Origin of the sequence: Nocardia sp. NPDC006044 (assembly GCF_042871115.1) — a bacterium.
GTDB lineage: Bacteria > Actinomycetota > Actinomycetes > Mycobacteriales > Mycobacteriaceae > Nocardia.
The window spans coordinates 628665-744007 of the sequence record NZ_JBIAID010000001.1 but is presented as its reverse complement, the minus strand read 5'-3'; the positions used below and the strand labels follow the sequence as shown (position 1 = coordinate 744007).

General features: G+C 64.6%; 113 protein-coding genes, 3 pseudogenes and 2 CRISPR repeat arrays (2 of these 118 cut by a window edge). Of the genes and pseudogenes, 59 read left to right on the top strand and 57 right to left on the bottom strand.

What is annotated here, in order from left to right; genetic code table 11:
* The 5 genes from ACFYO1_RS03455 to ACFYO1_RS03435 all read left to right on the top strand — a co-directional run.
* A protein-coding gene (locus ACFYO1_RS03455; RefSeq protein ID WP_387226741.1) for a hypothetical protein crosses the window boundary here: on the top strand, positions 1–300 show its 3' portion. Its footprint begins 768 nt before the window's first position; 300 of the gene's 1068 nt are visible here — the last part of the coding sequence; the start codon falls outside the window, past its left edge; the stop codon is at positions 298–300.
* Between the two features lie 153 nt (positions 301–453).
* Positions 454–1266: an SAM-dependent methyltransferase gene (locus tag ACFYO1_RS03450; RefSeq protein WP_387226739.1), complete on the top strand. Its 813-nt coding sequence runs from the start codon at positions 454–456 to the stop codon at positions 1264–1266.
* Between the two features lie 105 nt (positions 1267–1371).
* Positions 1372–1845, top strand: a complete 474-nt coding sequence (locus ACFYO1_RS03445) for a hypothetical protein (RefSeq protein ID WP_387226737.1) — start codon at positions 1372–1374, stop codon at positions 1843–1845.
* Positions 1846–1884: 39 nt separating this feature from the next.
* A complete protein-coding gene (locus ACFYO1_RS03440) occupies positions 1885–2598 on the top strand; it encodes an ABC transporter ATP-binding protein (RefSeq protein WP_387226736.1) in 714 nt (237 codons plus the stop codon).
* Entirely contained in the window at positions 2595–3434 is an 840-nt protein-coding gene (locus ACFYO1_RS03435; RefSeq protein WP_387226733.1) for an ABC transporter permease, read from the top strand. The genes ACFYO1_RS03440 and ACFYO1_RS03435 overlap by 4 nt, the downstream gene beginning before the upstream one ends.
* Positions 3435–3471: 37 nt before the next feature.
* Here the strand turns inward: ACFYO1_RS03435 and ACFYO1_RS03430 are convergent, their stop codons facing one another.
* Positions 3472–4701, bottom strand: a complete 1230-nt coding sequence (locus tag ACFYO1_RS03430) for a cytochrome P450 (protein ID WP_387226730.1) — start codon at positions 4699–4701, stop codon at positions 3472–3474.
* Between the two features lie 988 nt (positions 4702–5689).
* Between ACFYO1_RS03430 and ACFYO1_RS03425 the strand changes: the two genes are divergently transcribed.
* The gene (locus ACFYO1_RS03425) at positions 5690–5917 is read left to right on the top strand and encodes a hypothetical protein (RefSeq protein WP_387226728.1); all 228 of its coding nucleotides are present in this window, start codon (positions 5690–5692) and stop codon (positions 5915–5917) included.
* A 78-nt stretch (positions 5918–5995) separates the two neighbouring features.
* Here ACFYO1_RS03425 and ACFYO1_RS03420 read toward each other — a convergent pair whose 3' ends face one another.
* Positions 5996–6244, bottom strand: coding sequence for a hypothetical protein (locus ACFYO1_RS03420; protein ID WP_387226726.1), 249 nt, complete (start codon positions 6242–6244; stop codon positions 5996–5998).
* A 267-nt stretch (positions 6245–6511) separates the two neighbouring features.
* Here ACFYO1_RS03420 and ACFYO1_RS03415 point away from each other — a divergent pair, with 267 nt between their 5' ends.
* The 3 genes from ACFYO1_RS03415 to ACFYO1_RS03405 all read left to right on the top strand — a co-directional run bounded on the left by ACFYO1_RS03415 (position 6512) and on the right by ACFYO1_RS03405 (position 9362).
* On the top strand, positions 6512–6931 hold the full coding sequence (locus tag ACFYO1_RS03415; protein WP_387226723.1) for a YybH family protein: 420 nt from the start codon (positions 6512–6514) through the stop codon (positions 6929–6931).
* A 500-nt stretch (positions 6932–7431) separates the two neighbouring features.
* The gene (locus ACFYO1_RS03410; RefSeq protein WP_387226721.1) at positions 7432–8175 is read left to right on the top strand and encodes a tRNA-dependent cyclodipeptide synthase; all 744 of its coding nucleotides are present in this window, start codon (positions 7432–7434) and stop codon (positions 8173–8175) included.
* Entirely contained in the window at positions 8172–9362 is a 1191-nt protein-coding gene (locus ACFYO1_RS03405; RefSeq protein ID WP_387226719.1) for a cytochrome P450, read from the top strand. The genes ACFYO1_RS03410 and ACFYO1_RS03405 overlap by 4 nt, the downstream gene beginning before the upstream one ends.
* 117 nt (positions 9363–9479) lie before the next feature.
* On the opposite strand, the gene ACFYO1_RS03400 is transcribed toward ACFYO1_RS03405, so the two are convergent.
* The 5 genes from ACFYO1_RS03400 to sigJ all read right to left on the bottom strand — a co-directional run bounded on the left by ACFYO1_RS03400 (position 9480) and on the right by sigJ (position 13004).
* The gene (locus ACFYO1_RS03400) at positions 9480–9872 is read right to left on the bottom strand and encodes a hypothetical protein (RefSeq protein ID WP_387226717.1); all 393 of its coding nucleotides are present in this window, start codon (positions 9870–9872) and stop codon (positions 9480–9482) included.
* Positions 9873–9880: 8 nt separating this feature from the next.
* Positions 9881–11071, bottom strand: coding sequence for a JmjC domain-containing protein (locus ACFYO1_RS03395; protein ID WP_387226715.1), 1191 nt, complete (start codon positions 11069–11071; stop codon positions 9881–9883).
* The gene (locus ACFYO1_RS03390; protein ID WP_387226713.1) at positions 11068–11325 is read right to left on the bottom strand and encodes a hypothetical protein; all 258 of its coding nucleotides are present in this window, start codon (positions 11323–11325) and stop codon (positions 11068–11070) included. The genes ACFYO1_RS03395 and ACFYO1_RS03390 overlap by 4 nt, the downstream gene beginning before the upstream one ends.
* A gap of 245 nt (positions 11326–11570) precedes the next feature.
* Complete coding sequence (locus ACFYO1_RS03385) at positions 11571–12002, bottom strand: hypothetical protein (RefSeq protein WP_387226711.1); 432 nt, start codon at positions 12000–12002, stop codon at positions 11571–11573.
* 93 nt (positions 12003–12095) lie between these two features.
* A complete protein-coding gene (sigJ, locus tag ACFYO1_RS03380; protein WP_387226710.1) occupies positions 12096–13004 on the bottom strand; it encodes an RNA polymerase sigma factor SigJ in 909 nt (302 codons plus the stop codon).
* Between the two features lie 141 nt (positions 13005–13145).
* On the opposite strand from sigJ, the gene ACFYO1_RS03375 reads away from it, so the two are divergent.
* Both ACFYO1_RS03375 and ACFYO1_RS03370 read left to right on the top strand, forming a co-directional pair.
* Positions 13146–13895 (top strand): SDR family oxidoreductase, encoded by a 750-nt coding sequence (locus ACFYO1_RS03375; protein ID WP_387226707.1) that lies wholly within the window; start codon positions 13146–13148, stop codon positions 13893–13895.
* A 46-nt stretch (positions 13896–13941) separates the two neighbouring features.
* Positions 13942–14208, top strand: a complete 267-nt coding sequence (locus ACFYO1_RS03370) for a hypothetical protein (protein ID WP_387226705.1) — start codon at positions 13942–13944, stop codon at positions 14206–14208.
* A gap of 162 nt (positions 14209–14370) precedes the next feature.
* Here the strand turns inward: ACFYO1_RS03370 and ACFYO1_RS03365 are convergent, their stop codons facing one another.
* Complete coding sequence (locus ACFYO1_RS03365; protein WP_387226704.1) at positions 14371–14817, bottom strand: MarR family winged helix-turn-helix transcriptional regulator; 447 nt, start codon at positions 14815–14817, stop codon at positions 14371–14373.
* Positions 14818–14899: 82 nt separating this feature from the next.
* On the opposite strand from ACFYO1_RS03365, the gene ACFYO1_RS03360 reads away from it, so the two are divergent.
* From ACFYO1_RS03360 to ACFYO1_RS03350, 3 genes are all read left to right on the top strand, one after another.
* On the top strand, positions 14900–15274 hold the full coding sequence (locus ACFYO1_RS03360) for a cupin domain-containing protein (RefSeq protein WP_387226702.1): 375 nt from the start codon (positions 14900–14902) through the stop codon (positions 15272–15274).
* Positions 15275–15315: 41 nt separating this feature from the next.
* Entirely contained in the window at positions 15316–15690 is a 375-nt protein-coding gene (locus ACFYO1_RS03355; protein WP_387226701.1) for a cupin domain-containing protein, read from the top strand.
* Between the two features lie 580 nt (positions 15691–16270).
* A complete protein-coding gene (locus ACFYO1_RS03350; RefSeq protein ID WP_387226699.1) occupies positions 16271–17284 on the top strand; it encodes a tetratricopeptide repeat protein in 1014 nt (337 codons plus the stop codon).
* An 876-nt stretch (positions 17285–18160) separates the two neighbouring features.
* Here the strand turns inward: ACFYO1_RS03350 and ACFYO1_RS03345 are convergent.
* Both ACFYO1_RS03345 and ACFYO1_RS03340 read right to left on the bottom strand, forming a co-directional pair.
* The gene (locus tag ACFYO1_RS03345; RefSeq protein WP_387226697.1) at positions 18161–18319 is read right to left on the bottom strand and encodes a hypothetical protein; all 159 of its coding nucleotides are present in this window, start codon (positions 18317–18319) and stop codon (positions 18161–18163) included.
* Positions 18320–18477: 158 nt separating this feature from the next.
* The gene (locus tag ACFYO1_RS03340) at positions 18478–18630 is read right to left on the bottom strand and encodes a hypothetical protein (RefSeq protein WP_387226695.1); all 153 of its coding nucleotides are present in this window, start codon (positions 18628–18630) and stop codon (positions 18478–18480) included.
* A 58-nt stretch (positions 18631–18688) separates the two neighbouring features.
* On the opposite strand from ACFYO1_RS03340, the pseudogene ACFYO1_RS03335 reads away from it, so the two are divergent.
* The 3 genes and pseudogenes from ACFYO1_RS03335 to ACFYO1_RS03325 all read left to right on the top strand — a co-directional run.
* A pseudogene (locus ACFYO1_RS03335) lies at positions 18689–18859 on the top strand (tyrosine-type recombinase/integrase); the annotation flags it as partial.
* A 529-nt stretch (positions 18860–19388) separates the two neighbouring features.
* Complete coding sequence (locus ACFYO1_RS03330; RefSeq protein ID WP_387226693.1) at positions 19389–19571, top strand: hypothetical protein; 183 nt, start codon at positions 19389–19391, stop codon at positions 19569–19571.
* Positions 19572–19667: 96 nt separating this feature from the next.
* A complete protein-coding gene (locus ACFYO1_RS03325) occupies positions 19668–20141 on the top strand; it encodes a DUF6283 family protein (RefSeq protein ID WP_387226691.1) in 474 nt (157 codons plus the stop codon).
* A 252-nt stretch (positions 20142–20393) separates the two neighbouring features.
* Here the strand turns inward: ACFYO1_RS03325 and ACFYO1_RS03320 are convergent, their stop codons facing one another.
* Positions 20394–21473 carry a hypothetical protein gene (locus ACFYO1_RS03320; protein WP_387226689.1) on the bottom strand — a complete coding sequence of 360 codons (1080 nt, stop codon included), beginning with the start codon at positions 21471–21473 and terminating at the stop codon, positions 20394–20396.
* Positions 21474–22292: 819 nt separating this feature from the next.
* On the opposite strand from ACFYO1_RS03320, the gene ACFYO1_RS03315 reads away from it, so the two are divergent.
* The 4 genes and pseudogenes from ACFYO1_RS03315 (at position 22293) to ACFYO1_RS03300 (ending at position 26666) form a co-directional block, all read left to right on the top strand.
* Positions 22293–23159, top strand: coding sequence for a hypothetical protein (locus tag ACFYO1_RS03315; protein ID WP_387226687.1), 867 nt, complete (start codon positions 22293–22295; stop codon positions 23157–23159).
* A gap of 1127 nt (positions 23160–24286) precedes the next feature.
* Positions 24287–24868 (top strand): annotated as a pseudogene (locus tag ACFYO1_RS03310) (transposase).
* A gap of 355 nt (positions 24869–25223) precedes the next feature.
* Positions 25224–25736 (top strand): hypothetical protein, encoded by a 513-nt coding sequence (locus ACFYO1_RS03305; RefSeq protein ID WP_387226685.1) that lies wholly within the window; start codon positions 25224–25226, stop codon positions 25734–25736.
* 795 nt (positions 25737–26531) lie between these two features.
* Positions 26532–26666: a hypothetical protein gene (locus tag ACFYO1_RS03300; protein WP_387226683.1), complete on the top strand. Its 135-nt coding sequence runs from the start codon at positions 26532–26534 to the stop codon at positions 26664–26666.
* Here the strand turns inward: ACFYO1_RS03300 and ACFYO1_RS03295 are convergent.
* From ACFYO1_RS03295 to ACFYO1_RS03285, 3 genes are all read right to left on the bottom strand, one after another.
* The gene (locus ACFYO1_RS03295) at positions 26663–26854 is read right to left on the bottom strand and encodes a TetR-like C-terminal domain-containing protein (protein ID WP_387231662.1); all 192 of its coding nucleotides are present in this window, start codon (positions 26852–26854) and stop codon (positions 26663–26665) included. The genes ACFYO1_RS03300 and ACFYO1_RS03295 overlap by 4 nt on opposite strands.
* 117 nt (positions 26855–26971) lie before the next feature.
* A complete protein-coding gene (locus tag ACFYO1_RS03290; protein WP_387226681.1) occupies positions 26972–27532 on the bottom strand; it encodes a TetR/AcrR family transcriptional regulator in 561 nt (186 codons plus the stop codon).
* A 136-nt stretch (positions 27533–27668) separates the two neighbouring features.
* The gene (locus ACFYO1_RS03285) at positions 27669–27902 is read right to left on the bottom strand and encodes a hypothetical protein (protein ID WP_387226680.1); all 234 of its coding nucleotides are present in this window, start codon (positions 27900–27902) and stop codon (positions 27669–27671) included.
* Between the two features lie 41 nt (positions 27903–27943).
* Here ACFYO1_RS03285 and ACFYO1_RS03280 point away from each other — a divergent pair, with 41 nt between their 5' ends.
* The 3 genes from ACFYO1_RS03280 (at position 27944) to ACFYO1_RS03270 (ending at position 29532) form a co-directional block, all read left to right on the top strand.
* Positions 27944–28318 (top strand): hypothetical protein, encoded by a 375-nt coding sequence (locus tag ACFYO1_RS03280; RefSeq protein ID WP_387226678.1) that lies wholly within the window; start codon positions 27944–27946, stop codon positions 28316–28318.
* On the top strand, positions 28305–28640 hold the full coding sequence (locus ACFYO1_RS03275; protein WP_387226676.1) for a hypothetical protein: 336 nt from the start codon (positions 28305–28307) through the stop codon (positions 28638–28640). Before ACFYO1_RS03280 ends, ACFYO1_RS03275 begins: the two co-directional genes overlap by 14 nt.
* Before the next feature lie 286 nt (positions 28641–28926).
* Positions 28927–29532 carry a hypothetical protein gene (locus tag ACFYO1_RS03270; protein ID WP_387226675.1) on the top strand — a complete coding sequence of 202 codons (606 nt, stop codon included), beginning with the start codon at positions 28927–28929 and terminating at the stop codon, positions 29530–29532.
* 74 nt (positions 29533–29606) lie between these two features.
* On the opposite strand, the gene ACFYO1_RS03265 is transcribed toward ACFYO1_RS03270, so the two are convergent.
* Both ACFYO1_RS03265 and ACFYO1_RS03260 read right to left on the bottom strand, forming a co-directional pair.
* Positions 29607–30065, bottom strand: coding sequence for a hypothetical protein (locus tag ACFYO1_RS03265; protein ID WP_387226673.1), 459 nt, complete (start codon positions 30063–30065; stop codon positions 29607–29609).
* A gap of 165 nt (positions 30066–30230) precedes the next feature.
* Positions 30231–31220, bottom strand: a complete 990-nt coding sequence (locus tag ACFYO1_RS03260; RefSeq protein ID WP_387226671.1) for an alpha/beta hydrolase — start codon at positions 31218–31220, stop codon at positions 30231–30233.
* A 436-nt stretch (positions 31221–31656) separates the two neighbouring features.
* Between ACFYO1_RS03260 and ACFYO1_RS03255 the strand changes: the two genes are divergently transcribed.
* The 14 genes from ACFYO1_RS03255 (at position 31657) to ACFYO1_RS03190 (ending at position 42860) form a co-directional block, all read left to right on the top strand.
* On the top strand, positions 31657–33198 hold the full coding sequence (locus ACFYO1_RS03255) for a DUF4192 domain-containing protein (protein WP_387226669.1): 1542 nt from the start codon (positions 31657–31659) through the stop codon (positions 33196–33198).
* Positions 33199–33312: 114 nt separating this feature from the next.
* Positions 33313–33810, top strand: coding sequence for a 3'-5' exoribonuclease domain-containing protein (locus tag ACFYO1_RS03250; protein ID WP_387226667.1), 498 nt, complete (start codon positions 33313–33315; stop codon positions 33808–33810).
* A 75-nt stretch (positions 33811–33885) separates the two neighbouring features.
* Positions 33886–34236, top strand: coding sequence for a hypothetical protein (locus ACFYO1_RS03245; RefSeq protein ID WP_387226665.1), 351 nt, complete (start codon positions 33886–33888; stop codon positions 34234–34236).
* A gap of 509 nt (positions 34237–34745) precedes the next feature.
* On the top strand, positions 34746–35714 hold the full coding sequence (locus ACFYO1_RS03240; protein WP_387226664.1) for a hypothetical protein: 969 nt from the start codon (positions 34746–34748) through the stop codon (positions 35712–35714).
* Positions 35702–36520: a class II glutamine amidotransferase gene (locus ACFYO1_RS03235; RefSeq protein WP_387226662.1), complete on the top strand. Its 819-nt coding sequence runs from the start codon at positions 35702–35704 to the stop codon at positions 36518–36520. The genes ACFYO1_RS03240 and ACFYO1_RS03235 overlap by 13 nt, the downstream gene beginning before the upstream one ends.
* 85 nt (positions 36521–36605) lie before the next feature.
* Entirely contained in the window at positions 36606–37829 is a 1224-nt protein-coding gene (locus ACFYO1_RS03230) for a hypothetical protein (protein ID WP_387226661.1), read from the top strand.
* A complete protein-coding gene (locus ACFYO1_RS03225; protein ID WP_387226659.1) occupies positions 37817–38569 on the top strand; it encodes a hypothetical protein in 753 nt (250 codons plus the stop codon). The genes ACFYO1_RS03230 and ACFYO1_RS03225 overlap by 13 nt, the downstream gene beginning before the upstream one ends.
* 72 nt (positions 38570–38641) lie before the next feature.
* Positions 38642–38899, top strand: a complete 258-nt coding sequence (locus tag ACFYO1_RS03220) for a hypothetical protein (protein ID WP_387226657.1) — start codon at positions 38642–38644, stop codon at positions 38897–38899.
* Positions 38896–39324: a hypothetical protein gene (locus ACFYO1_RS03215; RefSeq protein ID WP_387226656.1), complete on the top strand. Its 429-nt coding sequence runs from the start codon at positions 38896–38898 to the stop codon at positions 39322–39324. The genes ACFYO1_RS03220 and ACFYO1_RS03215 overlap by 4 nt, the downstream gene beginning before the upstream one ends.
* A gap of 46 nt (positions 39325–39370) precedes the next feature.
* Positions 39371–39877, top strand: a complete 507-nt coding sequence (locus ACFYO1_RS03210) for a hypothetical protein (protein WP_387226654.1) — start codon at positions 39371–39373, stop codon at positions 39875–39877.
* 255 nt (positions 39878–40132) lie between these two features.
* The gene (locus ACFYO1_RS03205; protein ID WP_387226652.1) at positions 40133–40810 is read left to right on the top strand and encodes a hypothetical protein; all 678 of its coding nucleotides are present in this window, start codon (positions 40133–40135) and stop codon (positions 40808–40810) included.
* 34 nt (positions 40811–40844) lie between these two features.
* Positions 40845–41342, top strand: coding sequence for a TIGR04338 family metallohydrolase (locus tag ACFYO1_RS03200; protein WP_387226650.1), 498 nt, complete (start codon positions 40845–40847; stop codon positions 41340–41342).
* A gap of 34 nt (positions 41343–41376) precedes the next feature.
* Positions 41377–41967, top strand: coding sequence for a hypothetical protein (locus ACFYO1_RS03195; protein ID WP_387226649.1), 591 nt, complete (start codon positions 41377–41379; stop codon positions 41965–41967).
* Positions 41964–42860 carry a bifunctional DNA primase/polymerase gene (locus ACFYO1_RS03190; protein WP_387226647.1) on the top strand — a complete coding sequence of 299 codons (897 nt, stop codon included), beginning with the start codon at positions 41964–41966 and terminating at the stop codon, positions 42858–42860. Before ACFYO1_RS03195 ends, ACFYO1_RS03190 begins: the two co-directional genes overlap by 4 nt.
* Before the next feature lie 328 nt (positions 42861–43188).
* Here the strand turns inward: ACFYO1_RS03190 and ACFYO1_RS03185 are convergent, their stop codons facing one another.
* The gene (locus ACFYO1_RS03185) at positions 43189–43629 is read right to left on the bottom strand and encodes an ADP-ribosyltransferase (protein WP_387231660.1); all 441 of its coding nucleotides are present in this window, start codon (positions 43627–43629) and stop codon (positions 43189–43191) included.
* Between the two features lie 1488 nt (positions 43630–45117).
* On the opposite strand from ACFYO1_RS03185, the gene ACFYO1_RS03180 reads away from it, so the two are divergent.
* The 11 genes from ACFYO1_RS03180 (at position 45118) to ACFYO1_RS03130 (ending at position 61604) form a co-directional block, all read left to right on the top strand.
* Complete coding sequence (locus ACFYO1_RS03180; protein WP_387226646.1) at positions 45118–46182, top strand: DUF4192 domain-containing protein; 1065 nt, start codon at positions 45118–45120, stop codon at positions 46180–46182.
* 147 nt (positions 46183–46329) lie between these two features.
* Positions 46330–47235: a DNA-processing protein DprA gene (dprA, locus tag ACFYO1_RS03175; RefSeq protein ID WP_387226644.1), complete on the top strand. Its 906-nt coding sequence runs from the start codon at positions 46330–46332 to the stop codon at positions 47233–47235.
* A gap of 90 nt (positions 47236–47325) precedes the next feature.
* Complete coding sequence (locus ACFYO1_RS03170; RefSeq protein WP_387226643.1) at positions 47326–47826, top strand: hypothetical protein; 501 nt, start codon at positions 47326–47328, stop codon at positions 47824–47826.
* Between the two features lie 178 nt (positions 47827–48004).
* The gene (locus ACFYO1_RS03165) at positions 48005–48526 is read left to right on the top strand and encodes a hypothetical protein (RefSeq protein WP_387226640.1); all 522 of its coding nucleotides are present in this window, start codon (positions 48005–48007) and stop codon (positions 48524–48526) included.
* A gap of 28 nt (positions 48527–48554) precedes the next feature.
* On the top strand, positions 48555–48794 hold the full coding sequence (locus tag ACFYO1_RS03160) for a hypothetical protein (RefSeq protein WP_387226638.1): 240 nt from the start codon (positions 48555–48557) through the stop codon (positions 48792–48794).
* A 109-nt stretch (positions 48795–48903) separates the two neighbouring features.
* Complete coding sequence (locus ACFYO1_RS03155; RefSeq protein WP_387226636.1) at positions 48904–50592, top strand: ParB N-terminal domain-containing protein; 1689 nt, start codon at positions 48904–48906, stop codon at positions 50590–50592.
* Positions 50593–50864: 272 nt separating this feature from the next.
* The gene (locus ACFYO1_RS03150; RefSeq protein ID WP_387226634.1) at positions 50865–51383 is read left to right on the top strand and encodes a single-stranded DNA-binding protein; all 519 of its coding nucleotides are present in this window, start codon (positions 50865–50867) and stop codon (positions 51381–51383) included.
* 340 nt (positions 51384–51723) lie between these two features.
* Entirely contained in the window at positions 51724–53268 is a 1545-nt protein-coding gene (locus tag ACFYO1_RS03145) for a hypothetical protein (RefSeq protein ID WP_387226633.1), read from the top strand.
* Between the two features lie 391 nt (positions 53269–53659).
* Positions 53660–54034, top strand: coding sequence for a hypothetical protein (locus ACFYO1_RS03140; protein ID WP_387226631.1), 375 nt, complete (start codon positions 53660–53662; stop codon positions 54032–54034).
* Between the two features lie 314 nt (positions 54035–54348).
* Positions 54349–60327 (top strand): MobF family relaxase, encoded by a 5979-nt coding sequence (mobF, locus tag ACFYO1_RS03135; protein WP_387226629.1) that lies wholly within the window; start codon positions 54349–54351, stop codon positions 60325–60327.
* A gap of 350 nt (positions 60328–60677) precedes the next feature.
* Positions 60678–61604 carry a hypothetical protein gene (locus ACFYO1_RS03130; protein ID WP_387226627.1) on the top strand — a complete coding sequence of 309 codons (927 nt, stop codon included), beginning with the start codon at positions 60678–60680 and terminating at the stop codon, positions 61602–61604.
* Positions 61605–61998: 394 nt separating this feature from the next.
* A CRISPR array of direct repeats spans positions 61999–62638; the repeat unit is 28 nt; unit sequence GGGTCATCCCCGCGTGCGCGGGGAGCAC.
* 87 nt (positions 62639–62725) lie between these two features.
* Here the strand turns inward: ACFYO1_RS03130 and cas2e are convergent.
* The 13 genes from cas2e to ACFYO1_RS03065 form a co-directional block, all read right to left on the bottom strand.
* Positions 62726–63124 (bottom strand): type I-E CRISPR-associated endoribonuclease Cas2e, encoded by a 399-nt coding sequence (gene cas2e / locus ACFYO1_RS03125; protein WP_387226624.1) that lies wholly within the window; start codon positions 63122–63124, stop codon positions 62726–62728.
* Positions 63121–64071 carry a type I-E CRISPR-associated endonuclease Cas1e gene (gene cas1e / locus ACFYO1_RS03120; protein ID WP_387226622.1) on the bottom strand — a complete coding sequence of 317 codons (951 nt, stop codon included), beginning with the start codon at positions 64069–64071 and terminating at the stop codon, positions 63121–63123. Before cas1e ends, cas2e begins: the two co-directional genes overlap by 4 nt.
* Positions 64068–64757, bottom strand: coding sequence for a type I-E CRISPR-associated protein Cas6/Cse3/CasE (cas6e, locus tag ACFYO1_RS03115; protein ID WP_387226620.1), 690 nt, complete (start codon positions 64755–64757; stop codon positions 64068–64070). Before cas6e ends, cas1e begins: the two co-directional genes overlap by 4 nt.
* A 4-nt stretch (positions 64758–64761) precedes the next feature.
* Entirely contained in the window at positions 64762–65487 is a 726-nt protein-coding gene (cas5e, locus tag ACFYO1_RS03110; RefSeq protein WP_387226619.1) for a type I-E CRISPR-associated protein Cas5/CasD, read from the bottom strand.
* Complete coding sequence (gene cas7e / locus ACFYO1_RS03105) at positions 65484–66605, bottom strand: type I-E CRISPR-associated protein Cas7/Cse4/CasC (protein WP_387226617.1); 1122 nt, start codon at positions 66603–66605, stop codon at positions 65484–65486. Before cas7e ends, cas5e begins: the two co-directional genes overlap by 4 nt.
* Before the next feature lie 22 nt (positions 66606–66627).
* Positions 66628–67281: a type I-E CRISPR-associated protein Cse2/CasB gene (gene casB / locus ACFYO1_RS03100; RefSeq protein ID WP_387226615.1), complete on the bottom strand. Its 654-nt coding sequence runs from the start codon at positions 67279–67281 to the stop codon at positions 66628–66630.
* On the bottom strand, positions 67278–68939 hold the full coding sequence (gene casA / locus ACFYO1_RS03095) for a type I-E CRISPR-associated protein Cse1/CasA (protein WP_387226613.1): 1662 nt from the start codon (positions 68937–68939) through the stop codon (positions 67278–67280). Before casA ends, casB begins: the two co-directional genes overlap by 4 nt.
* A gap of 588 nt (positions 68940–69527) precedes the next feature.
* A complete protein-coding gene (cas3, locus tag ACFYO1_RS03090) occupies positions 69528–72347 on the bottom strand; it encodes a CRISPR-associated helicase Cas3' (RefSeq protein WP_387226612.1) in 2820 nt (939 codons plus the stop codon).
* Positions 72348–72643: 296 nt separating this feature from the next.
* Positions 72644–73221: direct repeats of the CRISPR family, unit length 28 nt; unit sequence GGATCATCCCCGCGTGCGCGGGGAGCAC.
* Between the two features lie 168 nt (positions 73222–73389).
* A complete protein-coding gene (locus ACFYO1_RS03085; protein ID WP_387226610.1) occupies positions 73390–73662 on the bottom strand; it encodes a DUF6881 domain-containing protein in 273 nt (90 codons plus the stop codon).
* A 3-nt stretch (positions 73663–73665) separates the two neighbouring features.
* On the bottom strand, positions 73666–79053 hold the full coding sequence (locus tag ACFYO1_RS03080; protein ID WP_387226608.1) for a putative T7SS-secreted protein: 5388 nt from the start codon (positions 79051–79053) through the stop codon (positions 73666–73668).
* Positions 79054–79662 carry a hypothetical protein gene (locus ACFYO1_RS03075; protein ID WP_387226606.1) on the bottom strand — a complete coding sequence of 203 codons (609 nt, stop codon included), beginning with the start codon at positions 79660–79662 and terminating at the stop codon, positions 79054–79056.
* Between the two features lie 2 nt (positions 79663–79664).
* Positions 79665–80027: a hypothetical protein gene (locus ACFYO1_RS03070; RefSeq protein WP_387226605.1), complete on the bottom strand. Its 363-nt coding sequence runs from the start codon at positions 80025–80027 to the stop codon at positions 79665–79667.
* A gap of 921 nt (positions 80028–80948) precedes the next feature.
* On the bottom strand, positions 80949–81383 hold the full coding sequence (locus ACFYO1_RS03065) for an NUDIX hydrolase (protein ID WP_387226604.1): 435 nt from the start codon (positions 81381–81383) through the stop codon (positions 80949–80951).
* A 99-nt stretch (positions 81384–81482) separates the two neighbouring features.
* On the opposite strand from ACFYO1_RS03065, the pseudogene ACFYO1_RS03060 reads away from it, so the two are divergent.
* Positions 81483–81860, top strand: a pseudogene (locus ACFYO1_RS03060) (GntR family transcriptional regulator); the annotation flags it as partial.
* A 17-nt stretch (positions 81861–81877) separates the two neighbouring features.
* On the opposite strand, the gene ACFYO1_RS03055 reads toward ACFYO1_RS03060, so the two are convergent.
* The 4 genes from ACFYO1_RS03055 to ACFYO1_RS03040 all read right to left on the bottom strand — a co-directional run bounded on the left by ACFYO1_RS03055 (position 81878) and on the right by ACFYO1_RS03040 (position 84689).
* Positions 81878–83059 (bottom strand): pentapeptide repeat-containing protein, encoded by a 1182-nt coding sequence (locus tag ACFYO1_RS03055; RefSeq protein WP_387226602.1) that lies wholly within the window; start codon positions 83057–83059, stop codon positions 81878–81880.
* Positions 83060–83083: 24 nt separating this feature from the next.
* Positions 83084–83530 (bottom strand): GNAT family N-acetyltransferase, encoded by a 447-nt coding sequence (locus ACFYO1_RS03050; RefSeq protein ID WP_387226599.1) that lies wholly within the window; start codon positions 83528–83530, stop codon positions 83084–83086.
* A gap of 98 nt (positions 83531–83628) precedes the next feature.
* Complete coding sequence (locus ACFYO1_RS03045; RefSeq protein ID WP_387226598.1) at positions 83629–83835, bottom strand: DUF397 domain-containing protein; 207 nt, start codon at positions 83833–83835, stop codon at positions 83629–83631.
* On the bottom strand, positions 83832–84689 hold the full coding sequence (locus ACFYO1_RS03040; RefSeq protein ID WP_387226596.1) for a helix-turn-helix domain-containing protein: 858 nt from the start codon (positions 84687–84689) through the stop codon (positions 83832–83834). Before ACFYO1_RS03040 ends, ACFYO1_RS03045 begins: the two co-directional genes overlap by 4 nt.
* 2023 nt (positions 84690–86712) lie before the next feature.
* On the opposite strand from ACFYO1_RS03040, the gene ACFYO1_RS03035 reads away from it, so the two are divergent.
* The 3 genes from ACFYO1_RS03035 (at position 86713) to ACFYO1_RS03025 (ending at position 89699) form a co-directional block, all read left to right on the top strand.
* The gene (locus ACFYO1_RS03035) at positions 86713–87543 is read left to right on the top strand and encodes an SAM-dependent methyltransferase (protein ID WP_387226594.1); all 831 of its coding nucleotides are present in this window, start codon (positions 86713–86715) and stop codon (positions 87541–87543) included.
* Positions 87544–87903: 360 nt separating this feature from the next.
* A complete protein-coding gene (locus tag ACFYO1_RS03030; RefSeq protein ID WP_387226592.1) occupies positions 87904–88635 on the top strand; it encodes a hypothetical protein in 732 nt (243 codons plus the stop codon).
* Positions 88636–88637: 2 nt separating this feature from the next.
* Positions 88638–89699, top strand: a complete 1062-nt coding sequence (locus tag ACFYO1_RS03025) for a hypothetical protein (protein ID WP_387226590.1) — start codon at positions 88638–88640, stop codon at positions 89697–89699.
* 38 nt (positions 89700–89737) lie between these two features.
* Here the strand turns inward: ACFYO1_RS03025 and ACFYO1_RS03020 are convergent, their stop codons facing one another.
* The 9 genes from ACFYO1_RS03020 to ACFYO1_RS02980 all read right to left on the bottom strand — a co-directional run bounded on the left by ACFYO1_RS03020 (position 89738) and on the right by ACFYO1_RS02980 (position 96407).
* Positions 89738–89971, bottom strand: a complete 234-nt coding sequence (locus tag ACFYO1_RS03020) for a hypothetical protein (RefSeq protein WP_387226587.1) — start codon at positions 89969–89971, stop codon at positions 89738–89740.
* Positions 89968–90906, bottom strand: a complete 939-nt coding sequence (locus tag ACFYO1_RS03015; protein ID WP_387226585.1) for an aKG-HExxH-type peptide beta-hydroxylase — start codon at positions 90904–90906, stop codon at positions 89968–89970. The genes ACFYO1_RS03020 and ACFYO1_RS03015 overlap by 4 nt, the downstream gene beginning before the upstream one ends.
* Before the next feature lie 79 nt (positions 90907–90985).
* A complete protein-coding gene (locus ACFYO1_RS03010; RefSeq protein WP_387226583.1) occupies positions 90986–91120 on the bottom strand; it encodes a hypothetical protein in 135 nt (44 codons plus the stop codon).
* A 74-nt stretch (positions 91121–91194) separates the two neighbouring features.
* A complete protein-coding gene (locus ACFYO1_RS03005) occupies positions 91195–92088 on the bottom strand; it encodes a protein kinase (RefSeq protein WP_387226581.1) in 894 nt (297 codons plus the stop codon).
* Positions 92088–92720 (bottom strand): hypothetical protein, encoded by a 633-nt coding sequence (locus tag ACFYO1_RS03000; protein ID WP_387226580.1) that lies wholly within the window; start codon positions 92718–92720, stop codon positions 92088–92090. The genes ACFYO1_RS03005 and ACFYO1_RS03000 overlap by 1 nt, the downstream gene beginning before the upstream one ends.
* 9 nt (positions 92721–92729) lie before the next feature.
* A complete protein-coding gene (locus tag ACFYO1_RS02995) occupies positions 92730–93473 on the bottom strand; it encodes a hypothetical protein (protein ID WP_387226577.1) in 744 nt (247 codons plus the stop codon).
* Complete coding sequence (locus tag ACFYO1_RS02990; protein ID WP_387226576.1) at positions 93455–94084, bottom strand: hypothetical protein; 630 nt, start codon at positions 94082–94084, stop codon at positions 93455–93457. The genes ACFYO1_RS02995 and ACFYO1_RS02990 overlap by 19 nt, the downstream gene beginning before the upstream one ends.
* Positions 94081–95937, bottom strand: coding sequence for a radical SAM protein (locus ACFYO1_RS02985; RefSeq protein ID WP_387226574.1), 1857 nt, complete (start codon positions 95935–95937; stop codon positions 94081–94083). The genes ACFYO1_RS02990 and ACFYO1_RS02985 overlap by 4 nt, the downstream gene beginning before the upstream one ends.
* Before the next feature lie 35 nt (positions 95938–95972).
* Positions 95973–96407 (bottom strand): NUDIX domain-containing protein, encoded by a 435-nt coding sequence (locus ACFYO1_RS02980; protein ID WP_387226572.1) that lies wholly within the window; start codon positions 96405–96407, stop codon positions 95973–95975.
* Positions 96408–96859: 452 nt separating this feature from the next.
* Here ACFYO1_RS02980 and ACFYO1_RS02975 point away from each other — a divergent pair, with 452 nt between their 5' ends.
* Together ACFYO1_RS02975 and ACFYO1_RS02970 are read left to right on the top strand one after the other, a co-directional pair.
* A complete protein-coding gene (locus tag ACFYO1_RS02975) occupies positions 96860–98065 on the top strand; it encodes a hypothetical protein (RefSeq protein ID WP_387226570.1) in 1206 nt (401 codons plus the stop codon).
* Complete coding sequence (locus ACFYO1_RS02970; protein WP_387226569.1) at positions 98062–98796, top strand: glycosyltransferase family 25 protein; 735 nt, start codon at positions 98062–98064, stop codon at positions 98794–98796. The genes ACFYO1_RS02975 and ACFYO1_RS02970 overlap by 4 nt, the downstream gene beginning before the upstream one ends.
* Before the next feature lie 12 nt (positions 98797–98808).
* Here ACFYO1_RS02970 and ACFYO1_RS02965 read toward each other — a convergent pair whose 3' ends face one another.
* From ACFYO1_RS02965 to ACFYO1_RS02950, 4 genes are all read right to left on the bottom strand, one after another.
* Positions 98809–99486 (bottom strand): DapH/DapD/GlmU-related protein, encoded by a 678-nt coding sequence (locus tag ACFYO1_RS02965; RefSeq protein ID WP_387226568.1) that lies wholly within the window; start codon positions 99484–99486, stop codon positions 98809–98811.
* Positions 99483–100259, bottom strand: a complete 777-nt coding sequence (locus ACFYO1_RS02960) for an alpha/beta hydrolase family protein (RefSeq protein WP_387226565.1) — start codon at positions 100257–100259, stop codon at positions 99483–99485. The genes ACFYO1_RS02965 and ACFYO1_RS02960 overlap by 4 nt, the downstream gene beginning before the upstream one ends.
* A 3-nt stretch (positions 100260–100262) precedes the next feature.
* Positions 100263–101075, bottom strand: coding sequence for a hypothetical protein (locus ACFYO1_RS02955; RefSeq protein WP_387226563.1), 813 nt, complete (start codon positions 101073–101075; stop codon positions 100263–100265).
* Positions 101076–101303: 228 nt separating this feature from the next.
* Positions 101304–102029 (bottom strand): hypothetical protein, encoded by a 726-nt coding sequence (locus ACFYO1_RS02950; RefSeq protein ID WP_387226562.1) that lies wholly within the window; start codon positions 102027–102029, stop codon positions 101304–101306.
* Between the two features lie 259 nt (positions 102030–102288).
* Between ACFYO1_RS02950 and ACFYO1_RS02945 the strand changes: the two genes are divergently transcribed.
* From ACFYO1_RS02945 to ACFYO1_RS02930, 4 genes are all read left to right on the top strand, one after another.
* The gene (locus tag ACFYO1_RS02945; RefSeq protein WP_387226560.1) at positions 102289–102654 is read left to right on the top strand and encodes a hypothetical protein; all 366 of its coding nucleotides are present in this window, start codon (positions 102289–102291) and stop codon (positions 102652–102654) included.
* 79 nt (positions 102655–102733) lie between these two features.
* Positions 102734–103105, top strand: coding sequence for a hypothetical protein (locus tag ACFYO1_RS02940; protein ID WP_387226558.1), 372 nt, complete (start codon positions 102734–102736; stop codon positions 103103–103105).
* Positions 103071–103742: a 2'-5' RNA ligase family protein gene (locus ACFYO1_RS02935; protein ID WP_387226556.1), complete on the top strand. Its 672-nt coding sequence runs from the start codon at positions 103071–103073 to the stop codon at positions 103740–103742. Before ACFYO1_RS02940 ends, ACFYO1_RS02935 begins: the two co-directional genes overlap by 35 nt.
* Positions 103743–103875: 133 nt before the next feature.
* Positions 103876–104079 (top strand): hypothetical protein, encoded by a 204-nt coding sequence (locus ACFYO1_RS02930; protein ID WP_387226555.1) that lies wholly within the window; start codon positions 103876–103878, stop codon positions 104077–104079.
* 157 nt (positions 104080–104236) lie between these two features.
* Here ACFYO1_RS02930 and ACFYO1_RS02925 read toward each other — a convergent pair whose 3' ends face one another.
* From ACFYO1_RS02925 to ACFYO1_RS02880, 10 genes are all read right to left on the bottom strand, one after another.
* A complete protein-coding gene (locus tag ACFYO1_RS02925; protein ID WP_387226553.1) occupies positions 104237–105106 on the bottom strand; it encodes an MBL fold metallo-hydrolase in 870 nt (289 codons plus the stop codon).
* Positions 105107–105332: 226 nt separating this feature from the next.
* On the bottom strand, positions 105333–106517 hold the full coding sequence (locus ACFYO1_RS02920) for a hypothetical protein (protein WP_387226551.1): 1185 nt from the start codon (positions 106515–106517) through the stop codon (positions 105333–105335).
* A gap of 77 nt (positions 106518–106594) precedes the next feature.
* Positions 106595–107530, bottom strand: a complete 936-nt coding sequence (locus ACFYO1_RS02915; RefSeq protein ID WP_387226549.1) for a hypothetical protein — start codon at positions 107528–107530, stop codon at positions 106595–106597.
* Positions 107527–108474, bottom strand: a complete 948-nt coding sequence (locus ACFYO1_RS02910; protein WP_387226547.1) for a hypothetical protein — start codon at positions 108472–108474, stop codon at positions 107527–107529. Before ACFYO1_RS02910 ends, ACFYO1_RS02915 begins: the two co-directional genes overlap by 4 nt.
* On the bottom strand, positions 108471–109328 hold the full coding sequence (locus ACFYO1_RS02905; protein WP_387226545.1) for a DUF4913 domain-containing protein: 858 nt from the start codon (positions 109326–109328) through the stop codon (positions 108471–108473). The genes ACFYO1_RS02910 and ACFYO1_RS02905 overlap by 4 nt, the downstream gene beginning before the upstream one ends.
* Positions 109325–111193: a type IV secretory system conjugative DNA transfer family protein gene (locus ACFYO1_RS02900; protein WP_387226543.1), complete on the bottom strand. Its 1869-nt coding sequence runs from the start codon at positions 111191–111193 to the stop codon at positions 109325–109327. The genes ACFYO1_RS02905 and ACFYO1_RS02900 overlap by 4 nt, the downstream gene beginning before the upstream one ends.
* A 47-nt stretch (positions 111194–111240) precedes the next feature.
* Positions 111241–112407 (bottom strand): hypothetical protein, encoded by a 1167-nt coding sequence (locus tag ACFYO1_RS02895; RefSeq protein ID WP_387226542.1) that lies wholly within the window; start codon positions 112405–112407, stop codon positions 111241–111243.
* A 277-nt stretch (positions 112408–112684) separates the two neighbouring features.
* Positions 112685–113632: a hypothetical protein gene (locus ACFYO1_RS02890; RefSeq protein WP_387226540.1), complete on the bottom strand. Its 948-nt coding sequence runs from the start codon at positions 113630–113632 to the stop codon at positions 112685–112687.
* A gap of 12 nt (positions 113633–113644) precedes the next feature.
* On the bottom strand, positions 113645–114565 hold the full coding sequence (locus ACFYO1_RS02885) for a hypothetical protein (protein ID WP_387226538.1): 921 nt from the start codon (positions 114563–114565) through the stop codon (positions 113645–113647).
* Between the two features lie 64 nt (positions 114566–114629).
* Positions 114630–115343, bottom strand: the 3' portion of a protein-coding gene (locus tag ACFYO1_RS02880; protein ID WP_387226536.1) for a hypothetical protein. 171 nt of this gene lie beyond the right edge of the window; 714 of the gene's 885 nt are visible here — the last part of the coding sequence; its start codon lies off the right edge, out of view — the gene reads right to left on this strand; it ends in the stop codon at positions 114630–114632.

The following is a 115343-nucleotide window of genomic DNA, read 5'->3' as shown; positions in this document are numbered from 1 at the left end:
GGAAGGCATCTCGATTTCATCCACCTGCCCATCGGCGACGGTAAACAGGCGTCGGTCCGGCCGCGGTACTACGAGCCTTTGGGCCGCCTCGAATTGCCTCCCACCACGCGGGTTATCGCCGGGCTCGCCCATCCCGCACAGCCGCTCACGCAAGCGCGCCAGGCGCTGGCGGCGGCGGAGTCGGCCTACGGGGGCCTGCTGGATGTCGCGTCCCCGTGTGGCCTCGGGCGTTACGCGACCGTCGACCGGGCGCGGTCCGCGGTAGCACAAGCAGTCGCCTTGGCGGAAACAGATCTGTAAAACCTTGTGTCGGAACGTGGTTCGGCGGGGGTTCGAACGGAGGGGCCGGTTCGGACCAGCGGAGCGGCGCCGCGTCGGACAATCGACCACATCCGGGCAGCAGATCCGCGAAGGAGTACCCGTCCGCGTCGGCGATCGGCTACGGTTACACCTGTGGTCGAAGGAACCGAAGGGGCGGTGTCGGCGGACGACCGGACACCGAAACCGTTCAAAGCCGATCAGCCGAATTCCGCCCGGGTGTACGACTACCTGCTAGGCGGAAAGGACAACCGCGACACCGATCGGGACATAGCGAACGAAATGCTCTCCGACGCACCCGATGTCAAGACCGTGGCCTGGTTTGCCCGGAGCTTCGCGCTCAAAGCGGTCCAGATGGCCGCGGAAGCCGGCGTCCGCCAGTTCATCGACCTCGGTTCGGGCATCCCGAGCTCGCCCAACGTGCACGAGGCGGCTTGGGAGATCGCCCCGACGGCACGGGTGGTGTACGTGGATTACGACCCGGTAGTGCACGTCCATTGCGAGGCGCTACTGGCCGATCCCCGTGGTGTCACAACATTACTCGGCGACATCCGCCATCCCCTTGACCTGCTCGATCAGCTGAAGAACAACTCCCTGATCGACTTCAACGAGCCGGTGGCGATCCTGCTCATCGGTGTGCTGCATTACATCATGGACGACGAAGATCCGGCCGGGATCCTCGCCACCTTCCGCGATCACATGGCACCGGGCAGTTATCTGGCAATCACGCACGGCTCCCTCGACTCCTCCCCGCAGATACTCGAGGTGCTCGCCGCCACCAAGAACACTTCGGCCCAAGTCGAATTCCGGTCCACAAAACAAACGGAGGCACTCTTCGCCGGCTTCGAGTTGTTCGAACCCGGTGTTGTGCCGATACAGCAGTGGCTCCGCCCGGACTTGCCGAAGACTCGAATGGTCATGGATGGCGCGATCGCCCGCAAACCCTGAGAATCCGGCCGAAACAGGAGTAATCTCGAACCCGCGAATTGTTCTTGGCCGCCTGAACATTCAATGATGCGTCAGGCATTTTTACAGTCAATCAGAGGATGAAAGATGAAGACCCTCAAAATTGTCGCCGGTATCGTGCCGGCGATCGTAGCGGTCGCCGTCACCGGCACTTCGGTTGCCAATGCCCCTGTCGCCGCCGCTACCGGCGAGCTCCCCATTACCAGCGAAGTCCCCACCCTGGACGAACTCAACGATCAGATCGATTTCTTGATCGAACTGCCCGGCTCCGACGAGGCCAAGGCCGCCCAGATGGAAGGCGGCATGCGAGCGGTCGTGGTTGCCCGCACGCTCTACAACCTCGGCTGGTACCGAGCGCCGCTCGGGTCGAATGACATTACCGGTCCGGAGACCCACAACGGCAACGTGCACACCGCGAAGCTGATCAGCAAGTCTGTGGGAAAACCGACTCTGCAGGCGACTGTGGTCTGGAAGCGTATCGATGGCGCCTGGAAGCTGTCCAACAGCTCCGTGTGCGAGGGCGTCAGAGCCGTGGGCCTGCCCATGGGCTGTGACTTCTGACCGGCTCCGAGCGCCGTGATAGATATCCATGACCTCACCTTGAGCTACCCGGGCGTAACCGTCCTCGAAGTCCCCGAATTGACCGTGGCAGACGCGGCACTCACGTATCTGATCGGTCTCAACGGCACCGGCAAAACCACGCTGCTGCGGTGTATCTGCGGTGTCATCGCGCCTGCCGCCGGCACCGTCCGGGTCGACGGCACCCTCGTCCGGGCCCATCACACCACACCGGCAACGCTCGGGATGCACCTCAACTACCGAGCGTTCGACCCGCGCCACACCGCACGTCGGCACCTACGCTGGCTCGCCCGTGCCCGTGGCCTGCCCACCGGCCGGGTCGGCGACGTCCTGGAGATCGTCGACCTTGTCCGGGTTGCCGATCGCAGGCTCGGGCACTATTCGCTCGGCATGCTGCAACGTGTCGGCATCGCCGCCGCATTGCTCTCCGAACCGCGCACGCTGCTGCTCGACGAACCGCTCAACGGCCTCGATATCGCGGGCATCCGCTGGATCCGCGAACTGCTGCGCGACCTCGCCGATGCCGGGACCTGCGTCCTGGTTGCCACGCACCTGCTCGATGAAGTCGCACGCAACGCCGACCACATCGTCATCCTCGGAAACCAGCGCGTGCTGGCGGACCAGCCGTTCACCCAGCTCATGAACACCCTGGGCGTCGGCGAGACCGGCCTCGAAGACGCCTACGTGCGGATCGCCGGCCTGCCAACCCACCACACATCCGGCGTTGCGCCGTGAACAATCCCGGTCCAGCCACCATCATTCGCCGCGGCATCGCCGCCGAATGGACCCGCACCACCGGACGCAGCTTCCTGTGGGTCGTCGCGGTCCCCCTCACCTTCGCGCTGCCGCTGGCCGTCACCTTCGGAATAGCCGCCGTCGCCGAACGACTCGCCGCCCTCCCCGGACAGCGTTTCGTAGTCCCGGTCTCCACCACCAACTCCGTGTACTGGGTGATGACCTTTTCCGTGTCCATCATGATGGTCACCGCCGCCTACGCCCACGCCACCCAATGGCGGGGTCAGACGAGCGATCTCAATGCCTTCCTGTTTCCCCGGACCTGGATGGTCGCGCTCGCCCGGTGGTTCTACTACGGCATCATCGCGGCAATCTCGACGGTGGTGCTGCTAGTGGTCGTCATGGTCACGTTGCCGCACCAGTTCCCGCAGCTCTACGGGGATGTGGACATCACGGACTCCGCCGGTATCCGGTTCCTCTGGACCGTCCCGATTTACGCGTTCGCCGCATGCGGAGTGGGTGTCGCGGCCGGATCGCTGATTCGCACTCCGTCCGCCGCCGTCGCCGTCCTGCTGTTCTGGGTCTATGTGGCCGAGAACTCCCTCAATTTGCTGCCGCATGGGTTCACGTTGCAGGCCTACGCGCCGTTCCTCAACGCGGTCGCCGCGACCGGGCAGGAGGTCGCTTTCCTCCCGCGCTTCGGCCGCAACGGATCTCTGCTCTACTTCGTTCTCGTCGCCGCAGGACTCTTCTTCACCACCGCCGTAGTACCCATCCTCGTACGCCGGTTGTCCGGACGCCGCAAAACGACGCTCACCACATCAGGCACAACCTGAGCCGAACTCCGCGAGGCCACGGCTTGCGTCCGCGCAATTATCCGGCGACTGCACGGACCTCGAGCGGAAGTCGCCTCGGCCCCGGGATCGGGCCCATGGCCTGCGGGATCTTCTTCTTGGTTGCGACCGGGTGGAACTCCCACTTCGACAGCAGACTGAGCAGAGTCGTTTGCAGGAGCACCCACGCCACATTGTTGCCGATACACATCTGGCTGCCCATGCTGAACGGAACGAAGCTCCGGCATTTCGACCCGGAGCCCGGCGTCGGCCACCGATCGGGGTCGAAAGTCTCGGGATCGGCGAAGATATTCGGGTTGCGGTGAATTGCGGCGAAGCTGTAGCCGATATCGGTGCCCGCGGGGAAGGTGAAACCGCCGAGTTCGACCGTGGTGACGGTGCGCCGCGTTTGCAGTAGCGGCGAATGCAGCCGTGCCACCTCGTTCAGGAACCGGTTCAGATAGTCGAGTTTGTCGAGGCTACGTGGACTGGGATCTTCGACGGTGGACAGCTCCTTCCGCAGTTGCGCGGCCACCTCCGGGCGCTGGGCCAACTCGTGCAGAGTCCAGGTCAGCATGGAGGTCGAGGCGTCGATCCCGCCGAAGAGAATGGTCACGGCCTGCTCGGCCAGGAACTTGTCACTGCGGGGTTCGTCACCGAACGAATTCAGCAGGAGGTCGACCAGGTCGTTGCGGCGCTCCCCGCCGGCTCGGCGCGCGACGAGCAGTCCCTGGCAGTATTCCCGCAGTCGCGTGCCCGCCGACACGAAATTGCGGTTCACCGCCAACGGCAGATTCGCCCATCGCTTCGGCAGCACACTGCCCACGATGGCACCGGCCGCGATGCCCTCGATCAGGCTGGAGATGTGTTGCACTTCGTCGTCGCCCGGCTCATGGGAGAACATGGATCCGAGCAGGTTGGCGATTACTAAATCCAGCAGCTCGGAACGGACCTCGACGATCTGGCCCGGCTGCCACGAACTCGCCAACGCATCCGCATTTCGCTTTATCGTCTGCGCGTAGTTTTCCAGCATGGTCCGATGGAATGCCGGTTGCAGCAGACGACGAAGGTCTCGGTGTTGCTGACCGTCCGCGACGATGAACGAATCACCGAATATGAGACGGATACGTTCGAAGAGGAGTCCTCGCTCGTAGCCGTCGGACTCTTCCAGCAATATTCGGTGGAGTAGTTCGAAATCGGTGATGACGTAGACAACGCGGCTGCCGATATCAACACGTACTATTTTCCCGACATCGACCAGGTCAACCATGAACTGGACGGCATCACGCCGCAATCTCCAACCGTGTCCGAGCACCGGCAAACGTCCGGGCGCGCACGGCACCTCACGGAGATCCACTGCTGGCTGCCTTTCTATCGGCCGATTCGAGGCCGGAGACTTTTGAGCAGAACGTATTTCAGACACGGGCGATCCCACTCCTTCCCTGCTGTCCGTCGGCGAGGACGCTGAACAATCGGGCCACACCGTCGGCGGTCCGACGCCGGATGCCCTCGCTACGCGAAGTAGTACGCATGACTAGGTCAGTCACAACCAACTCCTGGATCAGCGGTCCAGCAACGATCTCCACACAACTCCCGGCAAACTCCCTCGGTCTCAGACGTCCCGATCGCCCACCTGGAGACTCCAGTACGAATAGGTGTCAACCGAGCTGGACGACCGAGGCCCGTTGCCCATCAACACGTTACATTAGCCGGGTTCAACTCCACGCCCCGGCTTTTTGCCGAACCGCCAACAGCCCGAGCATTTTTCACCGTTTCCAGTTGGTAGTGAATCGCTGCTGGGTAGCTACTGAAGCTTTGCGCGCCACTCATGCTCCTAAGCCACGTTCCCCCGAAACGCATCAGTAGGTTGCTACCGGACACAATCCCGGGTCAGGGTCGAACCTTCCGCGCATTCCGCTTCGAGATCGCCGATGTAGCCGAGGAGTTACCAGATGCGTTCGCGCTGAACGAAAGTTTCAGCGTTGGCGCCGTCAACGTGAGTTCAGCGTTCTGCGGGCGTTCACGCCGAGTCGTCCCGTACGGATCTCCGCCGCGGAACTCGACAGAACAGTGTTGTACTGCTTTGGTTTTCGCCGATGGGAACGTGCCGGGCGTCAAGGGCTCCGCGCGGCGGAAGCACGCACCCATGCACCGCGACCTGAAATCAACCGGCCTTGACTGGTCGCCTGGCCAGATCCAGTCATTCCCGACTGGCCGGCCCGCGCGCACTGCTGCCCATCTCGGGCAGACTGCCATGCATGAGCACTGACGGCCTGGACGTGGCAACCCTGCTCGACAACCTGTGCGCCGAACTGGGCTTCTGCCTGCCGCCGGAGGAACAGAGCAGATTGCGCGTATCGCCGCCCGCGGACATCGACGCGTTCACCGATGCCGTCTTCGTCGCCGAGGGCATGGACCCGCATGGAGACAAGCGCCTCCGTGAGCTGGTCCGCCAGAAGGTGCTGCACGCGTTCCAGCAAAGGTAAGGCTCATGGCATTCCGGCGCCTGCCATGGCGAGCTCGATCGGAACACGGTTGATGTTGCTGCCGGACATGGGCTTTGATCAGCGCTGCGGGAGCATACTCAGCAGGGTCGGAGAGGTCGCCAGGGTTTCGAGGGCCGGGCGCAGGATCGCGGCCAACCGGGTGCGGTCTCGCGTGGAGAGATGCTTCAGGAAGTACTGCCGTACGCGGTCGATATGCCCGGGCGCGGCCTCGCGCAACACGGTGCGGCCGGTCGCGGTGAGCACCACCTCGACGCCCCGCTTGTCCAGGGCCGCCTGCTCGCGCCGCACCCAATCCCGCGCCTGCATGCGCTTGATCTAGTGGGACAACCGGCTCTGCGGCAGCAGCGCGGCCTCGGCCAGTTCGGTGACCTGCACGCGGCCTTTCGGGCTGGACTCGATCGCGACCAGCACCGCGTGGTCCTCCAGCGACAGTCCATGCCGGCGGCGGAGCTCGGCGTCGAGCCGCCAGTCGGCGAGAGCATCGCCACAGACGCGCGGGGCGATCCAATAGCTACCATGATCTTTGCATGAAGATTCATCCGTATTTCGTCCGCGACGAGAGGAGGATCGACCATGGGCAAACAGACCGCGGGGAGGGTCCCGCCGCTTCCGGATCGGGCCGAGGATTTCCCGCAGGTGTTTCTCGACCGCTACAACAGCGGCGACATCGAAGCGTGCATGGAGTTGTACGAGGATGACGCGGTGTTCATGCCCGCGCCGGGCAAGCCGGTGCGTGGCGAGGGGATCCGCACGGCGATGGCGGAGTTCCTCGCGCTCGGCGTGCCGATGGGGCAGCGCCGGATCCGGCACATCTACAGCGCCGCCGACACCGCGGTGCTGATCTATGACTGGTACCTCGACGGCACCGGCGCCGACGGCAAACCCGTGCAGATCGAGGGCACCTCCACCGACATCGTGCGCCGCGGCGCCGACGGCCGCTACCGCTACATCATCGACAATCCCTTCGGGATCGCGCCCACCGCACAGGAGTGAGGGCGGCGGCAGCGCGGGCCCACACGCCACCTGTGCCTGCGCTGCCGAGCGCGTTCTTCCACCCGCCACGAATGTGCCTCTCTACCGGCGCGCATGCCGCCGCGCGGGGCAGACCGTGATGGGCGGCGATCGAGTCGGTGATCGCCGCCGCATTCCCTCGGTGGCGCCCAGGATGCAGAACTCGGCCCTGTCCCGTCGCCTTCGGCGCAGGCCATTAGGGTCCTGTAATCGCATATGGCGCAGCGGATTTCGATGACGCCATAGCACACGCCAAGGTGATGGCGGCGGGGTTCGGAACTGTACGATCGTGAGAATTCGGGGCTCGAGTAGGCTGGGGGCATTGGATTTCTCACCGTTGCCGGGGCTCGGTGGCTACCGCGAGGATCAAGGGACTCGTGAGCGACGCAGGGGCCTGGGACAACGGCGTGCACCACTGGCTCGGCAGAGCGGAAATGAGCGGGTAATTCGGTAGCTCACCCTTCGGCGAAAGGCGCGCAATCGTGACGTCGGCAACGCTCTCCAGATCTGCGACAGAATCCCTGAAACCCGTTGTCCAGCAGGGATTTCTGGTTCAACCCTTTTCTCGGCACTGTCAGGTCGTCCAGCACGACGGTGATCACGCCGTCATCGGTGTGTCACCAGGGAACAGCTACTTCTCCGGTCGACGAATCCGAGATCTCGCGAGGTGGGGTCTGGCACACTTCGACCGGGTCGACATCGTTTACACCGATGTGTATGTGGCCGAGATGTTTTCGGCGATGGGGTATTCCGAGATCGATGCCCGGCGTAAGGCGGACAAGAACATTCGCGGCGTGCGCGCTAAAATCGTTGCGGCCGTTGATGATGCGGACCCGGCGGGACGACGACTGTCCGCGAAAGCGATGTCGGAGTTCCGGACCAACGAAGCGTACCGGCACCTGCACGCGGATCTGCTCAGACGATCGGTCGACGACGAGGAGTTCCGTGCGGTGTGTGCGGCGCTGGTGTCGCGGTTCTTGTCCTCGAAGGCGCAGGACGGGGTCGCACCCACCGCGCGTCAGCACGAGGTGTGCCTCGACTACATCCGCGCCGAGGTTCCCCTGTTCCTGGACACGCCCGCGATCCTCGGAGTGCCGTCGTCGCTGAACTGCTATCACCAACTGCTACCCATGGCGGAACTTCTGTATGCCCGCGGATCCGGGCTGCGCGCGTCCCGCAATCAGGGCCACGCCATCGTCACGCCCATTGAAGGAGGCACCGCATGACCACCGTCGACGCATCGCTCGCCTTCCCTTTCTCCGCCCGTGGCGACCGAATCCCCCACGAGGTCAGCACACTTCGCGAAACCTCGCCGGTACGCAAGGTGCGCACCATCGCCGGTGACGAGGCCTGGCTGGTGAGCTCCTACGCCCTCTGCAAACAGGTCCTCGAAGACCGCCGGTTCTCGCTGAAAGACACCTCCGCTCCCGGCGTCCCCCGCCAATACGCCCTCACCATCCCACCGGAAGTGGTCAACAACATGGGCAACATCACCGGTGCGGGTTTGCGCAAAGCGGTGATGAAAGCACTGAACCCGAAATCGCCCGGCCTGGAGGAGTTTCTGCGAACCACGGCGACGACGCTGGTCGACACCCTGGTCGCCGAAGGTGCGCCCGCCGATCTGCGCAACGATTTCGCCGACCCGTTCGCGGCCGCTCTGCACTGTCATATCCTCGGCATTCCGCAACAGGACGCGCCGAAGCTGATGCGCAGTCTGCACATCGCGTTCATGAACTCCGCGGAGCCGATCGCGGCCGCCGAGCTCAACTGGAATCGGGATATCGCGTACATGGTCGAGCGCCTCGACGACCCGGCCACCTCGGGGCTGATGGCCGAACTCGCGGCATTGCGCGACGATCCGGAGTATTCGCACGTATCGCAGCAGATGCTGGCTACCGTCGGGGTCACCCTGTTCGGCGCCGGCGTGATCTCCACCGGCGGCTTCCTCACCATGGCACTGGTTTCGCTCATTCAGCATCCTGAACTGAAAGACCAGTTGCTGGCGGACCCGGCATCGATTCCCGCCGGCGTCGAGGAGTTGCTGCGCATCAACCTGTCCATCGGCGATGGGCTGCCGCGACTGGCGACCGAAGACGTGGAACTCGGTGACGTCCAGATTCGCGGGGGCGAACTGGTACTGGTACTGGTCGAAGGCGCCAATTTCGACCCCGCCGCATTCCCCGACCCCGAGACGGTCGATCTGCATCGCCCCAATGCCAACGCGCACCTGTCCTTCGGCGGCGGACAGCACTTCTGCCCGGCCACCGCGCTCAGCCGCAGACACGCCCAGGTCGGCCTGGAAGTGCTCCTGGATCGCATGCCGGGCCTGGATCTGGCCGTGCCCATCGACCAACTCGTCTGGCGAACCCGCTTCATGAAGCGAATCCCGGAGCGCCTACCCATGCTGTGGTAGCCGCCATTGGCCGAAAGTCCCTCGGCCTCCCGTAGATACGGTCTCCATGACTCCCCGGCGGGGCAGTTCCGCTGAATCGCCGAGGAGTTCTGGGCGTGGACCGCCGACCGACCCGAGTCACTTCGGCAGCGGTGCGCCGTCCGGGCCTCGCGGTCGGCGCAAGTACCACGCGATGACAACCAGTAGCGGTATCTGTGTGACGCCGTAGATTATGTGAAAGGTGTAGTGGTACAGCGTCTGTTCTGGGTCGAAGGGCAGGATCGACAGTGGCAGCACACTCACCACTGCGCCGCCGAGTAGATGTGCCGCTCCCCAGCCGAGAAGCAACCACGCCGCGCCTCGCCTGAACCCGCGTACGCACCAACTGGCCGCCAGGGCGAGGTAAACAGCTGTGGGATAGGCGGATTCGGGACTGAGTATCGTCTGACCCGGCAGATCCGCGACATTGTGCACGAAGAATCCGAGCCAGGACAGCGCCAGCACGCTCAGGACGACGGGCGTGGTCGCCATTCGCGGCCTCAGCTGTCCGCTGTGCGGCGTACGAGCCGTGCCTGTTCCAGCGTTGCCAGAAGTTGTTGTGCGGCAACCTTGCTGAGGGTGGGGCAAGCGCGCAGGACGTCGGTGGTGTCGAGCGGAGTGCCGGTCGGCAGGGCGGCGACCCAGCGCAGAGCAGGCAGCAGATCGCGACTGACCCGGGTGCGCGCCGAATGCGTTTCGCGAAGACCGTAGGCGGTCACGGTGACCCGGGCACCGGACGCATCGACCGCGTCGACGCCGAAGCCGCATTGTCCGGCTCGGACGAACGCGGTCGCCGGTTCCACCGGACGATCGGTCAGCGGAGAGCGCATGAGATCGCGTGGGTCGAGCCGGTCCAGCGCATCGCCCATACCGGCGAGATCGGCAGCCAGACCCGTTGCGGCATCGGCGGCGTCCGCGAAATCGTACATCGCCCCGCGCCAGTGCTCGTCGCGCAGCAGCTCACTCTTCAAGGCGGACAACAGGAATTCGACACGCAGCGGGGTCAGCAGTGCCAGATGCAGGGAGATCGAGTCCTGGGCGGAACTGGTTTCGTGCCAGTACCCGCGCGGGATGTGCAGTACCGAACCGGGTTCCAGCACATGCTCAGTGACGCCCTCGGGTATCTCCGCCGGCGGCAAGGCCGAGGCGTAGTTGCGTAGCGGTGGCGATACCGATTCCAATGTCGTCCAACCATCAAGCGGCGCAGGCGCGAAGGTGTTGGGCGCGATGCGCCAGGTCTTGCGGCCGGTGAGCTGAATCGTGATCACATCGATCGCGTCGAAGTGCGCCCTGGTGCTGCCGCCCGCGCGGCTGCAGAACAGCTGACATTTGACGGCGCCCGGCGCCAGCCGGAACGCTTCGGCGGCCTCGCTGACGAACGCGGTGAACTCGGGAATCGCCCGGTACAGCAGGGTCATGCCCGCCGCGTAGAAGCGGCCCGCGGACGCGGCCTCGACAGGCCCAGAGCTGAGTCTGCCTTCGAGATCGTGAAACCAAGCGTCGACGGTGACGCCCGGTTTGGCGAAAACGTCCTCGATCGAGTGGATTCCCAACGTATTTCGAACCTGCTCGACCAGCTTCGGTCGCGGCGGCCCTTCGAAGGGGCGCTGACTGAGTACGGAACGCCCGAACTCCGCAAGCGAGTACGGGGCGAACCAGTCGGCGAGTCCGAGCGTGCGCGGGTTGTTCACCGGTCGCCCCAGCGCTCTAGCGGGTCCAGCCTGCTGTCCGACGATGGAACGGACTCGTTGTTGCCCGCCGACCACCGGTCCAGCGGATTGTTGGACCAACGCGAGAGCGGTTCGAGCTTCGCGGTGAAGCTGAGCAGCCCCTCGTCAACCGCGACCGTCAACGGTCCGATGGTGCCGGGCTCCCCCACCTCGACTGTTTGCGAATCCCCGGCCTCGGCATAGACAGCGGGCGGGACGTCAGGATTGTCGATCACGTGTAACTCCTTGCGTCTGTGCTCGATTGACGATCCTCCCGCCCTGAACCGGCCGCGCATATCCACCGGTCCGTTGACCGGACCGCCCGCCGGCGAACGGGTGCCGTCCCAGCCCTCTGCCGCATGCTCCGCGAACCCCCGGCCACCCAACTGATTGACCCAGTCGCGCAAGCAGAACGCGACTTCCCTGCCGTTCACGTCCAGTTGGGCTGTGCGGCAACGCAATCGGCGAGGTACGCCGACATCTAGACCTCGGTCGTGGGTTCCCACCGCCGAAGTTCGTTGTTCCACATAAGAATCTTCCCGCGCACAGCGGGTTCGGTGGGATCGAGATCCAGCAGCGCCAATCGCGCGTCGTCGGGCAGGTCCTCGGTCACCAGGATCGCGGCCACTCCCTGGTCGTCCTCGACATCCACGAGCGCGGAGAGACCACCGCCCGCGACCCGAGCGCCACGCGGCATACGACGTTCGCGAAACCGCCTCGGCAGCTGAGCAACACCGTCAGCGGTGTGCGCGGCAATGGACTCCAGCAGGGCCTTGCCGTAGATCGCGACCATCGGGGCCAGCGCCCCGACCATCGTCGACCACTCCGGTAGACCGGCAGGCGCCGGACGCTCGACCGGAAGGCCGTCGCCCGGCGCATTCGGCTTGCCGGCTCCCCCGCCACCGAATGGCACGTCATCCGAAAATGGCTGGCGCACAGTGACTACCCCCGCTCACGTTGTCGTGACCTCCGATATTACGCACAGCAGCGGTGTCGTCTTCTACCGTCAGGCCGAAGTGGGGATGTCCGGGACTTGCGCCGCAGCAGCGAAAGCCAGTTTCGCCTCCGCCACGATCATGCGTACGGTCCCGATTCGGGAGTCCGTGAGCTCGATGGTGACGACGGCGGAGAGGCGGTCGCCGTCGAAGGCGAGCACCGAGAGCTCGCCGTTGACCATTGCGGTGGCGAAGGTGATACGCGAGGACTCGGGGCGGCGGCCCACACCGATCAGATAGCGCACGACACGCTCGCGGCCGAGGATCGGACGGCGGGCCGCGGTCGCGCCGCCACCGTCGGTCCAGGCCGTCACGTCGTCGGCCAGCAGGAGGTGCAGCTTCGCCGCATTGCCCGAGGTGGCGGCGTCCAAGAACTCCGTGACTATCCGACGGTGCCGGGAGTCGTCGGCGGCGAAGCGCTTTCGCCGGCTCGCCAGATGGGCCTGGGCGCGGTGATACAGCTGGCGTGAGTGCGCGGCGTCGATATCGAGAATGTCGGCGATCTCGGCATGCGAGTGACCGAACGCCGCACGCAGGACGAAAACGGCACGTTCGGTCGGGGTGAGCCGCTCCAGCAGCACAAGGAATGCCATCGACACGGACTCGCGCTGTTCCACCGTCTCCAGCGGGCCGAGCACACCGGTCTCGGTGAACACCGGTTCGGGCAGCCACGGGCCCGGATAGGTATCGCGGCGAGCCCGCGCGGAGGTGAGCTGGTTGAGGCAGAGATTCGTGACCACCTTGGACAGCCATGCACCGGGTGTCTCCACCCAGTCGGCGTCGTGCCAGCGCAGGTAGGCGCTCTGCACCGCGTCCTGCGCGTCCATCGCGGAGCCCAGCAGGCGATAGGCCAGACCGAACAGGCGCGGCCGATGCTCTTCGAAGACCGACGCGCGGTCGGGGGTTTCCGGCGAATCCATTGTTTGCGAGATTATTCGAAGGAGGCCGCCGCCCTAGAGGCACTGTGAGGTGCCCAACAGTCGCAACGACCTGTCACATTCCGGCGCTGTGCCCGGTTCTGAACCGATGAACGCATATCGTCCGCAGGAAGTGAGGTCAAAATGAGCACAGTGCTGGTTACCGGTGGCACCGGGAAACTGGGCCGGGCGGTGGTCGAACGGCTGGAGGACCGGGAGCGCGAGACCCGGGTGCTGAGCCGCAAGCCCGGAGCGGGGCGTGCGGTCGGGGATCTGCGCACGGGGGCCGGGCTCGAGGACGCCGTCGAGGGGGTGAATGTGGTCGTGCACTGCGCCACCACCTACGGCCGCGATGACGTGGTGGCGGCGCGGCGGCTCGTGGATGCGATCATCCGTACCGGAGGGGCGCCGCATCTGGTGAATATCTCGATCGTCGGTGTGGACCGGATCCCGTTGCCCTACTACCGCGCCAAACTCGCAGCGGAGGAAGTGATCTCGGGTAGCGGACTGCCGTGGACGAACCTACGCACCACCCAGTTCCACGATCTGCTCGCCACGATATTCGATGTTCAGCGATGGCTGCCGGTCACACTGGCTCCCAACGGTTTCCGATTCCAGCCGGTCGACATCGGGACGGTCGCGGACTGCCTGGCTGGGCTGGCCGTCCACCCACCCGTCGGCCGCGCACCGGATCTGGGCGGACCTCGGATCCACAGCATCCGCGAGCTCGCGGAGATCCACCACTCGGTGGTGCGTCGCCGACGGCCGATTCTCTCGCCACGCTTGCCAGGCAAGGCCGTGCGCGCCTATGCGGAGGGGTGGAATCTCGTCCCCGACAATGCCCGGGGCACAGTCACCTTCGAGGAATTCCTGCGAGAGCGAGTGTCGCGGTGACGGGCACACGACACCGGGTGGCGCGCGGGGGCTCGACTACGGGGCCATGAATCTGGCACTCGCCATTCCCCTCGCGGCGTCCGCCGTGGTCGCGAGTCCGCTGGCCGTGCGCAGCGGACTCGCCTCGTACGCGGTGTGGTCGGTCGCGCATCTCGTGATTCACCTGCGCTACCGTGCGCATCTCGCGACGCACGCCTCCCCCGCGAACGCGAACCTTCTGCTCATGATTCTTGCTGTCGGAGTGGCGATCTCGCTGGCACTGTTACTGCTCTCGCTCGGCGGTCAGGGCCGGCAGCCGCCATCCGCCCCGTAATCCGTTATGAGCGTGCATCATTGGGCTCGGCCAGCGATGTTTCTATGGCGGCTTCCATAGCCTCGGCCGGAGTCGACTGGTGTGGAACCTGCGACTTCGGCCTGAGATGCCGCAACTGCTCGTCTTTCGAATACGGCGACGGGTGGGATGAGACCGTTCGGCTCACAACGGCCGGAAGGCGCGTGCGGTGGTGGAATCGGTTGCGGCGTCGACGATCTCACCTAGCACCGCCCGCACGGCGGCAATCTGATCCGCGCCCACACGCGCGGTCAATTTCCGCTCGTAGTCCGCATGGAAGGTCCGGACGGTGTCGAGCATGTCGCGCCCACGCTCGGACAGCTGCAGCAGTTTGGCCCGCTTGTCATTCGGGTCGGCGCGGCGCTCGATATAGCCCTGACGGACCATCTCATCCACCACCTTGGCCGCACCCTGCGCGGTAATCCCCAGGTGCTCACCCAATTGGCTCGCAGTGAGCGCGGTGTCCGCGAGTGTCCGCAGCACGTACCCGTATGACGCGCCCAGCACCTGATGTCCGTGCCCGGCCAGGTGTGCGTGCAACTCCTGCACGAACCCCTGGTACGCCTGGCCGAGCAGTACGCCGAAATCCATACTTGACTCCCTTCAGTCCAATATGTTCAACTCTAGTTGTACACCACAGTTGAACACCTTGGTTGAACATCAGGAGTAGAGCATGCCACTCATCAAATCCGCCGACGCACCCACCTTCCGGGCACCCCGCATGACCGCCATCGGATTGGCCGCTCCCAGCCGGGGTTCCAAGGAGAACAGCGTGTGGCGATTCACCCTCGAAGCAGGCAATCCCGGACACGCCCACGCGGTATCGCGTGAGGAGATCTTCATCGCGCTGTCCGGGCGGGCGCAGGTGATCATCGACGGCGAGACCAGCGAGCTGTGCGCCGGAGACGCCCTGATCATCCCCGCGCACACCGTCTTTCACCTGAGCGTCCCGGGCGACGAGCCGTTCGAGGCGGTGGCGGTGCTGCCGGTAGGCGCCTATGCCCAAGCCCCCGGCGGCGATCGCGTCAGCCCGCCCTGGGCTCAGTAGTCCACGCCCACAACCCCATTCACGCCACACAGGAGAAACCCATGCCACTCATCACCGCCGACCAGGCACCGCGATTCGAGAACGCCCACGCCGACTTCATCGGCCTGGCGGCCCCCAGCCGCGGTTCCACCGAGAACTGCGCCTGGCGGCTCAGCATCAAACCCGGCGTCGACGCCCCGCCGCACGCCCTGGACCGCGAGGAGATCTTCATCGCGCTCTCGGGATCGATGATCGTCACCATGGGGGACGAAACCCTCACCGTCGCAGCGGGAGACGCCCTGATCGTTCCCGCGTACCAGCAGTTCGCCATGGCCAACCCGAACCCCGAACCGTTCGAGGCGATCGTGGTGCTGCCCGTCGGCGGACAGGGACTGATCCCCGGTCAGCCGCCGGTCACCGCACCCTGGGCGCGGTGACCCCGGCTCACCTACTAACGCTCGTGCGAACTGCGCGAGGCACGGCCACGGTCTACAAGAACGAACGCATCAAACCACGCGGCCCGTGCCGTCCGATCATCCCGCGTCCCGCGCGGGGAGCATGTAGAACCAAGCGGTTCCGTTCATCGGACCTTCCGGATCAGTCCCGCGCGCGGGGAGCACTTCGCGAGCTCGGGTCAGCGCGCGTCAATCGCGGATCATCTCCGCGCAGGTTCCACCTGCGTTTACGAATTCAATTGGCAATCGACAGTTTACGGTGCCGCACACGCCCTCAGCGTCCCCTTCGTCTTCGACACCACACCGTCGTGCCGCGACCTCATCGGCGAAGCGGCCCCTCGGCTCTCATCCACGCGATGCACCAGACCTGGATCGACTTCGCCACCCACGGCGATCTCGGCTGGCCCGCTACGACGACGCCGGAAAGTCATGCGGTTCGATACCACCTCCCACATCAGCACGGACACCGCGCCCGACAGCGGATCCTTCTCAACCCCCTCGAACTGGTGGGTGGCCGCGGCTCGACTTGATCGAGACAATGGCGTTCACCGGCGGGAGGAACATGGGCACTCGGATCGGCCAGAAGTACATGCAGGATCTCGAGACGGTCGAGATCGCGGTCGCGGTGTTGCGGCGTTTCCCCAGGGTGCTGCCGGGACAGCAGCGCAATCTCGCGAATGCGTTGCGACATCGGGCCCGGGCCCTGATCGCGCAGGGACGGCTGGAGGACGCGTTGGCCGCGGTCGAGGAGTCGGTACGTATCTGCCGTCCCCGCACGGTGACCCGGCCGGTTCGGTACGGGCGCGAGCTGGCCTGGTCGCTGACCGTGCAGGCCATGGTGCTGGAACGCCGGGAGCGGTGGGAGCACGCGTTGGCCGCCGTCGACGAGTCAGTGGCGCTGTGCCGGCGGATGTTGCCCACCGCCCCGGCCACCTTCGGCCCGGCGCTGCTGGCCGCGCTGAAGGTCCGCGCATCGAATCTGCACGAACTCGGCCGGATGCGGGAAGCAGTCACCGACGCGGAGCTGGTCGTCCAGTTCAGCCGGCGGCTGGCCGCACGCCGATCCGGGCAGGAGCAGGCGCTGGGTTTGGCCTTGCATCAACTCGGCGTCTACCTGTTTTGCGCGGACCGGCAGACGGACGGGCTCCGCGCATACGACGAGGCCATCCAGCTGTTCCAGCTACCCCGAGTCGATCAGGAGCGGTTGACCTCGGCCGTGCACAACCGCGATCTCTGCCTGAGCCAGCTGGAGCTGGACGGGATGGTGGTCCTCGGGCCGTATCCGCTGTGCGCGCAATGCGAGCAGACCAACGGCGGCCTGGTCGCCGTCGGGCACCCGCAACGTCACGTCCGGGCCAACGGCCGCGAATCCTGCGTCGACCAAGGCTTGGCCGACATCATCACCGCACTGTGGAATGCGAACTGCGACACCAGAAACAGCTGCCAGGACGCCGACGGCGATGCCTTGGTCGTCCCCGCGATAGGGCATGTGGCCGCGGCCATCGACGTCTTGGCCCAAATCGGTATCCAAGCTCGAAATGACAACGGCGCGTTGTACTTCCCGCTGCCGCGCTGAGCGCGGGCGCCGCGTCGACGGAGCATACCGGAGTAGATCTTCGGATCTTCCTGGATCCGGCGGCACCGTGAAGCCAGAAGCCAGAACCTCCGGCTTGCGGGATGCCCAGATAGGCGACCTTGTGGATATCGCCAGATCGACCTCCTCCCCGGCTCCCGCCCCGCTTGCGACTGCAAGTACACGGTACCCGCGCAACCTACTGGCGCAAGGCCGAATCGCCTTCAGCACAATATGATTGGCAGTCGGCCGGACGCTCCGAGGGAGGACAATCGTCTTCGCAAGCGTCGGTACGGGCCATTATTCGGAGTGGGGCGGTGCCTGGCCATGGTGGTGAGCGCCGCGGCCGCCGGCACGAGTCGGCGATGATCGGATGTCGTATGGGAGGTCACCCACCATCTCGGAGTTGGTACGAGGTGCGGCTGACATCGAATCCAGCTCCACTACCGTCGTATCGTGTGCAAGACACCCCGGGTGCCTCGGCAGGCCCGAAGACCGCGCAACGAAGACGCCCGAACTGCTCCGAACGCCCCGGCTCCCAGCGGACGGCATTGGGGAGCCGATATTTCCCGCACACGTCCACCTCGCGGTTGCGGGTCCCGATCCCGCGAGCGTCAGCGCGGGCCGGTACCCCGAGCATGTCGACGGCTGCCCGCCGGGCATCGTATAGGTGGGCTCGACGGGAAAGCACTGCACCGCGGTGGCTGCCATGCGGCAGACAACATCTGCCGTCCCGCTTCCACTGTCGTAGTTACCGATATAAACCCAAAGGTCTTCCGCGTGCGCGGTGCCCGCGGCTCCCGTAAGGGTTGCGACGACAGCGGCGCCCGACACAACGAAGCGGCCGATGATCGAATTTCTCCTGTGATACCACATCGCTCACGCACCGTCGCGGAGCTGATACGCGGTGCGAGAGACCTCGAAACCGTTGCCACTGCCGTCGTATCGCAGGCAGACGACGCCGGGAGCCGCGGCGGTGCCGGAGGCAGAGCAACGGAACAGGCCGACCTGCTCCGAGTGTCCCAGCTCCCATTTCACAGCGCTGGCCGAGCCAACCCTTGCCTGGCACGTCCAGCCGGAGACTGCGGGGCCCGATCGGGCGAGCGTCAGAGTCGGGAACGCGAGGCACGTCCTGGGCTTCTCCCCCGGTACCGCGTAGGTGGGTTCGTGGGGAAAGCACTCCGCTGCAACGCCTGTCAGTCGGCACATAACGTCTGCCGGCGAGCCCCCTCCCGGATAGTCCCGACGTAGAACCAGAGGTCATCCGCGTGGGCGGTGCCCGCGGCTCCGGCGAGGGTTGCGACAGCAGCGGCCGACACCAACAGGCGGCCGATAATCGAATTCTTCATGCGAGCGACGGTATGAATCGTCCATCTCATATCCATTTCACGCTCGTCTCAGCGGTTTCGCGATGCGCTCACCATTCTCGATGACGTGACGGCGCACAGCTTCCGGGGCGCGGTGGCGACGATTCTGGATGACGCCGGACTGTCGGCGCGGGTGACGGCAGACATGCTCGGCCATGCAGACCTCGCCATGACGCAGCGGCACTACATGGCCCGTGGTCAGGTGCTGTGAATTAGTTGGAAGTTCGGCCGTCGCGACGACGGTCCGGAAAGCAAAAATCCCAGCCTAAGCTGGGATTTAAGTGGAGCTAAGGGGACTCGAACCCCTGACCCCCACACAGGGGTTCGAGGGCTCGCGGGACATCTCAACCGTTCTCAAAACGTCCTGTCAACTGGGAGAATGGCACTCTGGCACGTCCTGACGTGACCCAACATCTCCCAGCGTCTCCCATCCGAACCATGGGGGAAACCCTGGGGTACGTCGAATCTATGTGTGCCACGCGCAGCGACGTGCGCGTGGGTGATAGGAATCCGAGCTGGTGGCCAGGCCGGCTCCGACCCGGCAGGCGCATCTCTCCTGACCGGCGGGGTGCCCTTGTCCGGGCCTGGTCCTCGGGAGGTGGGGTCGTGATCAGCGACTCGGACGACCAGCCAGCTCCAAGGCGCCGCGGCCCGAATTCGGCCCGCACGCAGCCCCACCGATCGGGTAGTTTCCCTGAAGTCCGCCCACTCCGGCCCCGAGGATGACAATGATGGACCGTATGAATGATGTGCAGTCGCGAAAGTTCGCTTCGTATCGGGATATCCCCGAGGATGTCAACTTGGTCAGCGATAACGGCGGTTACACGTGGGGGCGCAACGGCCGGATCGCGGACGTGGATGGCTGGCCCGAAAACAACTACTTCGCACCGTTCACCGATGCCTCCACCCCACCGACAAGGTAGGCGACCATCGTACTAAGGAGCAGAACACATGATCAGCGACCCTCAGTCGGGATTCGAGTTTGATCGTGTTGTGCGGTGGGGTGCATAGTAGTGGTCGTGTCCGGGTTCTCCGAGGTTCCCGACGCCGTCGATGATGCTGCGGCCAATGATGAGTTGCTGGCGCCCGCGCCACGTCCGTGCGAGTCATGCCCCTATCGGCGCGATGTGCCCAGCGCGGTGTGGGACGCGCAGGAGTACGAGAAGTTGCGTGCCTACGACCGCGACATGGTCGACCAGCCACCTGGTTTGTTCCAGTGCCATCAGACCGACGCCGACAGCGAGCTGCGGCGGCTCTGTGCCGGATGGGTCGGGTGCCACGGCGACAACCTGCTGGGCTTGCGGTTTGCTCTGGTGCAGCGCCGCATCAGTGGCGCCACGTTCCAAGCAGCGATCGACTATCGGTCACCGGTTCCGCTGTTCGGCTCCGGCTCTGAAGCGGCCGATCACGGGCAGTCCGACATTCACCGGCCGAGCCCGGAGGCGGTTCGCGCGATCGCCAAGATCGGTCGGCACCGATCCGACCTCAGTTGAGGTGGACCAGCGACAGACTTCCGCATCGGGTGGTCAGGTCGGCGGAGTCACTCCACTACCGGCGAGTGCTTCAGCCGGTGTAAAACCCCCCTTGCTCCACGATCCCGTTGCTGTCGTGCGGCCCAGCGGACACCGCGTGATCCATGTCGAACTGATGGCCTCGAGTGGCATGACCATCACGGTTCGAACTCAGGGTCCAACCCCCTTCGGGAGCGAAGGTTACCTACCATAGGAGTGACCGTGATGGCGCATCTAAGTAGGTGAGCGGTAGATCTCTTCGATGTGGGCGCGAAGGTCTATTCGATTTCCGATCAGGTCGGTGGCGTGATGACCGGGATCGTGATAGAAGAGATTGCGCCATTGTCCGAGCTCATCGACGGCCAGCAGCCGTTCCATTGGGTAAATGCCCAGTATGGGCGGGTGTTCGAAACCTTTGCCGGCTTGGTTCAGAGTGGTGAGGAGCTGATGTGTTTCGTTCAGAATTCGCCACTCACCGTAGTTTTCGATTTGCAGCACCAGGTCTGGTGTGGAGCTGCGAGTTCCGCAGCTAGATTGCAACTGGTTGACCACGTAGCTTGCTCTGGCCAAAGCGGAGGCAGTTTTCGGAGAGTGTGTCGTAAGCAGTCGACGCCACATCGGATCACCCGAATCGAGTAAGATAGCGGACAGCGAATCCGCACCGGGAGCGACCTGCGCGGCCACTGCATCACGCATGGGGCCCGCAAGTGCAGCCAGCGGATCGGAGTACGTGAGCGTGAATTCGACACCGACATCGGATAATACGTGAGTCAGCAATTCTGCATAGAACTCAACCACCTTGCGAGATCTCCGATCCACTAGGTCGAACCACTCAAGCACCAGGGTGGAGTCGATCATCCCGTCGGTGAATGCGTCGAGCAGAGAGCAGTAGTACTGCACGTGTGGAACATCAATGATGATATCGGCGATGATATCGTTTCCAACCGCTGCGACGATGTCTGCGACAACTCTGCATAGCCGTCCCGCCGACTCGAGTTCATATACAGACAGATCGTCATCGGCACCGACGATAACTATCGGATGATCCTGACGGATCTCACGGGTTCCGAGCATCTCTACCCGTTGCCCGGTGTCGTTGATGAACCAGTGGGTTTGATTACTGAAGAGGCAACTGCCCGTAAGCACGGTGATTCGTCGAGGCTTGACGGGATCGGTCGGTGCGCGAAATCCGCGAACGTGCAGGAAGTGACGCTCTCGATCGAACTGTGCGCATGCAAAGGGAATCGGCTGTTTTGCTCCGGTGTCGATCAGCAGACAGCTCGGAGAAACGATCCGTTCGTCTCCACCGAGCATCCTGTCTACGCTCACAACACGCTGCATGGCACGCTCGGCTGCCCTTCTAGCGGAGGACGCGAGCGCAGAGGGGCCGGGAGCCCAGGTCTCAGTGGCAGCAAGACTCACGACTGGACCGCTTTCCTCCGTAGAGATCGCGCATGAGGCCAGAAGCGGTAGTTGGCCGGGCTCACGCGGTGGATGGACTACGGTAAAAGCGGCCGACGACGAGGCATCGGCAATGGGCGCATCGAACAACACAGATTCCTTCCGACGCGAGGGCACGTCGACACCGAATCTCCAGCATTCGATGGCCACCCTGCATCCGGCGGCGCCTAGGGCTATCGCCGACCAGCTACCTAAGGCATTGCGATAGAGAGACAGTGGACGGGATCCGCCCCGGCTACGCCACTATTACCTGCGGCCCTACGCTCCCACCGCGACAATTCGTCCAATGCAAGCCCAGGTCTCCCATGTCCGCCGACAAGACGGTTTGCTCAGACAGCAAACCCGGAGGCATGGGACATCTTGATCGACCTCGGAGATTTCGTGTATCCCTTCGATCGCGATAGAGCACTAGGCCGTACGCACGACGAATTATGACGCTCTCGACCCATGTAGATCCCCTGGCGGAGGGGTAGAGCTATTGCGCAAGGGTTACATCTTCCCGTCATTGGGAGCGAACGTCCCAGGCACGGCGATTAGGGCATACAGTCGATCTTGTAGTGGCTGCCTCAGACAGTACCCATGCCATGAAATTCGGTCACATCTAGCTCGAATCGGGTATGCGAGCCATCCGAGTCTGGCCGACCGCGCACAGCCCAGCAAAGGAGTTGCCGATTGAGTGGTGGCATCATCCGAACAATGCGGGATGTCGTTTACCGCGCGGTAAGCGCTGTCCGTCGGGTCGATATTTTACACGACGAGACGCACACCTTTGCAGCAGAGACCAAGAATTCTGTCGGTCGCGCGACGAGCATCGACAATTCGGTGAAAATCGACACCGAACAGGCGTCCGGCGCAACTCATCATAGGTCTGACGAATACCAGCATCTAGGTATTGCCACCAAACCTGGAGCCATCTACCCGCCCTATGGAATAGACCTAATCGAAGACTTGGGTGCAAAAGTTGACTACCTCGTGCGTAGTTATGATCATATACTGGCGCGGCAGATCGTCGAACTAAGAGAAAACGGCTGGGAGATTCGGTACGGCCCAGAAAGCGGGAAGGGCAGTTGGACCCGACATAAAGACGGCGTCATCGAGATCGATGCTAGGCATCGCCGCGATCCACTGATGACCATTAGAGTGCTCGCACACGAAGTCAACCACGCACACCCCTCCGGATATCATCCAAAAGAAGTGCCATTTGACGGTATGACGAAAAATGAATGGGTTGTAGAAAAGATCTTCGAAAGCTTCCGGTCCGAAGGTGACGCAGATATCGCGGCACGAAACTGCCGCCGCAGAATACTCGCCAAAGGAGGGCCTGATATCGGCATTTCGACTGATGACGCCTCCGTGAATGCCATCTACGAAGACTACATTTCGAAGAAGATCGCTCGCGAAGAAGCCCGCTGGGAAATCGGCTATATCTATGGAACCGCGAAGGTAACGAACGGAGTCGATGGTAGGACGTTCACTCTCGCCGATATTTACGGCAGAGAATACGCTGCCGAGTGGGATGACCTCCTCGGCGAAGGTTGAGAATCCCGGCCGAGGCTAATCCGGGCTCGACCCTGGAGATGCTCTCGTACTTGCCGGAATTCCCCAGCAGATCAGCAGCGTGGAAGGCCGCCGAGCACGTTCATCGCAAAGGCCCCGGTCATCGGCAACTTCTATGGAAGTGCCGGCATGTAGTTTTGCCGACGCCACGACAACGCCTCCCGGCTGGCGGTCGTGCAGCAATACGACCGATCGGGTAATCGAATACCTCTGTTCGAGCAATTCTCCACATCGCGAAACATGGCTCAATTACTGTAGTCCCGACAGGGGGAGGCGGACGAGTCGGCGAAGATCAGCTCAAGCTCTGTCGATCAATACCCGCTGCCGGATCCGCTCCCGGTGGGCGGCATCCCCCGCCATCTACCCCAACCGCCGTATCCCGGAGGGCTCGGATAGCGTGGCCGGTTCCAGTGCGGATGAACATATTGGCCATTGGTCACTTCAACTTCGCCTGGTAGTCCTGTGTTTTCGGCGGATGTCGCAGTGACTGGTTCAGCGTGGGCCGCGGCGGTGCAGGCAATTGGCAGCAATGCGATCGCACATGCTGCCGCGAATCGGGCGACAGCGGTGACCGACCAAGCAAGACCGGCGCGGACGGGGATCTTCATCGGGACTTCCTCATTTCGTGAACAGGCGGCCGGTCGGCCACGATCTGCAGGCCTCGTCACGGTGGAACCGTCGCGGTGCACCGCCGCTACTGGACACCACGTCCCACCTTGGGCACAAAAAGCCCCAAGGTGGGACAGCCACGACACGGCGGCCGATATTGCGACGCCTTGCGTCCTTGCAGGACACATCGACCACCCTTGGGGTGCAGAATTCGCGCTGTCGTGAGCGTCTGCGACTCCACCGTGAACATCCGATCGACCGCAACTGGGGAGGCCGATCGGATCCTTCGAGATCGTGGCAACCCTCCGGGGATCCAACGGCTGCTGCCGCGATCTCGACGGCAAGCGTATTGCATTGTCGCGCAATATGCTTCGATGCTCGTCCCAGTCCTGGGAAGCAGAGAGACCTATCCTGGCCAGGCGAAGCAACCCTCGACCCGAGGGTACCTCCCATGACTGGCACCGCCCATTTAGGGGAATGCATCGATCGCCTCGTAGTGCGTGGGTCCCGCAGCGAGTGGTGTCGACACCCTTGGCCCCGTAAGTGGTCCTCAGTTCGATGCCACGGGAATAAGCGTGGCCGCCATCGGCGCGACCCTACCCGGCGCCGCCTGGCAGTGCTGCCGCACCCATTACACGGTCAACCTGATGAGCGTCTGCCCCGAAGGCATCTTGGCCCTGGGTCCGCAGCCTGCTCCATTCACTGTCGATCAAGCGGACCCGGAATCGTTTGCTGCTCAATACGACCGGGTGCTCGACACACTCACCGAGAACCTGCCCAAACACGCCGATGACCTCGACACCACTCGCGCGAATCTGTTGCCACTCACCACGTTCCCAAACCGATCTGGAGCGACAATCCCCAGGAAAGGCTGAACAAGAATCCGCCGCCGCCCCGACATCGTCGGTATCTTCCCCGACCGCGACACGATCATCCGCCTCGTCGGCACGGCCTTGGCCGAACATCACGACGAATGGATCGAAGGCCGCCGCTATCTCGGCCTCGAAGTCCTGGCCCGCTCACGCGGGCTCACGCCCACCGACGAACAGGAGGACACCCCATACACAGAACTAACCGCCTGACCCACAATTCGGATCATGCGATGGTCACCCCAGCTACACCACGCCCAGGGACTTGGCCACGACGAGACCAATCATTCCCAACAATGGGGGGTTATCGACTAGCTCGCAGACTTTTATTGATTATGCTTGCCGAGCTCCTTGCCACTATCGAGGGCGGTCGGGGCAACCACTGCCTCCCACTCCTAGCCCGAGTGGGAGGCAGACTGTCATAGGACACCACTCAGCAGTCGCCGGTCACCCTCGCCGTCTGGCTGATCAGTGCCGTCGGCGACATCCAGCACTCCGGCCACGCCGCCTTTTCGCGAAGTCCTGTCGCGCCGCAGGTGATTTGGGCGACGAATCAGGGTGATGCTGGATGGAGTATCTCCAGAGCCGTACCCTGCCGAACCCGCCCGCCCACCACAATACCGTCGCGAAATACGCGAAACATGCTGTTCGGCTTCATGATCCTCGCAATCGTCGCCGCATTCCATCCGCCGCTCTCCTCGCAGCACTCGCGGCGGAGCGCGTACCGGCGTGGTGGGCTGCTCACCGCGGGCCAGCGGCGGTCTCGCAATACTGCTCATCGTGCGACCCGGTCACGCCTCGGACGGCAATACTCACCGGCGGGTGGCTATTGATCACCGTGGCGGTGCTGCAAGCGTTTGCCGTCGACGACGTGGTCACGATGTTCGCCACCTGGCTGGTCGTCTCGATCCGGCGCTGGCGGCCGGGCAGTTGCGACCGAAACGCGCAAGACCCTGGTCGCGGCGCATGTGATCGCTTCTGTCTGCTGGGTCGGCGTCACCCTGACCGTCCTGTTGAGGTCGATGACGACCCGCGACATCGAAACCAGCAGGGTCGCTTACGAATTGCTGGTGACCTTTGACCGCACGCTGTTACCGCGGGCGAATTTCGCCACCATCATCACCGGACTCGCCCTCGGCATAGCCACGAGCCGGGGGGTAGATCCGGTACTACTGGGTCGCTCGCCATCGAACTCTTCATCGCCGTGAGCATCCAGTTCGTGGCGTTCGGATTCCCCACGACGCGCTCGAACAGGCGGCCGCGCAGGCCGGGCATCGGCCGCGACCGGTGGGACCATCGTGCAGCTCGGCGCGGCAGCCAACGTGGAGATATGGTTTCGGCGGGGCATTGCTCAGTCTCATTGCGGCGGTACCGCTGTCGTTGTACAAGCCCGGCGGTAAGACCAAGCGCGGACGCCGGCCCAGCCGGCCCGCGTTCGGCGCCCGCGTCGATACCATATAGTCGCGCACCGCGTACGACGTTCAAGGAGGGTCTCATGACTGCTCGGCGAGACCCGCTGGACCACTCGCCCGGCCGGACGCAGCATCGACTAAAGCACGCCGCGCTCTACATGGTCGTTAAACAGCTCACCAGAGCCAGCTACTTCGAGGCGCTGCACACGGAACGTAGCGGTCAACGCCGCCGAACGCACGGCATATCAGCTACCGAAACCGTCGGACCCGATCGCGCGAACCGATGCGCGAGATGATCTCGGCACCCGCTAAGGAGTACCGCCAGTTCGCGGCCGCACTGTCGGTCCTCGTGGTCTTGTCCCCCAAGGAGATTCCCGCCCTAGTCGGACAGCGCCGTCCCGCCCTTCGCCGACCAGGCCGAATAATTGCGCGCGGTAGTCGCCTCGGTACCCCACGTCGACCAAATGTTCCTCATCGAATACCACTACCGCCCCGAATTGATCGAAGCCGAACAGCGATTCGTCGAGCGCTTCCGGTCGCTGATCCAGAAGGATTCTACCGCCCTCGGCCAGTTCTGGCGGCACCTGCACTCGTCCTAGCGAGAGGCTGTCGGCCAGTTCTTCAGGACGGCGTCGAGGGTGCTGCGCCAGGATGCCTCGACGTTGCGCGGGTTGGTGTCGTAGCGGCCGGTATTTTCAAGGGTGACGTAGCCGTAGAAGGTGCCGTGCAGGAGGCGGATCGCGTCGATTCGGTAGGGCTCGGCGAACGGGAGACCAAACGCGGCCAGAACCTATGCATGGTCTAGACCCGAAGGCGGTTAGCGGGCGGACAGGCGAATATCCGCAGTGCAGGCGTACCAATCATCACAACGGGTCCAAGCCCGACGACAAGCAAACAAAGCGACTTAGGGGACCAGGCGGATTCCGCGCAGATAGATCGTGACCAGGCGGCGGCAGATGGAGATCCAGTCGGGATCGGCCGGACGAGGCTGCGTGACGAGCGCGCCGAAGGCGACGATGTCGTCGTGCGTGGTGTCCGGTCGCAGCGTCATGTCGGCGATCCCCTCGTCGATGATGCGTTGCACCCCCTCGTGGATCCGGTTGCGCAGGTCGGCAGTCTCGGTGTTGGTGACCGGTGGTCCGGCGCGCAGGGGCAGGACGAGGTCGCTTCGCTGGTCGATGACAGAGTGGATGAAAAGTTCGAGGCGCTCGGCGGCATTGCGCCCTTCACATTCGGCAACTTGGAGATTAACGAGCACCTGCTCGAACGAGCGGTGCATCAGATGGCTCAGTAGCTCGTCACGGGTGGGGAAGTGCCGGTAGAGGGTGCCGATCCCGACACCGGCCTCGGCGGCGATCGACGCCATCGGGATGCTTAGCCCGTCCCGGTGAAACGCTCTAGTGGCGGCGCGGAGTAGTTCTTGCTGGTTATGCAGCGCGTCACGGCGCAAGTCGCGAGCGGTCATAGTGCCATTCTGGCGCTCTCCAGGGACCGAGTTGATGCAGTTCGCGACCCCCGAACCGGTAAAAGCAGTGTAAATCTCGACATATGGCTCACCCTCACCTGCCATGGTGTGTCCACCATGATTGGCACGCCAGGTTTTACGTGGTTGGCGTTGGCTTGGCGGCCTTCTCCGCCGCCGCCTTGGCCGCCGCGGCAGAGCCGCGCCGCCCCCATTTCAACGTGGATGTCGGGTTGTCCACGACGAACTCGTACAGATTTCCGTCCTCCCAAACGGTGAGCTGACGCCGGTACATGCGCCGGGTGAGCATGGCGCCCTGGGTCGGGTGCATGTGAAACGTCCACCCTCCCGTGGCGTCTGCCTCGGTCAACATCAGCACGCCCTTCGTCGCCGCACATCAATAGACCAACCAGTATGCGACAGATTCAGGCCGACCGATCGGCGCCAACCTGCGCCTATCGTGTCATTATCGAACACATGAGCGAACAATGTGTGTTCATATCAGGTGACCGGGTGAGCTGGTGGGACGACGGTCACGGCCGCGGCGCCGAACCCAGCCACCCCGACGCGCTCCATCTCACCGGCACGATCCATGCTGTCTGCCGTCCTCCGGCCGACGACAGCCGAATTGTCGCCTACCTCGTAACCCGCCGGGGTGGCGTCAGTGGCACGTACACAGAAACCGTTCGGCCCGACCTCGGCCACCGGCTCACCCACGTAGACGAAAACGTCCAGCGGTCCTGCGTATGCACGATCGGACCCGGAGTGAGCGCCGATGAGTACACCTGAGGAACGACCGGGTGACGTCCTTTCCATCGTCGTCGCCGCCATCGATGACGAATCCGAGTCTGGGACTTTCGCGACTGCCGACCTTCTCCGGGTCCTGCGCCGTGACCTCGATCCACCACCTACGCACGAGGAACTCACCGCGGCACTGAGTTTGCTCGCACTGCCCGGCATCAATGGCATTCGAGCCCAAGGAGACGCCTGGCAGGTTGCAGACCCAATCGATGTGGTTGCCCAAAGGATTCACTACCTGGCCGAGTCAGTCGCCGACTGCCGGCATGGGTACGGCGGCACCCTTCACCTGGCCGACGACGAGCCGTATTAAGGCACGACGCACTGGCAACCAGTCGGCACCCGGCCGCAATTCGCCGCTAGATGCTCCTCCTGGCATCCGTGCGCATCCGTTGTCAACCCGCTCAGACAGATCACCGAATCCCGTCGAGCAAGGAGTCGCCGTGTCCAAATATTCTGATGAAACGACGCGCACAGCCCCTCGACAGGCACCGGTCGAAGGTGTTCGATATCACCAAGAGTCATCGCTCGCCCTCTCGGAATCCGCCACCGTCACACATGATCCAAGCCAGTCCGCTGCTCGGGATAGGGGTGCTCGTATGGAGATGGATATGGACTGCCCCCGTTGCGGACGTGATCATGGCGTCCAAAGGGTTCCAGCGGCGCACGCCGAGGGGGTATCGACCAGTTACGGCACGAACTTCACCAGTGGCGTAGGCGTCACGTCCGCCGGACTGGTCCCGATCGTGGGGACGACAACCGTCGAACGCACACAGACGACGGCATTGGCCCAAAGCCTGTCTCCTGAGCCCGCGCTGCGCCCCGTGGGACGACTCGTCGCTATCGGACTGGTGCTACTGCTCCCAGATCTCCTCGCCACACCAATACTGGCGCTGGGCATCCAACAGCCGGACCCCGTCGGCCTCGCTCCCACGCTCTTTGCCGCTGCCTTCGTGCTCGGCATGTTGGCTATGCCCGCGATCCTTGTCTTCTGCCTCGTGATCGGCCGAAATCGCTTCAACAGCAGAATCATCCGTGGACGTCGTGCTGCCTATCGGGTATGGAGTTCAGGCTTGTACTGCCATCGATGCGGTGTGGCATTTTGGCCCGTGTCCCCGGCTCCGAACATCCCCGCTCAGCAAGCCCTCCTGCCCGAGCATTTTCGCTGGTACGTGTGGAACGCCGGAGGTTACGTCAACGCGTGAGCTACCTGTCTGCCGGGTAACAAACCTCCGGAACAGCAAGCAAAGTCTTGGTCTCAGCGGTCAGAGATCGCCAATTACCCCGTCGTCGGTTCAGCTCGACCGCTTGACTCGACCGCCGGCTTAACGGGTACCGCCGGAAGAGGCTTCAGGTTGGGTGTGATCGGCCCATCGAGGGGCACACTTTCGGGGGTGATAGTCCGGGCAGCGGAGATCAGTTGTCGCGCTTGCCGTCGTGTGATTTCGAGGAACTCGGCGACGTCGTCGTCGCTTTGACCCTCTTCGCGGAGGGCGGCGGCGGCCGCTGCTTGCTCGGCGCGGTATCCGGCAAGTTCCTCGTCTGCGCGGGTTTTCAGCTGCTGCATCTGCTGGCGGTAGGTCTCGAGGTCGCGGTCGCGTTTGCTCTCGCACTCATCGATGGCGACCCAGGCTGCGACGTATCGCTTCACCGCCGCGGTGATGGCCTTGTCGCGCTGTCGCGCGAGAGCCCGGCGGTGTTCCACCCGTTCTTGGTTTCGTTTCAGGCGTTCGGTCACCTCTGCGTGACGAGGCGGACGCGATGATGGCCTCGATCCTGGATTCGACATGGCAGAACTCCTCATCGACCCATCCACCTGATTCTCCCAGCTACCAGCGTACCGACCGATCGGCCGTCCCCTCCTGGTCAGTGCACCGGACAAGAGCGAGTTCCGCTGTGCTGTTCAGTTGGTGGCGGAGTCCATCCAATCCCGCACGGCCTCCTGGTATTCGGGTGCACCTCGGGACAGATTGATCATGTCTCCGCCGTCTTCGAGGACGTAGGTGCGCAGTTGGGCGGCGGGGCTGTAGAACGGGGCTTCGGCGGCGTAGAGAGTGGCTGCGTCGCGGCATATCGCACCGCAGCCCAGCCGATCCTGGCTGCCCGCCGCCAGCAGAACAGGCACGCTGATGTGCGAGGTGGCTCCGGGCAGGGTGGCGACAAGCCCATCGGGCCATTCGGTCAGGGAGAACCGGTCCTTGGTCTGCTCGGAGGTCTCGATAACGGCGGGGTCGTCATGCGGGCCGAAATAGTTACGGGCCGCCTCGGGGGTGTCGAATGCCATTGTCAGCCAGCCGGGTTCGGATCCCTGGAACGCGGGATCGTCGGGGGCGTGGCGAAATGTTTTCACCGAGTCGAGCGCGACCAGTGGATCGATCGCGTGCGAGTAGCCGGTGAGGAGTACGGCGTCGACATCGTGGTAGGTGGCTGCTTCGAGCACGCTGACTCCGGACCCGAGGGCGTTGCCGCCGAGGACAACCGTTTCGAACGGGTCAATGCCGGCCAGCCCGTGGCGGAGTGCTTGTACCGCGGTGTGGACTCCTGCGGCGTCGGTGGAGGCGGTGACCGTCCAGAACGGTGGTGTCGAGGACTGCCCGTTGCCGGGGCGGTCCAAAGCCAGCGTCGCATAGCCAGCGGTGTTCATGGCCCGGGCGAACGAGTAGACCTCGGGTTTGTACGGGAAGTCCCAGTAGACACTGTTCGCCGCGGAGCCCGAGGTAAGCACCATAACCGCCTTGGCTTCGCCGATGGGCAGGCACAGTGAACCCGCGATGGTTCCGCCTGCCACAGAAAACGACACCGTCCGGCACTCCCTACCGGCGTCGGCGTCGGCGTCTGCTGAGCCGTTGAGCGCGCCTACGGTCGCCGCCACCACCAGCAGCGCCGCCCCCACCAGATGATCCCGTCGACGCAGACGTCGCCGGCTTGCGGTGCGGGCTTTCGCGGGTCGTGTTGAAGTGCGCTGTTCCCGTTGATGTTTCAGTTCCGACCGTTGAACATCGGTACGGCTTTGTGGGCGCGGGGAGGGCGAGGTGCGCATGACTGGCTCCTGATCGAGCCGTCGACCTGATTCTCCCGCTCACCAGCGTAGCAGCGCTCGCGGTGCCCGCATCGACGCTCGCTGTGGCGCCACCTTTGCGGCCAATTGCCCTCACCGGACGGTCCTCGTGAAGGTTCCGCATCCAACCTGCGCTCAGCACTCCGCTCCTACCGCTCGTGACACAGACCAGCCGCGAGTACCGGTTCGTTCGCCGGTCGCATTCGCGGTCGCTTGGAGTTCCGTCGTCAACAACCAACCTCATCGGTCACGTCGAAAGGACATCGTCGTCATGGACCAGCTCGATCTTTTGGCCCGTGTCACCCGGCTCGTCCAGCATGAACTGCTGGGCCCTGGCTGGTCCGCGCCGCATGCTGAGGATGACTCCACCGTCACCCTTGCTGGACCTGGTCGCCACCTCCTGATTTTCGAGGTCGAGACGGGTAGCCGCCCGGAATGCTCTGAGCGCGTCAGAGTTCACGGCAGTTTCGGCGACCTGGTTGTTCCTGAGGGTGTACGACCTCACCCGAGCATCTACGTCGCGATCGGCGAGAACGACCGGCAGTGGGCCAGGCGCATCCGTAGGCGGTTGTTGGGCGGCGGTTCCCGGGGCAAGAACTACACCGCTGCGCTCACCGCGGTCACCGCGCTACATCAACCATCGGCTGCGGGGTCCGTGAACGCGGCTCCGGGGCCGGCGAAACATTACCCCGATCCCGCGAAACGGACCGCGAAACATGTTGTGCGCGTGCAGGAACCGGGGGAATTGATCATCGGGATTCCGGCCATGATCGGGTTTCCCCCGCACCGTTCACTCGTCCTGCTCCTCTTGCGGGCGGTACCGCACCGCACCGAGGGCGTGCTCGTTGATGCAGTGGTGCGATTGGATCTCGATCAGGACAACGGCCGCATCCCTTTGAGAGCGGAAACCGTGGTCTCCTGCATCACGCAGATATCGCCACCCAGCGACCTCGCCGGGGTACTGGCGGTCGTAGTCGATGACCGAGTCGCCCAGACAGCGCCGAAACTCGGCAGCGTCGGCGACACGTGCCGAACGCGAGGATCAACCTCGCTGATCGACGACTTGGACCGGCTGCTCATCGATCGGGGCATTCCGCTGGCCGGCGCGTGGATGGTTCGAGCCATCGAACCGAAGCAGTCCTGGTGCAGCCTTCTCGGTGCAGAACAGCATGGGACGCTGCCTGATACGGCAACCTCTGCGCTGGCACTGGCGCACGTGCTCGATGGCCGGCCCTTTCTCGGTTCTCGTGCCGAGTTGACAGCTCTGGTGGCCGAGGATGTCGAGCTTCAGCGAAAAGTGGCCCCGCTCATGGACAGTGCCCTTGTTCTCGCCCGCGAGCGGTACAGCCGTGCGGTGCGGCGCGGTGATCCCCTTACCTACAGTCGGCAGATCTTGGAATATGTGCTGTGGCAGCTCGACAACATCGAAGACGGCTACCCGCTGGCGGCCTCGGAGCTCGCCGAACTCGCTGTCGCACTCCGTGATCGAGCGGTCCGCGACGCCATGTTCGCGATCGCGGTCGGTGACCACGCCATGGCCGCGGAGAACTTGTTCAGCGCTCTGGCCCGGGCATGCTCGGGCCGCGAACGCGCCGAAGCTACCGCCTTGCTCGCCTTCAGCTCCTACACCCGCGGCAACGGCCCACTCACGGAAGCCGCGCTCGAAGCGGCACTCGCCGCCGACACCAAACACCCCTTGGCCCGATTGCTCGAAAAATCCCTCGCCCTGCGCGTACGCCCGGAAATGATCCGAAGTCTGGCCCGTAGCGGCTACGACACCGCCGCAGAGCTCGGAATCGACCTGCACGACTGACCGCTGCGCAGTTCCGGCAGGACTGCCGGCCGTATCGACAGGGCTCACCCTGAGATGGCGGCGAAGCGTTAATTGGTTGCTGCCCAGTGACTTACACACCTGGAAGGGAGTCTCATGAAGTACTGGTATGACACCGAGTTCCTCGAGAACGGCGCCACGATCGAGCTGATCTCGATTGGAATCGTCGCCGAGGACGGACGCGAATACTACGCGGTCAACGCCGACGCACCATGGGATCGAATCGCGCAACACCCGTGGCTGACCTGCAACGTCGTGCCCCACCTCGGGGATCATCGCACGCCACGCCATCTCATCCGCACCCAGATCGAGCACTTCCTGCGCCCCGCTGAGCCCGGAGATGCTGTCCCAGAGTTGTGGGGTTGGAAAGCCGCCTACGACCACATCGTCCTCGCGCAACTGTTCGGCGCGATGCTCGACTTCCCGCATTGGATGCCGCAGTGGACCAACGACGTACGGCAAGAACAGCGACGCCTCGGTGACCCCGAACTCCCGGAACAACTCGCCGGTTTGCACCACGCACTCCACGATGCCCGCCACACACGGCTACGCCACCAGACGCTCATTGCCCTCGCTGACGCCGACTCCCGATAGCCGCGCCCCGTGTGAGCGTCTCAATCTTCCCCCACAGCTTTCCCCCGTTCACGGCCCGAGCGAAAGGGATTCGCCATGTGCATTCGTGAACTCACGCGCAAGTACCGCGCCGAACTGGCGCTCGTGTCGAGCTACACCGTCAGCCCGGCACAGGTCGGGTCCTCCGGCGGTGGCTTCCACGGGATAGGCGGCGAACTATCCAACGGCCTGACTGTGTGGGTGTCCAACGGCGAGATGGAACACCATGACGACATCCACTGGACTGTCGGCCTGCATTACGAAGGCGGTTACCTCGGCCGCATCGAAAGCGATTCTCTCGCTGAGCAACTCCACATCGCCGCCGCACTCACCGCAGACCAGGTCAACGCTCTCAAAACCGGCTCCCACAGCTCCGTTGCCTTCCCTGAGCAACTCATCGCGCCCTGAGTGCCCTCACCCATACGCGCATCTCCACGTAGTAACGAATGATGCGCCCAAACCTGCACCGCAGCAACGACTCCCGACGCGGATCCGCACCGCCACGAGGAACGAGACCGCCCTGAACATCAAGGCATGATCCTGCTCGCTCGTAGCGATGCCGCACCCGCGGACCTGCGCGCCACCGGCAAGCCGATTGCTGTCGTCCGTGACCCCACCCCCGCCAACGCCAAGCCCGCGCGTATTCGCGCCGGACCTGGCGTTGTTTGGTTCTGGAAGGTGATCCCGCCATGTCTGCTCCCATTCTGTCGCCACGGTTGTGTGTCTTGTGTGCCTCCGCTGATTTGGACCACGGGCATGTGGTCGAGGCGCAGCCGGTCTGCGCTCGGTGCTTGCCCCGAATGGCGCGCTGCGATAGCTGTTTGGCGCCTGCCCTGTCTCTCCGCACGACCGCTGAAGGGCATCTGCTGTGCGGTCGCTGCACGAGCGGTTGGAGTGGCTGCTCGTCGTGTCGGCTCTTGACCAGCCCGCACTTGCGCACCGACACCGATGAGTCGCTGTGCGGGCGCTGCGCCGGGGCGTTCTTCGATTTGTGCGGGCGATGCAGCCGGTTCAGCGCGAACAGCCGTTACGTTTCCGGCGGAACGCGCGTGTGTGCCCGCTGCGCCCAGAACTACTCCACCTGCATCGACTGCGACACCCTCGTGCGCGACGGCGGTCACTGCGATACCTGCGACCGCCCGGCCCACGTGTGGAACTACACCTACAAACCCGATCCCCGCTTCCACGGTGAGGGCCCGCTGTATCTGGGTATGGAACTCGAAGTCGTGGTCCCCGACCACTACTACCACCGGTGCGTGCGCGTAGCCTGTGACCAGCTCGGCACGCTGGGCTATCTGAAGCAGGATTCCTCGATCCAGCCCAACGGGTTCGAGATCGTCACCCATCCCATGTCCTATCGACACGCCATCGAGGAGTTCCCGTGGCGGCTGCTGGGCGACCTCGGCGAGCTCGGGTGTGAAACCGATACCAGCGTCGGGTTGCATGTGCACGTCAGTCGCGACGGCTTCGACTCCCCCGCCCACGTTTATCGGTGGATGAAGCTGCTCTATCGCAACGAGCCCGCGGTCTCGACCCTCGCGCGCCGCCGTTCGCATTTCGCGCCGTTCGACCGGGTCGCAAGGGCCCGGGTCAAAGACACCGCCAAGGGCCACCTGTATGCCCTCGGGCTGGATCGGTATCAGGCGATCAACCCCTACCCCCGCAAAACCCTCGAATTGCGGGTGTTCGCCAGCTCGCTGGACGTCCAGCAGGTCCAAGCGGCGTTGGCGTTCACCGCTGCTTCTGTCGACTACACCCGCGCCCTGGATGTGGCCGCTGTGCGGGCGGGCGCGTGGGAATGGCCGCGCTTCGCCGAGTGGGTGCGCACCCAGCCTCAATATCAGCCGCTGTGGGCGGAGATGGAGGAACTCGCATGTGCCTGCTGACCTATTTCCCCGCCAGCATCGCTCCCGACCCTCAAGCCCTGTCGATCGGCGCCGCCACCAACCCGCACGGCCACGGCTTCGCCGTCCTCGCCGAGGGCCACATCATCGTCGGGCACAGCATGAATGCCGAGACAGCCATCAATCAGTTCACCGCAGTCCGGGCCCGACATCCGGAGCGAGCGGCGCTGTTTCATTCCCGCTTCGCCACCCACGGGGTCCGCAGTCTAGAGAACTGCCACCCCTTCACCCTCGGCGGCGATCGGCGAACAGTGTTGGCGCACAACGGTGTCCTGCCCAAACGGGTCCATCCGGGCCCCTACGACCCGCGCTCGGATACCCGCATCGCCGCCGAGGATTATCTGCCGGGGGCGCCGTTCGGGTCGATCGACACCCGCCGCGGTGCACGCGGGCTCGCGTCGTGGCTGGGCACCAGCAAACTCGTCATCCTCACGGTTGATCCGGCCTACCGGCACAGCGCTTATCTCTTCGGTGAACGCGCCGGTCGATGGGACAACGGCGTCTGGTACTCCAACACCAGCTACCGCCCTCTTGCCGCGCGGTGGCCGCACCGCTCGCGCCAGCTCATGTGCTGGTACTGCGAAGACCTCAACGCCGATCGTACGAGTCGTTACTGCGACAAATGCGGGTGGTGCTTCGACTGCGAAGGTGTCTTCCCCGACTGTGAATGCCCCGATCGTTCCTCCATCGCGCGTGCCCTGCTCCGTGATCGCCACCCGGTGCAGCCACATCGCGCCCTCACCTCGGTGACCCATCACTCATCCCGCTCCCGAGCCAGCACTAGCTGAACCCGCTCATTCGCCCACAGAACCCCCTGTGCAGCCACTCACGCCGCGCACGGGGTTCTTTCGTTCTGTCGAAAGGCGTTGTGTCATGCCCACATCCACTGTGGTCGACCTGTTGTGCTCGCACTGTTCACACCCGGTCACCGACACCACCGTGACCGCGACGGCCGCCGGCGATTCGTTGTGCCCGGACTGCGCACCCACCATCGCGGTCTGCGCTGAGTGCGAGGAGATCACCCACGAGGTCCATCGCACCACCGACGCCACCGTCCTGTGTGCGCAGTGCGTATCTGGATGGACCCAGTGCACCGACTGCACGGGCTACACCCGCGATAGCCGCGTCCTCATCGATGACCGCCACGCACGCCATGACCGCAGCATCTGCGGCGCCTGCGCCGATGCCTATGCCAGCTGCGACGAGTGCGGCCATTCCACCACGGAAACGTTCCGCGTCGAGGGCGGCAACGACGTGTGCCGCGTCTGCCTCGATGACAACTATCACGAGTGCGCCGAGTGCTTCACCCTCATCGCCTACGACGAGACCTACTGCGAAGGCTGTTCTCCCGTCGAACATGACGCGGTTCACCGCTATGACTACAAACCCTGTCCTCGATTCCATGGCGAGGGTCCGTTGTTCCTGGGGTTGGAACTGGAAATCAAAACCCCGGAACGTCGATTCGAGGACGCCGTCGATACCGCGGTAGACCACCTCGGCGAGCTGGCGTATCTCAAAGAAGACGGCTCGATCCGCCCGTGCGGATTCGAGTTGGTGACCCACCCGATGAGCCACGAGTACGCACGTACCCGGTTCCCGTGGCCGCTGCTGCGCCGGTTGCGGCTGCTGGGTTGCTACACCGACACCGACGTCGGTATCCATGTCCACCTCTCCCGCGACGGATTCAGCTCCCCCGCCCACATCTATCGCTGGTTGAAGTTCATCTACCGCAACGAAATTCCCGTCACGACGTTGGCGCGGCGGTCCTCGACCTGGGCGGTGTTCTCCCCTGACGCGCGCTCGAGTGTGATCCATTACGCCAACGGTGACCGGCACGCCAACCGTTACGAGGCCGTAAACGTGCGACCGCCCGACACCTTCGAGCTGCGGATCTTCGCCAGTTCCCTGCAACCCCAACAGGTCCAAGCCGCGCTGGCCTTCGCCGCGGGGTCGGTCGAATACACCCGCAGCCTCACCCCTGCCGATATCGCGCGCTACCGCGGCTGGGAATGGACGGCGTTCACCACCTGGCTGCGCGGGCGACCGGAATATTCACCGCTTCTCGCCGAACTGGAGGACCTCGCATGTGCATCCTGACCTTCGTCAAACCCGGCGTCGACCCCGACCTCGACGCCCTGCACGGCGGCGCGCTCGCCAACCCGCACGGGCACGGGTACGCAATCATCACCGGTGACACCATCACCGTCGGCCGGGACATGGACCCCGACGCGGTCATCGCCGAATTCGCCGCTGTGCGTGAACGATTCCCCGACGGACCGGCACTGTTTCATTCCCGCCTGGCCACCCACGGCGTGGCGGCGGTGGAGAACTGTCACCCCTTCCTCGTCGGCGGCGACGCCCGAACAGTCCTCGCGCACAACGGGATCCTGCCCGACGAAGTACACCCCGGACCGGCCGATCCACGCTCGGACACCCGCATCGCCGCCGAGGACTTGCTGCCGCGCCAGCCCTTCGGATCCCTGGACTCATGGGCCGGACGGGACCACTTGGAACGCTGGCTGCGCACCGACAAAATGGTGCTGCTCACCGTCGACCCCTCCTACCGCCACCAGGCCTACATCTTCAACGAACGCCACGGCCACTGGGAGCAGGGCAGCTGGTACTCCAACCACTCCTATCTGCACGCGATGTGGGCCAGCGGTGACGAGTGGGATTTCTGCGAACACTGCGGCACCGTCAACGAGGACCCCCTCGGCCCGCACTGCCGTTTTTGCGGCTACTGCGCCGACTGCTCGGCCATCTATCCCCACTGCGATTGCCCCGCCCTGCATGGCCAGGAGCGCTACGCCGACCTGTTCGACCTCGAATCCGCCTGAACCCTCCACCCACCGCGAACGCCGAGTTGCGGTGGCCGGCTCGTCCCGACCGATGGAAGGCATTGCACGGCAATGACACAGAACCTGAACCTCCCCAGCATCCTGGCCCGGCTTCGCGATATCGCTGACCAGCCGGTCATCCTCAGCACCGACGGCCGCCAGGTCCGGCTGCTCATCCACGAACATGACAGCGCGCACAGTGGCCGGCACTACACCGACCTGGCCCCGGATGCTGCCGATGAACTCGCCGCAGCGTTGACCGGGCGCTCGCGCCCCCGGCCGGCCCGTGGCCGAACCCGCTGGCTCCCGCGGTGGGGGGCACGGCGATGACCAGCTCGTGGGTGCCCCCACATGCCGCGACCGAATCCGAGTCCGAGTTTCTGCGCCGGGTGCTCAAGTCCATCGACTACTGGTTCATCGACTGCGCCACCGACGATGCCGCAGACAATCCGCGCAAACTTCTCACCAGCCGCCTGGCCGCCATCGACCACGCAGACCATCCGGACGACGCGGACGCCGAGCTCGATCCGGTGATCGAACTTCTCGGTGCCGAACTGCACCGGCTCCAGCACTGCCACGCCCGCGCCGCCGTCCTCACCCGCGGCGGGTTCCGCCATGACGGCGTGCACGTCAAAGCCGTACACCGCCACCACACCGTCCTGCACTACGACAACGACAAGCTCGGATTCCTGCTCCCGCTGGCGTTCATCGAATCCGTGCAGCAACTGCCCCGATCCATCTCTGAAAGGAGCTGACGCAAGACCAGCACGCCACCATCCCACCGGTACCCAAGGATCAGCAATGAACACTGAGTTGACCCGCTACGTGGCGCGCATCCGTCCGGATCCGGGCTACGAACGCGACCTCATCGATGCCGGCCGCACCATCGAGCACGTCGTGATCGCCGGATATCACGCGGCCTTCGCCACCGAGCCCGGCGCGGCGACCGTCCTCACCGTGTTTCCGGGACTGGAGTTGGCCCAGGCGTACGCCGAGCACGGTGCCGTGATGGCGCTGGTGCGGGTGGAGCACGCGACCCAAGTCGTCATCACCGACGCCGACGGAACCAGTCGAATCGAATGGCAGGACGATACTTTCGGTCCCCCGCCGAGTGGGATCAGCTGGTATCTCGCTCCCACCACCCTCGACCACGACCACCGCTGCGTCATCGCCGAGGGGCGATGGCGTGCCGGAGGCCGCCAAGGCGTGCTCCCCCGTTCGGTGACCACGCTTGTGCCCGGCGTACCCACCGTGGTCGATCTGCGCGACCACGACCCGCAGTCCGGAACTCGTTGGCCACCACCATGATCGGCACCGGCACGGACCTGCTGGCGTGGATCGAGGCGAACCTTCCCGTCCTCGACGAGGAACACTTCGGGCCCTGGCAAGCCGAACCAGTTTGTCCAGGTGCGGTTTTCGCCGAGATCGAGGTTCGCATCCACTGCGCGGGAATCACAGACCGTTCCGCCCGCATCACCTTGTCGGCCGCACCCCGCACCGACCCATCTGTTTGCCCACCACATACCCCGAACCCGCTTCGCCCCAACATAATCCGAGGTGAGCATGACCGACTCCGTACTCCCGCCGACGGGTGCCACGCGCCCGCCGATTCCTGACCGCTTGGCCGACGCACACCGCTCGGGCGACCTGGTCGTCCCCTACATCACGCTCACCCATCACGACCGGACCCGCCCGGTCTGGGGCAAGGTCCACGCCCCGGCCCAGCGGCGGGTTTGGCGGCAAAAGCTATGTCAGATCTGCGGGCAGCCGTTGCTCGACTGGGTCGTCGTATATCTGCGGCCGGCCGACTACACGCGAGGTATCGCAGTAGAACCCGGGATGCACCCCGAATGCGCACACTACTCCGCTTCGGCCTGCCCGGTCCTGGCCGGCCGCATCAACCGCTACCACCCTGACCCCGACCGCCACCTCAGCCCATGCGGCGACACACGCTGTGCGTGCCGGATCTGGACGCGCGTCACCGAAGTACCACCCCATCTCGCCAGCCAGCCCGCCGAAGCCTGGTACGAGGGATGGCTTCCGCTCTCGGACTACACCATCGTCACCGACCACGGCAACGACACAACACAACCGATCACCGGAGTCGATCTGCGTGAGGTGCAGTTGCGCAGGCTGCGCCGAATCCGTGCCGCCGGGCCCGGCGGTGAACAGTCCACGGATCCACTCGCCGTGATCATCGCCGTACGAAAGATCTTCGGCTACGGCGAGGACCTCCAGTGACCGCCAGCAGTCACCTCGCCCCAGGTGCACCAGCATGACCCGGCTGGCGCGGCGCGACCTTCACCGCAGCCGGGTCTATCGCGCCGAACAACGGTTGTGGAACCTGCTCGATGACGCCGACCGCACTGGCGAGCGCATCGTCGAGCTATCCGGCACGCCGATATGCCTGCCGGTGGAAAAGCGTCTGCCCGACATCGACGCGGTAGCCGCCTATCTCGATCGCGTCCTGGCTTTGCGTCCGGTACGCCACCGCTACGGCCGAGCAGGACTCCCGCTCACGGTCCGTGCCCGCGCTCACGGCCACTACGAGCCCGCCACCGCGACCATCGCGATATCCATGCACGACCCGCGCGCCGTGCGGGAACTGCTGTTGCTGCACGAGCTGGCCCACCATCTGCAGCCGCCCCGCGCCCCTGGGCATGGACCCGAATTCTGCCGTGTCTACAGCGATCTCATCCATCACGTAATGAGTCCTCAGACCGCGGGCCTGCTGCGCGCCTACCTCGCCGACACCGGTGTGCGCTGCCGCTAGCCGGCGACACCTGACTCATCCAGAGAGGAGAGGGATGACGACCCTGCTCGAAACGGCCCATCGGATCGCCGAGGAACTCGGAGCCGGCTGGCGCGCCGAGCGTGGCTACATGATCCGCGCCCACGTGCTGCTGCACGGCCCCGACACCGAGACCCTCACCATCCTCGACGGCGACGACTCGCACCGGCGCACCGATCACGGCCGATTACACATCAGCGCCGACTACGGCGAACTGGGCTCCCACCTCAATTCCGGTGAAGGCCACGACCGCATCACCGTCGCGTCACACAGATCGGCCGCCGAGGTCGCTGCCGAGATCACTCGGCGACTGCTGCCCGACTACACGACCACTCTCGGCTTGTGCCGGACCCGCGCGCGAGCCCACGCCCGCCAGCAGGCCCGACAACGAGCGACTCGCGATGCCCTGTGCGAGGCACTGACACCGGCCCGACTCCGCGGAGACGACCATATCGATTTCGGCGAATACGACGACGGCATTCACGGTGACGTCCGCGTGCTGTATAGCGGGCCAACCGAATTCACACTCTCCGTGGCGAGCGCATACGCGCTCGAACTCGCGCAGTTCATTGCCGCCCGCCGCACCGATGACAGCCGGCCGAAATGACGAGCGGCCTCCCGGCACCCGCGCCGAACTTACTCGATGCGGCAATCACCCACGCAGAACGCGGCTTTCACGTCTTTCCCCTCGCCCCACACACCAAGGTTCCGGTGTTCAAGAAGTGGGAAGACAAAGCCACCGGCGACCTGGACCGCATCCGCCGATGGTGGCGCAGACGCCCTCACGACAATATCGCCGTCGCATGCGGGCCATCAGGCGTGCACGTGCTCGACCTCGATACCCACCTCGGCCACCGTGGCCCGCGCCTGTCCTCGCTCGATCCCGATGGCGGCCACGTCCTGGCCCAGCTCGCTGCCCAGAACCACCAGCCACTCCCCATCCCGACCCACGCGGTGCAGACCCCGTCGACAGGCCTGCACCTGTACTACCGCGCACCACCAACACCATTGCTGCGCAACACGATCGCCCGGCTCGGACCTCACATCGACAGCCGGGGCAACGGCGGCTACGTCGTCGCCGCCGGATCGGTACTGCCCCACGGCGACTACCAGCTACTCGATGATCGCGCGCCAATTCCCCTGCCGGCGTGGCTCACCGAACTTCTCACCCCACCGCCACCGCTTCGGCCACACACCGACACCGCCGTGCATCATCGCGATGCCTATGTCGAGGCCGCGGTAGCGAATCAATGCGCCCGTATCCGACACGCCCACACCGGCACCCGCCATCGCGCGGTTCTGCTGGCCGCCAACAGCCTCGGCCGTCTTGTCGGCGCGGGACTGCTCGACTACACCCACGCCCAGTCCGTCTTGCTCCATGCTGCCGCCGTCCATGTCGGGATCGACGACTTCACCAGCGACGAAGCCGCACGCACCATCACCGACGGCTTGACCTACGCCGCCCAACGCGCCGTACTTACCGCCTCCGGGCAGCCCTGACCAAGGAGGTACCGACCGTGCGATACATGCTCGTCAACGACCGCTATTAGATTCGAGTTCGACACCCTCACCGTCGTGCGCGACCGGCTGCGCGCTGGGTTGAACGCCTCCGTATGCGGGAACGGTGGCATCAGCGTGTTCAGCACGGTCATTCGGTGCCGTCACCCTCCCGCTGCCATCGGCGAACAGGAAACAGACCCCAAGCAGGTCCTGCCCCGCCTCACTTAACCGTCAACAGAACGATTGATACTCCTCAAGTAGCACCACTCCCAACCCATCCTCCAGCTCGCACAACCCAGCAGAGTCCCCTCCGTTATAGGAACGTATTCTAACCGCTCGCCGACTCCACGATCTTGGCATAGAGATGTAAACTCCGCCCTTCTTGCCTTACACTGGTAAACTCATATGCGAGCCCCCGTTGTAAGATTATCTCGCGCTGATCGGGAAACACGCTTGCCCGGCCGACATACAACCCCTTAGTTCCTTCCGGAACAGTAAGATGCAGATGAGCGCCGGCTTTAATTATCGGAGGACCCGTGGGGTTCCTCCCCAGAGATCCGGATGTATATCCTGGTTCACGCCATCTTGTTCCGACCAGCTCGAACGGGCTTGCGCCTTTCTGCATAAAATTCGAGTCTGCCAGACTTCGTAAGATCTCCAACCCCTCGGGAATCGGACTATTCAATGCCTCGTCCATAAGATTAATCCGCTCTTCGACCTCCTGCCATGTGGGCCATCGTCCAAATGCGTAGGTGAACTTACCGCGCATGCCAGAGCGCATCCTAATCGTAGACTGCAGCTCGCGGTACGGGTCTGGTGATTCACATATACTTCGCACGAGACTGCGCTGGATCGGGTTCAGATCCTTACGCTCCGCCGCCTGCCATACATCCGACAACTCGGGAATCGTGCCATTTACCAGCTTGTATAGTTCCCACCCGCTTCCAATATCTCCGTAGAATTGGGCGAGCTTCCGCTCTAGCACAAAGCGGTCAATAATTCCATCCGGCCGCAAGATTAGATTGAATGGATGAGAGAGGTTTGTATACCTGAGTACCTGATTTCTACACGCCGGCGAAAGATTACGGAATCTGTTCAGCAAAAATCTGTCGCCATATTCCTCACCTTCCCGATCGGATGCAAATCTACGAATTCCACTCGACTTCAGCCCGGGTCGTCGATCCACTCCACCGCTTGCACCAGGGAATCTTCTGACATTTCCCATTCTTAAATCATCCAGTTCAGAAAGGTCCATAAAAGGTGTTACACAACGCTCATCAAGCCGCTTTGTTTTGCCGACGACCTGCTGAATTTCGAAGGAGTGCCCATGTATTATAGCCCGATTCGTCCGCGCATACATCTCAATAGTGTCTCCCAATCTCAAAGATATTTGCCTAAATTCTCTGATCCATGAACGATCCATTGAGTTTATAGTCCGGAACGAGGGTCTTTTATCACTGCCACGTTGCCAGCCAGGGAAAGCGGCCCGCGTATCACTGCGGTAATCCCGAACAAGAATTGGGCCGCGATCTCCCGAGCATGATCCAGACCGTGATCGGGAACGCCGGGTCTAGATTCGGCCGCGCCGCCAGTACGCGACCTAGACCAGAGATTCGTGAGCGCATTCGTGGCGCGATTCCAGGCATATGAAGAACTGGTGGCAGGCAACAACCCCTCGGATCTGGCAGCTTGCACAGGTGTGCTCGGGTAGTGGCAAGCCAGCATCACCAACTGGATTTCATACAAGGCACAGCCGTTCGTCGAGGACAAGAATTTTCACATGCAAACGTACGAGCACGATCGGGAGAGCCTTTCTTCAGATTCGTCCTCAACGCTACCAAGATCTGGGTTCGCGACGAGTCAGCCAAACGAGCGTGGTCACGACTCGGTCGAACCTCCTGGCGCGGTATCTCGAACACCGCGATCCGGGCGTCTACGCCCGATGGGTTTCTGCTCGCGACCAACGCCTGCGATGGCAGCGAATTGGCGAATGCGACCCGCGCGCGGGAGCCGTGGTTGCTGTGTCGGTACCGCAGTGCCGACGGCGACGCGCCGATGATCCTCGGTCAGGGGTGTCGATTTCACGCTCGCCTACCGGCAGGCGATGGGCTTGTGACCGCGCCCACCTTCGGCGGTCTCCGCCGCCCCGATCTCACGACACCCGATCCCCGCCCCGGCTCTTGGTGCGCCGGTGTGTGCTGTTCGTGTGGCCGGAGGGCGGCGTTTACCTCAATCCTATTCTGGCCCAGGAGGCTTCATGCCCTCGATCGAGAACCCTGACACCTTCATCGCTGCGCTCATCGCCGCGGTTCCCCGGCCGCGTGCACGGTCGGTGGTGTTGGCGGGGATTCATCTGCTCGGGTGCTGGCCCGAGACCTACATTCGCTGCGGGATGGCGATCGCCCCCGACCTCTACTTGACCGATGGTGACCGGCTGGCCGACGACTACCTCGCGACCACACCGATCCTGGCCCAGGCGCTGCGATTCTGCCAGCACTACCAGCTCGACTTGATCGCGGTCGTCATCATCGACGACCTGCGCCCGAACCGGCCGGTGCCGCGCGAATCCCACTGCGAGCTGGTGCGCGTGCTCGGTGACCGGTTGCGTGAGGTCGGCACCGGCCTGCTCGACGCTTGGATCCTCAGCGACATCACCGCTGGGCAGCCGTGGACCAGCCTGCTCGACGGTGACACCGGAACCCTGCCCGCCGGCACCACCGCCAGCCTTGATCCGGCTGCCACGCAACCCCTCCCGCCCATCAGGGCGCTGCCCGAATACCTCGAACCCGACCCTGACCTCACCGGCCAGGTCCGAACACAGCTGGCCGATATCCGCGCCGACAGCACAGAAATCCCCGCCGCCGACAGCGAGGAGGGCGATTCGATCGCGCGTCACCGTGAGCAACTGCGATTCGTTCTCACCCGGATCCATGTCTCCGACACGGGTCCGGCGCTGGCTGCGCGGGATCTGGCTCGGGTAGCGATCATCCTGGGTGAGGAGAGGATTCGCACCTGCCTGTACGCGCTGGCGACCGGTCCGCGCGGCGCCGCATGCCTGCCGATGTGGACCCAACTGGTCCGGGCATTGCCCGCACCCGAGCGCACGCAGGCCGCGATGCTGCTCGCGGTCACCGCCTACACCCATGGCGACACCGCACTGGCCACCACCGCCATCGACATCGCGCTCACCGACGAGCCCACCAATTCCGCCGCGGTGACACTCTCCACCGCCCTCACCTGTTCCGTGCCGCCGGAAAACATCCGCGCCCTGTTCCGGCGTGGATATGACACCGCCACCGAACTCGGTATCCACCTCGACTGACCACGCGCACCGTCGGCCGCACAGATCCGATTTCGCAGATCCACGCCCGCACGGTCCTTGTCCATGACCTTCCGATCCAGGAGCCCCTATGAATACACCTGTACCCCAGCGTCATTCAGTTGTCCTTCACGCCGCGGTGGTGAGGCGGTGATCTCGGATGAGCGGCAACTGATGTGGGCCGTCCTTGCCCGCGCGGCGTTGACCGCACCGTCCCAGGTCCGGTCGTTGATCAGCCAGGTCGGGCCCGAGCAGGCCGCGCACATGCTCACCACCCGCGGCACCCTCATCGAAATTCGCGGAGATCTGCGCGATGCCGTCCGCCGCGACCTGGACCGCAGCGCGGCGAGCGACGGATACCTGATGACCCCGGACGATCCTTGCTGGCCCGCACGCCGTCTTGCCGACCTCGACGCCGACCACCTCGACACCACCGCACCGATAGCGCTGTGGACCCAGGGCAGCGGCCGGGTGGCACTGTCCGCCCACAACACCATCGGCATCGTCGGTGCTCGCGCCGCCACCTACTACGGCCGCCGAGTGAGCGCCGATATCGCCGGCGAACTCACCGACCGCGGATGGACCGTCATCAGCGGTGGAGCCTTCGGTATCGATGCCGAGGCTCATCGCGCCGTCCTGGCCCACGGCGGGACCACGATCGCGGTCCTGGCGAGCGGACTCGATCACCTCTATCCGCACGCGCACACGGAGTTGTTCGCCGAAATCGCCACCAGCGGATTGCTGCTCAGCGAGTACCCGCCTGGAACACCAGCGGCCGGGAGTCAATTCCTCGCCCGCAATCGCCTTGTCGCCACCCTGTCGCGTGCGGTGGTCATCCCCGAGTCCGGGCTGCGTCGCGGGACACGAAACACCGTGCGATGGGCGATGAAACTCGCCCGCCCCGTGTTCGCCGTGCCGGGCCCACGCCGCTCCCCGACCTCCGCGGGCTGCCACGCCATGATCCGCGACGGCGAAGCCAAACCGGTCACCAGTTCCGCCCAGATCCTCGCCAGCCTCACCCCGCCCACTGACCTCACCGGCGGCTCCTCAGCCTGATCGGGCCGCCCGTGGATGCGGAACCGACCGGAGCCACGACGACATGAGATTCGCGCTCGTGTGCATCATCGATGAAAGGAGTCCTCGGTCATGGGGCAGTACTTCGAGGCGATGTTCCTCGCACCGGACTGCGATGAGATTCTCGGCACGATGTTCAGCGGAGTCCTCAAGATGAGCGAGTCCGGGATGTTCGGCTACTACTGCGCCCGGCCAGTCGAATCGGTCGAGCGGTTGCTCACCCAACCGGTCCGCGTGGTCTGGGCCGGCGAGACCGCCGCCCCTGAACCCGATCACCTCGACCCGACCAACCTGCATGGGCGGGCAATGGATGCTCCCCGTCTGCCCCATCTCGATCAGGAACCGGTCGGCCGCTATCTGCTCAACCACGACCAACGTCGCTACGTCGACAAGAACGCGGCCAACAACCCCCAGTGCCACGTCCATCCTCTCGTCGTCCTGACCGCCGAAGGCTGGTACGAGGACACCGACCCAGTCGGCGACTGGGCACGCGAGCGCATCTCCGTCGCCGACACCGTTCCCGGCGGCTTCGAAGAACTGCTCTTCACCTACACCTACCCACTCCCGTCGTAGCCCGGGCGAATCGCCTCTCGCGAACCACCGACGACGACTGCCAACCGGCTCCTGGATCGATCAACAACTCACGATCCGAGCAGCTTGATCGCTGCCCGGACCCGACAGCCGCCATCGCACAGGCGCAGGTATGTCGTGCGCAGTCCCTCAACACATCCAAGAAAGGAATCCCGAGATCATGGCTCAGTATTTCAATCCAGTATTTCTCGCCACCGGATCCGACACCGTCACCGGATACGTCCACACCAAGGGTACGAAGATGTGCGAACAAGGGTGGATCGGCGTCCCCTTCGTCACCGGCATCGAGCGTTTGCTCATCGAACCGACCCGCGTCGTGTGGGCCGGTGACTACGCCGATCCGGAGCCGAACTCCAGCGACAACATCTACTTCCTCGCCCGCAGCAAGGCACCACAACTCTTCGACGTGGACCAGCACCAGCCGACGACTCCGGTTGGCCGCTACATCCTCAACCACGACCAACGCCGCTACGTCGACAAGACCACGGTCCCGGGCAACGACCGCGGCGACCGGGTTCATCCCCTCGTCGTGCTGACTGCCGAAGGCTGCGGTCTCGGCATGGGTGACTTCCGTGAGTGCGACCAAGTGGTCGGTATATGGGCGCGCGACCACATCACTGTTGCCGACACCGTCCCCGCAGGCTTCGAAGAACTTGCCTTCACCTGCATCGAAAGTTCATGACCCCCGCCGACCGAAGGAGGACATAGCCATGTCTGAGATCGCTGCTGTCGAGACCCTCACCCGCGAGCAGTACCTGCAACGGCAGTACCACGCCACCGCAGGGCCGAGCACCGACATCGAGGACACCGCCGTGCTGCAACGCTGGCGCACGCAACGGCCGGACTGGCGTGGCAAGTACTGGACGCTGTCCCCCGACGAGGGCGAGGTGTTGCGGCTGCACCCGATCAACGTCGCCGCACGACGCGCCACCACCACCCCCGCGGCCTGACATCCAACCCTGGGCGCGATCCCGGGTCGTATTCGGCACTGCCATTTTCGGCGGGGCAGCCCACCTTCATCGGCGGGCTGCCCCGCCGTCTGTCTTCCAAGGAGTAGCAATGTCTGACACCGAAACCGGCACCGCCACAGCAGTACTCGACCGAGATACCGCCACAGACGTCGGCACCGGCCCCGTCAGCGATCCACCCGACGCGAATGATCCCCCCGCTGATCTGCCCGTGATCGAGGCGGCGTGGATGGAGCCGGCCGAGCTGGTGATCGATGAGAACGTCCGCGAGAGCTTCCGGATCGAGGACCATCCTCTCCAGGTCGCCTCGATCAAGGAACGCGGGGTCAAGGACCCGATCAACGCGATCCGTGAGGCCGACGGCTCGGTGCACGCCGTGGACGGCCAGGTCCGCCTCCTCATCGCGCTCGCGCTCGAGATGAAGAGGGTTCCGGTGTTCATCGTCGCCGCGCCGGTCGGGCTCAGCGAGAACGAGCGTCGTATCGAGCGGGTTTTCGATCAGATCAACTTCAACGAGCGCCGGATCCCGCTGACCGATGCCGACTATGCCGGTGGCATTGCGCTGGCCCTTGACCTCGGCGCGAGCGTGCCCCGTGTCGCGAAGGCGTTGCAAACCTCCCGCGAGACTGTGAAGGCCAATGCGAAGATCGGGGCGTCTCCGACCGCGAAGGCGTTGCTGGAGACCGATCAGTTCAGCTTCGATCAACTCGCGGTGATCGGTCACTACGAAGCCCTCGGCGATACCGAGGCCGTGGAACGGCTCAACAAGAGCACCCGTTCGAAGTTCGCGCACGAGGTCGAACTCATCCTGGCCGAGCGCGCCGCCGAACGCGCCTATCTGAAAGCCGCATTGCCCTATGGCGCGTATGGGTTCGGCATCCTCACGACCGAGCCCGACACGAGCAGTCCTGACGCGCAGTTCGTTCCGGCCGAACTCCTGGTGACCGCCGACGACGAACCGGTCACCGCGGAGCTGGTCAACACCGACCCCGCCCGGTGGGTGGTGTATCTGCACCGCGAGGAGAACGGGCAACTGGTCGAGAAGAACACCGGCGCGATCGTGGAGCCCGAGGCGGTGGACTGGGACACCCAGGACAACCCCGATGCCGCCGCGGCGCCGGGATTGCTCCACGCCGATCTGGTCGAGCATCGTGACCGGTGGGTGCCGTTCTGCTACCTGCCCGCCGATCAGCTGCCCGACAGCGGTTTCCGGGTCCTGCCGGTCACCGCCGCCCCAGTCGATCCTTCCGATGACGAAGATGACGCGCAGACCCGCGCCGAAGCGAACGCCGAAGCGACCAGGCAGGCCGCAGCCGCTCGTGCGGAGGCCCGTCAGATGCGGGCGCGAGTCGAACAACTCAACATCCGAGGAGTCGCGGCCGCCGAACGGCGCGACGGCGTGCTGCTCAACTTCCTCAGCCGCCGCACCCCGCACACCGCGGCGTCCCGATATGTCGCCGAGTCCATGGCGAACCGCCTCGGCATGAACGATCTGGGCAAAACCCTGCACCTGCTCGGAGTGGGCGGCACCCGTGACGCGTTGATCAAGGCCATCCGGGCCGCGACGCCGGCACGCGCGTGGGTCATCGTCACCGCGATGATCATCGCCAAGCACGAGAACGGCCTCGATAAGTCGTTGTGGCGCAACCACACCGCCGACACCGAACGGTATCTGCACTTCCTGGCCGAGGCCGCCGCCGGACTCGACTACACCCTCTCCGACGTCGAGCAGGCCGCCGCAGGCGACATCGACTACCGCGACATCGATCTCGCCGCCTGACCCGCACCGTTCTGGCAACGGACCGCCTCGCTGGTGTCGACCGTCGTTGCCAGCGAGGTGGCGCGCCGACCGCTGCCAGGGGTCGGGCATCTCGGAAGTTCCTTGTGATGGATCTGTCTTCGACTCTGCGTCGGCACCCGGATCCGAGCGCTCGTATCGCCCGACACCCTTCGGAGATTTCACGCCTCTCCACGACAACGACGCCCATCACGCCCAGATGGCTGGCGGCCGATTCCGATGGCACGTCAACACCTATCGAAGGAGAACTAGTCATGGCTGGAGATACACCACTGACCGTGATCGGGAACCTGACCGCGGATCCAGAGCTCCGGTTCACCCCCGCAGGTGTGGCAGTAGCGAATTTCACCGTCGCCTCGACACCACGGGTGTTCGACCGCAACGCGAACGAGTGGAAGGACGGCCCAGCGCTATTCATGCGCTGCAACATCTGGCGCGCTGCTGCAGAGAACGTCTCCGAGTCGCTGACACGCGGTTCTCGGGTACTCGTCTCAGGTCGGCTCAAGCCACGCTCCTGGACCGACGCTGAGGGCCACAAGCGCAGCAGCCTCGAACTCGAGGTCGATGAGATCGGTCCCACGCTGCGCTACGCCACGGCCAAAATCACCCGCGTCTCTTCCCGATCCACGACATCTCCGACGGAACCTGCTGCGGCACCGGACCGTTCCGGCCAACTCGTCGGTGCAGGCGTCGGTACCCAGACGGGTCAGGATCCGTGGCGCGAACGCAACGGTTGGGGCGGGGCCTCGCCCTCTGACGAGCCAGGGTTCTGAACCCGGCGGTTGTGCGTGTGGTGAGGGCTGAGCGTCTGGTCGACTGCCCGGCCTGACGAGTGCTACCAGTGCCAGCCCCCGCCACGGCTACGGGCCCGCGCCCGGACGTCACCGAATTTCTCGGCGCGGCGCACCAGCCGAGCACCGTTCACCGCTGCCTGCGCAGAAATTCGCTGCCGCCCCTCTCGGCGCGTTCCCTCCGCCGCGTCGGGGTCTGTCACTGGTCGGTCGCACTCAGGCCGGTCAGTCGACCAGCCGCCCAGCCCCGTGTCGGGGTTCGTGCCATGCGCGCGTGCCCGGCACGGGGCTGGCCCATTTCTCGGACAGACAGGAAATCGTGATGACTGCTGCTACATACGTTGCCGAAATTGCCGATCCGGCTGCCGTGACACCGTTCGCCAGTGCCCTGGCCCAGATCGAGTATCTGCTCGAGGTCGACCCGGATCGAGCGCGTGAACAGTTCGCCGCCGTGCTCACCCTGGCTTCACCGCAGGAGCGTGCCTTCCTCGAGGAGGCCGCGACGATCCTGTCCCGCAAGCCCTTCCGCCAGGCGGCCCACGAGCTGGGGTGGATCGCCAAGAACCGGCCCGAGGTGCGCCACATGGTCATCCACCTCACCGCCGAGAGCAATCCCGACCTCTACCGCCCGGCGATGCCGGACCCAAGCGAAGTATCGATCGAGGCCGCCGAATGGGTCCGACGCTCCATCCGCGAGTATCGCCGCTCTGACCGCCTCACCGCGACACCCTCGCGAGACACCGATGACGCGCGTTTCACCCCGGAGGCGATCGCGCACCGCCAGGCCCGCCGACCGATCCATACCGCCGGGCGGCGCGGTCTTCACGATCACCACGTGCACGCGTGGCGACGCCGGCAGGATATTCAGTTCGCGGCCTATGCCGCTGATCGAATGTTCGCGATCGAGACCGACACCGATCTCGCTGCCCCGGTACCGAACCCGCGCAAGCCCGCGCACATGATGTGGGCTCACGTCCAGGCCGCGCTGTGGGATCGCAGCTATTTCCTCTACGTCTCCGAGAACTACACCGAACGCGACCGCGATCTGCTCGCACCTCCCTCACCGGTCATCCGCGCGGGCAGCGCACGGCAGGGGCGCTACGCCGCTCTCGACGACGCCGCTCAGAGCCTGCTGGGCGAGGACACCACTGACGCAACGCGCGGTGATCGCCGCCGAGGTCCTCGCGGTCGCTGGACCAACTTGGCCAAGCGGATCACTCCCGCCGACCAGAAGGACTTCGCGCGCAAGCGGACCGGCCTGGCGGTGCCGAGCGACTACGACGAGTTCCTGCCCTACACCGAGCTCGATGTTGCCGAGGACACCTGGCAGGGCTCGGGGCTGGATTATGACCTCGCCGCGATGAACCCGTACCACGGTTGGCCGTGTGTCGGCTGCTGGATCGACCGCTGCGACAACGACCTTCGAGTGGTCCACCTCGTCGACGGTCACCGGGTCAGCGACGACGGCCTGTGCCGCGACTGCCGCGATGACGGCCGCCCAGGCATCGCGCCGCTCCCCGCTCCCTGGGGATTGCAGGAGTTCGTCCAATCCCGCTGCGCGCACATCGCGGCCACCCATCCTCGGCAGGCTCGCGCTCTGCTCGACCGTATCCGTGCCGCCGCCGCGAACACCGGGCTCACCTGGCGCATCATCACCCGCTGGATGGCGATGAACCTCGAGCAGCCCATCACCGCGCGCCCCGCCCCACGCACCCCCGCCCGGCGGCGACAGCCCGCCGCCCTCGGAGCCGGACAACGAATCGGTCGCTGCGACCGCTGCACCACACCCGGCGTCGTACACGCCGACAGCCTCTGCACCTCATGTCGCGCCGAGATCGCCCAGCGCCGAGGCACTACCGCCGCCTGAACAACGCCCGATCCCGGTTCGCCGTGGCCGCGTCACGCCACGGCGGACCGGGCCCTGTCGCTGCCCAAGTCCCCCGCAGTCCAGCACTCATTGGAGACCGCAGAATGAACCACTTCGTTTCCGAAAACTGGGCCTGGATCGTCCTCGTCGTCTGGTTCGCCGTCGTGCCGACCCACTGTCAATCCCATTGCCAGCACTGCTGTCCCAGACCGCGCCGGTTCGATGTGGATCGACGCTCGTAGCAAACCGGTCTCTGGCGTTCTGATCGCCGAGCGCCGACGAGCCAGCGCCGACTGGACTTCGACGCACGACCCCGATCCCGGTCCGCCGTGGTGACGACATCCTGCGGCGGACCGGCCACCAACCCCTCCTCCCAACTCAGGAGCACCGCATGCCCCGGTCCGTACTCACCCGCATCATCGCTCGCCTCACGCCCCCGCTCCGAGCACCGCACTGCCCGCGCATCAGCGTCCACCTCAACCAGGACCGCAGCTCGCTCGAACGCGGCTACCACCCCGGCGATCCCCTCACCCTCGTGTACCGCCACCGCATGCCTGCCCTCGCCCCCGCCACCACCGACCGGGTCATCCTCGACAGCATCTTCCTCGCCATCAACGACTGCCCCGCCCCCGGCTACGACCATCTCGATCACCACTGGGCCGCCCTCGGCCTCCGATCACTCTCGATCGGCGACGTCGTCGTCATCGGACGCCGCGCCTACGCCTGCCAGCACTTCGGCTGGGACCGTATCCGCACCCGCGTATGACCCGACCTGCATCCGACTCCGAGCTGAGCCGGGACAGAAGCTCTACCTCCGTCCCGGCTCATCCACCCCGCGCTACCCTCCTCAGCCCCGCCGCCCACCCCACCATCGAACTCTCCTCACTGCTCAGTCCGCATCTCCATAACCCTCTCCGCTGCCCTCACCTCACCCACCTCTCACCTCTCCCCATTTTCGCAAGCAGACCTCTTGCATCCAGGATAACGATTCGATAACGACCAGCGGGTTTGGTGGATTTGACACTATCGAGATGGGTCCGACGCCTGGACTAATTCGAATAGCAGGCGCTTGCTGGAGGTATGACCGCGACCATTCATAAAGTCGTGGCAGGCAATGGGTATCAATATTATCTCCGCAATGTCGCCGCGAACGATGTCTCCTCTCGTGGCCGTTCCAGCCTCGCTGACTATTACTCCGCGCACGGGGAGGCTCCGGGGCGCTGGCACGGCTCCGGTTTGGCGGCGTTAGGGCTCGACACGGGCGACGAGGTCACCGAAGATCAGATGAAATCCCTGTTCGGGCTGGGCCTTCATCCGAACGCCGACGCGATCGAGGACCGTGTCTATGGCGAGCAGATCCGCCTCGGTGCCAAGCACAAAGATGCCGTCCGCGCGGCTCGGCAGGCGAGTCGTTTAGGTAGCCCTTTCCGGGTTTATGCCGATGTTTCCGAGTACAGGAAACAGTGTGCGCGTGCGTTCGCCGAGCACAATAAGGCGCACGGATGTCACCCGGATGACGCTATTTCCGAGTCGGATCGCGCGCGGATTCGGACGCATGTCGCGTTCGAAATGTTCGTCGAGAAGTACGGTCGGCCGCCCGTTGATGCGCGGGAATTGTCGGGGTGGGTGGCGCGGAACTCGCGTCCGAACACCACCGCGGTCGCGGGTTTCGACATCACTTTCTCGCCGGTGAAGTCGGTATCAGTGCTGTGGGCGGTGGCGCCGCGTGCGGTGTCGGAGAAGATCGAGGCCGCCCACCACGCCGCGGTCGAGGATGCGTTGAGGTGGTTGGAGCACAACGGGATCTTCACCAGGCTCGGCCGTAACGGTGTCCGGCAGGTCGATGTCGAGGGCGTGGTCGCGGCGGTTTTCACGCATCGGGATAGTCGCGCGGGGGATCCGGACCTGCACACTCACGCGGTGATGGCCAATCGGGTGCGCACGCTCGATGGCCAGTGGCGCACCCTCGACGGCGCGACGATCTACGCGGCGTTGGTGACGGTTTCGGAGATCTACAACACTCGCCTTGAGCATCATCTCGAACGGATGGTCGGGGTGGAGTTCGCCGAACGTGCCGGCCAGGACCCGGCCAAGCGGCCGATCCGCGAGATCGTCGGTATCCCCGCGGAGCTGATCAGCGCGTGGTCGCGGCGCGATACCGCGATCACCACCCGGCTCGGACAGCTGGCCGCGCAGTTCCAGACCCGTCACGGGCGTGAGCCGACGCCGAAGGAAATGTTCGACCTGGCCGAGACCGCCACGCTGCAAACCCGCCCGGCCAAACACCTGTTGCGCTCGCTCGCCGAGCAACGCCGCACGTGGCGGGCCGAAGCCGGGCAGCTGCTCGGTGGCCGGGACGCGGTGGCGCGCATGGTGAGCGCGGCGTTGAATCCGATCCGGATTCCCCGTCCGAGGATCACCGACCAGTGGATCACCTACACCGCGCAGCGGGTGGTCGAGGTTGTGTCCGAGCATCGCGCGACCTGGCAGGCGGCGAATCTGCGCGCGGAAATCGAACGCCAACTCCGCGGACAGGTCACCGGCGAGGACTGGGAACGCGTCGCCGAAGCGGTCTTGGCCGAGACCATTTCCCCCGCGCTCGCCGTCGCCCTGGACGATCCGGACCTGACCGATCACCCCGAACTGCGCACGGTCCCGACCGGGTTGCGGCGGCGCGACGGCGCCAGCGTCTACTGCTCGGCACTATCGCAGCGCTACACCTGCGCCGAAACGTTGAGGGTCGAGGCGCGGCTGATCGAGATGGCAAGCCAGCCCGGCGCACGCCAGCTTCCGCCCGACATCGTCGCGGCTGCGGTGCGCGACTACAACACGGCCAACCCTGAGCGCGCGCTCAATACCGGGCAGATCAGCGTGATCGAGGGGTTCGCCCGGTCACCGTTGCGGGTCCGCACGACCAATGCGCCCGCCGGGTCGGGCAAGACCACCGCGATGGCGGTGCTGGCCGATGCCTGGCAGCGCGGCGGCCGCCACGTCCTCGGACTCGCCCCGACCGCGGCCGCCGCCGCGGTGCTCGGTGAGTCGATCCACGTACGCGTCGAGACCGTCGACAAGGTCCTCGACGTCCTGGCCAACCACACACCCGGGCTCGACAACGCCGCGCTCGATCGCGAATTTCCGCCGCCGTTGCCGCAATGGATCCTCGATATCGACGCCGAGACGTTGGTGATCGTGGACGAGCACGTCAAAATCGGCAACCGTAAACGTCTCCGCCTGCTCGAGTTTCTGGCCGGTCGCGGCGCCACGATCCGCTGCCTCGGCGACCCGCGCCAGCTCTCGGCGATCGAAGCCGGCGGTGTCGACGCCGACATGGAGGCCGCCGCCCCCGAACCCGCGCTCACCCTGACCCACGTCGTCCGTTTCCACTCGACCGCCGAAGCCACGGCGAGTTTGCAGCTGCGCGAGGGCGATCCGACCGCGCTGGGCTGGTATCTGGACAACGGCCGCGTCCACGCCGGCCACCACGGCGCCACCCACGATGACGCGTTCACCGCCTGGAGCGCCGATCATCTCGCCGGCCGCGACACCATCATGCTCGCCGCCAACCACACCGTGGTCAGCGAACTCAACGCACGAGCGCGCGCCGAACGCCTCGCCCGCAGCGGCACCGAGCCCGGTGCGTGCGTGCTGCTGATCGACAACAATCTGGCCTCGGTCGGGGACACGATCCGCACGCGCCGCAACAATCCACGCCTCCGTGTGGGTGCCCGCGATTGGGTGCGCAACGGCTACGCCTGGACCGTCACCGCCGTGCACGAGGACGGAAGTCTCACCGCGATCCATCAACGATCCGGTGCCGAACCCGGCGAGAGTGTGTGGCTTCCGGCGGACTATGTCGGCGAACATGTGCGCCTCGGGTACGCGACAACGATCGATTCCGCGCAGGGAATCACCGCCGACACCTGTCATGTCGCGCTCACCGGCGCCGAGTCGCTGCCACAGCTCTACGTCGCGCTCACCCGCGGAATCTATGCCAATCACGTCTACGTGCCGACCGCGTTGGACGGTTCGGAAGGCTCGTTCTGGTCCGAACCCGCGGTCTATCCGCGCACCGCGGTGGAGATCCTGTGCCGCGTTCTCGGCCGCGACGGCATCCAGAAATCGGCGCACACCATGCGGCGCGACGCCCTGGATCCGTATCAACGCCTCGCGCGCGCACTCGATATCTACCTCGACGCGATCGGTCTGGCCGCCGAAAACGCCCTCGGCGCTGAGGCTCTCGAACGCCTCGACGCCGCCGCCGACACGATCGTTGCAAACCTCACCGACTGCCCCGCCTACCCGGTCCTGCGCCAGCACCTGGCCACCATCGCGCTGTCGGGTCGCGACCCGATCACCGCGCTGCGCGAGGCCGCCAACGAACGCGAACTCGTCACCGCCGCGGACGTTGCCGCCGTGCTGGACTGGCGCCTGGATTCCACCGGCAAGCATTCCGCCGGCCCCGGACCGTTGCCGTGGGCCGCCGGAATACCCGACGGACTTCGCCGCGATCACGACGCCATCCAGCTCGGTGCTCGCGCGCAGATCGTCACCGACCTCGCCCAGCAGATCCGCACCGACGCCCGCACCTGGACACCCGCGACCGCGCCGCGGTGGGCGCGACCGCTGCTCGGCGTGGATCCCAAGTTGGTCGAAGACCTCGCGGTCTGGCGCGCCTCGCTCGACGTCGAGGACCGCGACATGCGCCCGACCGGACGCCCCCGCTACAGCGTCCTCGAACGCGAACACCAGAAACTCCTCGACACCCGGGTGGACATTGCTCTGGGCGATCAGCACAACCCCGCCAACAAATGGGCACCGGTCCTCGAACACATCGACGCGCGCATCACCGCCGACCCGTGGTGGCCGATCATCGCCGACAAAATCGACGTCGCCGCCCGCGCCGGCATCGACATCGCCACCCACCTCGCCGACGCCGCACCCACCCGGCCGCTACCCGATGAGATGCCCGCCGCCGCGCTGTGGGCACGCCTGGACCTCGAACCCTCCGCCCTCGACACCCCCACCGGTGACACCCTGCGCCCGGACTGGATCCCCGACCTGCACACCGTCCTCGGCGAAATCACCGCCGAACACGTCATCGCCGACCCCGCGTGGCCTCGCCTCGTCGCCGCGATCGACCGCGCCCTCGGCCACGACTGGACACCCCACGACCTGCTCGCCACCGCCTACGAACTCATCCTCAGTGCCCAACCCGACGACGCACCCGCACTACGCCCCGACCAACTCGCCCTCGCCCTCGCCTGGCGCATCGACGCCCTCCACCACGACACCACCGACCCCCAACCCACCAACATCGCGGACTCGACCATGAACCCACACCACGACCCACCCGACCCCACACCATCCACAGCACCCCACGACCACACCACCGAACCCCCGCCCGCCCAGCCGTCCACACCGTCGCCGGCCGCCGAGGCGCCCTCGGTGATGTCGGATCAGATTGCCGTCGTCGCGGTCCTGCTCGGATCCGGGGACACGACGGCGGCCCGGCACGCCTTCGATGCGCTCACCCGCACTCTGACCGACGAGCAACGCGGCATCGTCGAACGCGTCGCCACCACGCTGTACCGGTATCCGTTCGTCAACGCCGTCGCCCGCTTGCAGTGGGCGGCAAGCCGATATCCCGAACACCGCGATCTCATCAACGCCTGCACCCCCGCCCAAGACCCTCACACGTATCGGCCAACGGTGCTGCACCCCACACACCGCCCCGAGCGCGACCAGCGCAACGTCCCCGCCCAAGACCATGACAACCACATCGACTCGACCCGGACCCGTCCCCTCGCCTCGGACGCCGAAGTCGTTGCCGCACACCAGCACCAGGACTACCTCGACACCTATGGCGACGTCGACGACGACCCCGGCCACGGTGAGGACCAGCAGCAATGGCCCATCCCCCGCGGCGTCGTCCATCACTACTACGTCGCCAAGGAACATCGAGATCTGCTCCCCCACCAACCCGCATATCCCGAAGACGAACCGGACTACGACCGGTTCGCCACCCGCAACACCCGAGCGCTACCGTGTGTGACCTGCGGGATCGGGCGCGCCGTCAACGACACCATCCCCAAACCGCCACGCCGAAGCGACGACGGCCTCTGCGGAGAATGCCGCGACAACAACGCGGCCCCGATCCCCGACCACCACCCCAAAGACCACATCCGCACCCGCTGCCACCACCTCGCCGCCACCCACCCACCCGACACCCTGCGCGCGCTGCTGCGCCGCGACTGGCACGCCGCCCGCACCCTCGCCGAACGCCTCGCCATCAGCTCCTGGGCCGAAACCCACCTTCCGCCCGGCCCCGCTCAACACCCCATTCTCTCCGACCCGACCGAACAGAACCCCTTCGCTTCGTACAGCGACACCCGGATTCAGCAACAGATCGACGACCTCGAACTCCGGATATCTGTCATCGATGACGACGCCGCCCTCTACGGCCCCGCTCCCCAATCGCAAGGCCAGGACACCGAATCCGCGGACACGCTTCGCCGCCACCACACCGCCCAGGAAGCGATCCGAACCGCCCGCGCTGCCGAGAACACCCACCACCAAACTGTGCGTGATCTGCACGTCATCAACACCGAAATCGATTCTGCCCGTGCACGTCTGGACACGATCCCTGGATACCGCCGAAGCGCACGCCACGAGCTACAGGCCCACATCGACACCCTACTGACCCAGCAGCAAAACGCCCTCCAAGCGCGAGAATCCGCGCGCACTACCGCACGCGCCGCACAACGAGAGGCCACCCTCCACGCCGGCACTCCCGACCACTGGGACCAAATCCTGGCCAGCACACCTCCAGAACACACTGAGCATCGCCCCGTACCAGCTCGCGATTCAAACACCGATCGCCAAGACCAGTCCGATGACTACCGCCGCCAAATCACCCGACTCCGCACCGAACAACTGCGCCGCACCAACGCTAGCCAATCCGACGAACAACCTCAGCAATCCACTACCCAAGAAGACAATGCGCTCGATGTCATCAGCTCACCGCGTCCACCCCAGCCTGAGGACGGCGCAGGTCTCTAGTATGCACGACTGATCTAGGACTTAGGCAGCGATCGACCGGTGGGCCGCCAAGGCTGACACGGCCGAACGCGGCGCCTGTGTTTCAAGATGGCGAGCCTTATCGACCGGCGAAGGGTGCACCGCATTCTGGTACCGTGGCTGACGTCGATCACGTCGACGCGGCCTGGCGAGGGTCGTGGTGTGTTGCTCCGGGGTCCCGGTTGCTGTGATGCACGGCGAGGGGTGTGGGGCACCCGCATCGCAACTGCGCAAAGTGTCGTACCTAAACAAGGTGTGTGACCGTGCGGACCGGGCCGCAGATTGGATCACGCATGCCCTCCACAACGCGTCGACACCTTCGCGACATCCGTATGGCCTACACCCGCGAGGACTGTATGGCCGCCGGGGCCGGGATCAGTAGGGCCGGGATTAAGCTCGGTACCGCTGGACTCACCGATTGCACACCGCAACAACGCCGATTCAGAGCCCTGTTTGCGTTGAGCCTCTTGAACTTTGATAGCGCCGGCCGGCCGCAGCCGATGGTCAGCGTCTACAACGCAAGCACCTTTCTCTGCTACTCGATGGTCGTGTCGCCCCGTTTTGACCGCCTGGTCTTTATCGTGCCCGGTGCCGCCGAGAACGTCGTCGGCCGCGTGCTCGGAAGCCCAAGTTCTCTCCGATCCGGCGTGCCTGGGTTGAGGCTGGAAGCGGTCGGTAAGGCGTTCGGTCGCACCTATGGAGAGAGCTTTCATTTACTGCATCTTCCCACCGGGGCTCGGGTCATCGTCGCCGCCAGCTCAAACTTCGAGGCCATAGCCAACTGCGCGAGGGACCCAGAGACACTGGACCACTTTCCTGGGCCAGATTTGCCGCTGGCCGACGTCGAGCGCGAGGCCCTGGAGGGCGTACCCGCGATGACGTTTGAAATCGAAGCCCTTCTGGCAGCCTTGGTGAGCTACCTCGATGTCCGAGATCCGGAACGGCAGTGGGCGACCGGCATGTGGTGGGGCGACCCGATCGGCCGCCCCAAGCGTCCAGGTCTGGCTCCTTCGTTCGAGCGATTCGCGCAGCTTTGGGGCTATGGCGACAGCTGGAAACTGAAGTGGAACGGCTATCCGTATCCCGAGGATCTGATCAGCTGCTTTACCTCCTCCACTGTCGGACTGCCCGGAGCCTCTGCTGTGAAGCAAGCCGATGCTTGGCGCATCCGGTTGGGTGAGTCGTCGCTAATGCTTCAATACGGCGGGATCTGCCCTGCTGCGGGCGGTCGGAAGAGCCAGCGTAGAAGGGACTCCTGATGCCGGCATGGTCTTCCGCGGTGGCTCTGGCCGTCGGGATGAGCGTTCCGCTCGCCTCGATTCTCATTGTGGTCTACATGGGCTTAGCAACGGCAGTAGCACTGTTCCACCCCGATGACTGTCGGCGGCGAGACGCACGCGCTGTGCTTGCTTGCCTCGCCGATCTCCTCGCTTGAGGTCGTCGTGATCGGCCCGTCCAGCCTGACTCTGCGGCCAGACACGGAGCACGATAAGGCGCTGCGGAGCTACGGCCGCTAAAGCAACACAGCTGGAGCCGTCAGGCTCCTCCCTGCTGCCCCTCGCGTACAAGCCCAGCATGGGGCCGGGTAAAACTGCAAAGCGCGCGGCCACGGTTTCAAGACCGAACTCATCAAACCACGCGACCTGTGCAGTCGGATCCTCCCCGCGTGCGCGGGAAGCACATCCGCAGCACCTTCAACGGGCGGATGTTGTCCGGATAATCCTCGCGTGCGCGGGGAGCACGGCGCAACGTCATCGGCCCAGTACAGCGAGTCCGGGTCATTCCCGCGTTCGCGGGGAGCACGCCGATGAGCAGCTGCTGGAGTTCGCGGGCCGCGGGTCATCCCCGCGTGCGCGGGGAGCACGACCAACATCTTTCTTTCGACTCCCCCGCCTGAGGGTCATCCCCGCGTGCGCGGGGAGCACATGCCGGGGCGCGTAGCGCCTCGTTTCATCTCGGGGTCATCCCCGCGTGCGCGGGGAGCACTCGAAAGTGGTCGACGGAATTGTGAACTTGGGGCGGGTCATCCCCGCGTGCGCGGGGAGCACGATCTGGTGATGCGGAACGCTCTGCGTCACGCCGGGTCATCCCCGCGTGCGCGGGGAGCACCCATCGCGCAGGTGTGCAGGCCACGCTGATTGCCGGGTCATCCCCGCGTGCGCGGGGAGCACGCCAGCCAGTACCTCCACCACATGGAGCCACCCGGGTCATCCCCGCGTGCGCGGGGAGCACGATCGAATTCGGCGACGCCACCAAAGCCGAGGAGGGTCATCCCCGCGTGCGCGGGGAGCACACTTGTTGACCTGGCCTTTTCTAACGGCTGCGCACGTTTTTGATTCGGTTTGCTTCGTCGCACACGAGGTGCCGGCTCCCGAGTTCGTTACTTGGGTTTGAACTTGCGTCGAGCTGCGCGGCGCCGCCATACCGTCTCGGATTGTTGTTCGGCTTGGTTTGTCGAGCGGTTTTTGGCCGCTGATGGCGCTTGGTTAGCGGGTATGTAGTCCGGGACGGTCGTGCGCCGCATGAGTGTCAGGCCGTCGTGGTCCACGGGGGTCCAGTCGTGTCCGTGCACTTTGAATGCAAGGCGTTGTTCATTGCGTGCGCTGCACACCATGATCGCCCGCCCGTCGGCGACGAACTCGATGATGCGCTGCCACATGAGTTCTCGGACTCGCAGAGAGATGTTCCCGACGAATACCCCGGGACTGATTTCGAGTAGCCAGCGAGTGAGGTGTCCACGCAAACCTGGCGGCACGGCGGTAAGAACGACGATCGTCAAAAGTCGTCTCCGTATCCCACCCCGCCGGCCACTGGGGCGTCTCGGTCGTCCCATAGTGAGATCACGTCGAAGTCAAAGTCTTCGAAATCCGTTGCCTCAAGACCGCTATCGTCACGCAAGAGCTTTTGAATGTCTCGCGCAGATCGTTCGAGAAGTTTTCCGCTGTACACCGCATCGCGTACTCGTCGGCGGGTCACTGCGCTGAGGTCTTCGGGTTCTTCTGCGGCGATATCGAAGGCGATCGGGATAGTCAGCTCGGCTTTGTACAGGTCTGCGATGTCGTAGACGAAGGAGCGGTGGTGGCCGGTGTGGACAAACCCGAGGGCAGGGGAACATCCGAGGGCGACGATGACCGAGTGAACGATGCCGTACAGGGCCGAGTTCGCCGCCGATAATGCCCGATTGATCGGCTCGCCAGCATCCCAATCCTCTTTGTCGTAGTTGCGGCGGGTCCATTCGACTCCTGTCCGCTCAGCATGCTGACGATAGACCGCGCGTACTCGGGCACCTTCTCGTCCTCGTAGCTGCTGCATCAGCAGACTGGATACATCTTCGCCGGGAAAGCGCATCGCATACATCGCGCGTGCGACCCGCAGGCGTGCATGAGTGTTCGTCACTGCCTGTGCTTGGGCCTCGAGCAGTCGCGAGCTTCGGGACAGAGCTACGCCGTGCGCGTAGTACCGCACACCGCGCTCACCCACCCACACCACTGTCGATCCGCTATCGGACATCAGCGAAATCGCTTGGTGGGTAATGGTTGTTCCAGGACCTAGCAGCAACACACCGACTGATGCGGCGGGGATGTGGGTGGTGCCACGTTCGTCGGTGGCCGTTATCGCGTTGCTGTCCCGGTTGACTACGCATTTGTCCAGGTACAGAAACGAGATCCGGTCTGAGATCCGCACCAATTCCTTGGACTCCGACGTGCGGCGGCCGATGGTGTTCATTGCGGACTACCGGGTTCGGCCGGATAGGCGAGGGTCATTAGCCCGCATCCATAGGATTTGGCTCGCCCGATACCGAAGGTGAGTGAATTCTTCAGTGCGGCAACGTCGGTGACTTCGAGCATGCCTTCGAAGGTTGCGGTGGAGATGGTGATGCGTCCCGCGCCTCGGGTGAATCGCCGCACTCCGCGGTCGGTGATGGCGAGTTCGACTTCGCTCTCTGTCGCGTTGTCTGCGTTGCGGGGCAGGATCTGGAATCCGAGTCGTGGGGTGCGGTCGAGTAGCCATTGTTCTTGCTGGCGGATGGTGACGTGGGCGAGTGGTTTGGTGTCGGTCCAGCCTTCTCGGCGGGCGGAGTGTACGGGGTTGGCGGTGAGTCGGAATTGCCATTGCTGGCCGAGGGTCAGTCGGTCGAGTAGGCGGTCATATGGTTTGGTGTCCCATGTTTCGGTGGTGGGCCAGCCTGCTTGTTCGATGATGTGGGTGAAGTCGGGTTTGTCGGGGCTGGCAACGTACAGGATCACTCGGTGGGGTCCGTAGTTGTCCAGGCGCCATAGGATTCTGCCTTCGTCGCTGGGCGTGGTGTCGGCGAATCCACTGCACACGGCGGCATGCAGGGCTTGGGGGGACAACAGCAGTAGCCGCGCGCCGCGGCGGCGTGGGTTGATCTGCATTCTGGTCAGGAACATCGCGTTATGCCTCCAGGACCGACATGGCGTCGTGGCCGGTGGCCGGTGCGGTGGTGCCGTGCGGGTTTGGGATTTTCACGGTGCCACGCACGATGTTGCGCCATTCGTATTGGCGGTGGTTCGGGTCGAAACTGACTGGGGTGTCATGGATTGCTTCCCCGGTGAGCTCGCCTTCGGCCGCGTCGCGGACCGTTGCCAAGGTGACAAGAGTGTCGCGGGTGCGTTTCTGGACTCGGGTGCTGGCCAGCCACGGCTGGGTGGTCAGCGTGGTGTCGAGGTCTGTGTCGAAGACTCCGAGCGCGATCGGGCCGGCGGGTGGGCACGATCGGCGTCCGAGGTAGAGCGGGAACTCGGGGCTGCGCAGCGCGGCGTCGATGGCGGTGACGAGGTCACGCTCGCCCTCGAGCACAGCGAGGTAAGCAGCATCGGAGATGTAGTACCGATACGACAGCGGCAGCGAGGTCCAGCTTGTGGATCCGTCACGTTCGCGTTTGGGCTTCTGCGCGGTATGGAAGTCGCGCAGAAGTTGCCCGGGTTGGTCGAGACGGACACCGAATCGTAAGCCCAGCAACGATTCGAGAGGGTCGGTGCGCCGCAATCCTTTGGCCGCGGCGACGAGTCCGAGGACGCCGCTCTTGGTGGGTGCGGTCTCGGTGTCGCGTCGCACGAATTTGCTGCTGGCGCCCCAGGATTGCAGGGCTCCGGCCAGCCGCAGCGCGACGACGCTCACTGCTGATCTCCCAGCCTTGCCTCAACCAGTGCTGCGAGCTGGTCCACCAGATCGGTGAAGCTGACGTTGTCACCGAGGTCGTCCAGGGCCCCGGTGTCGGACCCGAGCCGCGTTACCCAGCCGGTGGCGGGGGTTTCGTTATAGGCGCGTTGGATCTCTCGTGCCTCGTCACGCAGTGCATCGGCAGCTCGCTTGACTCGCCCGCCGGTGTTGGACTCGCGGATCGGGTGTTCGAAGGCTCCGACCAGATTGATCGGTTGAGAGTCGCGGACCAGTACGACGACGGCTTCGGGCAGGGTCCGGTTGGCGAAGGTGTTTTGTTTGCCGGTCGGCATGGAGCGCACAAACGATGTCACGAATGCGGTCACCGCACGCCGGGTCGCTTCACGGTCTCCGAGGTTGTCGTAGAGGCGATTGACGTCGACCGTGGCATATCGGTACAGGGTCGAGGAGTTGAACTCGACCGTGCCGATCATCGCGGCACCGGTCTCGTCATCACCGATGTGGTCATCGACGGCGGTGAAGTAGTCGAATTCGGTCTCGACCGGATGAACGCTGATGGCGTGCGCGACTTGGACCGCGGCGTCGACGTTGAGATCGGCTTGATCGGCGACCATGCGGCCGAACAGGGCGATATCGACCGAGTGGTCACGATCTGCCAAGTCTTTGACCTTGGCTTCCCGCAACGCTTTAGTGACATCGTCGGTGGCGGCTGCGGCGACAGCGGCGTGGGCCAGCGCGGTGATTTGATGTTTGCTGAAGAACACCAGGTATCCGGCTTCGTCGGTGGCATCCTTTTTCGGCGGCTTGACCTTGATTCCGATCTCAGCCATCACCGCAGATGCCAACTCAAGCGCACGTGGTTCCAGATCGGTTGCACGGGACGTGATTTCGGCGCCGAGGAGCTCGACGACGCGTCGGGTTCGTACACCGAGTTCGGACTGGTCGAGGTGGTCTCCGAAGGCGACGCGGGTAGCGCGTTTCCAGGCTTGGCTCGAAACTCGTGCGCGGCGTACGCCGCCGTAGATGGCGGTTTTCGGGCTGCCGGTGTCGTCGCGGTTGAGGTTGCTCGGTGGCACGGTTTGCAGGATGTGCAGGTCGATCAGGGTTCGGTTCATCAGCTCGGGCGCCTTTCGATCGTCACTGTTCAGCAGATTCGGGGTCGGACTCACTCGGTTGTGGGGTGCGATAGAACTCGCGCCCCCACGCGAGCCGCACGTGTTGTGCACGTGCCGGCGTGAGCAGCCCGGTGATGTCGTCGGCGAGCCGCGCGTAGTCGAATCCTTGTTTGGCGGTACGCAATTGCGTCACCAGCCCGCGGAGGTGTGCCAGCACCTCGTCGATCGATTGGGCGGTGGCAACAGCCATGAATCGGCGAGTGACCGCTTCGGCGCTTCGGCCCTCTGATTGTGCGAGTATTCCTACCGCCCGACCGAAGGACACTCCCGGAGCATGGGCACGCACAGGCATCGACTGCTGGTGCGCGGCAAACAATGTCAAGGCCGAGTGCGCGGCCTGCTCGGCAAAACTGGGTTCCAGATCATCGACGCCGTCTGCACCGTGGAGCGAGGCCGGCACCGCGGCGATAGTCGAGTCCCAGATCTCGGGAACACTGCCCGCCGACTTACCCAAGCCTCGGCGAAGCTTGGCCAGCTCCGCTCGAGCGAGCGGAGATCCGCGTAAGTAATCCTCCTGCAACCTGTTCAGCCGCCAGTCCAGGGCCGCACCCAAGGGACCTAGGCGTCGACGAATAGGTTTCGCAGTCGATTGCGGGGCGTTCTCGAGCGCGGTCACGCCAGCACCATCTCCTCTGGTGTCGAATCGTCAGGCCGGATATCGTTGAGAGGTAATACTTTTCGTAATGCCGAGCGGAGCCACAATTCGGCCCGGGAGACATTGAGCAGCTGCCCGCGGACCTCTCGCCCAACCCATGCAGCGGGCGGGGCAGCCGTAATCAGTTCCATGACAACGGGGTAGGTCGTATCACGGACAATTCGCTGCCATTGCGCCCGCGCATCATTCAAGTCGGTGCTGGGAGTCAGTGCAGCCAACCACTGCCGATAGCAGCCATCCAGGGCCGCATAGAGCCGCTCCCGTGCCCGCTCACCCGCGCCCGACTTGGGTGCGGCTCCTGCGGCTTGGGCGATGTTCTCCGCAAAACTCCACACCGCGAATGCAGCATGCTCGGCATCGTCGACAGCATTCGTGGCCATCTGCCCGACAGCAGGCTTGTCCTGGCGGAGCAAGATCACCGGCAACGGCAGCAGGTCCTCGACGATCTCGGCGAACGTGGCGCTCTGCGCACCATATTCGGCTCCCACTATCCGCACGCGAGGCGTATACCGTTCCGGCAAAAGGCCTTTGGAGCCTAAGTCTCCGATCCACTGAAGAATCCCCGGCGCGAGTCGCGGCTGCGGATCACCACCACGGCTCGTGCCGCGACCGGAAACAGTCGGCAGCATCGCGCCGATGCCGCGCCAGACCAAACGCTGCGGATCATGGGTCAACGGCATATAGACGACGGTCTTGTGTTTCTTCGACTGCGGTTCGCTGTAACGCCAGCAAGTGTGCGGATCCATGTTCTGCCGGTTCTGCGGCACGATCCGATCACCGTTGGCCAGCACAACCCCCGTAACCCCGGATCGATCGCCCACCAATCGGATTCGGCGCGTCTGCCACGTATACAGATCGATCGCCCCATTCGGCGGACGTTCCTTCCACGCCGGCGAATCAGGATCGCGCTCCCACGGAGGGATATCGCGAGCTCCACCGATATTGACGTACGGGTTGTCTTCGTAGGCAACAAGATTCAGCAACAACGTTTCCCGGAGGTCCTTGCCTTGGGGAAGCACTCCCCCGATCTGCCCCGACCAGCCGGTACCGATCGGGTACCCCTTACCGTTCTTGACGGTGTCGTCGCCGACCGCGCCGGACTTGATACCCGACGGGTCGAAGGCATGCGCGTGCACCAACCAGCGCGCCGCCTCCGACGCCTCGATCCGTCGAAGACTCACGGCGGACCGCGTAGTGAAGAAAGGCTGCCCGTTCGGCACATCCGCAACGATCTTCTCCAGCCCCGACACCTCCCCCTTCTCGGTCTGCAGACTCGCGACCTGAAAGAACGGCGCCTCATCATCGAACAAGTCGAACCGATTACGCAGCGGATCGACATAGGCCCGAACGCGATCCAGCGCCAACCCACCCTTGTCATCCCACAGCTCTGCCCATTGGTCCGCATCCGTCGGCCCCTCAAGAGCCCGATGCATTATCGCCAGCAGCAACCGCGTTATCGCGAACCCCTGGGTCGGCACCTCCCCACCGATCGTCGTCAAATCCTCTGCCTGCTCAACTAATTCGAGGATAGATAGCTCCCGCTCACGACCGTCGCGACCCAGCACGACGATCCACGGCTCGTCCAGCAAGTTGAAGTCAGTTTCGTCGTATCTACTCATTGGAGTTCCACTTCCAAATCGGGTTCCGAGCAGGACCTCATCTAATCGACCAAACGATCCAGAACGCTGATGGACGCGAAGGTGGCGGCTAGCTTCGAGGCAACTCCGAAACCGACTATGCCCAGAGTCACGCCAGTACCGGTCGCGGTCGCCGGCAGCATTGCCCAAGTTCGGAATCCGGCAGCTAGGCCAGCCCCCAGCCCAACCATCTCCGACAGCGCGCAGATCAGCAGCGTTCGCACTGTCAGCAATCTTCTCGCCCCCTCTGACGGCTGACTGAGAGCAGGAATCGGTAAACTCATCTTGTCTTCCCTCTCGCTACTTGACGTTGCATGGGAAGAAGGTCGGCTCCCGTTCCAGCGGGAGCCGACCACTCTGTAGTCGGCGGGCCGCCCTTCTTCTGGCTCGCCGTTAGTACCAGCGTGCCGACCCCGTGTGGCACGGGGAACAGTTGTCACCCGACGCCCAAATGCGTTGTTGCCCTGGATCATCCCGGCATACCTCGGGAACCAGTGACGCGGATAACACCAGAGGACAGTACTCGGGTCAAGTTGGAGACACAAGGGGCACCAACGCATTTGACCCTCGCTACAATCGGTCGGAGAACTCCAAACCCGAATCTCGTGCGTAGCGCACAGTTCGGTCGGCGATCTCTCCGAAACCGTCCTGGTCGAGCACCAAGGCCGGCAGACGATAGATGAGGGGCGAGAATTCCCATTCTTCTGGGGTCGCGGCCCACAGTTCGCGTTCCGCCTGTTCGGTGCTGAATTCGAGCGGCAGACGTAGCGAGCAGGTGGCGATGACCTGCGCCAGGTGATCCGATGGTGTCAATCCCTGCGGCACCCGAACGTGGCTGTGGTCCTCGGACAGCCACGACGGGATGAACCAGTCACCGTCGGCGTCTTGCTGAATCACGACCACTTCGAGGTTGGGTGCGCCGTCGCGGACTTGGCCTTGTCCTTGCGCATCGTCCTCGGTTTCGCCGATATCGGCGGCAATCCAGCCGACGAGGGAGTTTCCCGGTCGCGCAGGGTCTTTGAGCTGAAATGTCTCCGCATTCGCAGCACGGGTTGCACAACGATCGCGCCAGCGCTGTCGGGCGGTGCTCATGGCGTCCTGCCATGACTCCGGCCCGGCTGGCTGGGTTCCGTAGGCGTGCTGCACGAGTGGTGCGATGTCGTCGGGCAGGCTGATCGTCTGGCCGAGGTGCGGCAACAAGACTGCGGCTGCGCGGAGCAGTGGGTACTCGCCGTAGACGTACCGTGCCGCGGAGGGTTCCAGCTCGGGCGGGCTCACGGTGAAGTCCACACCCGCGATGTAGGCCTGGGCGCTACGGAGTCGCGGTGGCCGCTCGGCCTGGTGTGCCCCGCGCTGGTGACGGTGCAACCGGCCCATTCGCTGCAAGATCAGGTCGATAGGTGCCAGATCAGTGACCAGCAGGTCGAAGTCGATGTCGAGGGACTGTTCCACCACCTGGGAGGCGACGACGATATGCCGGTCAGGCCTGTGCTGGGCTCGATCAGGTGATCCGAAACGATCGAGAAGCTCTGCGTCCTTACGCATCCGATCCGCAGCGATGAACCGCGCATGCACCACCGTCACTTCACCGGGGAAGTGATGCTCCAATGCGGCGGCAGTGGCCAGCACACGGCGGACGGTGTTCCGGATGACCAGGACACACCCACCACCAGACAACTTCTCCTTCAGCAGTGCGACCAACGCATCCACATCGTCGTCGACCCTCCCGCCAAGAGAGCTCACCTGCACCGAGTTGCGTCGGCCCGAAGGCTCGACGCGGCGGTGCTGCACCGACTCTCGCGTCGTCCACGACAAAATCGGGTAGCCCACAACATCACTCACCGAAGGCACAACATTACGATCGACACCGCGCTGGTACGCCCGCATCAGCTCTTGCCGACGTTCTGCGGGCAACGTCGCCGACAGCGCGATCACTGGAACCCGATACGCGCCAAGCCAAGTCAGCACTTTCGTGAGGTAGGAATTCATATAAGCGTCATAGGCATGCACCTCATCGAGCACGACGACCTTGCCGGCCAATCCGAGATGACGCAGCATCAGATGCCGGGACTTCAACGCCGCGAACAGCAACTGATCGATCGTCCCGACCGAGAAGTTCGCCAGCTGGGCCTTCTTTCGCCCTGACAACCACGAGTGTGCTGTAACCGCATGGCGGGCAACCGTTTTGCTTCCCAGACCGTGGTCGCAGTCGATTTCGGCTCGGCCGCCCTTCCCTGCCTGGACCAGACCTTGGAACAGCCGGTTCAGCCGGGCCTTGCCATGGCCAAGAGTGATCGATCCGCCGACCTGATGGTCGTCGGCACCCAAACGGTCCAGCCAACCGACAACACGATCGAACATCGCGTCACTGGTGGCCTGCGTCGGTAGCGCTACCATCAATCCCCCTGCGCCCCAACGCTGAGCCATGATTTCCGCGGCGGCAAGGGCCGCCTCGGTCTTGCCCTCCCCCATCGGCGCCTCGATGATCAGCAACCCCGGTTCGCTCATCGCCCGCGCCACGTCACACGCCTCGGCCTGTACCGGTCGCACCGCCGCACCCGGCGGCAACGAGAACCGCGTCGCGAAGAACTCTGACACCTCATCCGGTATCACAGAGGGAGTCCATGGCATCGGCAGAGCCAACGCCGCCAACGCCCGACCCGACCGCTGCGGGTCATCCACATCCTCTGGCAAATCCCCAGTAAGGAAGCCCAGCAGATCCTCGTTACTGGCAATCCAATCCGACACGATCACGATCCCGGTCACCAACACCTGGAACCTCACCGACAACCTCAGCTGACCCCAACCGTCGAGGTAATCCAGCACCCCTGCACGTTCTGCCATGCGACACAACAACTCTCGCTGCACCTGAACCCACACCCCCTCGCCGAACAGGTGCGGATAGCTGTCCGGCAGCAGATAATCGTCCTCATCCGGTGGCGCGCCATGATGGCCACCGAGCACCACTCCCCACGCGACCGCCCACCGCCGAGACCAACCCTGATCCACCAACCAGCGAATCAGCAGATGATGGCCCGCAACCGTGTGGTGCGCCAGTTGCCGATCAACCATTTCACGCCGCACGAGAGGCATGTACAAGCCGCGCTCACGCATCCGCTGAGCAAGCCCTTCATGCTGAATCGCGAAGGCTGGCGTGGCCTTTCCAAGATCATGAACTCCCGCCAGGAACCGCACCGCGCACCGCGCCGCGCCGCGGTCGCCTCCCAATTCCTCCGCTAGCAGCTCGACCACGCTCGGTACCAGCCACCGGTCGAACAGATACCCCGCGATGTCAGCGGAATCATCCATGTGCTGCCACAACGGCAACCATTCACCAGCATCATTCGGCGACTTCGCCCACACCGAACGAGCAGCCTCGCTCAATACCAAGATCGACCCCTATCGAATGAATCACCCCAAAACGCGGGAGCTCACAACACTCTCGCATCCCCCACCGACAAGTTCCCGCCGCCTCCGGAATGCCCCGAAGCTCAACAACTTCCAGCAACGCTACTCTCGACATAAGGCCCGCGAGGCGCACTTCCAGCAATTCACAACTGAAGACCAATATGACCAGCCCGACCGGTACTTCGGTTCGAAGATCACATCCGCACATATCTGCCAATGGTCAGGTCATCCACGCACAAGGGCGCACATCACGTGGCCGGGCAAGCCGACTCGACAAGCAGGTCATCCCCGCGTGCGCGGGAAGCACCTTCCGCGCCGGTCAGCAGAAGCCGGTCTTGCCGGATCATCCCCGCGTGCGCGGGGAGCACGGGCGTGAGGCGGCTTGCGCTGTGCTCCAGTACGAATCATCCCCGCGTGCGCGGGGAGCACATGCGACAAGCGCGCCGTCGCGGTCGAACTGGCGGATCATCCCCGCGTGCGCGGGGAGCACTTCTTCTGCTCGGCGACAAGCGCGTTCATCGCCGGATCATCCCTGCGTGCGCGGGGAGCACTCCCCGAAGATCGCCGCGGTGCTGCTCGAGGAGGGATCATCCCCGCGTGCGCGGGGAGCACGTCTGTCACGTTCGATACCACGGTCTGAAATGCGGATCATCCCCGCGTGCGCGGGGAGCACATCGCGAGGTAGCGCAAAAACGCCGATTTCCCCGGATCATCCCCGCGTGCGCGGGGAGCACGCCTGCTCATCGTTCAGGGTGACGACGAGGGTCGGATCATCCCCGCGTGCGCGGGGAGCACAACATCCCCATCGTCGGGCGCATGCAGCAGTCCGGATCATCCCCGCGTGCGCGGGGAGCACACTTCTTGACCAGCCCGTTCTCATGACAGCTGGCGGTTTTTCAATCGATTTCGTCGGCCCGGAGTTTCACCCCTGCGCCTGCCGCGGTTGCCGACCCACTCGCGCCAGATTAGTGGCTAGACCTCACATCTGCTTCGCATCGATAAGCCACCACTTGCTCGGCTTCGATCAGCGAGCGCTCGACCACTCTCGCTCGAATTCGTCCTGGGTTATCTCTTCAGCCTCGAACTCGGGTTGGCTTGCGATCTCATCGACCGCGGCGATCGGTATCTCGGCGAGGCCGGCGGTGGCTGTTTCATGGTTTTCGTCTGCCCATTCCCGGTGTCCGTCGCGGTAGGTTTGGACGCGTCGGGTCTCGTAGTTGTCGTCGCCGACTTCGTGGAAGTAGGTGACCGGTTCGTTGTCGAAGTCGTGGTGCCAGGTGACTTTCACGTACCTCATCGGTCAGTTCCTTCCTGATCGGACGATTCGACCGGCGAGGTCGAGGGGCTCTGTGTTGGGGACGACGAAGACGCCGGGTCTGCCTTGGACGACGGTGAGTCCGGTGACGTCGATTTCGAGGAAATGGGAGAACTTGGCCCCGGCCCAGGGTACGCGGAGGAAGGCGGCCGATAGCTGTGCTGGTGTTCGGGTTCCGGGTTCGATGTCGGTGAGGTATTGCCCGTCTCCGTATCGGGCGTCTTTGGGGTTGTGCTCGCGTAGTGAGGGCCGTAGCTCTTGGCTGTCGAGGATCGCGTCGTGGCCTTGCTCGTTGGTGTAGTGATACAGCGAGTTCGGTGTGGGGTCCGCGGGTGTGTGTGCTGGGGATGGGCTCGACGGGTCGCCGGCTTGGGTGGTCGAGCATTCGTTCGGGATGAGCCCGAGAGGGTCTGACCACGTGGTGGGGTTGTGTGGGTAGGTGCTGGGGTTGGCCGAGGCGGTGAGGCCGAGTGGGTCGGTGGTGAGGTAGCGGCCGGTGGTGGGGTCGTAGGTGCGGTGCAGGTTGTAGTGCAGTCCGGTTTCCGGGTCGTGGATCTGGCCTGGATATCGCAGGGGTGTGGCGGCGTCGCCGGTCCAGGCGGTGTTGCCCCAGAGGTCGGTTGTGGCGGTGGCGGCGCTGTGGGCGGTGTCGGGGTCGATGAGTTCGGTCGGTGTGCCGACGAGGTCGGTGACGATGGCGTAGAACTCGCGGTCGACGGTGTCTTGGTCGGTGGTTTGGGTGATCGGGGTGTGGGTGTTCGGTTGGTATTGCCAGCGTGTGGTGGCTTCGCTGGTGGTCTGTTCGATGAGTTGGGTGCCGTCCCAGGTGTATTCAGTGCGCTCCAGAACGGCGCCGTCGGGGTCGCGGTGTTGTTTGGTGGTTCGCCGTCCGAGGGCGTCGTAGGTGTAGTGCCACCATTGATGGTCGGGGGTCCAGACGTCGGTGAGTTGGTCGAAGCTGTTATAGCGGTAGTGCCAGATATCCGGCTTGCGGGACAGCCTCGTGGTGGTCTTGCGGATCAGTCGGCCGGACTCGTCGTAGTGGTAACGGGTGCGACCGTCACGGATGAGCAGGTTGCCGCGGTACTCGCGCGCGCTGGTGCGGCGGTCGGGGTGCGGGATATCGCCGGGGGTGCCCCCGAGGACGGTACCCGGTGGGGTTTCGGTGGCGTTTGTGCTGCTCGGTCGGGTGTTGGTGATGTTGCTGAGTGCGTCGTAGGTGTAATGCTCGGCGAGCGCGTGGTCGTGGGCGATGGTGGTGACTCGGCCGATGGGGTCGAGGGTGTAGTCGTCGTGGCGCCGTTCGCGCTCGGCGTGGGCGAGACTGTGGCTGGTGAGGTATCCGTCTGGGCGGTAGGTGTATTCGTCATGGCGTAGCCGGCGAGGCTGGGGCCGAGACGTTGCTTCGAGATCCAAAGATGTGCGGGGAAACCCGGTCACGGTCTGTTCGGTGACGCGGCTCCCGCCGGAGAAGTTCTGGGTGACAGCGAGTTCCCCGACGTTCCAGCCTGCGAGTCGTCCTAGTGGGTCGTAGGCGAAGGTGAGGGCGTGGTCGTCGGCGGTGAGTTGGTGCACGCGTCCGGTGAAATCGTGTGTCCATGTCGTGGTGGTGCCGGTGGGGCTGGTTCTGCGGGTTCGGCGGCCGTGTGGGTCGTATTCGTGGCGCGTCGCCGGTTGGTCGTCGAGTTTCTGGGAAGCCAGTGCGCCGGTAGGCGTGTAGGTGAATTCCAGTGTGTGGGTGACGTTTTCACTGTTGCCGGTGATTGCGGTGAGGATTCGTCCTGCGGGGTCGTGGGTGTATCGGACCCAGTCGCCGGAGTCGGAGCCGATTTCGGTGAGCCGGCCGAGTTGGTCGTAGCTCTGGTGGCGGGTTTCGCTCGTCGCGGCGGTGATCGTGGTGCGGCGGCCGGCGCTGTCGTAGGTGTATCTGGTTGTGGCGCGGTTGTAGTCGGTTTCTTCGACTATGCGCCCGGTGGTGTCGTAGGTGTAGGTCCAGGTGTGACCGAGTGGGTTGGTGACGGTGCGGAGTCGGCGTTCGGTGTCCCAGGTGTAGCGCGTGAGCGAACCGTCGGGGTCGGTGCGGGTTGCGAGCAGGTCGAAGGCGCCGTAGGTGAATCGGGTGGTGGCACCGGCTCGGTTGGTGTGGGTGAGGATGTTGGCGTCGCCGTCGTAGGTCCATGACTCGGTGTGGCCGTCCGGGTCGGTGCGGGCGAGCAGTCTGCCCTGTGGCGACCAGTGGTAGTGGGTGGTCTGGCCGAGGGGATTGCGGACGCGGGTGGGTCGACCGGCAGGGTCGCGCTCGATGTGGGTGAGGCCGCCGTAGGGGTCGGTCACCGCGGTCGGTAGCCCTGCGGGGTTGACGTCGATGGTGGTGCGCGCGCCGCCGGGCTGGGTGATCGTGGCGAGGGCACCGTTGGGGTGGTAGGTGTATTCGGTCCGGTTTCCGGTTGCGTCGATGGCGGCGACGAGGTTGGCTTGCCGGTCGTATTCTTGTCGCCATACGGTGCCGTCGGGGCGGGTGATGGTGGTGGGCCGGTTGCGCCACATGTACTCGAGTGCGATGGTGCGTCCGTCGGGGCGTTCGAGTTCGGCGATGTCGCCGTCGGCGGTGTAGCGGTAGCTGGTTTTTCCGCCGTCGGAGGCGGTCACGTGGAGGGGTTTGCGGTCGGCGTTGTAGTCGATGTGGGTGCGTGCGCCGGTGGGGTCTATGAGGTCGCGCAGTTGTAGTTCGCGGTCGAATCCGTGGCTGGTGATCGCGCCGAGGGAGTTGGTGATGGTGGTGAGCCGTCCTGCGCCGTCGGCGAATTCGTGATATTCGAAGTCGGTATTGAGCACTTCCCCGGTGCCGCGTTGGAAGATCACGTGGCCGGCTTCGTCGTAGGTGTTGACCATCTGGTTGCCGTTGGTGTCGGTCCAGGAGATCATGCGGTATTCGTCGTCGTAGGTGTAGCACATCGTGGCACCCGCACCCGAGGTGACGGCAACGAGCAGGCCTGCGTCGTAGCCGAATTCCTTTATCGGCGTCGCTGTTTCACCCGGGTTGGCGGTGTCGAGGAGGGCGAGCGCGGTGATGCGTCCTGCGGTGGTGTCGATGCGCAGGTGGTAGCCGCCCGAGTGGGAGATCGCGATGGGTTCGGAGTCGGTGTTGTAGTGGAAGCGGATGCGGTTGAGGTGGCGGTCGGTGATCGCGGAGATGGCGTAGTTGCCGAGGCGGGATTCGATGCCATTGAGGTCTGGTTCGGGTGCGAAGTGCCAGAGTAGTTCTCGGTGTTGGTCGTGGATGCGGTAGCCGCCGGCCTCGGTTCGGGTCAGCGTCCATCGTTGTCCGCCGGTGACCGGTTCGACGGGCACGCCCGGCGCGGCGTGGGGGTAGGCGAGCATGATGCCGTCCTCGCCGAGGAAGGTCACGCCCTGGTGTTCGGCGACGACCCGCATGTCCAGTGTCGAGGACCAGCACGGCCCGAACCAGCGGCCGAAACGATAGTTCGAGCGGTGGGTGCGTCGCAGTACCAGCGAGAGGATTCCTGGTAGGTCGATGTCGGTTTCCGGCAGCAGGAACTCCCCGGTCGCGATGTCGACCGGGTCGTCGGTGCAGGTTTTCTGCTCTGGTGTCCGGTCGGATTCGTGACCGGGTTCGCGGGCGTGGTCGTAGGCGTCGTGGTCGGCATCGGCGCGCTGCTGCGGGCTTGGATCAGCGGAGGGGTCCGGATCGTGGTGGGGACTTGGCTGGTCGTGGTTACCCGGGTGTGTGTCGCCGCTGTGGTCGGTGGTGTCGGGCGATTCATGGTGTGGCGCTGAAGGTTTGGTGTCGGGGTCAGCGTGGGTCGGTTCCGGCTCGGTGTGTGCTGGTGGTGTTCGATCGGAGTCGGGGTGTGCCGATGGTTCGGTGTCGTGGCGCTGAGGTGCCGGGTCGCTGTCGGGGTGCGCCGGTGCTGAGGAATCGTCGGGTCGAGGTGCTGGCGCGGTGTCGGGATCGGCTGGGTGCGCGGCAGGGGCTGGGTCGTCGGTTCGGGGCGGCGTGGCATCGGTGTCGGGTCGTTGCGGATTGTCCGGCGGGTGGTTCGTACTGTCGGGGTGGGGACCGGTGTCGCTGGATTCCGTTGTGTGGCTGGCTGGTTGGGATTCGGGCGCGTTGTGTGTCGCGGGTTGGGTGCTCGGTGCGGGCGCCTCATGGGTGGGTTTGGGCACCTCGTGCGGCACTGTCTTTGGCGTTGGTGTGGGGGTGTGGGTGCCGAGGCTGGTGGCGCGGTCGGTGATCCGTACGGCATCTTCGATCTTGTTGACTGCCGTGGCCGCGGTTTTCGCGCTACCGGCACCTCCGGTCGCCGCGGTCAGGAGCGCGTCGCCGGTCAGGCTGCCGGCGAACTCGAACGGGTTTCGTCGAGCATCCGACACCACCGAGGACACCACCGCGCCGGGGTCGGCGGCGGCGACCACCAGCCCGGTACCCAGGCTCGACATGCTCGACAAGTACTCGGCCGGATGGGTCATGTTGTAGGTGTCGGTCGGGTTCACTGCTCGGGCGAACTGCACCATCGAGGTCAGGCTCGTCAGCACCCCGGACTCGAAACTCTCCTTGCCGAATTGATAGACGTCGGCGAGGTCGCTCAGGTTGTCCGACCAGCGTTCGGTGAACGGCGGTTCGGTCGGTGCGGTCGAGGCCGCCTCGAGCAGCTTGCTGGTCGCGGTCGCCGCCGCCCCATCGCGTTGTGCCCGTGCGCCGCGCAGGATGTCGCGGGCCGCGTCGCGGATCGGCGTCCAGGTGTCGGCCAGGGTACGCCCCGATTTGTCCTTGTCCGACAGCGCATTCCATTCGTTCTTCTTCGCACGTTCCTCGGTGTCGGCTTCATCCCACTTGGCGATCGCGTCTGCGGCTTTGCCTTGCGCGGAAACGACTTCGCTGTACCAGTTGTCCAGTGCACCAGCAGCATTGCTCATCGCATCGGCGCCGTCCCACCATAGCTTGGGCTGCTTGTCGAACACCGCGTTGAAAGCGTCGGCAGCCGAGCCGGTCCAGTTCGCCGTATCGATGGTCCGCAGTGCGGTGCCGGTGGAGTCGATACTGGTGCCCATCTTCCGCAGCGCTTCAGCAGCGTCGTGGATGGCCGAGGGTTCACCGCGGACCAGTTGTTTCGGATCGCGGGTCTCCCCCAATTCGTGTTCGTCGACCGGGCCACCGGTAGCGCTCGCGATCCGATCACCGAGATCATCGAGCGACTCCGCCGCTCCGTCGGCACCAACCATGCGCGCGCCGGAGGCGAGCGCGTCCAGGCCGGCATCGGCGGCTTGGCCAGCCGCTTGGATGCCGGACTCGACCACCCCCTCGACCGCATCGCCGACACTGTTGAGGAACTTGTCGAATCCGATGCCCACCTACTTGTCTCCCCCCGGTTTCATGATCTCCGCGGCTTGCTGTGCGGCACCGCTGTTCCAGCTGAGCTGCTCACCGGTGCCGTAGCTGCCCAAATTTGCCAAGGCTTGTGGACCGACTGCCTGAATCACCTGCGCGTTTGTGCCGATCTTCGCGAACGCTTGATCGAAGGAATCGCCACTGTAGTCACTGTTTCGGACGTGGTTGAGACCGTTGTCGGCCACCGTGTCCTGCCACGTACGCGACGTGATCTCGTCTTTCGACAGGTGAGGATTGCCGCCCAGGTGCGTCCACATCTGCTTCATCGTGTCCGAGGCCGTCTGGTCCATCATGTGATACCGCCCTGCCGCCAAGCCCAAAACCTTGGCGATCTCGTTGCCCGCCTGCACCAGATACCGCACACCCCACGACCAGCGTTCGGTGAACCGCTCCATCGCCTGCTGCACGTTCTGCCGGCCAGCCTCCAACGGCGACAACGCCAGCAGCGAGAATCCACGACCGGTCGCCGCGGTCTCCTTCACACCGAGGTCCGACAACTCCCCGATGATTCCGTTGATGCCTTCGGCGGCCTTGACCAGAACTTGCGAGTCGACTTCGAGCTTGTCCCCCACCGCTACCCGACCTCGCTCTGCTCAGGGAGTTCCGGAGGAAACGCCATCGGAGCCGCACCTGCGATATCGACAGCCACGCCGGTGGGACGGGGACGCTGGGTAATGAGGCTGTCGAGGATCCGTTGCCCGAGCAGGGTGTGATAGCGGTACTCGCGCTCGGGTTCGACGCCCCGGGCGGTCATGTAGAGCGCAAACTGCTCGACGCTGGTGAATGCGCACAACCAGTCGATGCCGCCGAGCTGATGGACATACACCCGGTCATCGGGAGTCAACGGCACGATCAACACAGCGTCCGTGAACGCCGTTCGTAAGGCGCTCGGCTGGCCGAAACCCGAGTAAAAGGCAGCGATCTCAGAGCGCAACACAGCACAACTCTGATCACCGTCACTCGCCACGACCGTCCTCTCCGGTCTCATACGACCAGCCTTTCACACCACCTATCTCGATCATTTGCGAACACCAGCCGCCATCCGTCCAAGGCCGACAGGCGCTGCGCCCAGTTCGAAACCTCTGAACTATAAGACGCACCTGCCACCTCGCTGGTTCCATCGATGCACGGTCATCGTCTGGATAATCCCCGCATAGACGGGAGCGCGTGCGTTCGTCGACCAACTCGAGCGTCCGGATCATCCCCGCGTGCGCGGGGAGCATGATGCGCAGATCGGCCGCTCGGTGCTGGCGCACGGATCATCCCCGCGTGCACAGGGAGCACACACCTGCGGCCTTCCGGATCTCGCCGGAAGTCGGATCATCCCCGCATACGCGAGGAGCACGATCTGCGCGGTGACGGCCTTGCCGATCGCACCGGATCATCCCCGCAGGCGCGGGGAGCACCGCATCGAGGCGCGCGGAACCGTGTACACCGCCGGATCATCCCCGCGTGCGCGGGGAGCACGCTTTCTGCGGCCTCGGCCGCGTCGATTGCTGCGGATCATCCCCGCGTGCGCGGGGAGCACTATGGAGACGCCAGCAACAGGACACTTGTTCGAGGATCATCCCCGCGTGCGCGGGGAGGACCTTCTTGACCTCGCTGTTCTCATCGCGATCCGCGATTTTTCGTTCGGTTTGTTTCGCGTAAGCGACGTCAACGATATGTCTAAAGGATCACGCGATGGCCACCCTCATGTCCGGGATTCGACTCCATCGGCCGAGTTAGAGCTGTTACACCACGCTATTTGAAACAACCAACCCCACGACACATCAGAAGCCGCGACACCCACGGCCGACCAGGATAAGACCCGACACCACGAGCCACGGGCGAGCCACCAACCGATATGGCAGCTCGATCAGTCTTCCCTCAGCAGGTTGACTCCGTCATGGGCGCGTACCTTGGGTTGCTCCCGCTCATCGAGAGCGTCCAGCACTCGGACGGCGAATGCGGGCACCATAGCGTCGCTGACTTCGTGAGCAGTCATCCATTTGACTTCTACCGCCTCCGCGGTGGGATGTGGGTTACCCCCTTGCACGGTGCAACGGAACACGAGCGCCACAATCCCGCCCTTGAGATTCTTATAGACGCCGGTCAAGCGCTCGACACAAACATCTAGTCCAGTTTCCTCAGCGACCTCTCGGCGCACACCTTGTTCGAAGGATTCGTCGAGTTCCAACACGCCTCCGGGCGCCTCCCAGTGGCCGTTGTCTGCTCGGCGAATGACCAGGACGCGGTCGTCTGCGTCGACGACGATGCCCGAGACACTCACAGAATGCTTCGGCAGGTCCATCGATCCTCCAGTGAATGTTGCGGGGTCGTGCTGGTGTTTGCGGGCTAACACTAAGCTAGTTGTCTAGGTATGTTCGTGGCGGACGAGAAGGAGGGATCCATGCTCCAGCTCGGGACGGTGGACCGCTCCGACGGTCGGGCGTCGTATCGGCAGATCGCCGACATGCTCCGTGATGCGATTGCGGCCGGCGAGATAGCTTCTGACGAGCCGTTGCCGTCCGAGGCCGAGCTGACAACACACTTCGGTGTTGCCCGGATGACCGCGCGTCAAGCTGTGCAGGAACTTCGGAGTGAAGGACTTGTCTACTCAGAACAGGGCCGCGGCGTCTTTGTACGCCGTGAACCACCGATCCGTCGTCTCGCCTCGGATCGGTTCGCCCGCAAACACCGTGCAGGCGCGGACGGTAAAGCCGCGTTCTCTGTCGAAGCCGAGAAGGCCGGGTTCACTCCCGGCGTCGATCGCATCCAGATATCTCGCTGTGCCGCTGATCAAAATTATTCGGACGGGGGCGGGAATCTATCGGGCCACAGCGTCCTGTCGTCGTGTGTCGCATTCGTGAAGACCGCGTCGGTCAGTTTCGCGTCGGTTAAGTTCGCATGGGTCAGCTGCGCACCGGTCAGGTTCGCGCGGGTCAGGTCCGCGCCGATCAGCTGCGCGTTGCCAAGGTCCGCATTGGTCAGATTCGCATCGATCAGGTTCGCGCCGGTCAGTAGCGTGGTGGCGAGTTTCGCGTCGGTCAAGTTTGCCAAGGCCAAGATCGCGTCGGTCAAGTCCACGTAGGTCAGTCGCGCGCCGGTCAGGTCTGTTGCGACCAGTCGCGCGCCGTTCAGCCTCGCCCAGTGCAGATTTGCGCCAGTAAGTTTCGCGCTGGCCAGATCCGCTCCAGTGAGGTTCGCGTTATTCAGGTTCGCGCCGGTCAAGTCCGCTCCGGACAAGTCCAGATCCGCGAGATTGTATTCAACGAGGGCGCAATTTGGGAGTGCTGCCTGATGCAGGCTGATGACGGTAGCTGCCCAGGATTTCGGATGCTCGGCCGGTCGGCTGCGCCGCTCGGTGAGAATCATGACGATGGTTTGACGGATCTGACGTTCGGAGAGATCCGGCTTCTCGGGATCGCCGCTTACGGGAAATGGTACGCGCAGATACCACTGGAGCAGATTGATGCAGACCTGTCGTTCGTCGTCCTCGTCGAAGGCATGCCAGTCGTCGGCGAGCGCGGTCAGTGCGTAGACGCCCGCTTGCCGGACCGCGGCGGACGGGTCGGCGATCTGGGCGGCGATAGCTGTGTAGCGGTCACGCAGTGTCGAAACCTGTGCTCTGCGTGAGTCTTCCGCGTGCCGCTCGCGCTCACGATCCGTGTCGGCCTGGTGGCGTTCCCGCTCGCGCCTTGTGTCAGCCTCGTGTTGCTGCTTGGCGAGCGCACGGGATCGTTCACCGTTGACGTAGGCCAAGACACCGGCGCTCAACGCTCCGGCACCAGCCAAAACCGTTGCGAGCGGCTGCGAAAACCCCGCCTGTACACCGAACAACAAGGCTGCACCGAATCCCGCGACGCCTCCGCCAACTGTTGTGCTGGCCAACCCGAACCACAGCGACCGACTCCGCAACGAATCCAGCCCACGGTCAACGCTTTCCACCGCGGAGTTCTCGGTCACCGCCTTCTCCACCTCGGACACAGCCGAAACGGTACCCACGCGGCATCATTCGGGTGGTGTAATCGGCCCTGCGGAGTGAAGGGCGCTGCCGCCCTGGGCGATGAAGCCGTTGCGCTGAAAGAACTCTCGCCGCGCCCACCGACCGCTCGGCTCGCTGTCGATTGTTACGGTCAACCGCGTGGCACCCGCGGCTCGCGAATGCTCAGCGAACGCTGTGACCAGTCTGGTGCCGATCCCGTTGCCTGGACCAGTCACGCCGACGATAGAGATGTGGCCTCTGGCCGGAAGCCCGCCGAGGAATCCGACTGCCTGGCCTTCGAGGGTAGCTAGAAGGCACAGCCACACGTCGTAGCCGACGGACGGCGCCAGCCATTTCGGGTCGGTGAAGGCGCTGTCGCGCAAACGGTGTATTTGATTCAACCGTCCGAGCAGTTCTCGGCACGCAGGATTCGCCGCGGCGGTTGCCGTTACGACGGTGATGTCTTCGCACACCACCTGAGACGAGGCCACTGTAGTCGGCCGTGGGGCAATCAGACGGTGACGGCCCCACTCCGATTTGTGATCGCGAGCAGGGCCGCTTGCGCCCAAGGCTATTTGGGGTCGAACTCGCCAGCGCGAGCGTCAGTGATAAACGCGTCCCAGGCGCTGGGCGCGAAAACAAGCGCGGGGCCGGACGGGTTTTTGCTGTCACGTACACCTACGGCGCCGTCGCCGAGGTAAGCGACTTCGACGCAATCGTTGTTACCCCCGCTGTAGCTGCTCTTGAACCAGCTAGCCTCAGGCAGGTTCTTGCTCACGGCGCGTACTCCTTTGCTGCCTGCCGAAGCAGGTGTTTACTTGCCGCTACGTCGAGCGCAGCACGTTGGATCGTCCAGTACGCCCTACGGTACCGCCTAACGTCGTCAGCGGCCGCAAGGTGGATTCCTCCCGAGTAGGACTCGATGTACACCGTCGGCGGTTCGGAGGGCTCCCCCGCCTCGGTGGTGTCGAAGTCGACGATGGTGAAGTTTCCGACTACTTTGCCCAGCGGAAAACCAGCGTTGTTGGGAAGGATGCGAACGGTGACGGTCGAAGGCAGGTCGGCCAGGTACTTGAGCTGGCGACTCATGACCTTCGGCCCCCCGCTGATCCGATAAAGCACACATTCGTCTAGCACGACTTCAACTTCGAGCGGATGCACCGACCGAGTGATCAACGTCTGGCGGCTACGACGCACCTGCATCCGACGTTCTCTGTCTTCGGGCAAGTCGTCCTCGCCGAAGTAGCGGCGGTCGAGCGCCTCGACGTACTCGCCAATCTGAAGCAAGCCCGGAACGGTGTCCGGGCGATAGATGGTCAGCCGTTGCGCGACAGCCTCAAGCCCCAAGTACGCACTGAACGATGGTGCAAATTGGTCGTTGGTGTCTTGATCCCACCAGCTCTGCTCTCTACGTTGTGCAGCAAGGGTTTTCAAGGATGCGAGCTTCTCGGGGCGCTGATAAAGCTTGCACAGATTCTCAATGTCCTTGTCATGGATGACATTCGCACTGCCAGTCTCTAGCCGCTGGAGTGTGCCAGCTCCTCGGCCAATAGCTTTGGCCGCCATGGCGATTGACAAGCCTGCCTCTTGACGCATATCGCGAAGTTGCCGCCCCAGCTGTCGATGCGGCACGCCGGGGATAGGTGGACTCTCGGTCGATGCGACTGGCCTTCCAGCCCTCCGAGGCTTGCGACGTGCGCTCATTTTGCCCCCTTTGACAGCCGCCGCGCAGCGACGCCTGTGCTGCCGTGGATGACACTGCGCTGGTGTCGTGGATGCAATATCCGAGAAGTCGTGGATGGCTCCACACACCCTCTCCTCAAGGTATTCGCGCTGGTCCCTGCCCTACTCACCCGGCTGACCTCCCTAGAATCGGTCCGAAATGGCGATCATCCGTGGATGACACAATCTCTGTCCTTGGGTGACATCTGAGGGAGATGACTGATCGCTCTGAACTGCAATTATGGACGCCTTCCTGGATGAATGGACCAGTTTCTGTGGATCATCCATGGAAACATCCATACTGCCGTTCCAACTGGTCTGATAGGTGAGCGCTCAACTCGGAGCAGGCTCCCCGGTTCGGGGTTAATCCCCTCCCAATGGGTCCGAAATGGGCAGCACCAGCTTTGGCGAACCCAACGATTCAGTACTCACTTCCGGCACCGTCCGGAGGGATCGGGGCACGATGGCGATACATGTAGTGAACCAGTCGCTGATGAGCAGCGATCAGACCGAGCATCGAGCGAGATGCGTCGGCGACGGGGATTGGGTCGTGTCTTACCTGCCGGGTCGGACGTTGACGCTCGGGCAGGCAACGGCAGCGTTGCAGGCTGCCGAGATTGTTGCCTGGGTCGGATCACTAGCCGATCAGTTCGGACTCACGGCAGCGGAAGCGATCGGTTTGGCGGCGCAGAAGTCGTCGTGGCCCGTCGCGCAAGACCCGCGGTGCCGAAGCTGGCGACTCGGTAGGCGGTGAGCTGTGGCTCTGATCCTGCAAGTCCGCTCCGGGCGCGTTCGGTGATCGGCGATGTCGCCGAACTGCAAGCCCTCCGATGAGCCGGTCGTGCACATCAGGTTCGCCTACCGCTTCGACCGCACAGTCGAGGCCGTGATGGTCGACGAGTGCTGCGCGCCAGAGTCGGAGGCGGACGAATTTCTGACCGCTTTCGCCAGGTGTCACGACCCACGTATGACCGCCTTCCGTGTGGACGACGGCCAAACCAATCTCGGTCCATTGAAATGCAGGAACTTATGGAAACGCTGACCTCAACCGACCCCCGGATTCTTGTCCGCGGTCTGGCCGCACGGGCACTGATAGAGGTAGGGCGACCGTGATCGTCTTCCTTGTTACTTGCGTCGTCGTGGTGATGTTCTTCGGACTCTATTCCGCCGGGTTGGCGTTTCTGGAGTGGTTGAATCCCGAGCCGCCTCTCCCGCAGCCTCGCCATTCGCCGCCGCTTCGAAGCGTTGGTCGTCCGTACTCGCGCGTCATGTACGAGACGATGCCGTTGCCCATTCCTGCGGGGCCGTGGTCCTCCGGCTCATGCGATCTCGACCAGCGCGCCGTCTAGTCAGTCGAAATCGCCCTGCCCACAACATGTTCCATCGATCGGGAATGAGGAGAGATGTTCCGTCTACGCCAAGCGTGGCAGTTGGAGAACCAGTTCGTCATCAGGGTGGGATTCGCGCTGGTTTCAGTGGCAGTGGTCTGGCTGATCAACGAGGTCCGGCAGATCAGGGCCCGTGAGGGCCGCTCGCATCATCCCGCAAACGGGGTCCTCTACCAGCCTCGGCTCGCTCCTCGGTCCCAATTCCATTCCGGGCGTTGGGATCACAAGCGATGACCGCACCACACAGATACGGCACCATCACTTTTCTGCACCCGGTCTTCGCATGGGGTTTCATCACACCACACGGCGGCCGGCACCGCGTCTTCGTCAATCGCACGGATCTACCGATCGGCAGCTGGGTGCGATTCGAGCCCCTCTGCCATCGAACCGGGCCTCACGCCGAAAAGGTGACGTGCCTTCGCCGACCGCGGTCGCCATCGAGAACCGCACTTGCAGAACGTATTTCGATAGGCAAACCCGCGCTGCACCTGGTGCGGTGAACCGTCGACCTTCGCGTCTGCACCGATTCCGCACCGAGACAGTGATTGGACGAACAGGTCGTGTCAGAGGTGGACCGTGCCCCCGGTCTCAATCCCCACGTGCCCAGCTCGGCGCGAATATATGACTACATGCTCGGCGGAAAAGACAATTACGACGTCGACCGCGAGGTTGCGCACCGCATGCTCGCCATCGCGCCCGATACGAGGACGCTCGCTTGGTTTATTCGACTGTTCTTGGTCAAGGCGATCGAGATGGCAGCAACTGCCGGCGTCCGGCAGTTCATCGACCTCGGGGCCGGCATCCCCACCACGCCGAACGTCCACGAGGTCGCCCGCAAGATCGAACCCTCGGCTCGCGTCGTCTACATCGACAACGACCCGATCGTGCACGCGCACTGTGACGCATTACTGGCGCATTCGCCTGGTGTGACGGCGTTGAAGGCCGACATCCGCCTGCCCGAGGACATCATCGACCGGTTGAAGACCGGAGAGCTGATCGACTTCGGTCAACCGGTGGCCGTGCTCGCGGTCGGCGTGCTGCATTACGTGATGGACGAGGAAGACCCGTACGGGATTGCCGCGAAGTTCCGCGACCTGATGGTGCCGGGCAGCTACCTCGCTCTCACTCACGGCTCCGACGAGACGCACCCTGATTTCATCGCCCAGTCTCACGACGACACCGATGGCAGCCCGGCCCAGGTTGTATACCGCACGAAGACCCAGACCGAGGCGTTCTTCGACGGCTTCGACCTCCTCTATCCCGGTGTCGTACCCGCACAGGAATGGCTCGACGACGACCTGCCCGCCACCCGCCTGGTGATCTACGGCGGCATCGCCACCAAGCCCAATAGCGCCCACGACGCCGCCCGCCTGTAGACGGAAAGGAACGACGATGGAACAACAAGCCGCGGCACCGGCCGGCCGGGTAGCCCCTCGGGCCGGCACCGAGCGGTGTATCCCAGCGCGGCCGAGGTCGGGTAGTGACTGCGGCTGCGGCCCAGCACTGACGTTGTCGATGTGCGGGGCCGGAAAGGTCGATGCCGCTGGGCATTTGGTGGCGGTGACCTGCCCCTCACGGCTGTGCCGACCCGGTGAGCGACTACCGACCTGGGTCGCCCTGGTCGACGGCAAGATCGCCGACCATCAGGGCTGGTTCCCCGGCCACTGCCCCTGTATCGGTGCCCGCGTCATCGACGACCGACTCACCTCCCCACCGTTCGAAATCGAGAGGAAACGTTGAACCAGCCCGAAGACCGTCTGATCGCGGTCCCCGAAGATTCCGTCATCCGCGCCGCCCTGCGGACGATGATCGACCACCACATCCAGTCCATGTCCGGTCCCGCCGATCCACGCCCGGACGGGTTCCTGCTCTGGGGTGTCGCCACCACCGCGACCACCAGCAACGCCCTGGCCTGCGCGCGCATCCGGCTGCCTGCCGAAGACGAGGATTGGTCACCCATGCTCAGCGAAACACGACGGTTCCGCGCCCGGTACAGATCTCCGCGCCTGTGGGGCATAGGGATCAGCTGGTGCGGCGGCTACGAGGCCATCGCCAAACCCACCGACCAATCTCCTAAGGTCCGACTGGGCGCGCTGCTCGGATTCACGGTCGATGACTCCGAACCCGGCGTCGGGGCAATGATCTTCGATGCTTACCGCACCCAGAACGCCTGCTACATGCCCCCGCCCCGCGACGGACAACTGTTCCCGGAGTTCTACTTTTCCGACACTCGCCCCGACACCCCTGCCTGGGCATACGACTGCGCGCACGCCAGCCCCGCCGCCACCGCCTGGGGCCAAGCACTCGCACTGGACATCGAAGCCAACCACGACGCGAGAGCCGAACTGATGACCCACAGATACGACAGCATCCCACCCACACCCACACCCACTGCCCGGAACAATCGCGCATCCTTGACCATGACCGGTGAGACCGCGGCCCATCCGGCCCACGACGAACAGGGGTAGAGGTGAGCGATGACCCGCAGATGATGATCGATCTCGGCGACGTCGATCTGACACCGATCCATCGGCAGGTGCCGCCCGGTCCGCCGGAGTGGGTGCGGTGGTTTTCTCAGATGGATGCACAGCTGGCGAAGTTCGCCACCGAGACGATTCCCGCTCTGCCGCAACCGATCTGGTCGGACGAGGCCATCGAGCGGGTTGCCGAGGTCTTCGACGGCCTCTTTCCCGATATCGAAACGGTAGACGACCCAGCCAATGCCGAGATCGTCGATCAGTTCATCCGATGGCTCGGTGAGTGCTATACCCACTACTCAGACGAGACATGGTGGTACTCGACATATGGCCCCGCTCTTTACGATCCCGACGAACCCAATAAGGACGGGCCGACGACAGTCAGGTTTTGGCTGCTCTATGCTGCCGAATACGGCTTCGCCTACATCCGCGACCACTTCCGTCCCCAAGAGGAAGCCGACGGGGTCGACGACGAATACCGACGCCGTGAGCAAGCACGGATTCAGGCCGCGGCAGCGGCATTTCGACGGTTCCACAACGCACCCGATGGTCTATCCGGGCACGCGGGGTGGGACGCGTGGATAGCTCCGCACCACCAGGCGAGGCAGGTACAGGCATTCCTCGATCACATCGGATGGCCGGCGTTGCCGCCTGAGCCGTGGGATGACGCCGATCCGGACGTCGCGCGGATCGGTGGCCTTCTCACCGACTGGTTCCCCAACCGGAAGGCGATGGTGGCCGCGGACAACGCCGACCGCGCCGATCAGGTGGTGTGCTTCCTCGGCGAATGCCTGCTCCGCTACGCCGGAGCGCGTTGGTTCGACCGCCGACAATACGAGGACATGTTCGTGACTTACATGGGAGAGAAGAAGATTCTGTCGCTCTACGACGGATTCGAACCGGCCGTTGTCGCATGGCGATCAGGCGATCACCCCGACGAGATGCCGTTCTACACCTACGCAGCAGGCGAACTGCTCCCGCGGGCAGTGAAGAACTTCGCCGACATGACACGATTCGTTCAGGGACTCGCCAAGACAAGTACCCGCATCGAATAGCTCCGTGCCATGTCAGCGGTGCGCCGCCAGGTCGATCCCTACGGTTCACGGCCTGCCTCCGTCGGCACCAAGCCGTGCTCGGTGAGTTTGCTGTCCAGCTCGCGCAAGCTCATCGAGCCCGGCGCTACCCGCGCCACCGCTGTTCGCGCGTCGACTACCTCGCTCGCGAGTCGGGTCGACCCGTAGCTGATCGCGCGTGTCGTGTAGCGGCGAGGTCGTCCGGCCGCAAGCCTGGGCGTGTCACCAAGATCTTCTGCTTCGGGCGCGGTCATGCACCTGTATCCACAGGTTCGAGATGCAGCGCGGTGGTGTGGATTTCGTGCAGCCGGCCCCGTAGCTCTCGATCATCGATCAGTGCCAGCGCGTGCGGGTGATCGGTTGCGGTGGCTGACAATTTGGCGTGTTGCTGGTGCGTATACGTCCTCAGATGCTCGCGTGTGGGCGGCGGGGTTTGCGGTGCGGTGGACGCGGCTGCGCTGAACAGCATGGTCAGCGGGAATGCCCAGCATGCGTGGAGGAACCCGAAAGCGGGCCGCGTGGTTCGCTTCCACGGTGAGTAGTAGCCGGCCGAGTCCGCGATGACGGTGCCGGTGGCGGCGAGTGCGTCGTTGAGCCAGTTGTGGCTCGCTTCGTGGATGATGTCGCGGGCTAGCAGGTAGGGATCACCGGTGTAGTCGAGGAACACGGTGCCGGGCAGTCGGCTAATGGTCCAGCTGTCGAGGGTGCCGGTGGGATCTTTGGCTTGCAGCAGGCATACGACGGGAGCGTGTCTGCTGACGAGAGCACCGAACCCGCAGTCGTGGGCTATGTCGAGTGCCTCGCTGGTCAACCTCGTCAATTGTGTTGACGCTGGTTGTGTTTCGGGTGAGAGCAGGTAGTAAGGGGTTTCGGCCAGTTCCGAGCGCAGCAGCAACTGCGCCGGCGGAGCTTGGATGACGGTCGGTCCGTGAGTCGTCGATTCGAGCCACCGCTGTGGCGCCTTGGTGAATGAGTCGCGATACCACCGGAATTGTCGGCTGTCGCGTTGGCGGGCGGCGTGTTCGGCGCCTTCGAGGCAGTGGTGGGCCAGGGCGTAGGCGAGCGCGGGGTGAGTGAGGTCCAGAGGTGACGTGGTGGTGGCGTGGAGGGTGGCGCCGATGCTTTGGGTGCGGGTTCGGTGCAGTTCGGTGATGGCCGGGAAGTCGAAGATCGCGGCGAGGTCGGTCACGTGAGTCCTTTCTGCCAGGCAATGGCTGCGGCGCCGCATCCCGGCGAGCGCCGCAGCCGATGCGCCCGGTGTGGCGGCACTACCGTCCGGGGGCGACCCAGCCGTCGGAGACGATGCTGGAGGTGTGGGCGGTGGTGCGGATCGCGGTGTCGTCGTCGCGGAGCTGTTGGACTGCGTCGAGGAACTCGGTCATCTCGTCGGTTGTGTTGGCCATGTGTGAAATCCGTTCTCTAGAAATCGAATACGTGTGGTCCGGTTGTGGTGCGCGGTTGTTCTCCTTTCGGTTGGTCACGGGGTGGGCTGGCGAGCGGCAGCCGGCAGCGCCGCAGTCAGTGCGTCGTGCATCTGGGCGATATCGGGGCGGTCGGCGGGGTGCTGGGCCAGCCCGGCCATCACGGCGGCGGTCAACTTCGCCGGTGCCGAGTCCGAGCGCACCGGACCGCGCAGGCGTGGGATGTCGCCGAACAGGACTCGATAGGTCAGTACCGCGAGGCTGAATACGTCGGCGGCTGCTCCCGCGGTGGCGTAATCGATCGAATACTCTGGCGGCCAGTGGATCTCGGGGCCGCGGCGGCGTGGCCCGCGTGGCGTGTCGATGAGCCGGGCTGCTCCGAGGTCGGTGACCAGGCCGCGTCGGCCGTCGATGAGGATGTTTTCCTGGTAGAGGTCTCGGTGCACGATGCCGCGCTGGTGAAGCTCGCTCAGGCCCGCGGCCACGTCTGCCAGGACAGCGAGCTCGGCAGTGATCGCCTGTGCTGTGGAGTGGCCGGGAGCGGTGGTGAGCAGGCGCAGGTTTCGGTTGGGGTAGTGCGGGATGGAGTACCAGTCGAAGTGCTCATCGTCGCCGGTTTCGAGCAGGGGAACGATGTGGCGGCTTCCGGTGGCGCGCGCGGCGAGGTCGCGTTCGTGGCGGAAGTCGCTGCGCGCGAGGCTGCGTTCGGCGGCGCTCATCTGCTGGTACCAGTAGAAGCCGTAGGCGGCGGGCCGTTCGGTCTCCGGGAGCGCGGACAGGACATGGTTGCTGCCGAATCCGGCTTTGATCACCACCGGCGCCGTTCCGCTGCGGCGGGCCAGGACCAGTGTGCTCGAGCGGGTGAAGCTGAGCAGGTCATCGATCTGCCAACCGGTAGTGGTGAGCCGGTCGAGGACCCATCGCGCGGGGTGCAGGGGATGTAATCGCATCAGCGGTGGGCTCCGATGGTGTGGGTGCGCAGGTAGTCCAGGACCTCTGCGCTGGTCTGTTCGGTTGCGGTCGGTGTCGCCAGGTTGCGCCGCCATATCGGCCGACCGGTGATCTGTGCCCAGTGCCGGCCAGCGCGCGTGTGCAGCAGCGACAGTTGCGCGGCGGTCTCGGGGCTGTCGCCGAATCGGTTGGCGGTCCTGCGGTGTTGCAGGCGGTCGCGGTTGATTGCCGGTGGTGTGGTCAGCGCGATCGTGAGGTCGGGTAGCGCGGCGACCGCGCCCGCCAGCTGGTCGAGATAGCGTTCGACGGGTTGGCCGTAGACGAGGGCAAGCAGGCACGCCGAGGACAGCAGCAGCCGGTCGGCGAGGACGTGCCCGTCGCACAGTGCCGGTGCGATGGAGTGTTTGGTGTGCAGGGTGAGGTCAGCGGTGATGGCGCCGATCGCTGTCGCTTCGGTGACCCCGGTGTGTCCGGCGCGTAGCGCTACCACGGTCCGGGTCGCCTCCAGCGAGAGCCAGGAGAACTGGCCGATGTGAGTGACGGGGACGCTGTCCTGTTCGGCACGGGTGAGAATGTGGTCGCGCAGGGTGGTTTTGCCTGCCGCAGCGGGTCCTTCGAGGGCGATGAACATGGTTGGTTCTCAGGCGGTTTGGGTGTTGTCGGCATAGAGCCAGGAGATAAATTTGCGGGCGTGGCCTCCGGTGACGTGGTGGGTGCCGTGGGTCAATTGGGAGCCGTAGAGCAGCGCGGTGCCAGCCGCTGGAGCGACCGACCAGCGGGTGCGGGGCATGGATCGAAACCAGTCCGAGGAGTTGTCGGCGCCGTCGTGGGCGAATCGCATGGCCGGGTCGTATCCATCGCCGCCGGAGCACGCCTCGTTCCATATCCGGGGATCCGACGTCGTTTCGACGAAGAAGGCCCCGCCGTGACACTGCTCGCTGATGCTGACACTGATGCCTGCGATCTGGCGTGGCCAGCATTGCGGGTTCGGGGCTATGCCATCGATGTGGGCGGTGATGTGCTGTCCGGCACCGTATTCGACGTAGGTCCACGGGCGACACGAGGTCACCGACGGCAGGGTGCGGGCCAGGATCGGACGTGCCCGGGCGAAGGCCTCCTGTAACAGTTGTTCTGCCGCTGTGGGGATTTCAGTGATTTCGAGTCGGCCGGCGGGTTCGTAGATCGACATCGCTTCAGCGGTGTCGTGGCCGGGGATCTCGTGGATCGAGGTCTTGCGGCGGGTTCCGAACACCGATCGTGTTGTGTTGGTGAGGAACTCGTCCATGATGGGGGTGAGGTCTTCGGTTTCGCGGTGGGTGAGGAATCCTTCGATGCTGCCCACCGTCAATGTCTCGGCGAGCCCGATCAGCGGCTGGGTGTGCATGGCTCCGTCCTGGTGTTGCGTTCGCGGGCGACGTCGTTGAGCTCGGTGCAGTGGTTGAGCCAGCTGATGACCGGAGCTTGTCCGAGCGGCTGGGTCCACAGCGCGCTCAACTCGGCAACCAGCGGAAATCCATACGCAATCGCCCGCTGGCTCCGCCCTCGTGGGATGCATGTCGCGGTCGTGTTGATGCTGTGTTGGTGGGCGAACGCGGAGGCGAGTCGGTGGGAGATGTCGGCGCTCCAGAGGCTCTGCTCTGTCGTGGTGGGGACGCATCCGTAGGCGTGCGCTTCGGTATCGATCCAGCAGTCGACGATCTGCTCGCTGTGGTGGCGGACGAGACAGGTTGCACAGCAGTCGGATACGCCTGCACCGCAGACACAGTTCGGTGCTCCCAGCGCTTGCCCGATCTCCGTCAGCACCCACCACGGCCTTCCGGCCAGCTCCGCGGTGGTGACCGGGCCGTATTCGGTGCGGCCGGGGCGGTGTCGGCAGCAGCTGTGGTGGGGCCGTCGCGGTCGGTGTGTCCGCATGGCGGGCTCGATGAACAGAACGTGGAAGTAGGTCAGTCGGCCGAGTAATTGGTTGATGACCAGGGCGTCCTTGCAGGTCATGGGGCATCGACCTCGCTGTTGGTCCGGGGGCAGCCGCAGCTGGTGCGGTCATCGGGTGCGTCGGTGGCCAGGTGGTGCGCCAGTGTCGTGGTGGCGAGGTCGACGTCGGCGAAGTATTGGCTCCAGTCGCTGTCTTCGGCGCGTTCGATCCGCAGGTCCAGGACCGGATACCGGCTCCCGGTGCGTGTGCAGGTCAGCTCGGCGCGACCGGCGAGGATCCGGATCGTCGGTGGCAGAGCGAGTTCAGTCGCGGTGATGGTGCGGCACAGTGCCGCGGCGATGCTCGCGTATTCCTGTGGTGTGCGTGGCAGGATCCCGACGCGACGTTCGGTGGGTTCGATACTCAGCCCGGCATATCGGTGGCCTTGGCAGCTGTCGTAGGTGATCAAATCCCAGGCGGTGGTGATCGCGTCGATCAGGGGCCAGACTCCGGGCTCGATGGCGTCACGCCAGGCCGGGTCGAGTGGATCGAGATCCTCGGCGTCGTGGACGCCGGGTTCACCGACGGTGTTGACGTTTCCGTAGGCGCTGGTCTGCAACCGCGGCTGTGCTCGTGTCGCGGCCGGGTCGCGCCAGCGCGCACGAAACCCAGCGACGTCGGTCATTGAGTTGACCTGCCGTGGTCGGGCCCGCAGGTGAGCACACCACATCGCCGACGGTTCTGCGGGCTGGGTAATCAGTGCCGCGATTCCGTCGATCAAGCGCATCCGGGAACGGCAGTACTCGTCGTCGGTGCCTGCCGCAGCGGCTTGCCGGAGTCGGGTGGCGATGCATCCGCCGCCACACGTAGTGCGGTAGCGGCAGGTCTCGCATTTGCCGGTGAGAGCGCGGCCATGTTGTAGTAGCGGCAACCTGCGTTGCGCGGCGCTGATGTCGGTCAGCTCATCCGTTCTGCCGAGTTCGGCTGCTGGCCACGGTAGTTCGTCGCAGCTCCCGATCCGCCGGTCGGGGTAGACGGTGAAGACGTGGTCGCATTTGAGGTTGGAGAAATGGCAGAACCCACTAGTCAGGCCACGTAACCGGCGAATCGTCGAGACCGCTGGTTCGAGTTTGACGCGCTTATAGATGCCGCTGCGCACCCAATGCTGCGCGGCCGTCAAGACGAACTCGGTGTACTGATCGGGGCTGATCGCCCAGGCGGGCCCGGTAGAGGACAGGGCTGCCTGCTGGGCGAGGCGGCTGACGCTCGCTCGCCGTCCTGTACTCGCGGTGGCGCGGGTGATCGCGCTGTCGAAGCACGGAACGAAGCTGATCGCATCCACCGCCTCGAATCCAGCGATATGGTCCAGCACGGTTTCCGCGCGCCCCAACACCCGTGGAGTGACGGCGGTGATGATGCCGACCTTGCGGCCGCGCAGCGCCAACCGTTCAAGTGCGGCGGCCACGCGCGGGTAGGTTTCGTGGCCGTCGTAGTCGACGCGCCACGAGTTGGCTTCGGGGTCGCCGTCGAGTGAGATCCCGATGCGCAGCTGCGGGTAGACCTCATCGAACAGGTCGAGCCAATCACTGTCGAGGCGGATCCCATTGGTTTGCATCGTGACTCGCTGCACACAGGGTTGTTCTCGCAGCTCGCCCAGCAGCTCGGCGATGTAGGGTTTGCCGGCGGTCAGCGGCTCGCCACCGTGCAGCTCGACCGCGACCGGTCGGCCGGCGAACATCTCGGTGAGCCGGGCGATGTCCTCGACACCGATGCGGGCACCGCCCGGGGATTCCTTGCGTTTCTCGAAGCAGTACAGGCAGTCGATATCGCACGTCTCGCCGCGAAGCTTGAGGATGACCGACACCGCGGTGTCGGAGTCGGTGTCGGCCAGCTCGAGATAGGACTGTGCCGGTTGTCTTTTCGTGTCTGTCATCGCCTAGTTCTCCACAAACCGTTCAGGGCAGCCGGTCACTCGACGAGCTGGCTCAGCAGCGCGCCTTGACCGGACTGAAGGATGTGCGCGGATTCCACCGCGATCCAGAAGCATTCGAATCGTGTCGGCTCGCCGTGCCCGTCGTGGTCTTCCTGGCTAGCCCAACGCTCGGGCGCGTCCTGGTCCAGCGTGAGCTCGAAGACGTGGCGGTGCTGGATCTCCCAGCGATACGGGGTCATGTCGTATTCGGTTTCGCCGAGTTTGCGCACGATCGTGAACGCGCGCAGCCCGGTTTCCTCGCGGGCCTCCCGAAGCGCGGCGTCCTCGGGTGTCTCCCCAGGGCGGACGCTGCCTGCCGGCACCTGGATACCGACCTGCTCATAGGAGTAGTCGACGTGCCGGAACACCAACAGCTTTCCGTCCCGCACGATGTAGCACAGCACCTTGTCCCGGACATCCTTGCGCGCCATCTCCACCCTCTCATCAGCCTCAGTAACGTCCGCCCTCGGCGGCATCTCGTATCCGGTCCTGACAACGTCTCCCGCATCAGTGACCGACAGGCAGCGCGGGCACCAGCGGCGCTCCCGGCTCCCCCGGGGAGCCGAGCACACTCCATCAAGCCATCCAGCCACGCGGCACTCACCATGACCGGTCATCACCTGATCGCCGTACCCGAGTGTCCACCGCTAACCGCTGGGCCAAACATGTTGCTGCACAGTAAATCTCCCAGCCGCAACCTTCTGGTGTCCGACCATCACTTTCGGCCGCGCGATATGGATCGAGTCTGCCCGGCGCCCGAGGGCTCGGCCATCCCGATCACCAGCCGTATTCGTGGACCAGCCTCGCCCCGAGAGGACAGATCCTGGACATCGATCGCGCCTCTGGTGCTAGACCGTCCGTTCGATGGACATATCGTGGACAGATGGTGCTCGCCGCACGACCCTCGGTCGATCAAATCCGCGACAACCTCAAACGGTTGCGTCAGGGACCAGGCTTGGCCCGACCGACCGTGTTGATGACCGTACTGGACGAGCCGGTGCGCCAGTTTCTGCGTCACGGCCATGACTGCGAACCCGGTTCCGCGGAGGAGATCGCGATCCTGACCGCGGCCCTGCACGCCGGCATCCATCTGCTCTCGGTCGACGAACGTGTGTATGCCGAAGTCGATTTCAACCTCGACTCACAGCATCGCTTCGCCACGCTCACCGACCGCCAGCAATCGCTGGCTCAACAGCAAAAGTGCGCCACCAAGACCGTACGCCGCCACGCAGGACGAGCTCTGGATACCCTCGCCTACCTGCTCCTGGCGCCCCAAACCAACACTCCCGCAACCCATCTCACCAACGCCTCCACCACACCGGCGCCTGCGGCGGTCTCGGCCACCGAAGAGCTCGCCCGGTTCTGGCGACTGCGCCCTGGCGCCAGGGTCGATATCGTGTGCTCGGAGATCCCGGTCCAGGAGCGGCCCGATTACGCCGCGCCTACCGATCGCAATTACCTGCGGTATGCCAAGTTCGCCGATCTGGACACGCTCATCTTCGTCCGCACCCGACTGGCACAGCTGGCCGCGACCGTCGTGGTACGTGACTTCGCACCCTCGGAGCACTACGACACCCACGCCGATGTACTCATCGTGGTCGGCGGGCCGCCGTGGAACGCAAAGTATCGAGAGTTCCTGCCCCAGTTACCTTTTCATTTCGCGCCTCACCCCCTCGGTAACGACGATCCACTGGTCGTTCCCGACCTCGACAACCTGGTGCTGGCACCGCGGTGGACAGAACGCGCCGAACTCATCGAGGACCTGGCCGTGTTCACCCGGCTCACCGTGCAGGGCACCACCGTGTTTCTCGTCGCGGGCTGTCTCACACTCGGGGTGCTCGGCGCCGCCAAGGCGCTGCTCGACCCCGCCCGCGGCCTGGCCAACATCGGCTATCTCGCCGACCGCGTCAACGACGACGACTTTGTCCTGGTGACCGAGGCACGCCGGGTCGGCGGGATCACCGACGTCGCCGACCTCTCGGTCGTCGAACCGTTGCTTTTGATGGCGCGCCGCACCGGCGAGGACTTCGGCGTCATTGTCGACAACACCAAACGATTCACCCGCCGCCACTCCGCCCACCAACGATGACCGCCGTGGATGCGATCACGGTCTACGTGGTGAACCTGGCGCGCCGACCCGATCGGCGCGCATGGATCAGCGCCCGGCTCCCACCGGATCTCCCCGCCCTCTACACCTCGGACGTCGACGACATCTTCGACGGGCACATGCTCAGCATCTCCGACCTGCACACGCGCGGAATCAAACTCTTCGACTGGCCGATCGACTCCGATAATCCCTGGTGGCAACGGCCCCTCAAATTCGGTGAAATCGGTTGCACCCTTGCCCATCTCGCCTGCTGGGCACACGCCGCCGACCACGCCGCCACCCCCTACATCCTCATCCTCGAGGACGACGCGATCCTGGCACCCGACTTCCACGCCCGCCTGCACAGCACTCTGGACCGGCTCGAACGCGGACAACTCCGGTTCGATCTGCTCTATCTGGGCCGATACCCGCTAGAACCCGACGAGCCGACCACCATTCCCGGCCTCGTACGGCCTGGCTACAGCCACTGCAGCTACGCCTACCTGCTCACCAAACCCGCGCTCACTGTCCTACTCGCCACAGCACTCGACCAGGCTGTCATACCTGTCGATGAATTCCTGCCCGCCCTATACCTACCGCACCCGCGCACCGATGTGCGTGCCCGGTTCCCAGCCCAGCTCACCGCACTGGCCCTCGACCCACCACTGGCCACACAACGCCCGAAAAGCGAAGCAGGCAGCGACACCGAAGACTCCGACTTCATCGACAGTTGACTGCGACCGTCGCTACTGGCTGGGCGGACGGGTGGTCCAGTGCTTGATCAGCGCGCCCAGGCGCGCGCCGGTCCACTCGCCGATCGGGGTCTGCACGTTGGTGCCGGTCACCACATGCTCAGCCGGCACGTTTCTGGTCACAATCGCCCCTGCGGCCACGTAGCTGCGGGGACCCACTCGCACGCCGCCCACGACACGAGCACCGAACCCGACCACCGAGTCGTGCTCGATGACCGGCGGTTGCTCATCGACTCCCCACCAGCCCAGATCCGGCCTCGCATACTCGTGCACCAGATCGCCCATGACCGTCGAACGGGCACCGATCCTCGTTGCGTCGCAAACGAATCCAGCGATGCACGCATCCTCACCGATGTGGACTCGGTCGCAGATATACGCACCATGCACCACACGGGCCCGGTCCCCGATCACGCAGCCGTACCCGATCCGAGCGCGGTCCTCCACCACGCAATCGGCGCCGAGGGTCGTTCCCTCGTGCACGATGACCTGGTTGAACAATAGGCAGCGATCCCCCAGCGTCGCCGGCGCCCCCGCCGAGCGCTGTCCGCGCTGCGCATCTCGGATGCGGGATTCTTTCGGATATCCGAGCACGCACTGCTCCCCGATCACCACCGACTCACCGAGATGAACTTGTCCGTACAGATCGGCGGTTGCGGCCGAGTCAGAACTCACTGCGCGACCAGCCAGTCTACTGTCACCTCGATGGCCTCGTCCTCACGCTCGCGGGAGTCGAACCCGTGGTCTGAACCGACAACCGTGTGCAGCAACGTATCCGGCCGTGTACGTGCCAGTTCGGCGGCCACCGTATACGACACCGCCGTGTCCTGGTCGCCGTGCACGATCAGCATGGGGATTGCGCTGGCGAGAAGTTGTTCGGTCGGCCGATAGACCTCGAACTCCCCGAACAGGACACGCCCCAACTCGAACTCGCCATCGACACGCAGAAATCCGCTGTCCTGCAAATGCTTCTGCTGTTGCGGCCCGAAGTTCTCCACACCCCATGCCAGCTCGGGCTCGAGGAAGGTATGCCGCAAATCCAGGACCGGGTTCCACAACACCAACCGGTGCAACCCATCCGCGAGCCATGGCAGCGACAAGGCGGTCGACACCGCACCGAAACTCGCCGCCACGATCGATAGGCGACCTGTAAAGCGTTGCTGCACATAGCTTACGGCGGCCTGCAGATCCAGGCATTCTCCCGCGATGGTCACGCCGCGCTGGGTGCCTCCGCTGGCGCCGTGGCCACGGAAGGAGAACCGAACTACCTCAAATCCCGCCGCTGACAGACGCTCGGCCAGCCGCACGAACATCCCCCCGCCTTCGTCCATGTCGACCGTGATTCCGTGTACCAGCAGCACAACCCCTCGGCTGGCGCCGGACTGGGCGGGGTGGACCGCCGCGTCCAGCCTGATGCCATCGTCTGAGACAACTTCGGCCTCGTGCATCGATCAGCTCCGTTCCCTCGAATTCGGTCCCGACCACAACGCATCCATGGTCTCGTGCGACAACGGCGCGCGCAGTTGATCTTCCCTTGCGAACGCCATGTTCACGATCGTGCGCCGACCTCGCCGGATCGGATGCACCCGATGCAGAGTCGTCTCCGTCCGCATCAAGTACACATCTCCAGCCTCCAGTGTCAGTGCATGCACCGGTCTGTCCCGCAAGATCTGCTCGACTCCGGGATTGTCCTTGTCCCACACCGTATCCGGCACACATTCGACGAACCCACCGTCAACTGCGGGCGGGCACTCGGCGACCCATACCAGCGCGAATCCGTAATCGTCCCAATGCCATCCATGCGTATCACCAACGGACTCGAGGCGAGTGACCACGAACTGCTCGGGCTCGTATGGACATCGATACACCGGTTCACCCGCCACCTCCGACAACATCTCCACAACCCACGCGGACTCGTACACACGCTGAATATCCGAGCCATGTTCGGCGATCCGGTCTCGCGTCACGTTGCGCATCCGCCGCGGCGTGAATCCGGTCGACGGCATCGTGAGATCTCGACGCACGCCAGTTGTTTCCACCAGGCATACAGCCTCCGCGGCAACAGCCTGACGCAATTCCAGCGGAATCAGCTCTGACACCACCACGCATCCGCGCTCTAACAGCTCCCAGCGAATCTGGTGTGGATTACTCGCTCGGGCAGCAACGCCGGCCACTACAGGTCGCTCCGCATCGGGGGCAGGCCAGTCCTTCTCCGGTCCATCTCGATCACGACCAGAGTATGCCGCCACCAGCACCACCACCATCTCTGAACAGCTTGTCTGGAGGCCGTTCCGCTTGGACTGGCTGACCCAGCTCCGCAAGGCCGGGCATTGGCGCTCCCCGGCGTGGCAGAGACCCGCATCAACGCCGGCATCGAAGATCAACCAGGGCCGTTGTGGAGCCAAGCGCTAGTCGCCAGCGGTAAGGTGTGGTCTTCGAGGTATGCCGATCGTTCTTCCATGCGGCTCTGACTGCTGCCGCTCCGTGTTCGGTCAGTTCAGTCGTGCAGCAAGCCAGGACGGCCATGTGATCGGGGAGTTCTCCCATTCAGACATCGCGCGGCGCAAAGCCAAAATGTCACCGGGCTTGGTCGCTCCGTACGGCGCCCGGTCACCGAAGACCTGCGCGAGCAGCCGTTTGACGACTCCGGAGGAGTACCCACGGCGCCGGAGACCGGGAAACTGAAGGTCGACAAAGTCATTTCGCCCTCCGACCTTCACATACAGCAGACGACGGGCATACATCCAGTCCATGACAATGACGACCGGAATGATCAGCAGAGCGCAGACTATAGCGATACCGACTGCTGTTCCCAGGAACATCGACAGCGATCTGGGTGGCTGTCCGCCTTCGTGTATGGCGACAGCTGTGAAACTGAACGCGACGAAGGTTATGGAGACGACCCACCCTCCCCACACGATCAATCGCTGTTTTCCGGTGTAGCGAATGACACTGTACGCGGCTACCCAGTTGATCTTCTCGATCATCTCGGCACGCAAGGCTTTCGGACAGCTTTCTCCAGCTGCTGCGACGAGTTTTGCGAGCAGTTCAGCCCGCGCAGCGCATCGCCGACGATGGGTCGCCGGAATAGCCATCAGCAAGGTATAAGCCGCGCCCACTGCGCCCGGAATGGTCCAACTCCATGTCACCGTCGCGACAGTACAGTCGCCGAGCTTGAGGTAGCGGCACTGCATGATGCGCAGGTGACAGCCGCCCACGAACCACAGCGCAAGGTAACCGCGCCAACGTCAACACGCTCTCGTCCTGTTGCTGGCCACAGCCGACGAATCGGCGTCTGTACTGGCCTGGGCGGAGATGAGCAACGTGGGCCACTGACGATCACCGATCTGCGCGAAAACCTGCGGTGGGTGACCCGCAAGTACCTCAGACGCCGACGCTGCCGCGGTTCCGGCGCATTGTGCAGACTCGGACACAGCGATCAAACTGCTCCAGGGGCGCCAACACCCGCAACAGAGTATGGAGCTGTACACGATCGCCGGATGGGCGATGACGGCACTCGGCTGGATAACCACCGACATCGGACACCCCGATATCGCCACACGACACCTTCGCACCGCCTGGGCATTCGCCGAGAACACCGCCGACAATGAGCTACGTGGCTGGATTCGCGCCGCCCAGAACACCGCCGCCGCATGGCGCGGCGAGCATCAAGAAGCCGTCGAAGCCGCCACCGACGGACTCAGCCACGCAGGCAGCGGCACGGTGATGCTTCTGCACGCCAGCGCCAAAGCGATCGACCTGGCCCACCTCGGTCGCGTGTGCGAGTCCGAGACCGCCTTGCAAGAAGCGGTCGATATATATAGCCGCACGGCTCGCCGATGAGCCATTACAGGACCAGTTCGCCGCGCCGTTCTCATGCTCGCTGGAACACGCTGGCGCATACTGGGCCGACACCGCCTTGGTGAACGATGACCCGGCGCGGTCGATCGAGTTCAGTTCGACCGCGATCGACCGATTCCGCAGCGCCGCACCGGAATTACGAAACCTCGGCTCCGAACGCATGGTGCGCTGTCAGCAGATCAAAGGGTATATCGCGCTCGGCGACTTCGACGTCGCCGCAAGCGAACTCACCGAGATCGCCTCGGCGACACCGGTAGAGCATCGTGTCCGCCCGTTGATCCAGCGTGTGGATGAAATCGCCCAGCTGGCACGCGGCACCTCCGAACACGCTCGCGGTGTTGCCACACTATGCGAGGTCGCCTCCGAATTCCGGCGCGGCGCAGACCTCGGTCCTCTTCGTGCGCTCGCCGCCGACTCGAACGGAGCAGACTGAAGCCATGGCTGATGACTCGACGAGAGATCACTGGTGGTGGCGTCCCGGCTGGAAGATGGGCCGATCGTTCTACACCTGGCACGTGACCTTTGACGACAACTCCCCGGCAGGACAACTCGTGGCCCGGTTCGCCCCGACATTGGCGCGGATACCGACGATGTCACCGGTGAGCCGTGCAGGTCTGCACATCACCGTTCAAGGCATCGGATTCACCGACGAAGTCGCCGAACCGGACGTGAAGCGGATCAGCGACACCACCACCGAGCGACTCTCTCGCATCGAGCCATTCGATACATCGATCGGACCGCCCGTCGTCGATGAAGAGACAATCGGCATGCCGATAGCGAATCACGAAGGTTTCCAACAGATCCGGGACGAACTACAGCTCGCGACCGCCGACGTCTGGGGAGCCGACAATGTGCCCGAACGCGACGAGAGGTTTCGACCACACCTCACCCTGGCCTACTCGACCGGCCCAGCATCCATGACCGCAATTCGCCAGACCCTCGTGCACGACACGTTGATCGACACCACCGTGAACGAACGAGTCGCAGCCGTGTCCCTCATCGCCCTCAACCGCGATCATCGCCGATACGAATGGCAGGAAGTCACGAAGGTTCCACTCGGCGGATCGTGACACTCGGTCACTGCCGAGCGTCGAGGTTTCGTGGCCGAACGCTGACGGGTTTGGCCGGCCAGCAGCGCGGTATCCGGAAAGCAACTGCACTATTCGGCTCACCGGATGTGCACGAGTTGCGAGGGAGGATGTCATGGCCGACAAGAACTACCGCTCCGCCGACACAGGCGAGTACGTGAGCGAGGAAACAGCAGAGCAGAACCCGCGGACAACGCTGAGCGAGGACGAACCACACGACGGGGACAACCGCCGCGACCGATCCTCGATCACCGGGCACTTCGTCAAACCCGACACCAGCCGCCGCCACCCCGATACCACCGTCACCGAAAACGGATAAGCGCTGCACCCGGCCACTACACGGACTTCATTGCCGCAGCTAAACGCAAGGATCATCAGACCGGCGACCCGTGCTCCGGCACGGACAATCGTTGCCACCTCTGCGCTTCGGCACAGCTTCGCCACACAGTCGGGCAACCGAACCATTCGCTCTGCCATCACCACCTCGGCTCGACTTCCCATCGGTCTTCGTCGGTGGTAAGGGCGACGCAGCCGAGCTGGACATCGCCGAAGTGAATGCCGAAGCCGAGGGTGTCCTCGTGGCTGAGTTCGTCGATGAGGTGGTGTGCGGTGGTGATTGATCTGTCGGGGTCGTCATCGGCGGCGGTGGTCAGGTGCGGGTGGGTGATTTGGATAGGGCAGGTCATGGCGTCGCCGAAGGCTATGAGCCGGTGCTGCCGGGAGGTAATCTGGTAGGCCGTGTGGCCGAGGCTGTGTCCGGGAGTTGCGAGTGCCTCGACTCCCGGAAAGATCTCCTCGCCGTCGTTGATGGGATGTACTTGGGGTGCAAAGATTTCCAGCATTTCTGGAGCGATACCGTCGGTGGCGGCGAGTTCACGGTGAGTCCATTCCGTTGCGCTGATGAGGATCTCGGCGTGGGCGAACGGTGTTTTCGATCGGCCTGGTGCGCGTTGCCATAGCCACCCGAGGTGACCCAGGTGCAGGTGTGTCAGTGCGATCAGATCAATGTCTCGTGGCGTTTTCCCGACGGCTTCAAGACTTTTCAGCAGCCGGCCGCCGCGGAGGTGACCGAATGCGGACGGCAGCGCCAGCGGACCGAGTCCGGCGTCGATGAGCATGGCGTGCTGGCCGAATTCGACCAACAGCGCTCCGACGCTGGCTACGAGGTAGCCGTCGGGGTTGAGCAGGTGGCTGTGCTCAATCCAGAGGTTGTCCTCGGAGCCGGGGAACCAGGCACGGGGATCGAGCAGGGCGACGCCGTCTGGCAGGTAGGTGATGCGGTGCTCGCCGAGTTGGTGGCTGCGAATCGGGGCGGCGTCGGCGTGCCGGTTGGTGCCGAGGGTCATGGGGCCATCTCCTGGTCTGAGGAAGGGTCTATGCGCGGTGGTTTTGCCCGGTCGGCGACGGTTGGGCCTCACCGTATTCGGGCGGCAGGGGTCTCGACGGTTTGCTGGACCGGCCATTACGCGAGGGGCGGGCGCGGTTGCTTCGGGATCGCGCGAGCGGGGTCGGGTCGTTCGGAAACCGCGGGTTCGGGCGCTGATGCCTGTGGGTAGTGCCGCCGGTCCGCGCTCACCGCCGTCTCGCTGGTGTTGGATCGCGGACTGCGTCCGATCCGGCGGGTGCTTTTCGTGGAACGGTGGGCAGCCAGTGGTCGGAGAATGCGGCGGTGGCGGCGATGGTGGCGGCGGCTTGTTCGGCGCCGGCGGGGGTGCATCGTCCGAGGCCGCAGGCGGTGGTGACGGCGTGGGCGGGGCAGTTGGCGGCTCGTTCGAACAGGCGCAGGCTGATCATGGAGTCGAGCAGGCTTTTGGGTGCCACTACGCCTGCGCTCAACGCCCATTCCGGGTCCAGGTGTTGCAAGGGTCTGTAGAACTGGGAGTCCAGTGGCGCGGGTTCTGCCCCGTAGGCGCAGGGGATGTGGGCCATCGGCAGGGGTGTGCCGTCGCGGCGCAACTGCCGGGCCAGGGCGTTGAGCAGGGCGACCGCGGGGCCGAGGCTACGGGGCTCGAGCATGGCGGTGTGGCGGTAGTCGCCGTAGCACAGGTGCAGGCTGTTGAGTGCGCCGAGCCGGTGCAGGCGGGTGAGCACCCCGGCGAGCTGGCGGGCGATCACGTCGGCGATCATCCTTACGGCATTCAACTCGGCCGCTTTCACCACTGCTAATAGCGCGACTGGGGATTCGACTTGCCAGGTGATGATCGGGCCGTGGCTTCTGGTCAGGGTCGCGATTTCGTCGAGGATTGCTTCGGTGAACACCGGCACGTGGCGCAGCGCCGTAGTGAGTGCGCCGAGGTGGCCGAGCGCTTTCAGGATCGGGAGCCCATCGGCGGTGGCGGTGCCGGCCAGAGCGAATAGACTCAGATCGAGTGAGTTCGGTTGGCTGAGTTGGAGTTTGACGTCGCCGATCCCTGTCCGCTCACGGCGAAGGGCGGTGTAGTCCGCGATGATGTGTTCGATTTTGTCGACGCGGCCCATGGTGACGTGTTCGGGGGCGAGGGTGACACCGGGGCGGATTCGTCCGGGGGGCATGTGGTTGTAGTCGGCGTAATCGTCTGCGCTGCTGTCGAAGTCGAGGACATCGGTGCGGGTTTGCAGGTCGCGGAGGTAGGCGATGATCCAGTTGGGATCCAGGTCGCAGGGCAACGCGGTGAGTGGTTGTCCGCCGGTGTGGTCGAGGATCCATTCCATCGCGTGACGGGGACTGCTCATGAGAGGTTCGGGCAGGCTGCCGACGAAATGTACGTGACGCTTCATAGTCGTTCCTTCCTAGAGGGTGAGATGTGAAGAGGGAGTACCGAATTCGGGCGCGGCAACGTTGTGCCGGCGGACGGTCAGGGATCGTGCCCGTGTTCGGGCGCGGCAGTGATCGCACTCGAACCAGGATCGGCATCCGGGGTCGTGTCCGCGGGGTCGACGCCGTCGGCAAGAGTCGCGTCGGCGATCGCGGCGTCGATTTCGGCTCCGGTGTCTGATTGCTCGCTCACCAAGGCGCGCAGAACCTGGCGGGCCCGCTGGATCAAGGACGCGGGGTCCGGCGGCTGTCGAGCCGACGGGCCGGGGGGCACGACGGCTTTGCCTGAGTCGGCGCGGCGCAGGTTCTTCAGGGAGCGTCGTACGCCCGATGCGATCGACTCCACGGAGTGACGTCGCCACACCATGTCGAGATCACCAGGGCTGTAGTCCAGGAAGTCGCGGACGCGATCAACAAATTCTTCGTCGCTGACGATGAAGAACTTGTCGCGGTCACTCGCCGAGATGGCGACCGAGTCGGCCGTGCGGGCCGCGCGTGTCCGCAGCGCCTCGAGGTTCCTGCTGAACTGCTGCGCCGCTGCTGGATTCGGCGCGAGGGCACCGGGCATTGCGGCGAGCAGGTGTTCGCGCACGGCGAGGACTGCGGCCATTTCCGTCATCTGGCGGGTGTCGTTGATGACCCGGCCCACAGGACTGCGCCGTGGCGGTGTGCCGGCCGCAGGCAAGCGCTGCTCTAGGGTCCATTCGTGGCCGTTGCGGCCCAGCTGGTGTGCGTGTGCGACCCAACTGGGCGGTATACCGCTCCCGTACGCGCGCGCCTCGGTCAATTTCAGGTCGCGGTCGACTTCCGAGAGCCGCATGAACGCGTTGTCCTCTGATGCGGCACCGAGGTAGCTGTCCTGAACTTTTCGGCGCAAATGCTCTGCCTCAGTGGCTAATTCATGGATCCGGCTCAGGACTTCGGCCTGACCGGCGGGAAGATCGCGAACCCGAAGCTCCCGTTGCGGTCGGGTCATCGCCCGAGCTCCTCGGCCTCGGAGAACTGCGGCTGCGGGACCTTCCGGTCGGGATCAGCGTCGTAGCTCCATGTATCCGGCTCGAGGTTGTCGCTGAATAGTGAGGAACCCGTCCAGGTTTCGACGATCGCAACGGCTGGCGACTCGTGTTCGGCAGCCGCGACGGCAGAAGCGATCTCCACCCCGTCGGTTGCCTCATTGAACGGGCGCTCCTCGCGCGGCAGAAGGCTCTCGATCGCGACAGCCAGACGCTCGGCCGATGCCACGGCGTCAGCGGTATCGATTACTATGCCGGCGGCACCGAGGGCGACGGCTTGCTGTGCGTAGTCGCGGGTACCGGTGTAGGCAGCGTTGTGCAACAGGTTTGGCAGTCTGTCGACGGACAGACCCGTCGCCCATTTGGCCGCGGCGGCCGCAAAGTCAGCGGGGGTGCCCCACAGCTGTTCGCCGAGTTCGGAATCGAGCTCGAGTAGGTTCGCGACCCCGTTGGTCCGGGCCCGCAGGGCGCGAAGTGCATGTCGATTTCGCTCGACGAAATCAGGCACGGTTGGCTCTGGCGCCGGCCTGACCATCCGTTGGGCGGTGTCGAGGGCAGTCCATTCCTGGAGGCGTTGCACGTCCGCGACGAGATCGCCGAGGATCCGGTCTAGATCGAGGGGTTCGGCAGGGCGTAGGGGAAGATTGGCACGCCAGGTGATGCCGCGTTCTCCGCGTTCCCGGACGTGATCTATCCACGTCTTGGGGACTCCACCGGCACAGGCTGCCTTTTCCAGTGCCTCGCGCAGATTTGCGTGATCAAGGTAGTCCTTCGCCCAGGACCATGGTGGGCGTTCTCCGGTTTCGGCTGTGCGTTGATTTGCCTCATTGGTCATGGCGGTCAGCTCGACGGCTCGATTCTGTAGCGCTTTGAGCACCTTCCGTTGTGCAGGTGTCGGCTTGTTCATGAAGATGTCCTTGGGGTCGGGGCACCGGCGAAGGCGCGGAAGTCCGGTCCGAAGCCCAGATGCTCGGTGGCTGTTTTCGCTCCTGGCGGGCCGAACCAGGCGGTGGGGATCGGTGTGCTCGGCAGGCCGGGGCATTCGGTGTGCTGGTCGGGGGTGCAGCGATATAGCGGGCCTTTGGATGCGTCGAGGACCTCGCGCAGGTGCACGTCGATGTGGCGCAGGAACAGCGTGCTCATCGCGGCGGGGTCGTCGGCGCGGACCGCGGCCTCGAAGGCGCGATGAACAGCTGCGAAGCGCAGGACCACGTTGCGGTGCCGCCACCACTGTCGGCACCAGCTGTACTGGCCTTCGCGGTTGTTGGCCGCGATCCGTACCGAGGTGACCGGCAGCAGCCACTCGTGCACGAAGTCGGAGTAGTGGGCGAACAGCCTTGGCGGGGGCGGTTTTTCGCCGGGTGGTGTCGGTGCCGGTGTGGGAGGGGGCCCGAACCAGCCCGGCGGCACGAGGTCGAACGGCAGTGACGGGGTGCTCACGTGGGCCTGGCGGGTGCAGCGGTACAGTGGGCCGTTGGCGGCATCCATGATCGTGCGCAGGTGAGCGTCGACCGAGAGCAGCCATGTGCTCAAGCTGGTGCCCGCGCCGGAGCGGCGTTGGCCTTCGAAGGCGTTGTGCAGGTGGGCGATGCGGACCGCGACGGCGCGATGGGCCCACCATTGCGGGCACCAGGTGTAGGTGTTTTCCCGGTTCGCCTCGGCCAGTCGCACGGTGATGTAGGGCAGCAACCAGTGCTCGGCGAAGGCGCCGAAGTGGCTGTAGCACGGCGCCTTCGACGACGAGCCGGTGCTGGTGCTCATAGGTCTTCCCCGTCGTCGAGTGCTGTGGGAGCGGCAGGGAGTGCGATCGTCGCGGCGGCTTTCTCGAAACGGGCCAGCGAGGCGTGGATCAGCGGGGCGTATTCGCTGTCTTGCCACCAGTTCTTGCGAACCACGACCGGCCCGTAGCCCGGGAGCCGCACCAGGGCGCGGTCTTTGGGCAGCGCCGCCAGCAGGGAGGTGTCGAGGATGGGCTCACCTCGCCAGGTCAGTGTCCGGTTCGTGCCCCCGGCGCCGTGGCTGCGGGAGCGGTCGGCCACATCGTGCGGGCCGGCCATTGCCGCCCAGTGTTCGAGGTAGTCCACCGCGGCGATGCCGCCGCCGTAGACCTCGATGCTCTGCGCGCGCATGGTCTTCAAACCGTTTGCGCCCCAGAGGTCTTCGCCTTGCTCGAGCACTTGCAGGATGGTGATCACGACGATGCCGCACCCGCCGGCGTAGGTGTAGTAGGAGGGCAGCTCGCCGATGCGTGCACAGTTTGCTGCCTCGTCGAGCACCGCGAGCAACGGCACCCGTAACCGGCCGTCGGGGCGCGCGCGGGCGCTGGTGAGGGCGGCCTCGAAGAGCTGCCCGACCAGTGCCGCGGTCAGCGGGGTGGCGCTGTCGGGTCCGGCCATCGACAGCGCGTACAACGTGTCGGTCGAGGTCACGAACTCGCGGGGCCGGAATTCGGGCAGATGGTGGGTCTGCTTCTGTTCGGTCCGGTCGATCACCACGGTCGTGCCGCTGCCGGTCTTGGATGGGGCCTCGCGCACGCGGAGCTGGTAGCGCTGCGGTGGTGTGACCATGCGGGCGTAGCCTTCATCGCTGAGCGATCCGAGGAACCGTCTGGCCATGTCGTAGAGGCCGTCTCGTTGCCGGGCGTAGAGGGCTTGGGATTCGGCGATGCGCTCGGCGGCGCGCTGGTGGCCGTAGTGGCGCAGGATCAATGCGGGGGTGAGGTCTTGGTCGCGGCCCAGCCATTCGGCGACATGGAGCAGGTCGCCTTGCACGCAGGCCGCGGCATAGATGTAGAGGGCCAGCAGTTCTTGTGCGCCGCCGTCGAAATAGCTGTCTACCTTGGCATTTGCCGCCTGTGCGGCGGTACCTGCTGCGGCGGAGACGAAGAAGCTGGCCAGTTTCCGTGCGGCCGGCAGGTTCTCGACTTGGGCGAGCAGGTCGACCCAGAACCCGCATTCGACGCGGCCGGTGACCGCTTGCAGGTCACACAGCCACACTCGGCCGGCCTTTTCGCGCCCGGATAACGTGTGCCGGTAGAGATCTGGTTTGTTCGATGTCGCCAGGCACGGACCCCACGCCGCCAGCACCGCGGGGATCGCCCAGGCCATGGTTTTGCCCGTGCGGGTACCCGCGGTGATGGTGACGCCGAGTTCGGCGGGCACATACAGCCCCACTCCTCCGATCACGGTCGTGCCCAGCGGTGGACCTTTGAGTGCCTGGATTTCGGGTGCGGCGTCGCGCAGCAGCCGCTGGTTGGCGATCGCGTTGTCGCGCACCCGCCCCAGCCGGATCTCTCGCGGTCGCTGCATGGTGCGCGCTGCTGCGTCGATCTCGCTGTCGGCGTGCAGCATCCGCCAGCACCCCAGCCCGACACTGGCGCCGAGACCGAGGAACAGGATTGTCATCACGGTGGCTTGCCAGGGCCAGGCTTGCCGCCCCGACACCACTCCCAGCAGCGCGCTCACCGGATGCCCGGCGACCGGCACCCCGGCCCACCAACACCCCAGACATAGCGCCGCCCACACCCCCAGCACGGCGATGACCAGCGCCATGAACGCCAGCAGCAGCGCGGTCTCCTCTCCGATCCCGCGTTTGGTCCGGCGCCGGGTCTCCCGAGTCGCGATCATGATCATTTACTCCTTTGTGGATGAACGATGTTGACTGGCAAGGCTTTTCACAGATCCACGTCTTTGGCGGCCTCAGGCGGTGGGGAGGGCCGAATCGGCTCGGGGCCCTCGGGGGTGTGCCAGTCGCTGTTTTCGGTGGCAGGTGCCGCCGCGTCGACGGCCTGGCCGATCGCGACGCCGTTCGAGGCGTTCGGAGCGAATGCGGCCGGGTCTGGTGCGCCGGGCATGTCGTGGTGGTCTGGCGGGTGGTCGACAGGTGTCCCGGTCGTGGTAGTGGCCAGGCGTGGATCGCCGGGTCCGTCATGCCAGTAGGTGCCGTCCTGTCCGGCCTGGACGACTTTGGTAATTACCTCGGTCGGAGCACCCCACTGGATCGCGGCCGCTTGCGCCGACCGGAATTGCGCTCTGATCGCTTCCAGCGCTTCGACTTTGGCGTTGATCGTCGTCCGATCGCCCAGGTCGCTGAAGCTCTCGGCGGTGCGGGTGTGCTCGGCATGCAGATCCTGAAGCTCCTGTAACGCCTGGCGCTGTCGTGGAGGGGGTGTGGAGCGCTCGGCCGCCGGTGCCCTGCGCCCCTGAGCTGTTGTCGCGGTGGCGGCCTCGGCGTCGGAGGCGCCGAGCGTCTCGGCGGTCTCGAGAGCCCGGTCGATGTCGGCGATGATCGCACCGACCTCGTCGAGATTCAGTAACGACGGCGGCCCTCCCAACGCGCGATCGAGCACGTTTCGCGGCGATGGTGTCGGATCCGCGACGTTCCCGGCTGCCAGTGGTGGGGCGACCGAGTGCCAGCTAGCGCTGTCCTGTTCGGAACCGGTGATGCCTGGTTCCACGCGGCCCGTCTGTTCACCGGCCTGGCGCAGACACCGCAGTCCGAACTCGTCGACGCCTTCCCCGCCCGCGGCGTGGGCCCGCTCGAGTTCCCGCAGGTCTCGGGCAGCCTTGTCGGGATGATCACGCCACAGCACGAACGCATCGCGCTGCCGAATCCATTGGTGCTGGCGAACCAACGAGGGGTGGCGGCTCCATTTGGCCGCTAACTGGCCGGCCTGAGTTCTGAATTCGACACCTTGCTGAGAAGTGTCGGCATCGTCTGCGATCTCGAGCAGGTAATGCCACTGTGCCGCATCAGCGTGCAGTTGGGCCTCGTCAGGGTCGGCGGCATCGGGGTAGTACTCAGGGCTGCTGGGGCCGCTGCGCCGCTCGAGCCAGCTCATGACGCTGACCACACGCCAGCACCGAGATCACGGTGCGCATGCCGCGGTGATCGGTTGAGCGTGAAAGGGATTGGTCTGGTGAGGGTGGACATCGTCGACCTCCTGCGGAGGGTGCGTGCCACGAGTCGTCGGCGCGAGGTGGCAGCGGTGTTCAGATGTCCCCGGCAATCGGGTTCGGCATTGCTGGTCGGTACCCCGTGACCAGCTGCCGACGAGAAGCAGGCGAAGTGGGGGTTACTCGGTCAGGTAGTGGTGGTGGCTCCGTTCTTCGGGTGACTCAGGTGTCCGGACCTAGGTCTGGGTAAGAGTTCGCCGTGCGGTACTGGGTCTCGTCGCGTTCACTGGACCAGTCGGGCGTGCCTTCGGGCAGCGCATCGTTGACCGCTTGGGTCATGGCCGTCGGGCCGGCGCCGATGCTGTGGTCCGCGGTGGCGTCGGTGAATTCCGGACGCAATGCGGTGGCGGCGATGTCGAACATCTGCTGCGGGGTCGGTGGACTCACGCCTGCGTCGGCCAGTACCTTGGCGACATCGAGGTCATCGGAGAGATACGGCGGGCGTGGGAGTTTCGGGCTTGCGGTCGCGTATTTGCTCCATTCGGCGATCACGCTCATCTCGTCGAGGTGTTCTTTGGTGACCGCGCGTAGTTGTCGGAGGGTCTCGGCGGTGCCGCCCCACACGGTGGCGGCTTCGGTCGCGGTGAGGCGTGCCCCCGCCGCCAGCGCGGCGACTCGCTGGTATTGGACGTGGGTGTTCTCGGCGAATTTCCAGACCGCGAGGGGGTTTTGCCCAAAGCTCCAGCGGCCGCTGGCGATGAGTTTGCGGCGCAGGACTTCTAAGCTCAGCATGCGCTCGAGGTCCCACCGTTCGACCTCGATCATGTCCAGGCAGAACTTCTCGAAGTAGTCCCGCGACGCAGGTCCGGTCGACGGGTCGAGAGCTGGTACCGGGCGGGCGCCACCGAGGCCGACCCTGCGGACATCGTTGATCACTGCGGGTGGGATATCGGCCTCCAGAGCTTGCCGCTCGACGCGCTCACGTTGGAGTTGCAGGTCGGCCAGCGTGCCGGTCAACTCTGCCTGGCGCTGTTCGTCCAGGCGTGGGTCTCCGCTGCTCTGGTAATTGGTCAACAGGTGTCTGACGTGGGTTTCCTCTGCGGCAAGGCGTTGAATGCCGCGCAGCTGGTCGAGCATTCTGTCCCAGACTGAGGGTGTCGGATCGGTCATGGTCCTCACCGCTCACAGCTCGAGCTCGACCGGAGGACCGGGATCGCGTGGCGGCGGGTCGTTGTGGCCGTCGGGCTCGTTGATCCAGCTCGCCTCCCCTGTGCTCGCCAAGGCCACCTCTACCTGGTCTCCGGCGCCTTGACCGTCCGATTCTGTGGACAAGGCTTCGCGAGCGCGTTCGATGAGGGCTTCCGGCAGCGGTGGATGGTGGCCGGGGAGGTCGGTGCCGGCAGAGAGGCCAAGGTTGTCGGTGGTGCGGCCCAGGGTGTGTTCGCGACCGCGCCACGCGAGGGTGCGCCAGCGCTCGTAGAGGTCGGCGTCACTGTAAGTACGCACGGTCACCTCAGCCAGATCCCGCCAGCCGTGCTCATCGCGCCCCCAAATCTCCTCGGCTTCAACGCCACTCAGCAAGACGACCGCCGCGCTGGCGGACGCTCGTTGCCACAACGCCGCCATGTTCCGGTCGAATTGCGCCGCCGCTTCGGGATCGTGGGGGAAGCGACGATTGTGGTTGCGCAGCTCATGTTCGACTCGAATCACCGCCATGTGCTCGAGGTCCCAGACATCCTTGACGATCCTGTCGACCAGGAACGCGAGCTCGGGTGGTTCGCCATAGCGCATCACCGCTGGTGAGTGCACGCTGTCGCCCCACCGCAACCCCCACTGTCCTGCCTCGCGAACCGCCTCGACTGCTGAGTGGGGCACACCCATCGCACGGGCGCGCAGTTGGAGCTCGTGCAGATCGGAGGCGAGTACCAGCAGATGCGTGCGCCAGTTCTGGATCTTGAGATCCCCGGCGCCGTCGCCGGGTTCATGGACCGGGAAGGCATGCTCCAGTGCTTTGGCGCGATCGGCGGCGGTGTTCTGGATCTTCTCGAGCAGCCGCAGCTTCCAGCTGGGCAGCTCCTGTAACCCGGGTAGTGAGTGAGTCATCGAGGATGCTCCAATCGGAAAATAATGGTGACAATGACGTAAGTGCGGAACCGTTCGCGGCCGGTCACGGCTCGCTCTCGCTCCCGTAGTCCGGAACCTGTGGCGCAGCCAGTCCTAAATCGCCCCAAGCGGATTCGTCGCGTATCTGCTCGATGCCGGCGTTCTCGCTCAGCGTGGTGGCGGCGACCGCGTCGTGGACAGCGAGCCCGTGAGGGTCGCGCGGCATGGCATCGAGTGCGACTCCGACCAGCTCGACCATCCGATCCGGGGAGTCCGGCATCTGTTTACTGATGTCGTCCAGCGCTATTCCCGACCGCAGGCACACGATCACCGGCGCCGCCACTATCGAGATGTCCGCATCAGCGACGGTGCGGAAGCGTGCGCTCACCTGCTCGTCGTTATGACCGGTCAACTCCTGGGCGACGACATTGGCCCAGTGCCGGCCGCCGTGGCGCGACCACATCTGGCCGCGTTCGCGATCGGTCACATCCAGTTCGTGTGACACCGCCCCCAGGCGCTGCCACACCATCCCCATCACGGCCTGGAAATTCCCGCGCTCGCCGCGGTCGAGACCCGGGTTCCGGCGCATGTGCGCGGCCAGAATTCCTGCGCTGTCCTGCAACTGGTGTATGTGCCCGGACAATGCCGCGATCAGCGCCCCACGCGGGACCTCATCGGGGCTGTAGAACAGTCGTCGCGCGTCCGATGCTTGTCCTCGTTCACCGGCCCGGCGCGCGAAGTTCAGCCAGGAATGCGGGCAGCCCACCAGCGCACCCAG

Coding starts and splice junctions, on each gene's coding strand:
- ACFYO1_RS03355 (WP_387226701.1), top strand. CDS start 15,316: ATGCCACTCATCACCGCCGACCAGGCACCGCGATTCGAGAACGCCCAC.
- ACFYO1_RS02955 (WP_387226563.1), bottom strand. CDS start 101,075: ATGGTGGTGGTGCTGGTGGCGGCATACTCTGGTCGTGATCGAGATGGA.
- cas7e (WP_387226617.1), bottom strand. CDS start 66,605: ATGAACCGAACCCTGATCGACCTGCACATCCTGCAAACCGTGCCACCG.
- ACFYO1_RS03290 (WP_387226681.1), bottom strand. CDS start 27,532: ATGACCGCTCGCGACTTGCGCCGTGACGCGCTGCATAACCAGCAAGAA.
- ACFYO1_RS03195 (WP_387226649.1), top strand. CDS start 41,377: ATGACGACCCTGCTCGAAACGGCCCATCGGATCGCCGAGGAACTCGGA.
- ACFYO1_RS03445 (WP_387226737.1), top strand. CDS start 1,372: ATGAAGACCCTCAAAATTGTCGCCGGTATCGTGCCGGCGATCGTAGCG.
- ACFYO1_RS03065 (WP_387226604.1), bottom strand. CDS start 81,383: ATGGACCTGCCGAAGCATTCTGTGAGTGTCTCGGGCATCGTCGTCGAC.
- ACFYO1_RS03280 (WP_387226678.1), top strand. CDS start 27,944: ATGCGACAGATTCAGGCCGACCGATCGGCGCCAACCTGCGCCTATCGT.
- ACFYO1_RS03340 (WP_387226695.1), bottom strand. CDS start 18,630: ATGAAGAATTCGATTATCGGCCGCCTGTTGGTGTCGGCCGCTGCTGTC.
- ACFYO1_RS02925 (WP_387226553.1), bottom strand. CDS start 105,106: ATGACCCTCGGCACCAACCGGCACGCCGACGCCGCCCCGATTCGCAGC.
- ACFYO1_RS02960 (WP_387226565.1), bottom strand. CDS start 100,259: ATGCACGAGGCCGAAGTTGTCTCAGACGATGGCATCAGGCTGGACGCG.
- ACFYO1_RS02970 (WP_387226569.1), top strand. CDS start 98,062: ATGACCGCCGTGGATGCGATCACGGTCTACGTGGTGAACCTGGCGCGC.
- ACFYO1_RS03430 (WP_387226730.1), bottom strand. CDS start 4,701: ATGGTTGACCTGGTCGATGTCGGGAAAATAGTACGTGTTGATATCGGC.
- ACFYO1_RS03205 (WP_387226652.1), top strand. CDS start 40,133: ATGACCGACTCCGTACTCCCGCCGACGGGTGCCACGCGCCCGCCGATT.
- ACFYO1_RS02905 (WP_387226545.1), bottom strand. CDS start 109,328: ATGAGCACCAGCACCGGCTCGTCGTCGAAGGCGCCGTGCTACAGCCAC.
- ACFYO1_RS03170 (WP_387226643.1), top strand. CDS start 47,326: ATGGGGCAGTACTTCGAGGCGATGTTCCTCGCACCGGACTGCGATGAG.
- ACFYO1_RS03365 (WP_387226704.1), bottom strand. CDS start 14,817: ATGGATTTCGGCGTACTGCTCGGCCAGGCGTACCAGGGGTTCGTGCAG.
- ACFYO1_RS02990 (WP_387226576.1), bottom strand. CDS start 94,084: ATGACCTGCAAGGACGCCCTGGTCATCAACCAATTACTCGGCCGACTG.
- ACFYO1_RS02910 (WP_387226547.1), bottom strand. CDS start 108,474: ATGAACAAGCCGACACCTGCACAACGGAAGGTGCTCAAAGCGCTACAG.
- ACFYO1_RS02895 (WP_387226542.1), bottom strand. CDS start 112,407: ATGAGCTGGCTCGAGCGGCGCAGCGGCCCCAGCAGCCCTGAGTACTAC.
- cas6e (WP_387226620.1), bottom strand. CDS start 64,757: ATGTTCCTGACCAGAATGCAGATCAACCCACGCCGCCGCGGCGCGCGG.
- ACFYO1_RS03330 (WP_387226693.1), top strand. CDS start 19,389: ATGAATGATGTGCAGTCGCGAAAGTTCGCTTCGTATCGGGATATCCCC.
- ACFYO1_RS03275 (WP_387226676.1), top strand. CDS start 28,305: ATGAGTACACCTGAGGAACGACCGGGTGACGTCCTTTCCATCGTCGTC.
- ACFYO1_RS03145 (WP_387226633.1), top strand. CDS start 51,724: ATGACTGCTGCTACATACGTTGCCGAAATTGCCGATCCGGCTGCCGTG.
- ACFYO1_RS03180 (WP_387226646.1), top strand. CDS start 45,118: ATGCCCTCGATCGAGAACCCTGACACCTTCATCGCTGCGCTCATCGCC.
- sigJ (WP_387226710.1), bottom strand. CDS start 13,004: ATGGATTCGCCGGAAACCCCCGACCGCGCGTCGGTCTTCGAAGAGCAT.
- ACFYO1_RS03270 (WP_387226675.1), top strand. CDS start 28,927: ATGGAGATGGATATGGACTGCCCCCGTTGCGGACGTGATCATGGCGTC.
- ACFYO1_RS02995 (WP_387226577.1), bottom strand. CDS start 93,473: ATGCACACCCAGCCGCTGATCGGGCTCGCCGAGACATTGACGGTGGGC.
- ACFYO1_RS02930 (WP_387226555.1), top strand. CDS start 103,876: ATGGCCGACAAGAACTACCGCTCCGCCGACACAGGCGAGTACGTGAGC.
- ACFYO1_RS03160 (WP_387226638.1), top strand. CDS start 48,555: ATGTCTGAGATCGCTGCTGTCGAGACCCTCACCCGCGAGCAGTACCTG.
- ACFYO1_RS03405 (WP_387226719.1), top strand. CDS start 8,172: ATGACCACCGTCGACGCATCGCTCGCCTTCCCTTTCTCCGCCCGTGGC.
- ACFYO1_RS03225 (WP_387226659.1), top strand. CDS start 37,817: ATGTGCATCCTGACCTTCGTCAAACCCGGCGTCGACCCCGACCTCGAC.
- ACFYO1_RS02890 (WP_387226540.1), bottom strand. CDS start 113,632: ATGACCGATCCGACACCCTCAGTCTGGGACAGAATGCTCGACCAGCTG.
- ACFYO1_RS03420 (WP_387226726.1), bottom strand. CDS start 6,244: ATGCAGGCGCGGGATTGGGTGCGGCGCGAGCAGGCGGCCCTGGACAAG.
- ACFYO1_RS03400 (WP_387226717.1), bottom strand. CDS start 9,872: ATGGCGACCACGCCCGTCGTCCTGAGCGTGCTGGCGCTGTCCTGGCTC.
- ACFYO1_RS02885 (WP_387226538.1), bottom strand. CDS start 114,565: ATGACTCACTCACTACCCGGGTTACAGGAGCTGCCCAGCTGGAAGCTG.
- ACFYO1_RS03245 (WP_387226665.1), top strand. CDS start 33,886: ATGTGCATTCGTGAACTCACGCGCAAGTACCGCGCCGAACTGGCGCTC.
- ACFYO1_RS03010 (WP_387226583.1), bottom strand. CDS start 91,120: ATGGCCAACACAACCGACGAGATGACCGAGTTCCTCGACGCAGTCCAA.
- ACFYO1_RS03320 (WP_387226689.1), bottom strand. CDS start 21,473: ATGCTCGGTGGAGACGAACGGATCGTTTCTCCGAGCTGTCTGCTGATC.
- ACFYO1_RS03220 (WP_387226657.1), top strand. CDS start 38,642: ATGACACAGAACCTGAACCTCCCCAGCATCCTGGCCCGGCTTCGCGAT.
- ACFYO1_RS03350 (WP_387226699.1), top strand. CDS start 16,271: ATGGGCACTCGGATCGGCCAGAAGTACATGCAGGATCTCGAGACGGTC.
- ACFYO1_RS03305 (WP_387226685.1), top strand. CDS start 25,224: ATGGAGTATCTCCAGAGCCGTACCCTGCCGAACCCGCCCGCCCACCAC.
- cas1e (WP_387226622.1), bottom strand. CDS start 64,071: ATGAACACCATCGGCCGCCGCACGTCGGAGTCCAAGGAATTGGTGCGG.
- ACFYO1_RS03165 (WP_387226640.1), top strand. CDS start 48,005: ATGGCTCAGTATTTCAATCCAGTATTTCTCGCCACCGGATCCGACACC.
- ACFYO1_RS03230 (WP_387226661.1), top strand. CDS start 36,606: ATGCCCACATCCACTGTGGTCGACCTGTTGTGCTCGCACTGTTCACAC.
- casA (WP_387226613.1), bottom strand. CDS start 68,939: ATGAGTAGATACGACGAAACTGACTTCAACTTGCTGGACGAGCCGTGG.
- ACFYO1_RS03140 (WP_387226631.1), top strand. CDS start 53,660: ATGCCCCGGTCCGTACTCACCCGCATCATCGCTCGCCTCACGCCCCCG.
- mobF (WP_387226629.1), top strand. CDS start 54,349: ATGACCGCGACCATTCATAAAGTCGTGGCAGGCAATGGGTATCAATAT.
- ACFYO1_RS02915 (WP_387226549.1), bottom strand. CDS start 107,530: ATGACCCGACCGCAACGGGAGCTTCGGGTTCGCGATCTTCCCGCCGGT.
- ACFYO1_RS02980 (WP_387226572.1), bottom strand. CDS start 96,407: ATGGCGCGCAAGGATGTCCGGGACAAGGTGCTGTGCTACATCGTGCGG.
- ACFYO1_RS03300 (WP_387226683.1), top strand. CDS start 26,532: ATGTTCCTCATCGAATACCACTACCGCCCCGAATTGATCGAAGCCGAA.
- ACFYO1_RS02920 (WP_387226551.1), bottom strand. CDS start 106,517: ATGAAGCGTCACGTACATTTCGTCGGCAGCCTGCCCGAACCTCTCATG.
- ACFYO1_RS03375 (WP_387226707.1), top strand. CDS start 13,146: ATGAGCACAGTGCTGGTTACCGGTGGCACCGGGAAACTGGGCCGGGCG.
- ACFYO1_RS03085 (WP_387226610.1), bottom strand. CDS start 73,662: ATGAGGTACGTGAAAGTCACCTGGCACCACGACTTCGACAACGAACCG.
- ACFYO1_RS02900 (WP_387226543.1), bottom strand. CDS start 111,193: ATGATCGCGACTCGGGAGACCCGGCGCCGGACCAAACGCGGGATCGGA.
- ACFYO1_RS03255 (WP_387226669.1), top strand. CDS start 31,657: ATGGACCAGCTCGATCTTTTGGCCCGTGTCACCCGGCTCGTCCAGCAT.
- ACFYO1_RS03155 (WP_387226636.1), top strand. CDS start 48,904: ATGTCTGACACCGAAACCGGCACCGCCACAGCAGTACTCGACCGAGAT.
- ACFYO1_RS03285 (WP_387226680.1), bottom strand. CDS start 27,902: ATGTTGACCGAGGCAGACGCCACGGGAGGGTGGACGTTTCACATGCAC.
- ACFYO1_RS03415 (WP_387226723.1), top strand. CDS start 6,512: ATGGGCAAACAGACCGCGGGGAGGGTCCCGCCGCTTCCGGATCGGGCC.
- ACFYO1_RS02975 (WP_387226570.1), top strand. CDS start 96,860: ATGGTGCTCGCCGCACGACCCTCGGTCGATCAAATCCGCGACAACCTC.
- ACFYO1_RS02945 (WP_387226560.1), top strand. CDS start 102,289: ATGGAGCTGTACACGATCGCCGGATGGGCGATGACGGCACTCGGCTGG.
- ACFYO1_RS02985 (WP_387226574.1), bottom strand. CDS start 95,937: ATGACAGACACGAAAAGACAACCGGCACAGTCCTATCTCGAGCTGGCC.
- ACFYO1_RS03200 (WP_387226650.1), top strand. CDS start 40,845: ATGACCCGGCTGGCGCGGCGCGACCTTCACCGCAGCCGGGTCTATCGC.
- ACFYO1_RS03005 (WP_387226581.1), bottom strand. CDS start 92,088: ATGCGATTACATCCCCTGCACCCCGCGCGATGGGTCCTCGACCGGCTC.
- ACFYO1_RS03130 (WP_387226627.1), top strand. CDS start 60,678: ATGGCCTACACCCGCGAGGACTGTATGGCCGCCGGGGCCGGGATCAGT.
- ACFYO1_RS03215 (WP_387226656.1), top strand. CDS start 38,896: ATGACCAGCTCGTGGGTGCCCCCACATGCCGCGACCGAATCCGAGTCC.
- ACFYO1_RS03210 (WP_387226654.1), top strand. CDS start 39,371: ATGAACACTGAGTTGACCCGCTACGTGGCGCGCATCCGTCCGGATCCG.
- ACFYO1_RS03370 (WP_387226705.1), top strand. CDS start 13,942: ATGAATCTGGCACTCGCCATTCCCCTCGCGGCGTCCGCCGTGGTCGCG.
- ACFYO1_RS03235 (WP_387226662.1), top strand. CDS start 35,702: ATGTGCCTGCTGACCTATTTCCCCGCCAGCATCGCTCCCGACCCTCAA.
- ACFYO1_RS03360 (WP_387226702.1), top strand. CDS start 14,900: ATGCCACTCATCAAATCCGCCGACGCACCCACCTTCCGGGCACCCCGC.
- ACFYO1_RS03190 (WP_387226647.1), top strand. CDS start 41,964: ATGACGAGCGGCCTCCCGGCACCCGCGCCGAACTTACTCGATGCGGCA.
- ACFYO1_RS03185 (WP_387231660.1), bottom strand. CDS start 43,629: ATGCGCGGTAAGTTCACCTACGCATTTGGACGATGGCCCACATGGCAG.
- ACFYO1_RS03250 (WP_387226667.1), top strand. CDS start 33,313: ATGAAGTACTGGTATGACACCGAGTTCCTCGAGAACGGCGCCACGATC.
- ACFYO1_RS03000 (WP_387226580.1), bottom strand. CDS start 92,720: ATGTTCATCGCCCTCGAAGGACCCGCTGCGGCAGGCAAAACCACCCTG.
- ACFYO1_RS03150 (WP_387226634.1), top strand. CDS start 50,865: ATGGCTGGAGATACACCACTGACCGTGATCGGGAACCTGACCGCGGAT.
- ACFYO1_RS03020 (WP_387226587.1), bottom strand. CDS start 89,971: ATGACCGCGCCCGAAGCAGAAGATCTTGGTGACACGCCCAGGCTTGCG.
- ACFYO1_RS03425 (WP_387226728.1), top strand. CDS start 5,690: ATGAGCACTGACGGCCTGGACGTGGCAACCCTGCTCGACAACCTGTGC.